This is a genomic window from Ruminococcus sp. RTP21204st1_B2_RTP21204_210225, from assembly GCF_040914135.1.
GTDB classification, from domain to species: Bacteria; Bacillota; Clostridia; order Oscillospirales; family Ruminococcaceae; genus Hominimerdicola; species Hominimerdicola aceti.
This window is the reverse complement of the sequence record NZ_JBCPGA010000007.1, coordinates 1-101,860: the sequence shown is the minus strand read 5'-3', so window position 1 is coordinate 101,860 and position 101,860 is coordinate 1. Positions and strand designations below refer to the sequence as shown.

Annotated in this window: 94 protein-coding genes and 1 riboswitch; of the genes, 45 read left to right on the top strand and 49 right to left on the bottom strand. The window is 43.2% G+C overall.

Annotated elements, in window-relative coordinates:
* Window positions 1–92: 92 nt before the first annotated feature.
* The 3 genes from metE to AB5123_RS04700 form a co-directional block, all read right to left on the bottom strand.
* A complete protein-coding gene (metE, locus tag AB5123_RS04710; RefSeq protein ID WP_038671108.1) occupies window positions 93–2,354 on the bottom strand; it encodes a 5-methyltetrahydropteroyltriglutamate--homocysteine S-methyltransferase in 2,262 nt (753 codons plus the stop codon).
* A gap of 169 nt (window positions 2,355–2,523) precedes the next feature.
* A complete protein-coding gene (locus AB5123_RS04705; RefSeq protein WP_038671106.1) occupies window positions 2,524–3,597 on the bottom strand; it encodes a 6-phosphofructokinase in 1,074 nt (357 codons plus the stop codon).
* A 43-nt stretch (window positions 3,598–3,640) separates the two neighbouring features.
* Complete coding sequence (locus AB5123_RS04700; protein ID WP_337777598.1) at window positions 3,641–5,746, bottom strand: methyl-accepting chemotaxis protein; 2,106 nt, start codon at window positions 5,744–5,746, stop codon at window positions 3,641–3,643.
* Window positions 5,747–5,926: 180 nt separating this feature from the next.
* Here AB5123_RS04700 and AB5123_RS04695 point away from each other — a divergent pair, with 180 nt between their 5' ends.
* Window positions 5,927–6,790: a polysaccharide deacetylase family protein gene (locus AB5123_RS04695; protein ID WP_289148804.1), complete on the top strand. Its 864-nt coding sequence runs from the start codon at window positions 5,927–5,929 to the stop codon at window positions 6,788–6,790.
* A gap of 214 nt (window positions 6,791–7,004) precedes the next feature.
* Here the strand turns inward: AB5123_RS04695 and AB5123_RS04690 are convergent, their stop codons facing one another.
* The 3 genes from AB5123_RS04690 to AB5123_RS04680 are packed head-to-tail and all read right to left on the bottom strand — an operon-like array spanning window position 7,005 to window position 13,333.
* Window positions 7,005–8,021, bottom strand: coding sequence for a cadherin-like beta sandwich domain-containing protein (locus AB5123_RS04690; RefSeq protein ID WP_289148803.1), 1,017 nt, complete (start codon window positions 8,019–8,021; stop codon window positions 7,005–7,007).
* Window positions 8,022–8,048: 27 nt separating this feature from the next.
* Entirely contained in the window at window positions 8,049–12,149 is a 4,101-nt protein-coding gene (locus AB5123_RS04685; protein ID WP_368364566.1) for a lectin like domain-containing protein, read from the bottom strand.
* Window positions 12,150–12,169: 20 nt separating this feature from the next.
* Window positions 12,170–13,333, bottom strand: coding sequence for a nucleotidyltransferase family protein (locus AB5123_RS04680; protein ID WP_117923179.1), 1,164 nt, complete (start codon window positions 13,331–13,333; stop codon window positions 12,170–12,172).
* A 232-nt stretch (window positions 13,334–13,565) separates the two neighbouring features.
* Here AB5123_RS04680 and AB5123_RS04675 point away from each other — a divergent pair, with 232 nt between their 5' ends.
* Entirely contained in the window at window positions 13,566–14,762 is a 1,197-nt protein-coding gene (locus tag AB5123_RS04675; protein WP_117876869.1) for an acetate/propionate family kinase, read from the top strand.
* Window positions 14,763–14,903: 141 nt separating this feature from the next.
* Here AB5123_RS04675 and AB5123_RS04670 read toward each other — a convergent pair whose 3' ends face one another.
* The 5 genes from AB5123_RS04670 to AB5123_RS04650 form a co-directional block, all read right to left on the bottom strand.
* Window positions 14,904–16,739 carry an ABC transporter ATP-binding protein gene (locus AB5123_RS04670; protein WP_302833345.1) on the bottom strand — a complete coding sequence of 612 codons (1,836 nt, stop codon included), beginning with the start codon at window positions 16,737–16,739 and terminating at the stop codon, window positions 14,904–14,906.
* Window positions 16,739–18,472, bottom strand: a complete 1,734-nt coding sequence (locus tag AB5123_RS04665) for an ABC transporter ATP-binding protein (RefSeq protein WP_302833344.1) — start codon at window positions 18,470–18,472, stop codon at window positions 16,739–16,741. The genes AB5123_RS04670 and AB5123_RS04665 overlap by 1 nt, the downstream gene beginning before the upstream one ends.
* 240 nt (window positions 18,473–18,712) lie before the next feature.
* Window positions 18,713–21,184 carry a glycoside hydrolase family 2 protein gene (locus AB5123_RS04660; RefSeq protein ID WP_368364565.1) on the bottom strand — a complete coding sequence of 824 codons (2,472 nt, stop codon included), beginning with the start codon at window positions 21,182–21,184 and terminating at the stop codon, window positions 18,713–18,715.
* Window positions 21,185–21,195: 11 nt separating this feature from the next.
* On the bottom strand, window positions 21,196–22,266 hold the full coding sequence (locus AB5123_RS04655) for an FkbM family methyltransferase (RefSeq protein WP_347503187.1): 1,071 nt from the start codon (window positions 22,264–22,266) through the stop codon (window positions 21,196–21,198).
* A 68-nt stretch (window positions 22,267–22,334) separates the two neighbouring features.
* Complete coding sequence (locus AB5123_RS04650; protein ID WP_117858448.1) at window positions 22,335–22,751, bottom strand: PH domain-containing protein; 417 nt, start codon at window positions 22,749–22,751, stop codon at window positions 22,335–22,337.
* Window positions 22,752–23,365: 614 nt separating this feature from the next.
* Between AB5123_RS04650 and AB5123_RS04645 the strand changes: the two genes are divergently transcribed.
* Entirely contained in the window at window positions 23,366–24,184 is an 819-nt protein-coding gene (locus AB5123_RS04645; protein WP_368364564.1) for a sporulation initiation factor Spo0A C-terminal domain-containing protein, read from the top strand.
* Here AB5123_RS04645 and AB5123_RS04640 read toward each other — a convergent pair.
* The 3 genes from AB5123_RS04640 to AB5123_RS04630 form a co-directional block, all read right to left on the bottom strand.
* On the bottom strand, window positions 24,177–24,308 hold the full coding sequence (locus AB5123_RS04640; protein ID WP_256321068.1) for a hypothetical protein: 132 nt from the start codon (window positions 24,306–24,308) through the stop codon (window positions 24,177–24,179). The two genes, AB5123_RS04645 and AB5123_RS04640, sit on opposite strands and share 8 nt — an antisense overlap.
* A gap of 429 nt (window positions 24,309–24,737) precedes the next feature.
* Window positions 24,738–25,094, bottom strand: coding sequence for a DUF1292 domain-containing protein (locus AB5123_RS04635; protein WP_368364563.1), 357 nt, complete (start codon window positions 25,092–25,094; stop codon window positions 24,738–24,740).
* A 1,583-nt stretch (window positions 25,095–26,677) separates the two neighbouring features.
* A complete protein-coding gene (locus tag AB5123_RS04630; RefSeq protein WP_038671085.1) occupies window positions 26,678–27,646 on the bottom strand; it encodes an aldo/keto reductase in 969 nt (322 codons plus the stop codon).
* 207 nt (window positions 27,647–27,853) lie between these two features.
* On the opposite strand from AB5123_RS04630, the gene ylxM reads away from it, so the two are divergent.
* The 6 genes from ylxM to AB5123_RS04600 all read left to right on the top strand — a co-directional run bounded on the left by ylxM (window position 27,854) and on the right by AB5123_RS04600 (window position 31,111).
* Window positions 27,854–28,249, top strand: a complete 396-nt coding sequence (gene ylxM, locus AB5123_RS04625) for a YlxM family DNA-binding protein (RefSeq protein WP_022286621.1) — start codon at window positions 27,854–27,856, stop codon at window positions 28,247–28,249.
* Between the two features lie 33 nt (window positions 28,250–28,282).
* Window positions 28,283–29,650: a signal recognition particle protein gene (gene ffh, locus AB5123_RS04620; protein ID WP_022286622.1), complete on the top strand. Its 1,368-nt coding sequence runs from the start codon at window positions 28,283–28,285 to the stop codon at window positions 29,648–29,650.
* A gap of 67 nt (window positions 29,651–29,717) precedes the next feature.
* Window positions 29,718–29,960, top strand: coding sequence for a 30S ribosomal protein S16 (gene rpsP, locus AB5123_RS04615; RefSeq protein WP_022286623.1), 243 nt, complete (start codon window positions 29,718–29,720; stop codon window positions 29,958–29,960).
* Between the two features lie 113 nt (window positions 29,961–30,073).
* Window positions 30,074–30,307, top strand: coding sequence for a KH domain-containing protein (locus tag AB5123_RS04610; RefSeq protein WP_195249046.1), 234 nt, complete (start codon window positions 30,074–30,076; stop codon window positions 30,305–30,307).
* Between the two features lie 54 nt (window positions 30,308–30,361).
* Window positions 30,362–30,721 carry a sulfite exporter TauE/SafE family protein gene (locus AB5123_RS04605; protein WP_368364562.1) on the top strand — a complete coding sequence of 120 codons (360 nt, stop codon included), beginning with the start codon at window positions 30,362–30,364 and terminating at the stop codon, window positions 30,719–30,721.
* A gap of 81 nt (window positions 30,722–30,802) precedes the next feature.
* Complete coding sequence (locus AB5123_RS04600; protein WP_243271447.1) at window positions 30,803–31,111, top strand: sulfite exporter TauE/SafE family protein; 309 nt, start codon at window positions 30,803–30,805, stop codon at window positions 31,109–31,111.
* On the opposite strand, the gene AB5123_RS04595 is transcribed toward AB5123_RS04600, so the two are convergent.
* Both AB5123_RS04595 and ruvX read right to left on the bottom strand, forming a co-directional pair.
* Complete coding sequence (locus AB5123_RS04595; RefSeq protein WP_256321355.1) at window positions 31,070–31,930, bottom strand: metallophosphoesterase; 861 nt, start codon at window positions 31,928–31,930, stop codon at window positions 31,070–31,072. The genes AB5123_RS04600 and AB5123_RS04595 overlap by 42 nt on opposite strands.
* Complete coding sequence (gene ruvX, locus AB5123_RS04590) at window positions 31,893–32,324, bottom strand: Holliday junction resolvase RuvX (protein ID WP_022286628.1); 432 nt, start codon at window positions 32,322–32,324, stop codon at window positions 31,893–31,895. Before ruvX ends, AB5123_RS04595 begins: the two co-directional genes overlap by 38 nt.
* A gap of 304 nt (window positions 32,325–32,628) precedes the next feature.
* Between ruvX and AB5123_RS04585 the strand changes: the two genes are divergently transcribed.
* The 16 genes from AB5123_RS04585 to AB5123_RS04510 all read left to right on the top strand — a co-directional run bounded on the left by AB5123_RS04585 (window position 32,629) and on the right by AB5123_RS04510 (window position 46,050).
* The gene (locus tag AB5123_RS04585; protein WP_337811991.1) at window positions 32,629–33,345 is read left to right on the top strand and encodes a hypothetical protein; all 717 of its coding nucleotides are present in this window, start codon (window positions 32,629–32,631) and stop codon (window positions 33,343–33,345) included.
* Window positions 33,346–33,495: 150 nt separating this feature from the next.
* Window positions 33,496–33,699, top strand: coding sequence for a hypothetical protein (locus AB5123_RS04580; protein ID WP_195387859.1), 204 nt, complete (start codon window positions 33,496–33,498; stop codon window positions 33,697–33,699).
* 149 nt (window positions 33,700–33,848) lie between these two features.
* On the top strand, window positions 33,849–34,805 hold the full coding sequence (locus AB5123_RS04575; RefSeq protein WP_038671081.1) for a type I phosphomannose isomerase catalytic subunit: 957 nt from the start codon (window positions 33,849–33,851) through the stop codon (window positions 34,803–34,805).
* Between the two features lie 10 nt (window positions 34,806–34,815).
* Window positions 34,816–35,061, top strand: a complete 246-nt coding sequence (locus AB5123_RS04570) for a hypothetical protein (RefSeq protein WP_117891857.1) — start codon at window positions 34,816–34,818, stop codon at window positions 35,059–35,061.
* Window positions 35,062–35,089: 28 nt separating this feature from the next.
* Window positions 35,090–36,049: an ROK family protein gene (locus AB5123_RS04565; RefSeq protein ID WP_022286632.1), complete on the top strand. Its 960-nt coding sequence runs from the start codon at window positions 35,090–35,092 to the stop codon at window positions 36,047–36,049.
* A 36-nt stretch (window positions 36,050–36,085) separates the two neighbouring features.
* The gene (locus tag AB5123_RS04560) at window positions 36,086–36,883 is read left to right on the top strand and encodes a hypothetical protein (protein WP_287210073.1); all 798 of its coding nucleotides are present in this window, start codon (window positions 36,086–36,088) and stop codon (window positions 36,881–36,883) included.
* Window positions 36,884–36,898: 15 nt separating this feature from the next.
* Window positions 36,899–37,414 carry a hypothetical protein gene (locus tag AB5123_RS04555; protein ID WP_267300623.1) on the top strand — a complete coding sequence of 172 codons (516 nt, stop codon included), beginning with the start codon at window positions 36,899–36,901 and terminating at the stop codon, window positions 37,412–37,414.
* Window positions 37,415–37,456: 42 nt separating this feature from the next.
* Entirely contained in the window at window positions 37,457–39,124 is a 1,668-nt protein-coding gene (gene ilvD / locus AB5123_RS04550) for a dihydroxy-acid dehydratase (RefSeq protein WP_022286635.1), read from the top strand.
* A 39-nt stretch (window positions 39,125–39,163) separates the two neighbouring features.
* Window positions 39,164–39,643: a hypothetical protein gene (locus AB5123_RS04545; protein ID WP_117958012.1), complete on the top strand. Its 480-nt coding sequence runs from the start codon at window positions 39,164–39,166 to the stop codon at window positions 39,641–39,643.
* An 87-nt stretch (window positions 39,644–39,730) separates the two neighbouring features.
* Window positions 39,731–40,999 carry a dihydroorotase gene (locus AB5123_RS04540; protein ID WP_038671071.1) on the top strand — a complete coding sequence of 423 codons (1,269 nt, stop codon included), beginning with the start codon at window positions 39,731–39,733 and terminating at the stop codon, window positions 40,997–40,999.
* 28 nt (window positions 41,000–41,027) lie between these two features.
* The gene (gene pyrF / locus AB5123_RS04535) at window positions 41,028–41,963 is read left to right on the top strand and encodes an orotidine-5'-phosphate decarboxylase (RefSeq protein ID WP_337811990.1); all 936 of its coding nucleotides are present in this window, start codon (window positions 41,028–41,030) and stop codon (window positions 41,961–41,963) included.
* Between the two features lie 21 nt (window positions 41,964–41,984).
* Window positions 41,985–42,467, top strand: coding sequence for a hypothetical protein (locus AB5123_RS04530; RefSeq protein WP_368364561.1), 483 nt, complete (start codon window positions 41,985–41,987; stop codon window positions 42,465–42,467).
* Window positions 42,468–42,485: 18 nt separating this feature from the next.
* Window positions 42,486–43,259, top strand: a complete 774-nt coding sequence (locus tag AB5123_RS04525) for a dihydroorotate dehydrogenase electron transfer subunit (protein WP_267300625.1) — start codon at window positions 42,486–42,488, stop codon at window positions 43,257–43,259.
* Complete coding sequence (locus AB5123_RS04520) at window positions 43,252–44,163, top strand: dihydroorotate dehydrogenase (protein ID WP_267300626.1); 912 nt, start codon at window positions 43,252–43,254, stop codon at window positions 44,161–44,163. Before AB5123_RS04525 ends, AB5123_RS04520 begins: the two co-directional genes overlap by 8 nt.
* Before the next feature lie 145 nt (window positions 44,164–44,308).
* Window positions 44,309–44,830 (top strand): DUF4358 domain-containing protein, encoded by a 522-nt coding sequence (locus tag AB5123_RS04515; RefSeq protein ID WP_117896417.1) that lies wholly within the window; start codon window positions 44,309–44,311, stop codon window positions 44,828–44,830.
* A gap of 17 nt (window positions 44,831–44,847) precedes the next feature.
* Window positions 44,848–46,050 carry a transglutaminase domain-containing protein gene (locus tag AB5123_RS04510; protein WP_337812157.1) on the top strand — a complete coding sequence of 401 codons (1,203 nt, stop codon included), beginning with the start codon at window positions 44,848–44,850 and terminating at the stop codon, window positions 46,048–46,050.
* 164 nt (window positions 46,051–46,214) lie between these two features.
* Here the strand turns inward: AB5123_RS04510 and cysK are convergent, their stop codons facing one another.
* Window positions 46,215–47,147, bottom strand: a complete 933-nt coding sequence (gene cysK / locus AB5123_RS04505; RefSeq protein ID WP_038671060.1) for a cysteine synthase A — start codon at window positions 47,145–47,147, stop codon at window positions 46,215–46,217.
* A gap of 164 nt (window positions 47,148–47,311) precedes the next feature.
* The gene (locus tag AB5123_RS04500) at window positions 47,312–48,025 is read right to left on the bottom strand and encodes an acyl-ACP thioesterase domain-containing protein (RefSeq protein WP_337812156.1); all 714 of its coding nucleotides are present in this window, start codon (window positions 48,023–48,025) and stop codon (window positions 47,312–47,314) included.
* Window positions 48,026–48,197: 172 nt separating this feature from the next.
* Here AB5123_RS04500 and AB5123_RS04495 point away from each other — a divergent pair, with 172 nt between their 5' ends.
* Window positions 48,198–49,319 (top strand): metallophosphoesterase, encoded by a 1,122-nt coding sequence (locus AB5123_RS04495; RefSeq protein ID WP_337812155.1) that lies wholly within the window; start codon window positions 48,198–48,200, stop codon window positions 49,317–49,319.
* Window positions 49,320–49,366: 47 nt separating this feature from the next.
* Here AB5123_RS04495 and AB5123_RS04490 read toward each other — a convergent pair whose 3' ends face one another.
* Window positions 49,367–49,696: a branched-chain amino acid transporter permease gene (locus AB5123_RS04490; protein WP_038671055.1), complete on the bottom strand. Its 330-nt coding sequence runs from the start codon at window positions 49,694–49,696 to the stop codon at window positions 49,367–49,369.
* A complete protein-coding gene (locus AB5123_RS04485) occupies window positions 49,693–50,427 on the bottom strand; it encodes an AzlC family ABC transporter permease (protein WP_178086258.1) in 735 nt (244 codons plus the stop codon). Before AB5123_RS04485 ends, AB5123_RS04490 begins: the two co-directional genes overlap by 4 nt.
* A 150-nt stretch (window positions 50,428–50,577) precedes the next feature.
* Here AB5123_RS04485 and AB5123_RS04480 point away from each other — a divergent pair, with 150 nt between their 5' ends.
* From AB5123_RS04480 to AB5123_RS04425, 12 genes are all read left to right on the top strand, one after another.
* Window positions 50,578–51,396: an AraC family transcriptional regulator gene (locus AB5123_RS04480; protein ID WP_337812154.1), complete on the top strand. Its 819-nt coding sequence runs from the start codon at window positions 50,578–50,580 to the stop codon at window positions 51,394–51,396.
* 160 nt (window positions 51,397–51,556) lie between these two features.
* Entirely contained in the window at window positions 51,557–54,241 is a 2,685-nt protein-coding gene (locus AB5123_RS04475; RefSeq protein WP_368364560.1) for a glycosyl hydrolase family 59, read from the top strand.
* On the top strand, window positions 54,234–55,586 hold the full coding sequence (locus AB5123_RS04470) for an MATE family efflux transporter (RefSeq protein WP_368364559.1): 1,353 nt from the start codon (window positions 54,234–54,236) through the stop codon (window positions 55,584–55,586). The genes AB5123_RS04475 and AB5123_RS04470 overlap by 8 nt, the downstream gene beginning before the upstream one ends.
* A gap of 139 nt (window positions 55,587–55,725) precedes the next feature.
* The gene (locus tag AB5123_RS04465; RefSeq protein ID WP_347503198.1) at window positions 55,726–56,712 is read left to right on the top strand and encodes a LacI family DNA-binding transcriptional regulator; all 987 of its coding nucleotides are present in this window, start codon (window positions 55,726–55,728) and stop codon (window positions 56,710–56,712) included.
* Window positions 56,713–56,892: 180 nt separating this feature from the next.
* Window positions 56,893–58,830 (top strand): PTS beta-glucoside transporter subunit IIBCA, encoded by a 1,938-nt coding sequence (locus AB5123_RS04460; RefSeq protein ID WP_288162725.1) that lies wholly within the window; start codon window positions 56,893–56,895, stop codon window positions 58,828–58,830.
* Window positions 58,831–58,885: 55 nt separating this feature from the next.
* A complete protein-coding gene (locus AB5123_RS04455; RefSeq protein ID WP_337812150.1) occupies window positions 58,886–60,256 on the top strand; it encodes a glycoside hydrolase family 32 protein in 1,371 nt (456 codons plus the stop codon).
* Window positions 60,257–60,270: 14 nt separating this feature from the next.
* A complete protein-coding gene (locus tag AB5123_RS04450) occupies window positions 60,271–61,224 on the top strand; it encodes a carbohydrate kinase (RefSeq protein WP_117923202.1) in 954 nt (317 codons plus the stop codon).
* A 271-nt stretch (window positions 61,225–61,495) separates the two neighbouring features.
* Window positions 61,496–62,992, top strand: a complete 1,497-nt coding sequence (locus tag AB5123_RS04445) for a sodium-dependent transporter (protein ID WP_347503199.1) — start codon at window positions 61,496–61,498, stop codon at window positions 62,990–62,992.
* A 375-nt stretch (window positions 62,993–63,367) separates the two neighbouring features.
* A complete protein-coding gene (locus AB5123_RS04440) occupies window positions 63,368–65,638 on the top strand; it encodes an ABC transporter ATP-binding protein (RefSeq protein ID WP_287238633.1) in 2,271 nt (756 codons plus the stop codon).
* A gap of 16 nt (window positions 65,639–65,654) precedes the next feature.
* A complete protein-coding gene (locus AB5123_RS04435; RefSeq protein ID WP_287238632.1) occupies window positions 65,655–66,197 on the top strand; it encodes a DUF1854 domain-containing protein in 543 nt (180 codons plus the stop codon).
* Between the two features lie 35 nt (window positions 66,198–66,232).
* Complete coding sequence (locus AB5123_RS04430; protein WP_117891876.1) at window positions 66,233–68,413, top strand: ABC transporter ATP-binding protein; 2,181 nt, start codon at window positions 66,233–66,235, stop codon at window positions 68,411–68,413.
* 46 nt (window positions 68,414–68,459) lie between these two features.
* Window positions 68,460–68,531: riboswitch (Fluoride riboswitch) on the top strand.
* Between the two features lie 42 nt (window positions 68,532–68,573).
* A complete protein-coding gene (locus AB5123_RS04425) occupies window positions 68,574–69,773 on the top strand; it encodes a cation:proton antiporter (protein WP_337812146.1) in 1,200 nt (399 codons plus the stop codon).
* Between the two features lie 364 nt (window positions 69,774–70,137).
* Here AB5123_RS04425 and AB5123_RS04420 read toward each other — a convergent pair whose 3' ends face one another.
* Together AB5123_RS04420 and AB5123_RS04415 are read right to left on the bottom strand one after the other, a co-directional pair.
* On the bottom strand, window positions 70,138–70,590 hold the full coding sequence (locus tag AB5123_RS04420; RefSeq protein WP_278643038.1) for a DIP1984 family protein: 453 nt from the start codon (window positions 70,588–70,590) through the stop codon (window positions 70,138–70,140).
* 12 nt (window positions 70,591–70,602) lie between these two features.
* A complete protein-coding gene (locus tag AB5123_RS04415) occupies window positions 70,603–71,838 on the bottom strand; it encodes an RtcB family protein (RefSeq protein ID WP_118159231.1) in 1,236 nt (411 codons plus the stop codon).
* A gap of 142 nt (window positions 71,839–71,980) precedes the next feature.
* Between AB5123_RS04415 and AB5123_RS04410 the strand changes: the two genes are divergently transcribed.
* Window positions 71,981–73,225 carry a WYL domain-containing protein gene (locus tag AB5123_RS04410; RefSeq protein ID WP_337777186.1) on the top strand — a complete coding sequence of 415 codons (1,245 nt, stop codon included), beginning with the start codon at window positions 71,981–71,983 and terminating at the stop codon, window positions 73,223–73,225.
* Window positions 73,222–74,169 (top strand): WYL domain-containing protein, encoded by a 948-nt coding sequence (locus AB5123_RS04405; protein ID WP_038671023.1) that lies wholly within the window; start codon window positions 73,222–73,224, stop codon window positions 74,167–74,169. The genes AB5123_RS04410 and AB5123_RS04405 overlap by 4 nt, the downstream gene beginning before the upstream one ends.
* A gap of 50 nt (window positions 74,170–74,219) precedes the next feature.
* On the opposite strand, the gene AB5123_RS04400 is transcribed toward AB5123_RS04405, so the two are convergent.
* The 19 genes from AB5123_RS04400 to AB5123_RS04310 form a co-directional block, all read right to left on the bottom strand.
* A complete protein-coding gene (locus AB5123_RS04400; protein WP_051706390.1) occupies window positions 74,220–74,414 on the bottom strand; it encodes a hypothetical protein in 195 nt (64 codons plus the stop codon).
* Window positions 74,415–74,606: 192 nt separating this feature from the next.
* Window positions 74,607–75,725, bottom strand: a complete 1,119-nt coding sequence (locus AB5123_RS04395) for an iron-containing alcohol dehydrogenase family protein (protein WP_368364558.1) — start codon at window positions 75,723–75,725, stop codon at window positions 74,607–74,609.
* 196 nt (window positions 75,726–75,921) lie between these two features.
* A complete protein-coding gene (locus AB5123_RS04390; protein WP_325213448.1) occupies window positions 75,922–76,326 on the bottom strand; it encodes a hypothetical protein in 405 nt (134 codons plus the stop codon).
* 169 nt (window positions 76,327–76,495) lie between these two features.
* Complete coding sequence (locus tag AB5123_RS04385) at window positions 76,496–76,717, bottom strand: ABC transporter (RefSeq protein WP_022287770.1); 222 nt, start codon at window positions 76,715–76,717, stop codon at window positions 76,496–76,498.
* A complete protein-coding gene (locus AB5123_RS04380; RefSeq protein WP_117859444.1) occupies window positions 76,626–77,084 on the bottom strand; it encodes a cytidylate kinase family protein in 459 nt (152 codons plus the stop codon). The genes AB5123_RS04385 and AB5123_RS04380 overlap by 92 nt, the downstream gene beginning before the upstream one ends.
* Window positions 77,026–77,244 carry a cytidylate kinase family protein gene (locus AB5123_RS04375; protein ID WP_022287768.1) on the bottom strand — a complete coding sequence of 73 codons (219 nt, stop codon included), beginning with the start codon at window positions 77,242–77,244 and terminating at the stop codon, window positions 77,026–77,028. Before AB5123_RS04375 ends, AB5123_RS04380 begins: the two co-directional genes overlap by 59 nt.
* Before the next feature lie 90 nt (window positions 77,245–77,334).
* Window positions 77,335–77,550 (bottom strand): AraC family transcriptional regulator, encoded by a 216-nt coding sequence (locus AB5123_RS04370; protein WP_265290380.1) that lies wholly within the window; start codon window positions 77,548–77,550, stop codon window positions 77,335–77,337.
* Window positions 77,516–78,478, bottom strand: a complete 963-nt coding sequence (locus AB5123_RS04365; RefSeq protein ID WP_337812144.1) for a hypothetical protein — start codon at window positions 78,476–78,478, stop codon at window positions 77,516–77,518. The genes AB5123_RS04370 and AB5123_RS04365 overlap by 35 nt, the downstream gene beginning before the upstream one ends.
* 387 nt (window positions 78,479–78,865) lie before the next feature.
* Window positions 78,866–80,050, bottom strand: a complete 1,185-nt coding sequence (locus AB5123_RS04360) for an AAA family ATPase (RefSeq protein WP_302839150.1) — start codon at window positions 80,048–80,050, stop codon at window positions 78,866–78,868.
* A 481-nt stretch (window positions 80,051–80,531) separates the two neighbouring features.
* Complete coding sequence (locus AB5123_RS04355) at window positions 80,532–81,029, bottom strand: hypothetical protein (protein WP_278340065.1); 498 nt, start codon at window positions 81,027–81,029, stop codon at window positions 80,532–80,534.
* Window positions 81,030–81,072: 43 nt separating this feature from the next.
* Window positions 81,073–81,414 (bottom strand): DUF6557 family protein, encoded by a 342-nt coding sequence (locus AB5123_RS04350; RefSeq protein WP_353733699.1) that lies wholly within the window; start codon window positions 81,412–81,414, stop codon window positions 81,073–81,075.
* A 131-nt stretch (window positions 81,415–81,545) separates the two neighbouring features.
* Window positions 81,546–81,800 carry a hypothetical protein gene (locus AB5123_RS04345; protein ID WP_267301801.1) on the bottom strand — a complete coding sequence of 85 codons (255 nt, stop codon included), beginning with the start codon at window positions 81,798–81,800 and terminating at the stop codon, window positions 81,546–81,548.
* Window positions 81,801–81,832: 32 nt separating this feature from the next.
* Entirely contained in the window at window positions 81,833–82,186 is a 354-nt protein-coding gene (locus AB5123_RS04340) for a hypothetical protein (RefSeq protein ID WP_287238623.1), read from the bottom strand.
* A gap of 181 nt (window positions 82,187–82,367) precedes the next feature.
* Window positions 82,368–82,610, bottom strand: coding sequence for a hypothetical protein (locus AB5123_RS04335; RefSeq protein WP_147340424.1), 243 nt, complete (start codon window positions 82,608–82,610; stop codon window positions 82,368–82,370).
* Complete coding sequence (locus AB5123_RS04330; RefSeq protein WP_022287758.1) at window positions 82,576–82,800, bottom strand: hypothetical protein; 225 nt, start codon at window positions 82,798–82,800, stop codon at window positions 82,576–82,578. Before AB5123_RS04330 ends, AB5123_RS04335 begins: the two co-directional genes overlap by 35 nt.
* Before the next feature lie 56 nt (window positions 82,801–82,856).
* Window positions 82,857–83,963 (bottom strand): hypothetical protein, encoded by a 1,107-nt coding sequence (locus AB5123_RS04325; RefSeq protein WP_349198914.1) that lies wholly within the window; start codon window positions 83,961–83,963, stop codon window positions 82,857–82,859.
* A 36-nt stretch (window positions 83,964–83,999) separates the two neighbouring features.
* On the bottom strand, window positions 84,000–85,163 hold the full coding sequence (locus tag AB5123_RS04320; RefSeq protein WP_349198917.1) for a hypothetical protein: 1,164 nt from the start codon (window positions 85,161–85,163) through the stop codon (window positions 84,000–84,002).
* 325 nt (window positions 85,164–85,488) lie between these two features.
* Window positions 85,489–86,832, bottom strand: a complete 1,344-nt coding sequence (locus AB5123_RS04315) for a hypothetical protein (RefSeq protein ID WP_368364556.1) — start codon at window positions 86,830–86,832, stop codon at window positions 85,489–85,491.
* Window positions 86,833–87,269: 437 nt separating this feature from the next.
* Window positions 87,270–89,447, bottom strand: coding sequence for a transglutaminase domain-containing protein (locus tag AB5123_RS04310; RefSeq protein WP_368364555.1), 2,178 nt, complete (start codon window positions 89,445–89,447; stop codon window positions 87,270–87,272).
* 589 nt (window positions 89,448–90,036) lie between these two features.
* Here AB5123_RS04310 and AB5123_RS04305 point away from each other — a divergent pair.
* Together AB5123_RS04305 and AB5123_RS04300 are read left to right on the top strand one after the other, a co-directional pair.
* Window positions 90,037–91,956, top strand: a complete 1,920-nt coding sequence (locus AB5123_RS04305; protein WP_368364554.1) for a cellulase family glycosylhydrolase — start codon at window positions 90,037–90,039, stop codon at window positions 91,954–91,956.
* A 55-nt stretch (window positions 91,957–92,011) separates the two neighbouring features.
* Window positions 92,012–92,275, top strand: coding sequence for a hypothetical protein (locus tag AB5123_RS04300; protein WP_117923220.1), 264 nt, complete (start codon window positions 92,012–92,014; stop codon window positions 92,273–92,275).
* Here AB5123_RS04300 and AB5123_RS04295 read toward each other — a convergent pair.
* Window positions 92,272–93,600: an NYN domain-containing protein gene (locus AB5123_RS04295; protein ID WP_117858238.1), complete on the bottom strand. Its 1,329-nt coding sequence runs from the start codon at window positions 93,598–93,600 to the stop codon at window positions 92,272–92,274. The genes AB5123_RS04300 and AB5123_RS04295 overlap by 4 nt on opposite strands.
* A 31-nt stretch (window positions 93,601–93,631) precedes the next feature.
* Window positions 93,632–93,760, bottom strand: a complete 129-nt coding sequence (locus AB5123_RS04290; protein WP_022287748.1) for a hypothetical protein — start codon at window positions 93,758–93,760, stop codon at window positions 93,632–93,634.
* A 182-nt stretch (window positions 93,761–93,942) separates the two neighbouring features.
* Between AB5123_RS04290 and AB5123_RS04285 the strand changes: the two genes are divergently transcribed.
* A complete protein-coding gene (locus AB5123_RS04285; RefSeq protein WP_117734071.1) occupies window positions 93,943–94,353 on the top strand; it encodes a hypothetical protein in 411 nt (136 codons plus the stop codon).
* Between the two features lie 264 nt (window positions 94,354–94,617).
* On the opposite strand, the gene AB5123_RS04280 is transcribed toward AB5123_RS04285, so the two are convergent.
* The 6 genes from AB5123_RS04280 to AB5123_RS04255 form a co-directional block, all read right to left on the bottom strand.
* On the bottom strand, window positions 94,618–95,043 hold the full coding sequence (locus AB5123_RS04280; protein ID WP_118163917.1) for a hypothetical protein: 426 nt from the start codon (window positions 95,041–95,043) through the stop codon (window positions 94,618–94,620).
* Window positions 95,044–95,058: 15 nt separating this feature from the next.
* Window positions 95,059–96,540 carry a DNA methylase gene (locus AB5123_RS04275; RefSeq protein WP_038670995.1) on the bottom strand — a complete coding sequence of 494 codons (1,482 nt, stop codon included), beginning with the start codon at window positions 96,538–96,540 and terminating at the stop codon, window positions 95,059–95,061.
* 189 nt (window positions 96,541–96,729) lie between these two features.
* Window positions 96,730–97,416, bottom strand: coding sequence for a metallophosphoesterase (locus AB5123_RS04270; protein WP_038670993.1), 687 nt, complete (start codon window positions 97,414–97,416; stop codon window positions 96,730–96,732).
* Window positions 97,394–98,458, bottom strand: coding sequence for a hypothetical protein (locus AB5123_RS04265; protein WP_038670990.1), 1,065 nt, complete (start codon window positions 98,456–98,458; stop codon window positions 97,394–97,396). Before AB5123_RS04265 ends, AB5123_RS04270 begins: the two co-directional genes overlap by 23 nt.
* An 11-nt stretch (window positions 98,459–98,469) precedes the next feature.
* Complete coding sequence (locus tag AB5123_RS04260) at window positions 98,470–99,753, bottom strand: WYL domain-containing protein (RefSeq protein WP_368364553.1); 1,284 nt, start codon at window positions 99,751–99,753, stop codon at window positions 98,470–98,472.
* 70 nt (window positions 99,754–99,823) lie between these two features.
* Window positions 99,824–100,600, bottom strand: coding sequence for a hypothetical protein (locus AB5123_RS04255; protein ID WP_368364552.1), 777 nt, complete (start codon window positions 100,598–100,600; stop codon window positions 99,824–99,826).
* 383 nt (window positions 100,601–100,983) lie between these two features.
* Here AB5123_RS04255 and AB5123_RS04250 point away from each other — a divergent pair, with 383 nt between their 5' ends.
* Both AB5123_RS04250 and AB5123_RS04245 read left to right on the top strand, forming a co-directional pair.
* Window positions 100,984–101,268, top strand: coding sequence for a hypothetical protein (locus AB5123_RS04250; RefSeq protein ID WP_242843669.1), 285 nt, complete (start codon window positions 100,984–100,986; stop codon window positions 101,266–101,268).
* The gene (locus AB5123_RS04245; RefSeq protein WP_038670984.1) at window positions 101,265–101,747 is read left to right on the top strand and encodes an SWIM zinc finger domain-containing protein; all 483 of its coding nucleotides are present in this window, start codon (window positions 101,265–101,267) and stop codon (window positions 101,745–101,747) included. The genes AB5123_RS04250 and AB5123_RS04245 overlap by 4 nt, the downstream gene beginning before the upstream one ends.
* Window positions 101,748–101,860 lie beyond the last annotated feature (113 nt).

Below are 101,860 nucleotides of genomic sequence, written 5' to 3'. Positions count from 1 at the left end.
AAAAAAAGACTGCTGTCTTGCTTTTTGGCAAGATCGCAGCCTTTTTTCTTGGGGACTTTTTTTACAGCCCCTTTGTTTATGCCTTATGAAAATTACAATGTTTTTCTTACGTTCTTTGCGGCGGCAACAAGGTTTTCAAGGCTTGGAACTGTTTCTGCTTCGCCTCTTGTTTTAAGTCCGCAGTCAGGGTTTACCCACAATTTCTGTGCAGGTATCCTATCGAGCATTTTATGAAGAGCATTCTCTATTTCGTTCTCTGACGGAACTCTTGGAGAATGGATATCGTAAACGCCAGGGCCTACCTCTGTTCTGAAATTGTTCTCCTTAAGAACGTCAAGGATAGTCAGGTCGGAACGTGAAGCTTCAAAGGTGATAACGTCAGCGTCCATATCGTCGATATCCTTGATGATGTCGGCGAACTCGCTGTAGCACATATGGGTGTGTATCTGTGTATCAGCCTTTGCACCGCTGTGTACAAGTCTGAATGCAGGGATAGCCCAATCGAGATACTCGCTGTGCCAATCAGATCTTCTCAGAGGGAGCTTTTCACGGAGAGCGGCTTCGTCTACCTGAATTATCTTTATGCCGTTGGCTTCAAGGTCAAGGACTTCATCACGGATAGCAAGGGCTATCTGCATTGCTGACTCTTTAAGGGAGATATCCTCTCTTGGGAAAGACCAGTTAAGGATAGTTACAGGGCCTGTGAGCATTCCCTTAACAGGCTTATCTGTGAGGCTCTGTGCAAATTTTGACCACTTCACTGTTATAGGCTTTGCTCTTGAGATATCGCCCCATACGACCGGCGGCTTTACACATCTTGTGCCATAAGACTGCACCCATGCTTTTTCTGTGAAGATATAGCCGTCAAGGCACTCGCCGAAATACTCTACCATGTCATTTCTTTCAAACTCGCCATGAACGAGGACGTCAAGACCTATCTTCTCCTGAAGTCTTATGCAATCTATTATTTTCTGGCTTATGAACTTATCATAGTCAGCTTCGCAAAGCTCGCCTTTACGGAATGCCGCACGATTTTTTCTGACCTCAATAGTCTGTGGAAAAGAACCGATAGTTGTTGTTGGCAGGAGCGGCAGGCCAAATTCTTTCTTCTGTATCTTTTCACGCTCTGCAAACTCAGGAAGTCTTACAAAGTCCTTATCAGTGAGCTTTGCAACACGCTCTGTCACCGACTTATCAGCGCCGCTTCTTGGCTGTGAGAACAGTGCTTTATTTGCTTCCAGCTTATCACTGCACTCGCCCTCTGTGATGGCTTTAAGTTCTGCAAGCTCGGAGAGCTTTTCTTCTGCATAGGCAAAATACTTTTTATAGTCATCAGAAAGCTTGCTCTCGTTCTTGAGAGTATATGGAACGTGGAGCAGTGAGCAGGAAGTGCCCAGGACTATCTCGCCGCACTTATCCTTTATATCGTCAATGATAGCCAAAGTTTTTGCATAGTGGTTTTTCCAAATATTCTTACCGTTCACAACGCCTGCGAAAAGCACCTTGTCTTTCGGGAAGCCGTTCTTTTCAACAAGTTCTGCGGTTTTGATGCCCTCGATAAAGTCAAGACCTATGCCGTCAAAGGCAAGGGCGCAGATATCGTTATAGCAATCACGAACGTCGCCGAAATATGTCTGGAGGAGTATTTTTGCACTGCCCTTTTTATCCAATATCTTTGTATAGATATCCTTGAAGAATGTGATATCCTCGGCGGTCATATCCTTTACAAGGCAAGACTCGTCAAGCTGAATCCACTCTGCGCCAAGGGCTGAAAGCTTTGCAATAACGTCTGCATACACGTTCACAACGCTCTGTGCGATATCGCCGGCGTTCTTCTTGCCTGTAAATCTTGCAAGCTTAAGGAAAGTATATGCGCCTATGATAACAGGTTTTGTTTTCACGCCGTTTGCAAGGGCTTCGCTGAACAGGTCGAAAGGCTTTGTATCGGAAAGCTTTATTTCTGTATCGTCATCTACCTCGGGAACCATGTAGTGGTAGTTTGTGTTGAACCACTTTTTCATTGCAAGCGCCTTTACGTCGCCCTCGCTGCCCTGATATCCTCTTGCCATTGCAAAATATGTATCGAGTGGAGAAAGTCCAAGGGCGGTATATCTTGCAGGAACTGCACCGAGGAGTACGGCTGTATCGAGCATTCCGTCATAGTAGGAAAAATCGTTTGAGGGGATAAGGTCAAGACCGCTCTGACGCTGAACGTCAAGGTTTTCAAGGCGGAGCTTCTCTGCTGCTTTTTCAAGCTCTGCGGCGGTTATTTCTTTTCTGAAATACTTTTCTTCAGCGAATTTCAGCTCACGGAGAGAGCCTATTCTAGGATAGCCAACTATTGTTGTTTTCATATATCAAATTCCTTTCTTGGTTTTATTTCATAAGCTTATGATAATATTATATCGGTTTAATAGGAATTTGTAAAATACTAAAACTATTGTGTTTGCTATAGTTTCAGGCTATATCGGCATATACAAAAAAGCGGCACAGCATACACTGCACCGCCTGTTTACACATATTTTAGTCGCCGAATGCAACGCCCAGAGCCTTTGCGGTCTTGACGAGCTGGTGGTCGGCAGGAACGAATTTGGTTTTGCCTGCGACTTCTGAAAGTGGGTTTTCTGAAACCACTTCATTTATCATTGCCACTGCATAGCCGTACTTATCGGCAGCGATAAGCTCTGCGGCATGGACGCCGAACTTTGTGGCAAGCACTCTATCGTAAGCTGACGGACTGCCGCCTCTGAGCATATGACCAGGAACGCAAACTCTTGTTTCTCTGCCTGTAAGCTCTTCTATCTGCTTTGCAATTCTAGGTGTAGCAGTTGTAAGGCCCTGCTCTGCACGGAGTCTTGCTCTTTCCTTCTTTTTAAGCTTTGCCTCTTCTTTATCAAAAGCGCCCTCAGCTACGGCGAGAATAGAAAATCCCTTTGATTCTCTCTTTTCGCAGGCAGCGGCAAGCTTTTCGATATCATATGGTATTTCAGGAATGACTATCATATCTGCACCGCCTGCGATACCTGAATAGAGGGTGAGCCAGCCGGCTTTATTGCCCATTATTTCTGCAACGAGTATTCTTCCGTGGGAATTGGCTGTGGAATGAAGTCTGTCGATAACGTCTGTGGCTGTGTCAACAGCGGTATGGAAGCCGAATGTTACGCTTGTGCCCCAGATATCGTTGTCGATAGTTTTTGGCAGGCCGATAACGTTAAGTCCCTCGGTTGAAAGGAGGTTAGCGGTCTTATGAGTGCCGTTGCCGCCCAAGGTGAGCAGGCAATCGAGCTTCTGCTTTTTATAGGTTTCTTTCATAGCCTTTACTTTATCCACGTTATCTTCTTCGATGACCTGCATTTTCTTGAAAGGCGTTCTCTTTGTGCCGAAAATAGTTCCGCCTGTGGTAAGGATACCAGAAAAATCAGACTGCTTCATTTCCTTGCACATATTATTGATAAGCCCATAATAGCCATCCTCGATACCTACTATCTGAACGTCTTCGCCGAACTTTTCATAGCAAGCCTTTGCAACGCCTCTGATTGTTGCGTTAAGTCCCGGACAATCTCCTCCGCTTGTGAGTATGCCTATTCTTTTCTTCATTTTACCAAGTCCTTTCAATGAAATTCTATCATTATCAACGATATCAATACTTATCGCTTGTGCTGAAATCTTCTATATCGGCTTCGTCGGAAGGAGTGATATCCTGCTGAGTTTCCTCAGGGGTGGCCTCGCTTTCCGGCTCATCGTCAATATATGTGAACCTTGAAGTCTGATGCTCTTTCTTATCCTTTTCACTGTTCTCGCTAAGTTTGAAACGTGCTATCATATTCTTTAGTATAAGCGACTGACTTGAAAGCTCCTCGCTTGCGGAAGCTGAACCGACTGCAGTCGAGGTATTGGCTGATACAACGGCTGATATCTGGTCTACTCCCGTATTTACCTGAACGATAGCCTCTGCCTGCGCCTCAGAAGCGTCTGAGATATTCTTTACGAGATCCTTTATAGTATTTGAATTATTTACGATATTGTTCAGTGAATCAGCAGTTTCTTCGGCTATCTTAGAGCCCTTTGAAACAGCAGCAGACTGGTTTTCGATAAGTGAAGCGGTCTGCTTTGCGGCTTCGGCTGATCTTGATGCCAGACGTCTTACCTCGTCTGCTACCACGCCAAAGCCCTTTGAACCCTCTCTTGCGGCCTCTACGGCGGCGTTAAGGGCAAGGATATTTGTTTGGAATGCGATCTCGTCAATGACCTTGATTATCTTTGAGATCTCATCGGAAGCTGTATGGATAGCATTCATGGCATTTACCATGTTGCCCATATCGCTGTTGCAGTTGTCAACGGCTTCGGTATTCTTAAGCACGATATTATAAGCGTTCTTAGAGTCCTCAGAGTTCTGAGTTATCTGCTTTGAAACATCACTGAGGGTAGCGGAAAGCTCCTCGATTGCAGAAGCCTGCTGTGTAGAACCCTGTGATACAGACTGTGCGATATTTGACACCTGAACCGCTCCTGAGTTCACCTGCTCGGCTGACATATTGATAGAAGCAAAGGTATCAGACAGAGAGTCGAGTATCTCGTTAAACGTACTCTTTATCTTATAGAAGTCGCCCTTAAAAGTGCCTTCCATTCTATGGCAAAGGTTACCCTCGGATATCTGGGTAAGAGCCACTGTAATAAGGTTGATATACTGTCTGAGGCAGACGATAGTTTCTTCCAGAGAGTTTGAAAGGACGCCAAGCTCGTCCTTGGAATACCACACGTCAACAGGGTCGGTAAGGTTGCCCTGTGCGAGAGAACGAAGTCTGTTTGTGGTAGAAATGATAGGCTTTGTTATCCTCTTTGCAAAAAGCAGAGAGAACAGCACCGTCAGGCACATAAGCACAACGCCCATTACAATGATATTAGTAAGTGCGCTGGAGCTTGCAGTGGTGAAGTCGGCAACATTTGTAACCATGACGACAGTACCGTCAAAATATGACGAACCATAATAGCCCACGATATAATTGTTATCCTTAAATTTATACTCTGTTGTACCGCTATTATTTGCAAGTATTTTCTCAACGGCATTTGTCACTTCCGTATATTCTTCATCTTTCTTACCGATCTCAAGGGCATTTTTACCTATCTGATCGGTATCCTTATGAAGAAGGATCTCTCCGTCTTTACCAACAAGATAAACATAGCCGGATTTTCCGAAGGTATATTCATTAAGAGCATTGACAAGCATATCGCTCTGAATGGTAATACAAGCGACTTTTTGTTCTGAGTTGCCAGACTTTGTTGAAGCAAGTATAGAAAAATAATTCTTACCGCCAAAGGTATATATATCGGTTATGTAGGCCGAGCTTCTTTCGCAAGCGCTTATGACGTGCTCTTTTTCAACTGATGACGATACCATTTCATTATCTGTTGCAAGCACAATGCCATTGCCGTCAAAAACTGTAAAATTCAGATAAAAGCCTGTGTTGTCTGCAAAGCCACTTTTTACCGCCTTCAGTCTGTCAGCGTCAGTTTTTGCCCCTAAAAAAGAATCAGACTTTACGGTCGAAACTATATTATTCGTATAAGAGCTGATCGTCGAGTCAAAATTCTTAGCCGCCTGAACAGCCAGTGGTTCAGCGGTGCTTTTGAGCGTATCCTTTGCAGAAACGTTTATAAAATACACGGAAACCAAGCTGAGCAGCACCGTGATGATAAGTGCGATTGAAAGCATTGCCAAAAGCAGCTTTGAACGCAACGTTTTCATATACAGTTCCCCCTTAAGAACTTGTTTTTAACGCAGCACACAACACTGCGATATTACGTGTCTATTATATCATAATTGCACAATTATTTCAAGTACCACAAGCATATTTTTTGTGAACTTATGATGCAATTAATGATATGGAGGTGAATAAAAATAGGTAAAAAAGGGGGTAAATAAAATATGTACATAAGTCTAAGGATAAGAAAAAGGGTGATGCTTTGTGTTATAGCTGTGCTTTCTATGCTGGCGGCGGTGGCTGTTATGCCGACCTTTGCAAAAGAAGAAAAAACAGATGGGATAAAGCTTCCGATCATAATGTATCACAGCATCGTAAAAAACGAAGATCGCAGCGGTGAGTATGTCATAACGCCTATCGAGCTTGAAAAGGATCTGCTTTATCTGAAGCAGAACGGCTACACTACTGTTTTTGTAAATGACGTTATAAGATATGTGAAGCGTGGGGGCGAGCTGCCTGAGAAGCCTATCATACTGTCCTTTGACGACGGCACTTACAACTACAGAGAATATCTTCTGCCGCTTCTTGAAAAATACGATATGAAAGCCACTGTATCTATTGTGGGGGCTTACACTGACGCTGCCTGCGAGGAGGCTGAGCCTGATCCTGCTTACTCTTATCTTGACTGGCAGGACGTTTCGGTGCTTCGTGACAGCGGTCATGTGGAGATATGCAATCACTCTTACGATATGCACAATCTCGAGGGGAGGCGTGGAGTCGGTCAGCTAGAGGGGGAAAGCTACGAGGATTACCGAAAGATATTTCTTAACGACACCACGAAGCTTCAAACGCTTTGCAATGAACACTGTGGTTTTCAGCCAAACGTTTACACCTATCCTTTCGGCATAACCTGCGAAAGTGCAAGTCGGCTCGTAAAGAACATGGGGTTTGAGGCTAGTCTTGGAGTAGAGGAAAAAATCAATATAATAAAAAAAGAAGATGAGCGCTGCCTTTTTGGTCTTTACAGATACAATCGCAGCGGGATCATCTCCACAGAAGAATTCATGAAAAAAGTTTTTGGAGCATAAAAAAAGCAGCCCCTATTGGAGCCACTCTCTAAACTGAATCACCATCAGCATGTTTACATTATACTCTGGCAGGTGTCGAAATTATACTTGTTTTTGTGTGATTTTTGTAAAAAAAATGTGTATTCGTGTAAGCAGAGTGAAAAATGCTGTCACAAACAGCCAAAAGCACGTTGATACGCCACTTTTGGCTGTTTATCATCTCTTTACACAGAACTTATTTATCCTTTTTGCCGCCTTTGATCTTTCCTCTTATCCAGATAATTATTACTACAAGTGCAATAACAAGGACAATAAGGACGATAGCAAGGGCGGTATTGAGCATCTTTTTATACTGGTCCATAACATTTGCGTTTTTGGACACGGCAGATGAAGTATCGGAGCCGTCTTTCTTTTGGACGGTCTGGGTCTGCTGTTCATCTCCGCCTGCGGCTCTTATTATGGTGACAGTATAGGTGGCGGCATTGCCGTCAACGTCTGTGACGGTTATGGTTCGTACATTTTCGCCCACCTGACACTCGCTTGTGCCTGTATACCATACATAATCAGAGGGGCTTGCTGTTGTTCCCTCTATCTCAACATTGGTAACGGAATTGTCAACGTTCACTGTATAGTTATAGACATTATAGGCAAAGGCAGGAGAAAGCTCGCCGTTATCCACTGTCAGGGCTGTAAGAACGCCTTTATCGGGTATGCCGTTTGAAGGTGAGGTCTTAGTGGTAGTGGTGGTAGTGGTGGTCTTTTCGGTGGTGGTCGTGGTTTCTGTTTCGGTTTTGGTTTCCACCTTATCGCCTCCAACTGTTATGACACAATAGGCGGTAGGCGAGCCGATAAGCTCTGAATCAGGGGAATATATCTGACAGCTTTGCAGGCTTATATTTGCATTTCCTGCTGACAGACCTTTGAACGTAAAGCTGAAATCCACTTCTGAAGAGGGGGTATCAGGAAATCCGTTTACTGTAAGAACTCCTCCGCCACCTGAGGCGTTGTCGCTTGACACAAATTCTATAACGGAATCGTCATAGGCGATATTTGCCTGAACGCTTCCTATCTCTGAATCTGCGGAAAATGTCACGGACACTTCAAACTGCTGATCGGTCATGACGGGGTTTTTAGGCGGATAGAAGAAAGCCTCCCCTGTTGCATGGGCAGTGAGAGCCGTCATTGGAACTGCAAGTGCGGCTGTCAAGAGCGATGAGAATATTCTTTTTACAAGCTTTGTTTTTGTGATCATTGCTATCCCTCCCGATAACACGGATAATTATTTGGTATAAACTTTGGCTATATCAGACCACTGTCCGAAATAGGTCTTGTTCCCTGTGGCTGTATAGCTTCTCACACGGACAAAATATGTCTTTTGGCTTTTAAGATTTGTTACGGTCTTTTTGTCGGTCTTATTTGAGGTCACCTTAACTGTCTTTGCATCGCTGAAAGATATATTTTCAGCGTAGGATATCTCATAGCCTGTAGCAGAGCCTTTCTGTGCATAGTCTATATAAAAGCCTTTTTTCACTGGCATGAGCTTTTGTATGGTCTGCCTGGCAGGGGTGATGACAAAAGACTTCGTTATCACTCCGCCATACGAGCCTTTTCCTGTTACTGTTACCTTAGCTGTGCCTATATTCTTATTGCAGGAATATTTCACTATATAGTCTGTGCCGTTTTTAAGGGTCTTGCCCGAATATGTGACTGTTACGCTTTGGGTGATGTTCTTGCCTGTGAAAGACTTGTTTTTTATGCCTGCGACCTTAGCTTTGGCAATATCATATTTTGCGGTGGTTACGCTCTTTGTATCAGACCATGCACCGTTATAACGCTTGCCGCTGACTATTGTATACGAACGCACTCTTACATAATATTTCTTCCCTGCCGTCAGGTTTGAAACTGTCTTTTTATCCGTTTTGTTTGAGGATATTATCAAGGTTTTTGCACCTGCAAAGTCAGAGCGTGTACTGTATTGCAGTTCATATCCTGTGGCTGAGCCTTTCTGAGCAAAGTCGATAAAAAAGCCTTTATATCTTGTTTGCAGAGATTGTATCTCCTGTTTTGCAGGATAAATGGTAAAAGTTTTTGTTATCGTACCCTGATAGTTGCCCATGAAGCTTATGGTTATTTTTCCAACGCCTATTTTTGTATTTGAGCTATAGGAAACAGTATAATCATGTTCAGGAAGAAGAAATTTTCCTCCGTCCGTTACCATAACGTCAGGTCTTATAGGCTTGCCTGTGTAGGAGAGCGTATCAACATAATAGACGCTTGTCAATTGGGCGGACTTTGGAAGAATGTCGAATGCTTTGGCTATAGCGCCGCTGTATCCGCCAATGCCTGTTATTATCATTTTGCCCTTGCCTGCGGCTATATTATCGGCATAGTCAATGGTATAGTCTTTATTATTTGTCAAAGTGGTATCGCCATAGGAAAGCGTTATACTGCTTTGAGCAAGCTCATAGCCTGTGAATGTCATATGTGTTTTAAAGCCTGATATCTCGCAGTCTTTTATAAGCTTTCTGTCGGTATAGACCGCCTGCACTGTCATATGGGCTGTGACTTTTGAAAGGTCTTTATCCCAGCCTGTAAAGCGTTTGCCTTTTATGGTCGGTGCTTTGGGCGGATCGGCACTTTTGCCGTATTCTACGGTCTGAGATAACAAAACTATGCCGTTTATATCGGTGAAATCAACCGTGCAGGTATTGATTTTCCAGCCTGCATAAAGAGTCTTTGAGCCGTCTGAAAAGCTCACGGACGTTATAGGATTGCTCTCAAGCTGTGAGTCGGCATACCAGCCTGTGAACTGTGCGCCCTCTTTTGTGGGGGCGGAAAGCTGTGCGGTTTCGCCCTCGCCAAGCTCATAAGGGTTGAGTGGGCTGTTTTCGCCACCGTTCAGGATATAATCTATCTTCGCTTTGTCACTTGGGATGACTTTTGCGGAAACTGTGGTGTTTTCTGTGAAAACTGTGTCGCTGTTCACAGGTTCGCCTTTATGATACCAGCCGAGAGTGTAGCCCTGCTGAACGTTCACATTCGGGAACACGGCTTTGCCTGCATAGTCGGTGCAGACTTCTATGGTCTGTGCCACAGCGGAGAATGTTATCTTATGGGAAGCCTGCTCGCTATATGAGGTCTGGCGCACAAGAGCGCCGTCCATTGTCCACTTTGCGCTGTCTTTGAACTTTTCACCGTAGGTGTTCATTGCAAATGCACCTTGAGAAAGTGCATTTTTTGCAGAAAGGCTTGAAACCAGACTGTCGCTGTCATTGCTGTAACAGCCGTATGCGTTCACAACGGAAACGGCAATATCCCTGCCTCCTATAAAGGCATTTGTAATGGCGGAGCTGTTTTCCCTTAGGTTTGAAGAACACTCTGTTATGATACCGCAGGATTGTCTTCCTATGACGCCACCTGAATAGACTTCTCCTGACACTGTGCCGTCAAAGGTGCAGGCTTTTATGGCTGTTCCTTGATAAAAACCCACTATTCCACCTGCGTAATCGCCTTTCACTATACAGTTTTTCAGGGAAATGTTATTTATCTCTGCACCATTTTTTATGTACGCGAAAAGCCCTGAATACTCCCCCGAGGAGATAACTGCGTTTTTTATAAGGTGTCCGTTGCCGTCAAAATAGCCCATGAATGGGTTTTCAGAATCGCCTACAGGTGAGATAGTTTTTCCGTCAAAGTCAAGGTCAGCTTCAAGGGTGACTAGCTTGCCCTCGAAGCTTTCGCCACTGCTGACACGCTTTGCAAAGCTTCCCCACTGGGCTTCTGTGGTTATAACAAGGGCTTCGTCCTGTTCTTCTGCGGCGGAGATAAGGAGCTTTTGTGCGTTTGAGATATCGTTCTTGGAAGCAGTTTCATCTGCAAGCACCGTTCGGGCGTTGTTTGCTTCTCTTTCACAGCCTGCAAGGGTGCCGTACTTCGCAAGGGTGGTTTCAAGTGAACTTTTATCGGGCTTTGCAGTATCATCAGTGTAAGCGTAGATAAAAAGACTTCCTATGGAGTCGGTCTTATCTGCTCCAACGTCAGACCAATATTTGCCGTTAAGGGAAACATAGCTTTGCCCTGACTGCACCTTTGATGTTCGGTCGCTTTCTGCAAGGAGATATCCCCTGCCGCTGTCGCCGCTGAATTTTACTGAAATGGAATATTTCTCGCCCTCTTCAAGGAGGATATCCTCGGGAAAGTCAACTGTATAAAAGCCGTTTGCGGACACTGAGCCGCTTATCTGCGTTTCAAGGACGCCTATAGGGTCGCTGTCGGAAACGTTGGTATAGACGCTTAGGGTGTAATCCGCACTGCCAGTTTTGCCCACATACATAAAGCCTGCTTTATCAAGCTTTTCATCGGCTTTAGCGGTGAAAACATTTGCACCGTAAACAGAGCCGTCGTTGCTGGCGTTCACAACATAGCCTGTCATTTTGCTGTAGTGATATGTATTATCACAGCTTTCTTCAAAGTCATAGCAGCAAAACTGTCCGAACTCTGCTTCGTCATAGGACACCCAATAGAAGCCGTCATTGTCCTGATCTGCGCCCCACGAGCCTTTCACAAGCCATGCGCCGTTATTGGCAGGCTTATATCTGAAATTATCCTTACTGTAGTTATCGTCCCAGCCCACCACTGTGACGGAATGATTTATGATAGTGTTTTTTGAGGCGTCGGGATCATAGTAGGCAGTATTGTTATGATTCATATAGCCATTTCCTGCAAAATAGCTTGCGGAAACTGCTCCAAGCTCCATTATTTTACGCTTCACCTGCGTGGTGCTTGAAAGCTCCATGACATAATTCAGCCTGTATTCGCTGACGCTTTTCTTATTTTCGGAGACTATCATATTCTCTGTGCCGGATTCTAAAAACGGCTCGTAATCCTCATAGCATAGTCCCTGACCATTTGCAAGGGCGGAGGCCGCAAAGAGCCAGTTTCCCCCTGATGAAAAATCGTCTTTACCTGTGGCTGTGCCTGAATTTGAGGACAGCACCAAGGCAGGCACGGAAAATTCTGCAGAGGGGTTTTCAAGCCCCTTTTTGATAAGATCCTGCTCTGCGCAGGCAAGGGCTGAGAATGCCCAGCAAGCACCTGTTGAAGCCTGATCTTTTACTGTTGTGATCTCTCCTGAGCTTCTTGGGTCATAGGTGGATGGGAGCTTTCGGGCGGCTAGTCTTGCAGGGGACTTTATCTGATAGTCACCGTCTGTGCTTTTGGCCACGCCCTCTATCTCATAGCTATAGCCGTTATGGGTAAAGTTTACTGGAACGACTTTTATGCCGTTATCCTCGTTGGCAAGTGCAAAAGTCTGCGCCGAAAGCTGAAAAGCCAAGAGCAAAGCTGTCAAAAGCCCTGCCGCACCTTTCATTCTTCTCATTTTCCGCCCTCCTGTTTATCTCAGGTTATGGTTATCTTTCTTGTATACTCGTTTGAAATACATCTGCCGTATGCCGCTGTTTCTCTAAGTCTTACTGCGTTCTTTTCAAGGAAAGCAACACGCTTTGCATAGTCGGAGATATCCTCAAGCTTTTTCAGCGAGGTATCATACTCCAGAGTTCTGTTCTCAGCCTGCGCAAGTATGCGTGTGCCTGTGCGGTTAAAGGCAAGGATCCTGCCGTATGGCACTTGTCTGATATCGTCCTTTCTGATGCCGAGAACAAGGTGCAGGACCATTCTTCTTACTCTTGCCATGGTGATATTCTTTGACTTTATACGCTGTTCAAAGATATCCATAGTTTCAGGGCAGGAGCTTACGACAGACATAAATCTGTTGGCAAGGTGTTCGTCGCAGTCAGGTAGGGCTAGAAAATCTTCTCTTGAAGCTGTGCAGAGCTTGAAAAGCATTTCTCTGCCTGCCTGCCGGGTAAAGGACGGCTTACAGCCCTCAAAATCATATGGAACAAATTTCTGCCACTCACCGCCCTCTTTTATAAGCTCTCTTATATGAGAAGCCGAAGCAAAATTACCAGACTCTGCCTGAGAATCATGTGCAACAGCTTCACGCTTTACGGCATAAGGCACTAGCCATGGGGCTATACGCTTTGCCGCCTTTATATACTCAACTGCAAGAACGTTATTTGGTGTGGAGAATATCTCTTCGGCGGTTCTGCCATAAAGACCTATGGAGGCTTCATACATAGCCTGCGGGTAGGACTTTCCCTGAGATAAAAGTTCTCTTACCTGCTGTGAATTTTCAAGCATTGCGGATATTTCAGCTGCCTGTTCAAGGGCGTTCCTATCACCGCTTTCACAGCCGAAAGACAAGGTCGTTACCACGTCCTCCCCGAGACCTGCAAGAAGCCTTACTGCACTTCTTGCAAAGACCTCACTGTTTGAACATGAGAACGGGCATGGCAGTTCTATAACAAGGTCTGCACCGTTTCTTATAGCAGCCTGCGCTCTGTCATATTTTGAGAAAACAGCCGCTGAGCCACGCTGCACGCAATCGCCGCTCATTACTGCGACGATACCCTCTGCGCCAGCCTGTCTTGTGGCTTGTATCTGATATTTGTGTCCGTTATGGAACGGATTATATTCCGCAACTATTCCCGCAATTTTCATTTTTTACTCCTCTTTCTACCCTATGCATATTTTATTCCGTCTTTCAAAAGCTTACTGCGAATTATGATACTAATATGTTAAGCCCTAGTAAAAAAATTGTGCAATATGTATATTTATGAAAAAAGCTCTTGAAATTTATCATTAATATTGATATACTATAAGTATATGATATTATGGGCTTAAAGTCAAGCCCATTATCTGACATATTATAATCGGGAGGAGATTTTTTCCAATGAAAATCTTAGTTGTAAACGCAGGTTCATCATCACTTAAATATCAGCTTCTGGATATGAAGGACGAGTCTGTTATCGCAAAGGGCAACTGCGACCGTATCGGTATCGACGGCCATGTAAGCGCAAAGACAGGCGACGGCAGACACATCGAGGAGGATTGCAATTTCCCTACTCACACTGAGGCTTTTGAAAAGCTCGTTGAGGTACTCACATCAGGCGAAACAAAGGTCATCGACTCTATGTCTGAGATATCAGCCGTTGGTCACAGAATAGTTCAGGGTGCTGAGATATTCAAGGAGACCTGCCTTGTAACAGACGAAGTTATCGACCAGATCGACTCACTGGCTGAGCTTGCACCTGTACATAACCACCCACACGCTCTTGCACTGAGAGCCTGCAAGGCAGTTATCCCAGCAGGCACACCACAGGTAGTCGTATTCGACACTGCTTTCCACTCAACAATGCCAAGAAAGGCTTATCTCTACGGTCTGCCATACGAGTGCTACACTGATCTTCATGTAAGAAAATACGGCTTCCACGGAACATCACACAGATTTGTTTCAGGCGAGCTTGCAAGAGTAATGGGCAAGCCTATCGAGGAGCTTAAGATAGTTTCATGCCACCTTGGCAACGGCTCATCTATCACAGCTATCAATGGTGGCAAGTCTGTTGACACATCAATGGGTTTCACTCCTCTTGACGGTCTTGTAATGGGCACACGCTGCGGCTCTGTTGACCCTTCTGCTGTTGACTATGTTGAAAAGAAAATGGGCTTTACACCTGACCAGATGACAGAATACATGAACAAAAAGTCAGGCTTCCTTGGTCTTTCTGGTATAGGCTCTGACAACAGAGATATTCAGGCTGCTGCAAGCGAGGGCAACGAGAGAGCGCTTATCGTAAGCGAGATATTTGCTTATCAGATCAAGAAGTTCATAGGCTCATACGCTGCTGCAATGAACGGCCTTGACGCTGTTATCTTCACAGGCGGTATCGGCGAGAACGCACCTGAGGTAAGAGCGGCTGCTTGCTCAAATCTTGATATCCTCGGTATCCACATTGATGCTGAGAAGAATCTCTGCCGTGGAATACTCAAGGAGATCTCCACTGACGAGTCTAAGACAAAGGTCTATGTTATCCCAACAAACGAGGAGCTTCTCATTGCAAGAGATACTCTGGCACTTGTTACAAAGTAATATTTCAGATAACATTAAGGACGGCTTTCTTATGAGAGCCGTCTTTTTTGCGCATAAAAAAGGCACAGGAGAGGTTTTCCTGTGCCTTGATTTGTTTGAACGTACGATATTGGCTATATACGTTTTCCAAACACCATTATATCAGGTCTTAACGCCTGAGAACTGCGTCTGATAAAGTCTGTAGTAACAGCCCTTGGCGGCGATAAGCTCCTCATGGCTACCCTGCTCTGCAACACGTCCACCGTCGATAACGACTATCTTATCAGCGTCACGGATAGTGGAAAGTCGGTGAGCGATGATAAGGGACGTTCTGTTTTTCATAAGAGCCACCATTGCGGACTGAATGTGCATCTCAGTTCTGGTATCAACCGAGGAAGTGGCTTCGTCAAGAATAAGTATCTTCGGGTCGGCAAGCACTGCTCTTGCTATGGAGAGAAGCTGACGCTGACCTTGTGAAAGGTTTGAGCCGCCCTCGGCAAGCACTGTGTCGTAACCCTCGGAAAGTCTTTCGATGAACTCGTCTGCGTTCGCAAACTTTGCCGCCGCCTTTATTTCATCAAGGGTAGCGTTTTCTCTGCCGTAGCGGATATTCTCCTCTATGGTGTCCTTAAAAAGCACTGTATCCTGCAAAACTATGGCTATGGAACGTCTGAGCTTGTCTTTCGGGATATCGTAAATGCTCTGACCGTCTATGGTTATCTCACCGCTGTCAACGGGATAAAATCTTGTGAGGAGGTTCACTATGGTGGTCTTGCCTGAGCCTGTTGCACCGACTATGGCTATTTTCTGACCTGCTTTTACTTCAAGATCGAGGTCTTTTAGCACCTGCTTTTCAGGAACATACGAGAAATCTATATGCTTGAAACTGATATCGCCTTTGACGTTTTCCACCTCAAAGTCAGCCTTGCCCTCGTCAGTTTCCTTATCGGCGTCCATGACTTCAAAGATACGCTCTGCGCCTGCTATTGCGGTCTGGATATTCGCAAACTGATTTGCAATCTCATTGATAGGACGTGAGAACTGTTTTGAATAGAGTATAAAAGCCTGAATAGTTCCCACTGTTATAAAGTCTTTTATTGCGAACCAGCCGCCGAAGGCTGCGATAAGGATAAAGCCGAAATTGGATATTAAGTTCATGCAAGGGCCCATTACACCGCCGAATATCTGAGCTTTTATGCCGCATTTTTTCAGATTGTTGCTCATTTTCTCGAACTTGTCAACAGCGTCCTGCTCTTTGCCATAGGAAACGACCGTTCTATATCCGACTACCATTTCTTCCACTTCACCGTTTATCTCGCCAAGAAGCACCTGCTGTTTGATGAAGTATTTCTTCATATACTTTGTGAGTACGCCTGAAACGAATATGGTAAGGAACACTGTAGACAGTGAGATAAGGGTAAGAAGCGGTGAATACAGAAGCATTATGACAACTGTTCCCACAATTGTAAGCACGCCTGAGATGAGCGAGCCTATAGACTGAGAGATAGTTGTGGAGATATTCTCGACGTCGTTTGTCATACGGCTCATTATATCGCCGTGGCTGTGGGTATCGAGATACTTTATAGGAAGTCTTACAAGGCTTGAGAACAAGTCTTTACGCATGGTCTTTACTGTGTACTGTGAAAGCTTTGCAGAGAATATTCCCTGCATATAGGTGAAAACAGAGGACAGGAGATAAACTGCCCCAAGACCTATGAGCGTTTTGCCAAGCGCACCGAAGTCAACGCTTGTTTTCTTTTTGGTGAGAGTAATGCAGTCTATGGCTATCTGCTGGATAGACGGTGCGGCAAGATTGAGCAGAGTTATGATGAGCATTACACCGATAAGAGCGAAAAACAGATATCTGTTTCTGCCTATATAGCCTATGAGCTTTTTAAGGGTGTTCTTTGCGTCCTTAGGCTTTTCCATTGTGAGCCTTGCACCGTGAGGTCCGCCCGGTTTTCTTCCGCCGGGTCCCATTGGAGGCATTGGAGGCATTACACTTCACCTCCTGACGTTTTTACCTGTGAGGCGTAGATATCCTGATATACCTCGCAGGTCTTTAGCAGATTTTCATGAGTATCGCAGGCACAAAGCTTGCCGTGGTCAAGGACGGCTATCCTGTCGCATGATTTTACGCTCTGGATACGCTGTGCGATTATGATAAGGGTAGTGCCGTTCATTTTGCGGTCTATCTCCGCACGGAGCTTAGCTTCTGTGCCAAGGTCGAGGGCGGAGGTGGAATCATCAAGAATGAGGATCTCAGGTTTTTTAAGTACCGCTCTTGAGATAGAAAGCCTTTGCTTTTGACCGCCTGACAGTGAAGCACCCTTTTCAGCTATAATACCCTCATAGCCTGCAGGTATCTTCTGAATGAACTCGTCAGCCTGAGCTGCCTGTGCAGCGGAGATGACCTCCTCATGGGTAGCGTTTTTGTCGCCCCATTTTATGTTGTCCTCAACTGTGCCTGAGAAAAGCTCGCTCTTTTGCAGGACTATGCCAACTTTCTTTCTAAGCTCGTCAAGCTTACAATCCTTGACGTTTACGCCGTCAACGAGGACTTCCCCTGCTGTACAATCGTAAAATCTTGGAATAAGATTTACAAGTGAAGATTTTCCCGAACCAGTTGCACCTAGTATGGCGACGCTCTCGCCTGACTTTATATCAAGGGTAAAGTCTGAGATAACAGGTCTGCCCTTGGTTTCAGGATAGGAGAATGAAACGTTTTTAAAGCTCACTGTGCCCCCTGTTTTATCTGAAAGGGAAACGCTGCCGCTTTTTATAACTGGGTCAGTTTCAAGGACTTCTCTCAATCTGTTTGCAGATGCGGAAGCCTTTGCGAGGGTCTGGAACATCATAGACATCATCATTACGCCATGCAAGACCTGAGTAAGATATGTGATAGCCGCCATGACCTCGCCGACCTTCATAGCTTGTGCCTGCACCTGCCAGCCGCCTATAACTATAACGGCAATAACAGACAGATTGAGTATTATCATAAGAAGCGGCTGAAGGATAGCCATAAGGGTCTGAACACGGAGGTTTGATTCCATAAGGCTTATATTTGCATCGTCAAAACGCTTTTCTTCTGTATCCTCTCTCACATAGGCTTTTACTACTCTTGCGCCTGTGACGTTCTCCTGAACCACAGAGTTTACGCTGTCAAGACGTTTTGCAACGATAGAATAGTATGGGTTTGCCTTTTTGAGAATTACTATCATCATTATTATCTCTACAGGCAAGGCACATAGGATTATTATTCCAAAGCGAACGTTCAGAGTAAGCATCATGATTATTCCGCCGAAAAACAGCAGGCTGTCACGCACCAACATCCTCAGCATGAAGTCTACCATTTGCTGGATAGCGGTTATATCCGCTGTAAGACGTGTTACCAATGAGCCTGTGGTGAACTTGTCGGTCTGTTCAAATGAAAGACCCATGACACGCTTAAAAACGTCCACACGCAGATCTCTTGAAAAGCTTTGGGAAGCTATTCCGCCGAACGCAGAAGCCGCAATTCCGCAAGCTCCGCCGCCTATAAGAACAAGGAGCATGAGAAGTCCCGTTCTTATGATAAGGTTCATATCCTGACCCAGCACGCCATCGTCAACTATTTTTGACATAAGCTTTGGCTGAAGCAGGTCGCCCAGCACTTCTCCCACCATGGATAGAGGTGTCAGCACCGCAAACAGTGCATAGGGCTTCAAGTATTTGCTTAGTTTTACTTTCAAAGCAGTTCCTCCTAAAATTTTATTTCAGGCTACTTATACGCAGGGGAACATTGACGGAAGATAGCAAATGCAGAGCAGTGGGCTGTCAAGGACGCCAGCCACTACAAAATATATGATATAACATTTTTTATGTAGTGGCTAACAGCGTTCGCCCGCATTGCTCTTGCATTGCTAATGATCCACATCAAACTATCCATGCTGGTGACAAGGCTACGCCCAAGGCATAACCTTTATCACAGCCTAATTGTGCATTATCTCAAGTTCCTCAGAAAGTTCCTGCGCTGTCATTTTTCTGCTGAGGGAGGCTTTGTCTATCATTATGGTAACAGGCTCTTTTCCGTGGATATCGAACCAGTTGTCAGAGAACACGCAATCTGCGGTTTTCAGGCTGAGGCAAACGCTTTTGGCATAATTCTCGGCACAGAATGTCAGGGCGAATTTATCCTCGCTTTCTGATATGCCGTAGGTTATGGCAGGCTCTAAGAATGTAAATTCTTTCGGGCGCACAAAGAGAGTTGTGCCGAAGCTCAACACCTTGCCGTTCTCCATAATGGAATATTCGAGATATTTTTCACGAGGGTCGGTACGGCTGACAAGCTCCTGTGAAAGGTCTATGTCAAGGACGTTCTGTGCTGTGAGAGCCGGAACGTTCACGGATTTTTCTCCGCTTTGCAAAATTTCTGCTTTGTTGTTTCTCAGCGTCCATTTTACCACACCCTCAAAGGCTGTCATTCGCTCGTTGGATATGTTAAGGACAGGCTTTTTTCTATTGGTATCGTCGCAGGAGATAAGGCACGGACCGTAAAAACGCTTTGCATAATAATGCAGACCTTTCCACCTGCCGAAATAGTCGATACTTGACCATGAGATAACAGGGTTTGAATCGTTCACCTGCCAATAGTCTGAACCCATACATCTGCCCCTTGCTCTTCTCATATGCTCAACATTTGAGCGTATGCAATCCGCCTGAACAAGCTGTGAGGAATAGATGAGCTGTTTGAAATCATATGGATATCTTACCATTTGAGCGAGATAGTACATTATCTTCTCGTTGCCCTGGACGCACTTCTGATGCGCCGCCATAACTGGTGAGCAAAGGTCAAAGTCGCCCTTTGTTTCATCGGCAAAGGCACGGCAGGTCTTTATATCAGGCAGGCTTTCAAAGCCGTATTCTGAGCAGAAGCGGTAATAAAATTCTCTGAACGCTTCGATAGGCTTGAAGTTGTGCCAAACGTCCCAATAGTGCATATCCCCTGCATGGTTTGAGGAAGCGTCCTTAAAGCCTCCCCCTGATGAAGGTGATGACGGCCAATAGAATGTGTTTTCGCATGGGTCATAGGCTTTAAGCACCTGTGGGATAATATCCTCAAAAATGGTAAGATAGTCACGCTTTGCTTCCTCGTCCTCGGGGAGACCCCAATATTCCCATGCGGATTCTATCTCGTTGTTGCCACACCACAGACCAAGAGAGGGGTGGTTTCTCAGGCGGATAACGTTGTCACGAACTTCCCCACGGACAGTTTCTTCAAACTCCTCCGTGAGCAGATATGCAGAGCAGGCGAACATAAAGTCCTGCCATACTATGATACCATTCTCGTCGCAGTAGTCATAGAAATACTCGTCAGGATAATAACCGCCTCCCCACACTCTTATAAAGTTATAGTTTGCGGCCTTGCAATCTGCAAGGAGCTTTCTTGTTTTCACTTCGTTACAGCGTGTGACTATCTGGTCTTCGGGGATATAGTTTGCGCCCATGGCAAATATCTTCACGCCATTGTTTATAAAGCAGAACTCCTCGCCCCACTGATCTTTTTCACGGCTGACAGTTAAAGTTCTAAGACCTATTCTCTGAGCATTTTTATCAGCGCAAGCGTCATTTTCATCATACAAAGTCACTGCACAGCTATAAAGTGGCTGTTCGCCATAGCCGTTCACCCACCAAAGCTGAGGGTCGTTTATCACAAGCTCTGTTTCATAATATTCTGCACTTTCCTCCAGGCTTATGTCGGCTTTTGCGGTGATATTGCCCTGCGGGTCGGATATTTCCACCATAGCTTTTTTACAGCCGTGGTTTTCTATATGCAAAAGGGCTTTCAAAGTCACTTTGTTATCGGTGTGCTTTTGGCTGTAGTAAACGTCAAGTATACGTCCTGCACCTGGGACGATAAGGGATACACTGCGCCATATTCCCATATCAGGGAGCATTGGACCCCAATCCCAGCCGAACATACAATGGGCTTTTCTTATATGTGTATAGCCTGTCATGGTGGAGTCAACGCCCCAAAGGTGACGTTTTTCATCCATTTCTTTTATGTATCTGTTTGGCGAGGTTATTTTCACTGTGAGAGTGTTGTCCCCCTCTTTGATAATACCATGGACAGGAAACTCCCACGCTCTGTGCATATTGTTCACTCTGCCAAGGTGAATGCCGTTGAGATAGACGTTTGCTATGGTATCAATGCCGTCAAAGTGCAGGACAGTATGCTCACACTCCACTGCGGCCTTGTCTGCGGTGAATGTAGTTTCAAAATCGTAATCATCGTCGCATATCTGTGTGGAGATATACTCGTTCTCACGATAATATGGGTCGGGTATCTTTTTATAGTCAAGCAGTGTCTTATATACAGAGCATGGAACTTTGCAGTCAAAGCTCTCCTGCGTGCCTGCTTTTTTCATTTTCCAGTTATCGTTAAGGCTTACTGTTATACTCATTATTTTTCTCCTTATTTATCATGGACGCAGAAAAGGTTTGTTTCCCATGCGGGGTAATATCTTTCCTGACGGATATAGAATTTGTAACCCTTGCAAAGTCTGTTTATATACAGAGGCAGAGTGATATAATCATATGGTCTGTGATACAACGCACTGCATATTTTCGGGGCATAGCGTGAAATGGTATATTCACTGCCTTTGAGAGCTTCTAGGTCTGCTCCCTCAACGTCATATTTTATATAGGTGCATTTTTTGCCTGCAAGGACGCTGTCCAGACTTCTTGCACGAACCTTTTTTCCTGCGGTATCTACTCTGCCCTGTCTGCCTGCGCCGCCTGCGAAATAAAGCTCTGTATCAATGCTCCATGCGGCGGCATTGTAAAGACTTATATTGTCATTGGCTTTTAGATTTTTCAGGCATTTCTGAAAGTTTTTTCTCTCAGGTTCGAGGGCATATATTCTCTCATACTTTCCCCCTGTGCGTGAGATAAGCTCTTCGGCAGTGTCGCCTGTGTATGCTCCCAAGTCGCAGTATATCTCGTTTTCTCCAAGGGGAAGTATCTCGGTTATCTTGTCCTTATCCGTAAATATCTCACGGAGATAAGAAAGCTTGCCTGTTATCTTGAACGCTGTCAGCTTTTCAAAGGTAAGCTTTGAAATATCGTCATCAAAAAGGCGGTAAGCTTTTTCAGCCTGAGAATACATTGAGAGAAGCTTTTCCTTGCTGAAATTTTCATCGCCTGCAACGCACATTTCCGGCACTATGACCTCGCAGCTTTTTTCAATATTGTCGATACGCTCCATTATCTCAGGCAGGCTCGTGCCAAAGCCAAGCACAACTGTGATATTCCCAAACTGCGCTTGCACCTGAGAGAAAGTCTGCACCTTAAACCCTCTGAAGCTTTGTCCACGGACAAAATCGTCGCTTGCAAAAACACCTGTGCATTTTATGCCAAGTCTATCAAATTCATCAAGAAGCTTTTCCGCTCCATCGCCCATGCCGTATATGAATATCGGCTTTTCGCAGGTCTTGAGCCTGTCCCACGAGCTTTCAAGGGACTGAAAATATTCTTTTGAAAACATTCACACTTTCCTCTCCAAAAAAGGCTCTCACAGAAAGATCTGCGAAAGCCCCTTATTCTTATAGAACTTTATATGATATCGTCATTGATATCAAAATCATCATGATCATGGCAATGACCGCCGTCACCGCCGACCATATCTCTGCCCCTTACACGGTATCTATCACGATTTATATTGATATACTTATCAAGCTGTGCAAGCACATCTCTTGGTGCTTTTATGGACTTGACTTCCTTAATAGGCGTATCAACGTCTTTGACATTCATTACTATTGTGCCACAGCCGAACATTCTTTGTCCGAACGGCAGGACAAGCTTTTTGTCGATGACCCTGTAAAGGTCAAGCTCGTCTTCCTCTATGCTAAGAAAACCCTTGCGTGTTATAAACTTATCTTCTGTGAGAAAATATCTTGTAAATGATATAGGCAGACCAAAAATCGTTCTTTTCTTATCTGTCCAAATGTAATTGATAACGTCTTTTTTCATAAAACGACGTCGCCTCCCTCAACATTATCTATAATTTTTTACAAAGACATCATTGCAAACTGGTGGCACAAAAAAGCTGCTGACCATGTTTTTGCAACGATCCTCCCGTATATTTTACCACGCAATAAAGCTTTTGTCAAGAAATTATCCTTTGTAAAAGCTATGTAAAAATACTATTCATATACATATTTCTAATTGATTATATTTATATTAACAAATATAATATCATGCATTTATTTTAATATTTCATTAATTATATAGCAATCTTTGCTGGCATTTTCGACTTTTTTCTACATAAAATAAGCTTTCATAACAATGTAAAGTTGATGTAAAATATAGCAAATCGTCAATTTATTCATATAATATATTGATTTAAACGACACAAAAGCTTATTTTCTCTGTGTAAATTACAATATTTGCACAATTATCTCATTCGAAATTTGGTCATAACCGACATTTGTTTATTTACTATGTATAGATTGTTGCGTGTTTCTTAAAACACAGTACAAAAAGCAAGAAAATTAAGTAAAAAACTTGAAATTATATTGTAAAAATGTTATACTGCAAGTGTAGTATAAAGTTAAAAAAATAAAAAAACCGGAGGAAGATTTAAAATGTGTAAAAAAGACGTGATCAAAATCCTTGTCGGAAGCCTCAATCAGGCCGGCATGAAGGTGGCAGACTATCTGAAAAAACAGGGGTACAATGTTGCGCAGTCAGACTACAATCCACTGGAGATACAGCTTGAGGTGCTTAAAAGCAAACCTGATTTTCTGATAATTTCAGAAATAACTGAATTTCCATACGAGCTATGCAAAAATCTCAAAGGGGCTTGTCCTAAGCTGAAAATAATCATGCTTTCCGATAGAAAAACCAACAATGGACTTGCAAAATACGCAGACATGATAATAAAAAGTCCTCTAAGCTGTGCGGATATCAAAAACGCACTCAGAGCGCTTCAGTGTCCTGACGATTCTGCAGATCTGAACATCACAATAACACGAAGCTCTGACGAGGGGTACACCAATGGCGACATACAATCTGCTATATCCACCGTGATGAAGCGGTTGTGCATAACTCCGAATTATAACGGCTATGGCTACATCAAAGAGGCAATAAAAATGGCTCTTACGACAGACAAAGCCAACAGACGTGTTACAAAGGTCATTTATCCAGAGATAGCGGCGGCACATGGAGTAACCACAGTAAGCGTTGAAAGAAACATGCGCACCGCCATAAGGATCGGTTGGGAAAAGGCTCATGACAAAGACAAAGCCGAGATATTCGGTAATTTCGCCATAAGACCTGACCACTACCCCACGAACAGCGAATTTATTTTCGTTGCCGCCGAATACATAAACAGCAAATATCCAGCGGAAAAGGCATTATCAGCCACCGCTGAACATACTAGCGAAAGTAGTTTATTTATCTGACAAGAAGAAAGCCGTTATGCCCACAGGCACAGCGGCTTTTTTCTATATAAACGAAACGTCCTGCAGTAAATGACAACGGGCTGCCCTGCGGACGCAGATCTTCTGCTGCGTCACCCACTGTCATACGATCACTGCAGACGCTCCGTTATCTCATTTTATGCCGACATGGTTTTTATGACACAAAAAAGCGTACCGAAAAATCGGTACGCTCAGTGTTTAAGTAAAAGCCGCCTTGCCGTCGCACAGCCGATAAACCCGCTATAAAAGCAGGGTGGGTAAAACAGCCTGAAAGCTTCACGCTCCCTTCGTCCGTTTACGAAACGGCAAATGCGGTTTCGTTCGGGAGGTCTGCAATCCCTTTCCAGAGTCTGAATCCCTTTTTAGAAGTGTTGGATTTATAATAACTGTGCTTGTTCGCACAAGGCAGGAAACTTTTTCTGTTACTTAGTATATCACAACATATCCATAATATCAATAGGTAATTTCAGCAAATCAAAGTACATAAAATTGTACATTTTACATATTGACAAGCCTATATGCTGAGATATTTTTCTTATGACAGGTGGTCGTGATCTTGACAACCGCAGCCACAGCCGCAATCATCGTCTTCGTCCTCATCGTCAAACTCGAACATTTCATCGATACGCTCCATGAACATCTGACCGATCTTCTCATACTCGTCATCATCTTCGATAGAAGCAAGTATCTCGTCATTGTTCTCGTCATACTCAGCCTTGAGTATCACAACGTCGCCTGAATCTTCAAGGGCTTCGTCACCGTTCTCATAATAAGGAGTGAGAGCATAATACTTCTCGTCACCATATTCCATTGCGTCCAACAGCTCAAAAGTCTGCTTATTACCATTTTCGTCCTCCAGCTCGTAGAGGTCCGGCAGAAACTCGTTATCCATAATTATCCTCCTAACATGATCTTGTGCGGTATATCGGCACTTTCTGAGTGGGATATATCGAAAAAATCAGAACAGAAAGACTGTTTCTGACCACCGCAACACTTTAATTATACTACACTGCAAAATCAAAGTCAAGCGCATTTTGTAAAAGTAATATTAAATATAAAAATCACAAAAAAGTTGAGAAAAACTATTGACAAGTAACAAAAGATGTGGTATAGTATAGTCAAGGAAAAACAAAGAGCCAAACAAAAGCAGACAACAGGGTTCGCTGAAACGGTCAACGGTCTGACGATACAGTAACGATTTCAGAGGGCACGGCAAAGCGAAGTTAGGCGAGAGGTTTTCCTTATATATCACAGGCAGATCGGTGGACACAGCATATACCCGACACTAGGTACACTACAGTTCAGCAGGCGGGCAGGCTCATCGGATACCTAATAAGATATGAAAGGAGCGAGTCCAATGGACGCATCAGAGATCCAGGAGAGTATCCATAGGCTCGGCAATTTCTTAAAGTAAAAAAGGATCAAGACGCAGACGAATGAGCTGACAGGAATCCAGACATATATGATTTACACAGGAAGAAATTGCAGAGCCTCATGGATTAATCACAGCACAGAGTTACTGCAATTTAAGGATACTCTCAAATTTACAATTGAATATTTTGCAACTTTTATATAAGGAGTGATCGACATGATCGGTTACAGAAGGTTTGCAAATAAAATTTAGACAGGAGTGTTTCCAATGCACAATTTCAGCTTTTCAGAGGTAAAGAAATAAACTGAAAGAGTGATTCCAATGTAAAATTTAGCTTCTGAACAAAAAAAGCTCACAGAGCTATAAAAATCAAATAAATTTCGAGGAGTGGTGCATATGAAAATGCACAAAAGGAACTTGAACATGAAATAGAATGGAGTGAGTCCGCCAAGAAATTTACGAGCTTAATGCTCTTACCGATTTGATTTACTGACTAAGATTTTTCTAAAGATCATATAAAATACTGAAGGAGTGGTGCGTTATGAAAATGCACTCAAGGCTTTTGAACATCTGATATTTGGAGGTGAATCCGCCAGTTACTTCAGCAAGGCTTATCTGATATGATGAGCATAGGATCTTGAAATTATGCGAAAGGCGATAATTCCAATGGAAATGTAATAAGTTTCATTGACAATAAATTTTCACGAAAGGTGTTAAGTCCGATGGCACGTTAAGTTTTATCCACTGAGGCATAACTTAATATTTTGAAAGGAAATAAATCCAATGGAAAGGTAATTTGCACTTAGAGATTATTTTTACCGAAAGGAAATAGATCCAATGGAATAGCTTATATTATGCGGACAGAATTTTACTGAAAGGCGTGAGTCCAAAGTACAATTTAGCATGAGTTTGCGACTAGAATTTTCAGAAGGGCGTAATACCAATGGCATAATCAATATGAACGTACATACTTAACTATGTGGTGTATTCAGATATCACATAGTTAAGTTTTTTGTGTAAGGGGTGGGACGTCGAGGACGCCGTCCCCTACAATATTCAAAAAACAAGAAAGCACCCTGCGGTCAATGCAGAGTGCTTTTATTTTATATCATATTTTCAAGGAAAGCCACTGTCTTTGGATCGTATGTAAGATCCTGCGCTTCCATATCCTCGTCAAGCTGCCACAGCTTTGTTACTGCGAAAACTGACGATACAAAAAACGGCTGGCTGTTCAGATAGCCGAGGGTTATCTTTGCCGGAGTGTCCCCCGTCTGCTCGCTGAGCTGTTTTACCTTTGCAAGTCTTGCAAGATTAGCAGGGCCTGCATATTGTCCCTCAGGGAGATTGTTTGCAGCGTCGCCCTTTGCAAGCTTTGCAAAAAAGCCCTTTGCCTGTGGGGAGAACGCCATAACAGGAAAATCATGCTTCTTGTACCAGCGGAACTCCTTTGTATCCATACAAACAAGAGTATTGTCACCGAAAGTTTCAACGCTCGAATGTGCAAGGCTGTAGTTTATCTGACTGATCCTGATAGGCTCCATGCCGTTTTCCTCTGCAAACTTATTCGCTTCCTCTATCCTCTGAGTTGTCCAGTTTGAAACGCCTATAAAATGTATCTTTCCGCTCTCATAAAAATCATTGAGAACTGGCATTATCTCTTCCACAGGTATCTTCGGGTCGTCACGATGAAGAAAATAAATATCCACATAGTCAACGCCCAGCACTCTCAGGCTTGCTTCAAGATCCTTTGTAAGCTCTTCCCTGCTAAGACGGCTTTCGTCCATATGACCCATTTCAGGGTGACCGCCCTTTGTGGCAATACAAATTTTATCACGATTGTTTCTGGCTTTGAGCCATCTGCCTATTACGCCCTCGCTGGAATCGTGACCATTCTCCAGCCAGTCGCAGTAAACTCTTGCGGTATCGATACACCAGCCGCCAAGCTCTACATATTTGTCGAGAAACTCAAAATACACATCGTCACAATCGTTTCTCTCAAAACCTGCCGCACCAAAAGTCAGGGCAGGGACTTTCATTTCATATCTGTCGTTTTTCAACACATAGCTTATCATGTACTCTTCCCCCTTGGCATACAATTTCCTATACTATTTATCATCACTATGTCCAGCAATATATTATTATACCATATAAAAAGGACTTTTTCCACAGGATTTTGTTAAATTTTATTTTTTCATAAAAACCCCTTGACAAGTCGGTAAACTTGATATATAATTGTAAAGGTTTATGACTTTACAGAAATCCATTAGGAGGTAAGCGGCATGAGTAAAAATTTGCAAAACAGCGTTTTGCTCGACTTGTATGGCTGCCTGCTCACCGATAAACAAAACGAGATCATGGATCTTTATTACAATGACGATCTGTCGTTGGGAGAGATCGCCGCTCAGCTAGACATCTCAAGACAGGGCGTTCATGACGCTATAAAAAAATGTGAAACTGCAATGGCTGATTATGAAGAAAAGCTAGGTCTGCTAAAACAGCAGGAGGCTTATCTGGCAGAGCTTAAAGAGTTCAAGGCTCAGGCTATGGACGTTTTTAACGAGTGTAAAAAAAAGAATTATGCGAGAGATATCGCCGAAAAGGTGATAGTGCTTCTTGAAAATCTCGATTCTAAGCTTGATGAATTTGACAACGCAGAATATACGGAAGAAGAATAGATATAGATAAAAAAATTATACGGAGGACAGCTTATGGCGTTTGAAGGACTTTCAGAAAAACTAAACGGCGTGTTCAAGCGTCTTAAATCAAGAGGTAAACTTAGCGAAGCCGATGTAAAAGAGGCAATGCGTGAAGTTAAAATGGCTCTGCTTGAGGCTGACGTTAGCTACAAGGTAGTAAAAGATTTTATTGCCAAGGTAACAGAGAGAAGCGTTGGCGAGGAAGTGCTGAAGAGCCTTACTCCTGGTCAGCAGGTCATAAAGATAGTTAATGACGAGCTTATAAAGCTCATGGGCGAGGCTAACTCGAAGATAAACTTCCCTAACAAGCCGCCTTGCATCATAATGATGTGCGGTCTTCAGGGTTCAGGTAAAACAACACACGCTGCAAAGCTTGCGAAGATGTTCAAGAAAGAGGGCAAACGTCCTCTGCTTATAGCAGCCGACGTTTACAGACCTGCGGCTATTGAACAGCTAAAGGTTGTGGGAGAGAGAGCTGAAGTCGCAGTATTTGAAATGGGTCAGATAGACCCACGAAAGATAGTAAAAGAGGGTATCAAGCACGCCAAGGATTATGGCAATGACCTTGTTATCATAGATACGGCAGGACGTCTTCACATTGATGAGGAGCTTATGAACGAGCTTAAAGACATCAAGAAGATCGCTGAGCCGAACGAGATAATGCTCGTTGTTGACGCTATGATCGGTCAGGACGCTGTAAAGGTAGCTTCAAGCTTTGACGAGGCTCTTGGTATCGACAGCGTTATCCTTACAAAGCTCGACTCTGACACAAGAGGCGGTGCGGCGCTTTCAGTGCTTGCTGTAACAGGTAAGCCTATCAAGTTCGTTGGTATGGGCGAAAAGCTTGACGAGTTTGAGGCTTTCCACCCTGAGAGAATGGCTTCAAGAATACTTGGCATGGGCGATATGCTCACACTTATCGAAAAGGCTACTCAGACAGTTGACGAAAAGGACGCCAAAAAACTTGCAGAAAAAATGCAGGAAAAGGGCTTTGACCTTAACGACTTGCTGGAGCAGATGAAGCAGATACAGAAAATGGGTTCTATGAAGTCTATTATCAGAATGCTTCCGGGCGCAAACAAGGTAACAGACGAGCAGGTGGAGCAGGGCGAGGTTCAGCTGAAAAAAACTGAGGCTATGATAAATTCAATGACAAGGGCTGAAAGAGAAAAGCCTGCGATCATTGACCCTAAGAGAAAAAGACGTATCGCTGCCGGAAGCGGCACACAGGTATCTGACGTAAATCAGCTTCTTAAGCAGTTTGAACAGATGCAGAAAATGATGAAGCAGTTCGGTATCGGTGGAAATCTTCACGGAAAGAAATCCAGAAGAAACAGAGCGGCACTTCTCAAAGGACTTGGCGGCGGAATGCCACAATAGTTGATAAGCTATCAGCAATCAAGTGATTGATTTGATATATGAAGTTTTTTATGGAGGTGAAAATACAATGGCAGTAAAGATCAGACTCAGAAGAATGGGTGCTAAGAAGGCTCCTTTCTACAGAATCGTAGTTGCTGATTCAAGATATCCAAGAGACGGACGTTTCATCGAAGAGCTGGGCTACTATGACCCAACTAAGGAACCTTCTGTACTCAAGGTTGACGACGAAAAGGCAAAGTCTTGGATCGCTAACGGTGCACAGCCAACTGATACAGTTAAGGCTCTTCTCAAGAAGAACGGCACTATCTAATAGCTGACAAGACAATTCAGACGGTGAGCCACCTATCCCACCACTTCGCTTGCCGTTTTCGGCGGGGAAAACGCTTCCCTGCCGCATTTTCGTGGGAGAATGGAGATATTTTTATGAAAGAATTACTCGAAACTATAGTTTCTGAGCTTGTTGAAAACAAGGACGCTGTTGAGGTCGTTGTTGACGAGCCTAACGCAGAGGGTATCGTGGTTTACCATCTTCACGTTGCTCCGGACGATATGGGCAGAGTTATCGGCAAGCAGGGCAGGATCGCAAAGGCTATAAGAGTTGTAATGCGTGCCGGTGCTTCCCGTTTGGATCAGAAAATAATGGTAGAGATAGACTGATAGTTCAGTGAATAAATCATCACCCCGTACAGATAATAGTATGGGGTGATTTTTTTGCGTGTAAATAAAAAATGCTTCAATGCGTTCACAGGTATAGCCGTGGGGATATGCAACGGTTTTTTCGGTTCAGGCGGCGGAATGATAGCAGTGCCTATGCTTGAAAAAGGCGGCAGTGAGGCGAAAAAAGCTCATGCCACGTCCATTGCTATAACGCTTCCATTGTCTATTATAAGCGGACTTGTATATTTCAAGGGCGGCAGTCTTGATTTTTCGCAGGCAGTGAAATTCATACCACTTGGGATAGTTGGTGCGGCAGTGGGTGCAATGCTCATGAAAAAGCTTTCAAACAGCCTGCTAAAACGCATTTTCGGCGCACTTATGATAATTGCTGGCGTGAGGATATTTATGAAATAGGGTGATATTACGGCTTGGTATACAATATGTGCGGTGGCTTTTCTCACCGGTATCTTTGCCTCCATGGGTCTTGGGGGAGGAATGGTGCTTATAGTTTATCTGACGGTCTTTGCAGGCTTTTCTCAGATAGCGGCACAGGGGATAAACCTTGTGTTTTTTATCCCTATCGCAATAATAAGCCTTGTGCTTCACACGAAAAACAAGCTTGTGGAATGGAAAAAAGCCGTTCCCGCAGTTTTGTGGGGAACGGCCGCTGTTATTATATCAGCATGGCTTGCAAACAGGATAGAGCAAAGCCTGCTTTCAAAAGCTTTTGGTATTTTCCTTATCCTAATGGGACTGAAAGAGTTATTTTTCAAGAGTGAAAAGCACAAGTTCAAAAGGGTCTGAAAAACGCTGTGTCCAGCCACTATTGCCTACTCCCCTTGACACCACAAGCGTTGTATCGTTCACGCTGTAAGTGCCGTCGGTGTATTTCGGGAACAGACCCTGACCGGGTGCATAAAGACCATTCACAAGTGGAAGCCTTATAAGTCCGCCATGTGCGTGGCCTGTGAAGTCTATGTCTATATGCGTTCCATACTGCACTGCGGTCTTGCTGAAATAGTTGCAATCCTCGGGATAGTGATTTAGCAGTATGACAAAATCCTCTGTGACATGAGAAAAAGCCTCGCTGTCATTTTCCATATTGTCAAAGCCCAACAGGCTTATAGTATCACCATTTCGTGTGAGTGTGGTATGCTCGTTATAGAGGACGTTTACACCATAGCTTTCACAACCTGCAACAAACTGTTCCCTTTCCTCCTGAGAAAGATTGTATTCATGGTTGCCCATAACAAGATAGACAGGACATATGTCAGGAAGCTTTTTCATAAACTCAAGGGAGCGGTCAACATCGGGGAAGATCTGATCTACGCTGTCCCCTGTGACAAAGATATAGTCAGGCTCACAGTCTTTGACCTTTTCCGTCAGCCTATCTATGTAGCCCTTGCCCCACTCGTTGTGGAAGTCAGATATCTGAACTATCTTACAGCCCTCAAAGCCATCAGGCAGGTTGTCAAAATGCGCTGACAGCTTTTTGACCTCGATATAGGTATTAGACCACACGAAATCAGCTAATACCATTACCACAAGCACTATTATCACTATGATGATATTTCTTTTCTGCTTTTTAGTCAGCCTGCTTTGCTTTTTTTCTTCTGTATTCAAGATAGCCCTCCAAAATTATCGTTGCGGCAACTGTATCTACAACAGCCTTTCTTGCCTTTCCCCTGACGTTTGTTTCGTTAAGGATATTGTGTGCGGTGACGGTAGTGGAACGCTCGTCCCACATTCTCACCGGCAGGTCGGTACGCTCTTTCAAAAGCTCGGCAAATGCCCTGCACTTCTCTGCTCTTGGGCCTTCCGTGCCGTTCATGTTTATAGGCAGACCTACTATTATCTCACCTGCACCGTATTCAGCCGCCGTCTGAGCCGCCTTATCTGCAAGCCTTTCGGCGTTTCTCTCAGGAACAGTGCCAATAGGAGAAGCAAGAAACTCAGAGCGGTCGCTTATTGCGAAGCCTGTTCTTGCGTCACCATAATCTATTGCCATTATTTTCATTTCGTGCACCTCTATATCAAAACTTTTCTTATCATTATATCATAACACTGTCTGTAAAACAAGTCCTAAAGCAGGATTTTGGGAATTAAACTGCAAAAAGCGCAATGTAGAAGAGCTCTCTGGATACCATTTGCTTAAAAAAGTAAAATAGTTCCTTAAATACTGTGATTATTTGTGCATTATGGTTATTGATTTTTATTTTTAATTATGTTATAATGCTTTATTATCAGAGGGTATGCACAAATATCAGGGTTAAGTTTTGTGCAAAATTATATTATATAAGAATTGGAAAGGAAAAAGAAAAATGAAGAAATTTTTATCAGTAGCAATGACTGCTATCATCGCCTGCGCTTCAATATTCTCATGCACACTGACAGCTTTTGCCGAAAATGCGGAAACAGAAGACGTTACTATCGACTGCTCTTCCGCAGAGGCTTGTAACAATTGGAAACAGTCTATCACTGTCGATCAGGCAACTTTCAACGCAACAAGGCTTACAAAGGATTCAGAGATAATCGTCACATTCAAGAGCGAGGAAATAAACGAAAAGGCAGGAAACAAATACAATGCTGAGCTTATTTTCCAGAGCTGGGACAACACCACTACACCAGCCGCTCAGGACGGTGCGGTATGGGCAAAGATAGCACCTGTGAAGTTTGACGATTCATCAGCTACATATGATTTTGAATCTATCGCAACTGCATACGGCACGGACGATTTCAGTCAGGTATACAACATCATAATCGGCGCAACTGACAGGGCAAAGATAACAGTAACAGGCATAACGGTAACGAACTGCAAGACAAAGACTTATGCAGAAAAGGAAGAAAAAGACTCAAAGGGAACAAACCCTATTATCATAGTTATTGCGGTCATCGCAGGAATTGCTATCGCAGTTGTGGTAATTGTGATAATCATGAACAAGAAGTCAAGCGAAGCCTTTGACGTAAGCACCGGCAAGTTCGTTGACAAGAAAAACCTTTTTGACGAGCCTAAGAACGATGAGGACGAGAAGAAATAAAAAATAACGCTATCAGCAGGAGGACGAGCAGTTCGTTCTCCTGCTTTTTTTCGTCAAAATACGTCGCAATATTGCTTGACAACATGGTTTGATGTGGTATAATAAAAGCAAGAACGAAACAATTAGTCAGATATTTAAGGAGGCAGAGCTATGAGTACAAAAGAACTTGCATACAGTATGATAGACAATCTCACAGAAGAACAGCTCAATGCTCTTATTGTTATCTTGCAAGGACTTCAGAAAGAAGAGCCTAACGAAGAAACAAAGAAAGTCCTTGACGAAGCCAAAGAGGGTAAAAATCTCGTTGGCCCATTTGATTCGGTAGACGAGCTTTGGGAGAGTCTGAAGGCTTAGGATAACAACGTTTAAAATAATTATATATATCCACAGTAGGAGAACGAGCAGTTCGTTCTCCTGCTTTTTTTATACCAGAAATATTGACTTATAGACGGAGTTATGGTATTATATTAAAAGGTATATTTAATAATTGGAGGCTATATAAAATGTCAATATTTAAACTTGATCCAGCATTTAAGGACTACATCTGGGGCGGCACCAGACTTAGAGATGAGTACGGCAAAAAGTGCGATTATGATAAGGTCGCAGAGAGCTGGGAGCTTTCTTGTCATAAAGACGGTCCAAGCGTTGTTGCTGACGGTGAATACAAGGGTCTGACACTCAATGAGTATATCGAAAAGGCAGGCAAGGGCGTTCTTGGCAAGAACTGTGAAAGATTCGAGAACTTCCCTATCCTTATTAAGCTCATTGACGCTAAGGACAATCTTTCTGTACAGGTACACCCTGACAACGATTATGCAATGAGAGTTGAAGGCGAATATGGCAAGACAGAAATGTGGTATGTTGTTGACTGTGACGAGGGTGCAACTCTTCTCTACGGTTTCAAGCACGAGATAACAAAGGAAGAATTTGCAAGAAGGATCGCTGACAACACACTGCTTGAAGTAACAAACGCTGTACCTGTTAAGAAGGGCGACGTTTTCTTCATCAAGTCAGGCACGCTCCATGCTATCGGCAAGGGTATCCTTATTGCTGAGATACAGCAGAACTCAAACACTACATACAGAATTTATGACTATGGCAGAGTTGGCAAGGACGGCAAGCCTAGAGAGCTTCACGTTAACAAGGCTCTTGACGTAACAAAGCTTGCTCCTGCTGAGCAGTATCCTGAGACACCTGTTGAGAAGAAGGACGGCTATGACATAAAGCTTCTTTCAAAATGCGAATACTTCACAACATACAGAGTGAACGTTGAAACAAAGGCTGAGCTTGACGCTGACGAAAACAGCTTCAACAGTATTCTCGTTCTCGAGGGTGAGCCTGTTATCAGCGGTGGCGAAACTGTTTCTGCAAAGAAGGGCGAAAGCGTATTCATTTCAGCAGGCACAGGCAAGTATACTGTTGAGGGCAAATGCACATTCGTGCTTACAAAGATAGACTAAGGTGAGATAAATGCTTAAACTTGACCTGAAAAAGGAGATAGGTGAGCTTGGCGCACTTGTGATTGCTTTTATTATCGGAGTTGTGGCAAGCTCATTTTGGATAGGTCTTATCAGCTTTGTAGTGCTGGAGCTTGTGTATCTTCTGGTATATGACGCCATAGCAAAAAAGGCTGAAGCCCAAAAGCCAAAAGAGGAAAAGGAAGAGATAAACTTTCACGAATATGATGATGACACTGAGAACGATAACGCTCAGTAAGCTCAGAAAATAAAAGGGAGAAATTATTATGAAGTATTACATTGGTATTGATCTTGGCGGCACTAACATCAAAGCAGGTGTTGTAAATGAAGAATTTGAGATAATCGCAAAGGCTACCTGCAAGACCAATCTGCCAAGACCTGCAGAGGAGATCTGCGAGGATATGGCTAAGGTCGCTTTGGAAGCTGTAAAGAACGCAGGGCTGGAGATAGAACAGATAGAGTCTGTAGGTATCGGCACACCTGGCACTGCAAATTCTGACACTGGCGTTATTGAGTATTCAAACAACCTTGGTTTCCTTAACTTCCACGTTGTTGACCTTATGAAGAAGTTTATCGACAAGCCTTGCTATGTTGAAAATGATGCTAACGCTGCGGCATACGGCGAGTATGTTGCAGGTGCAGCAAAGGGTGCGAACGACGCTGTTTGCATCACTCTCGGCACAGGCGTTGGCGGAGGAATAATCATTAACGGAAAGATATATTCAGGCTTCAACTTTGCAGGTGCTGAGATAGGTCACACTGTTATCGACCCTAACGGTCCGCAGTGCACCTGCGGCAGACACGGCTGCTTTGAGGTGTTCTCTTCTGCAACAGGTCTTGTAAGAATGACAAAAGAGGCTATGTTCGAGGACAAGGACTCTATCATGTGGAAAATGAACGAAGAGGATGGCAAGGTATCTGCAAGAACTGCGTTCAACGCCATGAGAGCAGGCGATAAGGCAGGCAAGGAAGTTGTTGACAAATACATAAAGTATCTTGCCTGCGGAATCACAAACACAATAAACATTTTCCAGCCTGATATTCTCTGTATCGGCGGCGGCGTATGCAACGAGGGCGACCCTCTGCTCCTGCCACTGAAAGAGCTTGTGGCTAAGGAAATTTACACAAAGAATTCAGCAAAGAACACTGAGATAGTTATTGCAAAGCTCGGAAATGACGCAGGCATTATAGGTGCGGCATTCCTTGGACTTTCACACAAGAAATAAAAATTATTCACTGACAAAAGAAAAGGGGTAACTACAATGGGATTATTTGATAAGCTTTTAAAGGGTGCGGTTGACGCAATAGACAACGCTGCGGCAAAGAACGGCAATGGTCCGACAGGACTTAAAGACCTGTTTAATCAGGCTATGGACAAAAAGGACGAAGCTATAAACGGCTCTTCAAGCACTACAGCTTCAAACAAACCAAGCACTGCAACCACTTCAAGTTCAGGCAAGAGAAGCAATTGTGCTTATACAAGACCGAAATATACCACACCGCAGGAAGTTCTTGACACAGCGAGCATTCCTGCAAAGCCGTCAAGAGAGATAACCTATGAGATATTCGACGGCAAGGACGCAGAAATAAGGGTGAAAGTATCATTTGACCTGAGCGGTGATTTCATCGAAACAGAATGTGACTTTGATTATGGCGCAATGTATCTGCCAAACTGTGATGATGATTTTGATGACAATTACTCTGACAGCAATACACCTTATTTTGAAATGGTAAGTGCGCCTGATGACGAGATATACTATATGATAGATAAATGTCGAAATGGCGGCACGCCTGACAATGCAATGATGTTCCTGCGTGTTGATGATATGGGACCTAGGATACAGTTCAAAGCCAAGGTGAAAAACAGGTTTGGCAAGATAGAGTATTTTTATAACTGTCAATTCCATGATGAGTTCAACCCCCAAAGCTACATCGGCGTATGTTACAATGCTGATGTTGTTGGTACTCCACTTGAGAAAAAGCTTATGGCGGCTGTTGATGAAGCAGTCCGCACAATGAAGAGAGAAGTATTAGAAGTGGAGCACAGACCATTCCGCTAAGGAGGACAAAACAAAATGAAGTTCAATATAGGATTTATACCTACTTTGCTTTTGCTGATACCTGTGATATTCGCCTGCTTCAAGACACCTGCCGACAAGCCTGAGCTTGAGGACGAGAACATTATCGTCTTTATCGCAAAGTGTGTGGGCAGATTTGGCTGCATAGGCTATATGTGCCTTGCTATCGGAGATTACGAGGTAGGCTTTTCAAGCAAGCTGCTTTTCCTAATATGGGCTGTTGTTGCACTGCTCGTTATCGCACTTTATTGGGTGCTTTGGATAAGGCATTATAAAAAAGGCAATCATTTTGAAGATATTTACGGCACTGGGATCCCGCTTTTCATTATCCCTGCGGCATTCGTGCTTGTAACAGGTATCTTCTCAATGAATTTTATGCTTATCATATTCTCAGTGCTGGATATCGTTTGCGAATACTGCTCTGCATACGGTGTAAGAAAGCGTCTGCACCCTGCAAAGGCAGAGGAAAGCTCAGACGAGACTGAAACAAAAGAAAATGAGGACGGAGAATAATACCGCTCTCGGTAATATATTTTTCAAAAGAGGTAATAAAAAATGGCGTGTAATTATTTTTGTGACGGAGTAGACAAAGCTCCACAGAGATCACTTTTCAATGCTCTTGGCATGACAAAGGAAGAAATGGACAGACCTCTCGTTGGTATCGTATCTTCATATAATGAGATAGTTCCTGGTCACATGAACATTGACAAGATAGTTGAAGCTGTTAAAATGGGCGTTGCAATGGCAGGCGGAACACCTGTTGTATTTCCTGCTATCGCTGTTTGCGACGGAATCGCTATGGGTCACATGGGAATGAAATATTCTCTCGTTACCCGTGACCTTATCGCAGACTCAACAGAGTGCATGGCTTTGGCTCATCACTTTGACGCTCTTGTTATGATACCAAACTGCGACAAGAACGTTCCTGGTCTGCTCATGGCAGCCGCAAGAGTAAACGTTCCTACTATTTTCGTATCAGGCGGTCCAATGCTGGCTGGTCACGTTAAAGGCAAAAAGACTTCCCTTTCAAGTATGTTCGAGGCTGTTGGTACTTACAACGCAGGCAAGTTCACTCTTGATGACGTTGAGGAATTTGAGAACAAAGCCTGTCCGACTTGCGGAAGCTGTTCAGGTATGTACACTGCAAACTCTATGAACTGCCTTACAGAAGTTCTTGGCATGGGTCTTAGAGGAAACGGCACTATCCCTGCTGTATATTCTGAAAGACTCAAGCTTGCAAAGCACGCAGGTATGCAGGTAATGGAGCTTTACAAGAAGAACATCAGACCAAGAGATATCATGACAAAGGACGCTTTCATCAACGCTATCACAGCTGATATGGCGCTTGGCTGTTCAACAAACTCAATGCTTCACCTCCCTGCTATCGCTCACGAGTGCGGAGTAGAGCTTGACCTTGACTTTGTAAACGAGATATCAAAGAGAACGCCAAACCTCTGTCACCTTGCTCCTGCCGGTCACACATACATGGAAGACCTCAACGAAGCAGGCGGAGTTTATGCAGTTCTCAGTGAGCTTAACAAGAAAAACCTTATCAACACAGACTGCATGACCTGCACAGGCAAGACAGTAGGCGAGAACATCAGCGGCGTTGTAAACAAGAACCCTGAGCTTATCAGACCAATAGACAACCCATACTCACAGACAGGCGGAATCGCAGTTCTCAGAGGCAATCTTGCTCCTGACACCTGCGTTGTTAAGCGTTCAGCCGTTGCGCCTGAAATGCTTGCCCACGAGGGTCCTGCAAGAGTGTTTGACTGCGAGGAGGACGCTATCGCTGCTATCAGAGGCGGCAAGATAGTTGAGGGCGACGTTGTAGTTATCCGTTACGAGGGACCAAAGGGCGGTCCTGGAATGAGAGAAATGCTCAATCCTACATCTGCTATCGCAGGCATGGGTCTTGGCTCAACTGTTGCGCTTATCACTGACGGACGTTTCAGCGGTGCTTCAAGAGGTGCTTCTATCGGTCACGTTTCACCTGAGGCAGCCGTAGGCGGTCCTATCGCACTTGTTGAAGAAGGAGATATGATAGCAATAGATATCGACAACTGCTCTATCACACTTAAAGTATCTGACGAGGAGCTTGCTGAAAGAAGAAAGAACTGGAAGCCAAGACAGCCAAAGGTAACAACAGGCTATCTTGCAAGATACGCTTCACTTGTAACTTCTGCAAACAGAGGTGCTATACTTCAGATAAAGGACTAATATCCGATACAAAATAATAAGGGAGAAAGGCGGAATAATATGAAAAAATTCATTTCAGGCTTGCTTGGAATACTTTTTGTAGTTCTTGTAGTAGTAGGTGTTTTCATCTGCACATATGTATTCAATCAGCCGTCAAGATCAGGCGATTCAAGAGAGCTTATCTCTGGAACATGGACAGATAAGGACGCAAACATCACTTTTGAGTTCTCTGACGAGGGCGATTTCACTATCACTCACACTGATAACAAATCAGTTATCGCAAAGGGCTGGTTTAAAATTCAGGAGGACGGGGGAAGCGGAAAGATACAGCTTCTTGTAAATCCGTCTGACAGAGATACAACTGTTGACATCGGTCTGAGAATGAAGTTCTTCTCGACTATTTCCTACAAAAACCTTTCTGTACCGTCTGAGGACGAGAGCGACAAGGTCGCTACCTGCAAGTTCATTTTCCAGAACTCTGACGGAGTTTACTCATGCGAGAGAAAAGACTCTGACGGCTCATTCTACGACGGCAAATAACGAATTTTCAAGGGCTACGGCTGAACGATATGTTTAGCCGCAGCTTTTGTGCAGTAAAGACTTGATTAAGATAAAAAAGGAGTAAAAATGGAGCTACTGATCAAAAATATCCGTGCCTGCGACCCGCAGACAGGGCTTGACGGTATAACGGACATAGGCATTGACGGAGGAAAGATAGTCAGCCTTGGAAAAACTGACGAGCATGCTCAGAGAGTTATCGACGCAAAGGGCAAGCTTTGTGCATTGCCTGGGCTTTTCGATATGCACGTTCACTTTCGTGACCCAGGTCTTACCTACAAGGAGGACATCATCACAGGTGCGAACGCCGCAAAGGCTGGCGGTTTCACGGGCGTCGCTTGTATGCCGAACACAAAGCCGCCTATCGACTCCCCTGAGGGCGTGAAATACGTTTTTGAAAAGGCAAAGAAAACAGGTATCGACGTTTTCCCTATTGCCTGCGTTACAAAGGGCATGAAAGGTCAGGAGCTTTGCGACTATGACGCACTCAAAGCCGCAGGAGTTACCGCCATTTCAGATGACGGCAGACCTGTTGAGAACGCTGAGCTTATGCGTCAGGCTATCGAAAAGACTAACGAGAACGGTCTTATCGTGACTTCTCACTGCGAGGACTTGAAGATAATAAACGGTGGTATCATCAACAAGGGCGATATATCCGAAAAGCTTGGAGTAAAGGGCATGGACAGAGCCTCTGAGGACTATATCACAGCCCGTGAGATATGCCTTGCAATGAGCTGCAATGCGAGAGTTCACATATGCCACGTTTCCACCAAAGGCTCTGTGAACATCATAAGAGCGGCGAAAAAGGACGGCGTTAAGGTCACCTGTGAAACTGCGCCGCACTATTTCACATTCACAGACGAAAAGCTTTTAGCCCGTGACGCAGATTTCAGAATGTCGCCTCCACTTAGAACTGAGGAGGACAGGGCGGCTGTTGAGGAAGCTGTTCTTGACGGCACTATCGATTGCATCATCACCGACCACGCTCCACACTCCGCAGAGGAAAAGGCTGACTTTGAGAAAGCTCCAAACGGTGTTGTTGGACTCGAAACTTCCCTTGCGGCAACGCTCACAAAACTTTACCACAGCGGCAAATGCGGTCTTGACAAGATAGCAGAGATAATGTCGGTAAATCCGAGAAAGATAATGGGGCTTGAGCCTATCAAGATAGCAGTTGGCGAAAGATGCGATCTTTGTATCTTTGACCCTGACTATGAATGGGAAGTTATCCCTGCGGAGCTTAATTCAAAGAGCAAAAACAGCGTGTTCAAAGGCACAAGGCTCAAAGGCAAGGTAATGTACACAATATGCAGAGGAAAGCTCGTTTTTGAGCTTTAATATAAAAATATCCGAAAGGAAGATAAAAATGGCATTTGACAGACTTATTGAAAATATCGTAAAGACACAGAACCCGTCAGTAGTGGGACTTGACCCAAAGCTTGACTATGTTCCCGAATACATCAAGGAAAAGAAGTTCAAGAAATACGGCAAGACGCTCAAGGGTGCGGCAAAGGCTATATGGGAGTTCAACAAGACTATAATCGACGAGATACACGATATCTGCCCTGCTATCAAGCCACAGGCTGCATACTATGAAATGTATGGCTACGAGGGTGTAAAGACCCTTTACAAGACTATACAGTATGCAAAGGAAAAAGGTATGTTCGTCATGACAGACGGCAAGAGAAACGATATCGGCGCAACTATGGAAGCTTACGCAACCGCACATCTTGGTCTTACTGACGTTGGCGGTGAGCTTGTGGAAGCTTTCGGTGCAGACGCTCTCACTGTAAACGGCTATCTCGGCTCAGACGGAATCAACCCGCTTCTTGACCAGTGCAGAAAATATGACAAGGGCATTTTCGTTCTTGTAAAGACATCAAACAAGTCAAGCGGTGAGCTTCAGGATCTTATAATCGGCAACAAGACAGTTTATGCCACAATGGGCTCAATGTGCGAACTGTGGGGCAAGGACGTTATGGGCAAGTATGGCTACAGCGGTGTTGGCGCAGTTGTGGGTGCGACTTATCCTGAGCAGCTTGCTGAAATGAGAAAGGCTCTGCCGCACACATTCTTCCTTGTACCGGGCTACGGTGCACAGGGCGGCGGTGCTGAGGGCGTATCAAAGGCATTTGACGATCACGGACTTGGCGCTATCGTAAACTCCTCCCGTGGCGTAATGTGTGCTTACAAAAAAGAGGATAACTGTGACGAGCATGATTTTGCAAAGGCTGCAAGACGTGAAGTTATCAGAATGAAAGAGGATATAATCTCATATCTGCCAAAGATCACACTTGAATAAACACTAAAGGAGTGACTGAGTATGACAGCAAAGGGCGTTATATTGTTTACAGCGATGGTGGGAGCTTTGCTTTTATGCTCCTGCGCAAAGAACGAGGATACAAGCTCTTTGACGGAAAGTCAGCAGGAGCAAAGCGATTTTCCAAGATGTATCGTAGGCGAGTGGAAATGCCGTGAAACGCCCCTTGACAACAGCGAGCTTTATTCGGGCTATCTCAGCCTTATTATCCGTTCAGACGGCAACTATCTCATGTATGACGCAGAAGCAGGCAATCCCTGCTTAAAAGGCACTATCGAAATGGACGATGACGATCTTGATCTTATCTTTGTTGATGACAGCGGCGTTGATTTTGCACCGCCTGCCGGTTGGGAGAATATGTCCAAAAGGCAGGAGATAGGCTATTTTGCTGACTCTTACACGCTAAAGCTTACTTATACTGATAATGATAACTCGGTCACTCTCGTTTTTGATGCGGTGAACGCTCCGAATGAGGTAAAGAACTAAGTACAGGGAGGATTTTTAATGTACAAGCAGGGTAAATACCCAATAGTTTCAAAAAAGACCCTTGCAAAAGGAATTTTTGACATTGAGATATACTGTCCGCACATTGCAAAGGCGGCAAAGGCAGGACAGTTTGCACAGGTGCAGGCAGAGGGCTTTTTCCTCCGCAGACCTATCTCTATTTGCGATATCAACAAGGACAAGGGTACTATCCGCCTTGTTTTTGAGGTAAGAGGTCACGGCACTGACAAGATAAGCGAGCTTAACAAGGGCGACCTTGTTGACATTATCGCACCGCTGGGTAACGGCTTCAAGGTGCTTGATAAGGGCAAGAAAGCTGTCTGTATCGGCGGCGGCATAGGCACGCCTCCAATGGTGGGCATTGCAAAGGAATACGGCGAGAACGCCACTGTTATAAGCGGTTTCAGAAACGCTGCGGCTGTTATTTTGCAGGAGGACTTCAAGGCTATGGGCTGTGACGTTCAGCTTTGCACTGACGACGGCTCGGCAGGAAGAAAGGGCTTTGTTACTGACGCGCTTCTTGACGTGCTTAAAAGCGAAAAGCCTGATATCGTTTATGCCTGCGGTCCAATGATAATGCTGAAAAATATCACAAAAATATGTGAGGAAAACGGCATTTACTGTCAGGTATCTCTTGAGCAGAGAATGGCTTGCGGCGTGGGTGCGTGTCTTGTATGCGTATGCCGCACTGTCAAGGACGGTCAGGAGTTCAATTCTCACGTCTGCAAGGACGGCCCTGTATTCGACAGCGAGGAGGTAGTGTTTGATGAATAGGATAAATGTGAATTTCTGCGGAGTTGAGTTCAAAAACCCTGTTATCCCTGCAAGCGGAACATTTGGCTACGGCAGAGAGTACGAGCAGTTCTATCCCCTTTCAAAGCTGGGCGGAATATCCGTAAAAGGCACTACTTTGCACCGCCGTGAGGGCAACCCCGGTCCGAGAGTTGCGGAAACTCCAAGCGGTATGCTCAATTCTGTTGGACTTCAAAACGGCGGCGTTGACAAGTTCATAAACTACGAGCTTCCAAACCTTGTAACAAAGGACACAAGGATAATAGCCAACATAGCAGGCTCAACTATTGAGGAATGTGCAGAGCTTGCAGAAAAGCTCAACGGCACGGCTGTTGACATGATAGAGCTTAACATATCCTGCCCTAACGTAAAACAGGGCGGAGCGGCTTTCGGCACTGACTGCAACGTTGCAGGTGCGGTAACAAAGGCTGTAAAGGACGTTACGGAAAAGCCTCTTATGGTAAAGCTTTCACCAAATGTAACGAGCATTGTGGACATTGCAAAGTCAGTTGAGGCAAACGGCGCTGACGCTGTTTCCCTTATAAACACGCTTCTCGGTATGCGTATCGACATAAGAACACGCCGTCCGATACTGAAAAACAACGTGGGCGGACTTTCTGGTCCTGCGGTGTTCCCTGTTGCCGTAAGAATGGTATGGCAGGTGGCAAACGCTGTTAAAATACCTGTTATGGGCATGGGCGGTATCGCCACATGGGAAGACGCCATTGAAATGATGATGGCAGGCGCAGGAGCTGTTCAGGTAGGTGCGGCAATATTTGCTGACCCTTATGCACCTGTGAAGATAGCCGAGGGTATGCAGAAATTCTGCGAGGACAACGGCATTAACAACATCTCTGAGATAGTTGGCACTGTTAAGCCTTGGTAATAACATAGTAAAATATCCGTCTTTTTACAAGGCGGATATTTTTATGGTATTTTTTCTTATGAATTTCTTAAATCCATTGAAAACAGCTTGCAAAAGTGCTATAATTTAAGTCGTCAGGAAAGGCTGACAGAGAAAGGGGAAAGATATGTTTCTTAGAGTACTTTGCGTGATAACATCTGCACTTACAGTTCTTACCACGCTTTCAATGACATCATGCGGAGCAGACAACGCCATTTCGTCTGAGGCTTCCGAAAGTGCTGTTACATCTACGGCAGACAGCGGTAAAACTGCAAAGGATATCCTTTCGGCAATAGAGGGCGACCACATGGACGCTTCGACTTTTTACGGTGAGGACAGCTTCACAAAGAATACCGAAAAGCTTTATGGTATAGAAGCTGACAAGCTCAGCGACGGAGGAATACTTTACTCCTCTGACGGCAATTATGCTGACGAGATATCAATGCTCAAAATGGCTGACGGAAGCAGTGCAAAAAGCCAGCTTGCAGACAGGCTGAGCTACAGACTTAATCAATATGAAAACTACAAGCCTGAAGAAACAAAGAAAATACAGGCGGCAAAGATATTTCAGGCTGGAGATTACTGGGTGCTTGTTATCTCTGACAATGCTGACGAGATATCTGACGAGATAACAGACATGATAAATTAAAAAACGGAGGAAAGAAAATGACAACTGCGAAAAAAATACTTACCTTCGCACTTTGTCTGACCTGCCTTACAGCGAGTATCACAGGCTGTGCAAAAGATAAAAGCAGTTCTGATACTAAAATTGCTAAAAGCACATCATCACAAACAGAAAGCAGCGACAGCGAGAAGATAAAAGAGCTTAACGACAAGCTTGAAAAGCTGGAAAACACGCTTTCTAACATTCTGGGGGAGGATATATTTGATCCCGCAGACGGTGACGGCAACGTAAACGGTGAGATACACCCTATCTATGATGATACGGCAGTGGTTGAAGCTTACAAGTCGGGTGATGATTCAAAGCTCACTGACGATAAGGACAAATACATACTCAAAGAGCTAAAAAAGGCTGTGGGCGAGATAATCAAAGACGGCATGAGCGAATATGACAAGGAAAAGGCTGTTTATGATTATGTGTTCTCTCAGACGCACTTTAATGACGATTCTCTTGTGGCGATATCTGATGAAAGTGAAGATGACGAGTCATACAATCCTTACGGATTTTTCCATGACCACTCTACTATCTGTGTGGGAAACGCAACAACAATAAAGCTGTTTTTTGATGTTCTAGGCATCGACAGCAAGATAATACACTCAACAGAAAACGGCGAACACGCTTGGAACGTTGTGAAGATAGATGGCAAATGGTATCACCTTGATGTGACATTTGACGGTGGCAACGAAGCTCCTGACTACGCATATTTCAACGTACCTGACACTGCAAAGGACGACGGCTCTTATCCTTGGAACAAAGAGGACTTCCCTGAATGCAATTCAACTGACGATTGCTACATATGCAAGAATGCCAAGAAGCTTGACAGCGTTTATGATATACCTGAGCGCATAAAGAAAGCAATGTCAGATAAGGGAAAAACTATATATATGTCACTGGACGTGCCGGAGGGAGCAGGCAGCACTGCTGTTGCGGAGCAGGTCACAAACATAATATCAAACTTTTACATTGACGATTACAACGTCTCTTCCACACCTGTTATTGACGCAGGGGACAAGGTTTGCTTCGGAATTTCTTTAAACTCGTCAGACGATGACGATTCGGATAATTCTTATGACACAGACAATGCACTTGGCATTGATTACGACAAGCTTTCAAAGGCATTCTCAGATGCTCTCGGAATAGATTATGAGTATGAGCCTGATTATTCTGATAATAACATAATGGGTTAAAGCCTATAAGGGAATTCTTTAATAAAAGCCGCAGGGCATACAGCGTAAAAACTGTATGCCCTGCGGCTTTTTATATCGGATTTGATCGAAGAAAGCTTGTTCATTGGGTCACACGTCAGCTTGCCTGACTGTCTGCCCTTTTCCGATTTTGTATGTTTGAGAAATTAGCTCTCGAAAAGTGCTGTTGAAAGATATCTCTCACCTGTATCAGGGAGAAGTGCAACAATAGTCTTGCCCTTGTTCTCTGGTCTCTTTGAAAGTATCTCGGCTGCTTTAAGTGCTGCGCCTGATGAAATACCAACAAGGATACCCTCTGTTTTAGCGAACTTGTTGCCTGTCTTGAAAGCGTCCTCATTCTCGATAGGAAGGATCTCGTCATAAACCTTTGTATCGAGGACATCAGGAACGAAGCCTGCGCCGATACCCTGAATTTTGTGTGGACCTGATTTGCCCTGTGAAAGAACAGGTGAAGTTGCAGGCTCTACTGCTACTATCTTAACGTCAGGGTTCTTTGATTTGAGATACTGACCAACACCTGTTACTGTTCCGCCTGTACCAACGCCTGCGATAAAGATATCTACCTTACCGTCTGTATCTTCCCAGATCTCAGGACCTGTTGTTGCAAAGTGAGCGGCTGGGTTTGCTGGGTTTACGAACTGACCAAGGATAACTGAGTTCTCGATCTCGCCCTTAAGCTCGTCAGCCTTCTTGATAGCACCTGTCATGCCCTTTGCGCCTTCTGTGAGAACTATCTGTGCGCCATATGCCTTAAGAAGATTTCTTCTTTCGATACTCATTGTTTCAGGCATTGTAAGAATTACCTTGTAGCCCTTTGATACGCCCACAGCCGCAAGACCGATACCTGTGTTTCCTGATGTAGGCTCTATAATAGTTGCGCCTTTCTTGAGAACGCCCTTCTTCTCAGCTTCCTCGATCATTGCAAGTGCAACTCTGTCCTTAACGCTTCCTGCCGGGTTGAAATATTCAAGCTTTGCAAGGATAGTTGCGTCAGCCTCTACTGCCTTTTCAAAATTAACTGCTTCGATTATTGGAGTTTTTCCGATAAGCTCCGAAACGCCCTTATAGATCTTTGACATTTTAATCTACCTCCGATATGAAAATTATTTTATGCGGTTTTCTGTACCGCTTATGTTTGCTATGGTTATACTATATCACTTTATTCCTACTATGTCAATAGGATTAATATGCTTTCTGCGTTTTATACAACAAAGTCAGCTTATTGCAAGCTCCAATTTGTGCATTATGACCTATAATCATACTCAGTGATGCAATATGGCTTATTATTTTCATCACAAAGCTCCACAAATTTTCTGCCCTCATGGGTGTAAACAAGAGCCTTTATGGCTTTACCACGCTTCAAGGGATTTTTATATTCCACACGGATACGCTTCACAGCAGACTCGTTTTCCACAAACTCGTCTGTTATGTCAAGATATCTCGCATTATTGACGTGTTCGTTCATGTCGATATAGCATTTCAGCACCGGGATATCCTCATACACCTGTGGCTCAGTATCAGGTAGGGCTATCTTTCTTGGAAGATACTCCATATCAAGCTTTGGATAGAGCTTCACCCTATCAACAAGCTCTTGTGGAGCTTTTATAGGCCGCTGAGAGGTCTTGTCCATGAAAGCGCCAGAAGCTATAGACTTCACGCAGATATCACCGTTTTCGTCATATATAACTGTGTTTCTGTAGCCATACATTCTTTTAAGCTCATAGGTCCATGTTTTGACGGTGAGCTTTTCGTTCTGCTCAGGTCTGCGGACAATATCGAGCTGTCTTGACACAAGAAACATCACGCAGTTTTCTTTCTCAAAGAAAGGCGACATAACAGGGTGAGTGTCAAGGTGGATAACAGAGCAATCCTGCAAAAGGTCAACAAGGCAGCTATTTCTTATTATGCCATGCGAACCTATCTGACTGCAATTTACAGTGCGTTTCATTTCATACATATTGCTTTCCTCCATTCTGCTATATGATAATTATACAACTTATTGTCGCTTTTTTCAACAGCACATAGGTACAAATGTTAACAGAGATAAAGAAATGTTAAAAAAAACTTGTTGAAATTAGTCCGCTTTGCTACTTATAATGATATTACAGCAATTTTACAGGAGGCAAAATATGTTTTTATGGTTAATGATAGCTATTCTTGTGGCGGTCTGCTCTGTGGCTGGCTTTATTTATCTCACAAGAAGAATATCAGCTTTTGGCTTTATAAAAAAGCTTTCAAAGGATAAAAAGGTACTTAAATACGCCATAAGTGCAGGTCTTATAGTGCTCACAGGCGGCATAATATGGCTTATATGGGACTGGATAAATGCGATAATCTGTTTGCTGCATCTTGTTATATTCTGGCTTTTGTGCGACTTGTTTGTGTTCATTGGAAAGAAGATATCAAAGAAACAGGCAAGCAAATGCCTTGCAGGCTTTATCGCCGTGCCGCTGACGGTGGTGTATCTTGCGGTGGGCTGGTATCTTTGCAATAATGTATGGGAAACTGACTACACACTGAAAACTGATAAGAAGTCAGGTGACATAAGGATAGTTCAATTTGCAGACTCTCACGTTGGCACAACGTTCCATGGGGACGGCTTCGCAAAGTACATGGAAGAGATACAGAAGCTTGACCCCGATGTGGTGCTTATAACAGGCGACTTTGTTGATGATGACACATCAAAAGAGGACATGATACAGTGCTGTGAAGCTCTTGGCAAGCTGAAAACAAAATACGGCGTTTATTTCTCATTTGGCAACCATGACAAGGGATACTATGACCCTTCGTATCGTGGCTACAGCGGTGACGATCTTATTGCGGAGCTTGAAAAGAACAATGTCAACGTATTACAGGACGACACCGTGCTTATCGACGATCGTTTCTACATAATAGGCAGACAGGACAGGTCTGAGGAAATGGAAAAGGGCGGTCACAGAGCATCTATGGAAGAGCTCACAAAGGATCTTGACAGCTCGAAGTTTACAGTTGTAATGGATCACCAGCCTTGTGATTATGACGCTCAGGCGGCGTCAAAGGTAGACCTTGTTTTGTCAGGTCACACACACGGCGGTCAGCTCATACCAATAAACTTCCTTGGCACTCTCATCGGCGGCAATGACCGCACTTACGGCTATGAAAAGCGTGAGGACACCAACTTTATCGTGACATCAGGCATTTCAGACTGGGCGATAAAATTCAAAACAGGCTGCAAGTCTGAATACATTGTTATTGATGTTTCGGAGAATTAAATAGCAGGACAAAGCAAAAGGGTCAGCGAAAATGCTGACCCTTTGTTTTATTTGAACACAAGCTGTACCAAAAGCATATAGCACACTGTTCCGCTTGCAATAGACAAAAGCATTTGTCTTTTCCACAAATGCACTGTCACTGTCACGCCTATGGCGATAAGTTCAGGCAAGCCGTAACTGTAATGCAGAGGTGTTACGTTTCTAAGGCAATATACCACGAGCATACTGAATATTGCGCTTGGAAGCACCTTGCCCAAATACTGCACATAGCGTGGTGTTGGGCGTTTGCCGTTGAAAATAAGAAACGGGAGTGCTCTTGTGAGAACAGTGCCTAAAACGCACATTCCTATAGTGATGACCTGCTGAGTTATCGTCACTTTGCGTCACCTGCTTTCTCAGGGTTTTCTATAGGCTTGCGAAAAGCCGTGAGCAGAACGAGAATACATATCATTGTGGGTATCATGAAATCGTCTGTACCAAATAGTATAAGGCAGACAACGCTTGATATCAAGCCTATCCATGCACTCATATGGTGTTTTTCTTTGAGCCACTGGTCAAGAAATATCACAACGAACAAAGCCGTCATTGCGAAGTCAAGTCCTTTGGTATCAAAGCTTATAAGATCACCCATAAGACCGCCGATAGTTGCACCGCTCACCCAATATATCTGATTGAGTAGCGTAACAAAAAAGTAAAACCAACCTCTGTCAACGTCCTTGGGGATCTCTGCTGAGTAGTTTATGCTGAAAGTTTCGTCGCACATTCCATAGATAAGATAATATTTTTTCCAGCCAAGCCCTTTGAACTTATCCAGCATTGAAATGCCATAGAACAAGTGCCTAGCTTGTATCATTATCGCCATTATCAAGGTCTGCACAGGCGCAAAGGGTGAAAGAAGCATACTTACTGTGATAAATTCAAGGCTTCCGCCATATATCGTCATGCTCATTATGAGGGGGTAGACAAAGCTGAATCCTGATGCGTTAGCATAAATGCCATAGGCAATGCCTAAAAACCAAAAACCTGCGAATATCGGTATTGTATAAGGAAAAGCCCATTTCAGGGCTTTGAATGCTTTTCTATCGTGATTTTTTTCCAAAATGTTCATCTGCCTTTCGGGCGTTCGCTGTGTCGAAAAACGCTGTGTATAAAAGTTTAGCACAATGTTTACCTGTAGTCAAGCACCGAACCATTGACAAATTGCACTTGTGGATATATAATTTACCATGAAACTACACTTTGAAAAGGAGGTGTGGCAGTGACAAAGGTCATATATCCTGTTATCGGCAGGCAGACTTCCCTGCCCTTTTATCTCACCGGAATAGGCATTTCCGACCCTGAATATCATGTCACAAGGGACAAAGGGCTTGTTTCACATCAACTTCTTTTTACCTCAGGTGGCGAGGGCAGGCTAATTGTCGGGGGAGAAGAATTTGTGCAGACTAAAGGCTCGGCATTTTATCTGCCCCCTAGCGTTCCGCATGAATATTATCCCTCAAATGGAAATTGGATAACAAACTGGATAGTTTTCCGTGGTGAATTTGCGGGGCAAATGCTTGCAAACCTTGGCTTTGACAGCTTTAGATTCTCCCCTGAGATAAACACCCAAAAACCCGCTCAGCTTTTTGAGCGAATTTTTGTTGCCGCTGCCGACCCTGTGAATTGTGGCGAAAAAACTTCCGCACTTGTGTATGAATATATCCTCGCCATGAGGACTGCAATGCTTTTCCCTGACAGCCGAAACAACGTGGGAAGCATTACAAGGCAGGCGCTTTTGTATATTGACAGCCGATACATGGAGGATATCACCGCAGAAACACTTGCAGGACTTTCGGGAGTGTCAGTACAACATTTCTGCCGTGTTTTTAAAGCAGAAACTTCAATGCGCCCCCTTGAATATATTGCAAAACGACGTATCTCTCAGGCAAAATCTCTGCTTCTTAACACCGACTCTGACATAGGCGACATAGGCAAGCAGGTGGGCTATGAGGACAGAAACTATTTCAGCATCGTTTTTAAAAAGCTGGAGGGCGTTTCTCCAAGAGAATACCGTCGTTCAAGAGGAAAAAGTTTGTAATAATATTTTAAGCTTTATTAGAATTTTCTTAGCATATTTCAAAGCAAAATGTTCGTATCTTAATAATATGCAAAATATTTCAGATTGACCATACACTCCTTTAAGCTTATAATTGTCATAAGAAAGCAAGAAGCCATGCTTTATGCAAGGAGGATAACTTATGACGATACTAAAAAGGAGCGCGTCAATGGTGTCAGCATTGGTCATGATGATATCTAGCGCAGGCGCTTACAATTGCAGTGCGGAGGGAACAACGGTGAACGATAGCAATACAAATAATACAAGAGAGATAGTTATTGACGGAACTACGGCTCAGCTCAAAGAAAATATGCGCTACAGAGGGGCAGGCATGGTGAGCGCAAACAACTCATCAAGGCTTCTGTTGGATTACAAGGCTGAACACCCTGATGTATATGAGCAGATAATGGAGTATATGTTTGGCAAAGAGGGTATCGGCATTACTCACCTTAAGTTGGAAATGGGTGCGGATATAAACTCATCATCAGGCACAGAACCGTCTGTAATGAGAACAGAGGACGAAAAGGCTGACGTAACAAGAGGTGCGGCATACCAGCTTGCCGCTGACGCAAAGAAGATAAATCCTGACCTCACCTTGGATATGCTTTGGTGGAGTGAACCAAAGTGGGTATCTGACGCTTCCGACGTTTATGCTGCAAGATACAAATGGTATAAAAACACACTTGACGCCGCTTATGAAACATATGGACTTGAATTTGACTATGTAAGTGCTGTGCAGAATGAGCGTGGAGCAGACCTTGAATGGGTGAAATATCTTTCCTCACATCTTAAAAGTGAAAAAGGCACCCCTTATGACTACTCAAAGATAAAGATAGTCGGTGGAGAAGAGGTCTGCACATGGGGCTTTGCTGACAGAATGTATGAGGACAGCGAACTTATGAACGTTGTTGACGTGGTGGGAAGCCATTACACAAGCGAGTCCACCGAGAACGCACAGAAGCTTGCATATGAAGAAAACAAAGAGCTTTGGTTCAGCGAAGCAAGCTCGCCAATGGCATATGCGCAGGGTACATACAGATATGACGGCTCAGGTCTGGCAGGCATAAACGGCACCCTTGATATTGCAAACAGAATAATCGGAATGTATCCCAACGGCAAAATGACACTTTATGAGTATCAGCCTGCTGTATCGGCATACTATGACGGCGCTTGCTACTGTCAGAAACAGCTTATCTCAGCCTGCGACCCTTGGAGTGGTTATTATATGCTTGACAGCGGATTTTATATGTCTCTGCATTTTTCACAGTTCATTGAAAAAGGCTGGGCGTTTGTTGACAGCGGCTGCTACAGCGACGGCAAAAAAGGCGGTGACGGCCACGCTATCGTCGACGCAGTTTACAGCTATATGACCGCCACAGACACAGAAACAGGTGATTACAGCACTGTTATCACAAACACTACAAGCGAGCCTATACAGTATGACCTCAAGGTATCAGGGCTTGACAAGGCGTCAAGCAACGTGAGCGTATGGGAAACAAGAGGTCCTGACAGCATTGACGGCAGCTATGACGAGAATTATTTCAAGAAAACTGAGGATATAACCCCTACAGAGAACGGCGGAGCTTATACATACTCTGTGACAGTGAAGCCAAATTCTATTGTGACAATTTCTACTGTTACACCTGAGCGCACAGAATACAAAAACGCTGACGAGAGCGAACGCACTGTTTTGAAGCTTCCATATTCGGACGATTTTGAGTATGCAGGCTATTCTGAGAATTATCTTTCATCAAGGGGCAATGCGCCAAGATACACAACAGATCAGGGCGGTGCTTTCGAGGTGGAAAAGACCGACAAGGGCAATATGCTAGTTCAGCAGATAACGGCTGACATGAAAGCCAACGAGTGGGGCTACACACCCGAACCTGTGACTACATTCGGTGACGACAGGTGGTATAACTACTCTGTGAACGTTGACGCTGCTTTTGCGACTTCGCAGGACGCAGAATCAAACTATGTGGGCGTTGGTCTGAGATACACGCTTGGCTGCAATTCATACAGTGGCTATTGGATAAAGCTTTATGAGAACGGAAGCTGGGAGCTTAAAGCAAATGACGGCACTCTTAGCAGTGGAAGCATAGACGGCTTTGACGGAACAGCTTCTCACAAGCTTAAAGTCGAGACTGTAAACAACGTTATCCGTGGATATATTGACGGAAACATGGTGGCTGAATACACTGTGAACGAGGGGGAATCTCTTATCGGCGCAGGCAGAGCGTCACTTTTCAGCTCATACAACAAAAACAGCTTTGACAACTTCTCTGCTGAACCTGTGGAGGGCAGTGACACATATGTAACTCGCTTTGACGAAACAGACTCTTGCTTCACTTTTGTGGGCAACTGGGAACACAACCTTATGAGCAGCTTCAAAAACTACAAACGAACAATATCAGATGGCACAGAGGGCGACTCTTTCACAGTAAGCTTTGAGGGAACAGGCTTTGCGCTTTCAGGTGAAACAAGAGAAAAAGCTATACTCGGGGTATCAATAGACGGAGGTGATGAACAGCTCGTGACAGTTTCAAGGACAGGTCAGCGTGAGATATCATGCCATTTTGAAGGCTTGTCTGAGGGCGCTCACACCGCAAAGGTAACCATAAAATCAGGCAAATATACAATTGACGCTATGCAGGTAACAGGCGGAAAGATACCATTCGAGAAGAAAAAGCCTGCGAAGTCTGAAAGCACTAAGTCAGGCAAAAGCAAGCTTCCTATAGCCGTAGGCGCAGGCGTTTGCGCTGCTGCGGCAGTTGGTGCAGTGATATACGGCATAGCGAGAAAGAAGCGTAAGGAAAATAATGACTAAAATAAGCAGAACAACAGACATGACACAAGGCAGTGAAATGCGACACATAATAATGTTTTCACTGCCCTTGCTTGCAGGAAATCTTTTACAGCAGACATACAATATAGTGGACACTATGGTGGTGGGGCGTTATCTGGGCGATGACGCCCTTGCCGCTGTTGGTGCTACAGGCTCTATCACTTATCTTTTTTACACCCTTTGCATAGGGCTGTCGGTGGGTGCAGGAATAATTGTCGCACAGTATTTCGGTGCAGGCAAGAAAAAAGCCCTGCGGTCGGCAGTATTCAACTCAGCACTTGTTACAGCTATATTCGGCATTGTAATAAGCCTTTTATCCGTGCCTGCCGCAAAACCTATACTGGAGCTTTTGAAAGTTCCTGACAAGCTTATCGGAGATTCTGTGGCGTATATGCAGATAGCCTGCGGCGGAACGATAGCGGTGGCAGCATACAACTGGATAAACGCCATAATGAGGGCTTTGGGCGACTCAAAAACACCGCTGATATTCTTAGGTGCAGCAAGCTTGCTAAACGCCCTCCTTGACCTGCTTTTTGTGGTGGTATTCAAATTCGGAATAGCAGGTGCGGCATGGGCAACAGTGCTTACGCAGGCACTTTCTGCCATTTCTTGCATTGTGTACTGTTTTGCAGTGAGTGGAGAGATAAAGCTCACCGCCGACGATCTGCACACCGACAAGGACATGATGAGCCGCTGTGTGAAAACAGGCGTGCCTATCGCCATACAAAACGGACTTATCTCGGTATCAATGGTGGCTCTACAGCGTGTGACTAACGGCTTTGGCGAAACGGTCATGGCGGCATACACCGTTTCAATGCGTATCGAGCAATTCGTTCAACAGCCGTTTTCTTCACTTAATGCGGCGGTTTCAACATTCACAGGACAGAATATCGGTGCAGGACAAGAAAAACGTGCGCAGAAAGGTCTTGCTTGTGCAATAAAAATATCAGTGATATTCTCGGCAGTGGTGCTTGTGCTGTTCACGCTGTTCGGTGGAGCGATAACATCTTGGTTTGTCAAGGGCAAGACTGTTATAAGCATATCGGCAAAAGCGCTTATCATAACCTCACTTTTCTACTGGTCGCTGGGTATTATCCACACCACAAGAGGATTTTTGAACGGCGCAGGCGATACAAACTATGCCCTTGTAAACGGCATGGCGGAGGTAATATGCAGGATAGGTCTTTCACTTATCCTCACAAGGATAGCTTTCATAGGCTATTGGGGCATATGGTACACCACCGCTGCAACGTGGTTTGTGACTGCTATGGTGAGCCTTATAAGATACAAGGGCGGAAAATGGAGGCTTCATTCAATTGTAAAATAGATTTTCATAACTGCTGTACCGATTCGGTGCGGCAGTTTTTTAGTTGAAACAGTTTCACATTATATATGAAATATTCATATGAAACCATATTGAAAATTCACAGTGCAGTGGTATAATATAATAAAAGGAGTGACGAGGAATGAACATTACCGAATTTGCAAAAGCCGCAGGAGTATCAAAATCTGCTGTGAGCAGATATTTCAACGACGGCTATGTGAGCGAAGAAAAGCGCAGGCTTATTGAAGCCGCCATAGAAGCCACAGGCTATGCCCCAAGCGTTCAGGCGCAGAACGTAAGAACAAGGGTGACAAAGCTTGTGGGAGTTATTATACCGAAGCTTTCAAGTGAGAGCTGTGCAAGAGAGGTGGAGGGAATAAGTCAGGTACTCAGTGAGCAGGGCTATCAGCTTTTGCTTGTGAACTCTGCCAACGACCCAAAGAAAGAAGTGGAATATCTGGAGCTTTTCCGAAGCAATCGTGTTGACGGAGTTATCTTTTTGGCTTCTGTTTTCACTTCGCTCCATGACGCTGTGCTGAAAAAAATGCGTGTACCGGTGGTAATTGTGGGACAGGAATACAAGGGTGCAAACTGCGTTTGTCATGACGATTACAAAGCCGCCTATACCGCAGAGAAGCTTATGCTTGACAAAGGCTGCAAAAAGCCCGCTTTTATCGGTGTTACCGAGCAGGACAAGGCGGCAGGTCAGGCAAGAAAAGACGGGTTTATCCACGCCCTTTCTGATAACGGCATCAACATTGAAAAGTCTGATATGCAGACGGCTGAATTTAAAATGGACTCAGGCTACAAAAGGGCTTTGACATTACTGAGAAGCGGCAGAAAGTACGACCACATTTTCTGTGCCACCGACAATCTTGCCGCAGGCGCGCTCCTTGCCTGCCGTGAGCAGGGATTGAAAGTACCAGAGGATATAATGATAGCAGGTATTGGCGACTCTCAGCTTTGTAAGGTCACGTCCACTCCCCTGACCTCTGTGCATTTTCATTATCGCACCGCAGGCATAGAAGCGGCACAAATGCTGCTCAATTCACTGAAGCGAGAAAGCTCTATACCAAGGACACTGACGCTCGGTTTTGAGCTGGAAGAGCGTGAGTCCACAGAAAAATAATATGAAACTGTGTGAAACCTTGTAATGCCGCCTTGTAAGTTTATATTATTTGTCAATAGACAAATGCACTGTCATGGGTTATAATATAGTTAATGAAATCGGTATCACATAAATAATGAAACTGATAAAATAACATAGTTCGGGCAAAATAATAAAAAAGCAAGCAAAGGACGGGATATTATGGATCACAGAAGTTCAGCTCGTGAGATACTTTCTGCTATAGGCGGAAAGGAAAATCTGGTCAGTGCCGCACACTGTGCCACAAGATTAAGACTTATAATCGCAGACAACTCAAAGATACAAAAGGATACCCTGGAGAACATTGATGTTGTAAAGGGCGTTTTTGAAGCTTCAGGACAGCTTCAGATCATCATAGGCACCGGAACGGTAAACAAGGTCTATGACGAATTTATCGCAGAGGCAGGCGTGGAAGCCTCTTCAAAGGACGAAGTCAAGGCTCAGGTGGCTCAGAAGCAAAACTGGTTCAAAAGACTTATCAAAACTCTCGGCGACGTATTCGTACCTATAATCCCTGCTATCGTTGCAGGCGGTCTTATCATGGGAATAATGGAAGCCTTGAATTTCATGGCTTCAAACGGCTTTATCTCCCTTGACACAAATGGATATGTTTTCACAATATTCAAACTGCTTTCAAATGCAGCGTTCACATTCCTGCCGATACTTATTGGCTATTCTGCAACTAAGGTGTTCGGTGGCAACCCTTATCTTGGTGCGGTAATAGGAATGTTCCTTATCCACCCTGACCTGCAAAACGCATGGACAGTTTCCACAAACGGATATGAGCAGACTTTCTCCATATTTGGTCTGTTCAACGTTCACATGGTAGGCTATCAGGGTCATGTAATTCCTATCATAATCGCTTCATTCATTCTTGCGACTATGGAGAAGAAGCTTCACAAGAAAGTGCCTGACATTGTCGACCTTTTCGTTACACCTCTTGTGAGCCTTACAGTAACAGCTTTCCTCGTTTACACCTTTATCGGTCCTGTATTCGTTGCCCTTGAAAATGGCATTATCACAGGCGTTCAGAAGCTTATCACTATCCCATTCGGCATTGGCTCGTTCATAATGGGCGGTTTCTATTCAACAACAGTTGTTGGCGGTATACACCATATGTACACTGTTATCGACATTGGTCAGCTTGCTAAATATGGTGCGACCTATTGGCTGCCTCTGGCATCTGCCGCAAATATGGCTCAGGGAGCTGCCTGCCTTGCAGTGGCAGTAAGAAGCAAGAACAATAAGATCAGATCAATGGCTTATCCTTCTGCTCTGTCTTGTATGCTTGGCATCACAGAGCCTGCAATATTCGGTGTAAACCTTAGATTTGTAAAGCCTTTCATATTCGGCTCTATCGGCGGCGCTTGCGGAGCAATGGTCGCTTCTATCCTCCACCTTGGCGCAACTGCAACAGGTGTAACAGGAATATTTGCAATACTTCTTACACTCAACCACCCAGTGAAGTATATAATCTCAATGGCTGTAGCAATGGGCGTTGCATTCACTCTTACTTGGCTTTTCGGCACGAACAACGAGCAGATAAGAAACGAGCACAAGCCTTGCGAAAACAAGACAGAAAAGGCTGAACAGCCTGCACAGGCTATGGAAACAAAGGCTGAAAATGCAGACGTAGCAGATGACGGCATTATCACAGCTCCGCTTAGCGGCAAGGCTGTAAAGCTTGAAAACGTTCCTGACCAGACCTTTGCGCAAGGCATACTTGGTCTTGGTGCGGCAATAGAACCTACCGAGGGCAAGGTCGTTGCACCTAGCGACGGCAAGGTCGAAACGCTTTTTGACACTTTCCATGCAGTTGGTTTGACGCTTGACAACGGCAAGGAGCTTCTTATCCACGTTGGAATAAACACTGTTGAGCTTAAAGGCGAGGGCTTCAAGGCTTACGTTTCTGGGGGCGACAGAGTAACAAAGGGACAGACGCTTATCACTTTCGATATGGACTTTATAAAGAGTAAGGGATATCAGACTATCACACCTGTTCTTGTGGGCAATTCAGACGAATTTTCCTCCGTTGAGGAGCTTGCAGAAGAAGGCACAGAAGTAACTATAGGAGATAGGCTAATAAAGGTCAACGCATAAAGTACAGACAAACCGTCAATAATTATAGTCAACGCATTAAAAGGAGAGGATATAAATGGATAACAAAGAAAAACTGGAAAACAGGGAAAGAATAAAGAACGCAAAATGGCGTCAGAGATTTCATATCGAACCGCCTGACGGCTGGCTCAATGACCCGAACGGTCTGAGCTTTTACAAGGGCGAATATCACGTTTATTTCCAGTACAGCCCTGTTGCCGCTGACGGTCACACGCCAAGAGGCTGGGGACATTATCACGGCAGCGACCTTATGCACATGACTTATGACAGAGCAGTTATGATGCCTGACATTCCTGAGGACAGCCATGGTGTTTACTCAGGAAGTGCCATTGAAAATGACGGTGTTCTGCATATTTTCTACACAGGTAATGTGAAGATGATAGGCGATTATGATTATGTCAAAGCCGGCAGAGGTGCGAACGTTATCCACGTCACCACTACAGACGGAAGCAAAATGAGTGAAAAGCAGGTACTTCTCAGAAACAGCGACTACCCTGATTTCTGCTCCTGCCATGTGAGAGATCCAAAGGTGTGGAAAGAGGGCGACATATGGAAAATGGTGCTGGGTGCAAGAACTCTTGACGACGAGGGCTGTGTGCTTGTATACGAATCTGACGATCTTATAAACTGGAAATACACCGGCAAGGTATACAAAGAGGGCTACGGCTATATGTGGGAATGCCCTGACTATTTTGAGATAGACGGCAAGGGCTTTTTAAGCACCTGCCCGCAGGGTATGCCTCACTATGAAACAAAGTGGCAGAACCTTAACGAATCAGGCTACTTCCCTGTTCAGGGCAAGCTTGAGGACAGCGTTCTCGGTGACTTCACCGAGTGGGACATGGGCTTTGACTTCTATGCACCGCAGACATTTCTTGACCCACAGGGCAGGAGGATACTCATAGGCTGGCTTGGCATGGACAACAAGGCATACGGCAATGCCACAACTGAGCTTGGCTGGCAGCACTGCCTTACCATACCGAGAGTTGTAACTGTTGCACCCAACGGCAAGCTCAGACAGCAGCCTATAGCTGAATTTGACGAGCTTAAAAGCAACGCACGCCGACAGAGCAGCGGTCAAACTGCAGAATATCCTCTGCCATTTGAGCTTGACGGTGAGCCTGCGGACAGCTTCAGCATATCCCTTGACGGCAAGCTGGAACTTGGCTTTGATAAAGAGAAAAAGCTCTTTACAATGAAATTTACTGACGAAAAATACGGCTGCGGCAGAACAGTAAGAAAGGCAGAGATAGACAGCGTGAGAAACATAAGAGTTATCGCAGATATGTCAAGCATCGAAGTCTATATCAATGACGGCGAAACTGTAATGTCAACAAGAATATATCCCGATAATGACAGCGTAAAGCTTAAAGTAAACGGCTTTGAGGCACAGGTCTGGGACATCTGAGAGGAGGAACTGCAATGGGAAACACACTTTTTGCCATAGGCGAAGCACTGATAGACTTTATTCCTGCGCAGACAGGCTGTGCCTTTGAGGAAGTAACGGCTTTCAGCCCTAAAAGCGGCGGAGCGCCTGCAAACGTCTGCGGAGCGTTCACTATCCTTGGTGGAAGCTCGAAATTTATCACTCAGCTTGGTGATGACCCATTCGGAAGAAAGATAGCAGGCGACCTTGCAAGGGCTGGAATCGACACTTCCCTTGTGAGCTTCACCGACAAGGCGAACACAGCTTTGGCTTTTGTGAGCCTTGAAAATGACGGCAACAGGACGTTCTCATTCTACAGAAAGCCCTCCGCAGATATGCTTTTTTCAGCGGAGCAGGTAAAAGAGGAATGGTTTGAGGACGCATACGCACTGCATTTTTGCAGTGTTTCCCTTGGAGATTTTCCAATGAAAGACGCACACAAAAAGGCTATCGCCTATGCACGTCAAAAAGGCGCAATGATAAGTTTTGACCCTAATCTGCGTTTTCCTCTCTGGAACGACAAGAAAGCTCTGCATGATACCGTAAATGAGTTTATACCAATGGCTGACATTGTAAAAATATCAGACGAAGAGCTTGGATTTATCACAGGTGAAAACGACATCAAAGCCGCTCTGCCAAAGCTTTTCACAGGCAATGTGAAGCTTGTGATATACACCTGCGGCTCAGAGGGAGCATATGCTTTCACAAAGAACGCACAGGCATTTGCAGAGAGCGAAAAGGTGAAAGCCGTTGACACAACAGGCGCAGGAGACGGTTTTATAGGCTCGTTCCTATATGCACTAAAAACTCTCAATGTGACCGCCGAAAGCCTTTGTGACCTTGACAATGCACAGCTAGAACGCTGTATAGCGTTTTCAAATAAATTCTGCGGTGAAAGCGTTAAACATCAGGGTGCTATCGACTCCTACAGAAAAATAGAATTTATATAAATTTGCATAATAATTATCCTTTAATAATACATTTCCTTAAAACAAAGCCTTCCCCTTTTGGGAGGGTTTTTGTTTTCGGCAAATTTCACAAAACATTTTTGCAGTATATGTAGGGGACGGCGCCCTCGACGTCCCGCTTTTGCGTTTTTGAAAGGCTTGTTTTTTAACACGTTTTAGCATAGTAATATGATACTTTGTGAAAATTTGACAAAAGCCACGATATACTATATAATAGAGATTGCATGACTATTTTTACAGGAGAATATTTTTTATGAACGAAAATAAAAACAGAGCAACCTTTCAATCCCGATTGGGATTTATACTTGTGTCCGCAGGGTGTGCCATTGGTCTTGGCAACGTGTGGAAATTTCCATACATCTGCGGACAAAACGGCGGCGGAGCTTTTCTGTTCCTATACCTTATCTGCCTTGTGCTGTTGGGTCTTCCAATACTCATATGCGAATTTGCCATAGGCAGAGGAAGCAACCGAAGTCTTTCTCAGGCTTTCAACCGACTTGAAAAGCCCGGTAGCCGATATCACTGCACAAAATACACGAGCATTGCAGGAAACTATCTGCTCATGATGTTTTACACCATGGTCACAGGCTGGATGTTATACTACGCCTTCAAATACGCCACTGGCTCGTTGGACGCTTCAAGCACAGCGGCAACGGCTGAGGCTTTTAAGGATATGCAGGCTTCCCCGTGGCTCATGCTTATATTCTCGGCTATCGTTATCATACTTTGTATCGGTGTTTGCGCACTGGGATTGCAAAACGGCATTGAAAAGATAACGAAATTTATGATGATACTGCTTATGGCGCTCATGGTGGTGCTGGCGGTGAACTCTATCAGGCTGAAAGGCGCTTCTGAGGGGCTTAAATTCTTTCTTGTGCCGGACTTTGACGTCTTTAAAGAAAAGGGCTTCACATCAGTGCTTTTCGCCGCAATGACTCAGGCATTTTTCACCCTTAGCATAGGCATAGGCACAATGGAGATATTCGGAAGCTATTTGAAAAAGGACCGCACTCTTGTAGGCGAGTCTGTGAACGTTATCGTTCTTGACACTGCCGTGGCTGTCGTTGCGGGACTTATCATAATCCCTGCCTGCTTTGCATACGGAATCGAGCCTGACTCAGGTCCGTCACTGCTTTTCATCACTCTGCCTAACGTTTTCCACCATATGGCTTCAAGCCGCTTGTGGGGAATATTCTTCTTCATCTTCATGTCATTTGCGGCGCTTTCCACCGTTATCGCAGTGTTTGAGAACATTATCACAATGTCGGTGGAACTGTGGGATTGGAGCAGAAAAAAATCACTTATTGTAAACCTTGTGATGATACTTGTGCTTACAATGCCTGCTGTGTTTGGATTTAACCTGCTGAAAAATATCCAGCCAATGGGCGCGGGTTCGACTATCATGGACCTTGAAGACTTCTTGGTATCATCAAATCTTCTGCCACTTGGCTCGCTTGTGGGAGTGCTTTTCTGCGTTCGCAAAAACGGCTGGGGCTGGGAGAACTTCATCAAGGAAGCCAACACTGGCAAGGGCAAGCATATCCCTAACGGACTTCGCAGCTACATGGCCTACGTTGTGCCTGCACTTATATGCTTCATCTATCTTAAAGGCTACTATGACACATTCTCAAACAGAAGTCTGCCGGTCCTTATAGGCTGGATGTGCTTTGCGGTGATACTTCTTGTGCTGATATTCTGGGCAGCTTTCTCAAAAAGCAAAAAAAATTTGGAAAATCCTATTGACAAATAGAAAGTTTGGCTATATAATAAACCTTGCGTGATGTTTCACGAAAAATCGTATAATGATAAACGCTATAAGAATAAACTGAAAGGTGGTGGGTGAAATGAGAAATATTCTTTTTGATCTTCTAAAGACTAACGAGAATATAAGCCTTACAAATAATGCAAGTTCGATGTGCCTTTCAGATGTCATTTTGCCTGCCCTTATTGCCAAAAGCTAATGAGATTTTTATCAGCTTTCTGGATATTATACTGCAGATCTATTGCGACCTCTAATATCAGGTATCAGAGGTCTTTTTTTGACCTGTTATAGGCAGTTACGTTATGCGAATTTACAGAATTATATCGGAAGAATATGAAATTTATCCCGAAAAGGAGGGAATACATGAAGTTTTTTGACGTTTTGCCACAGCTTGCAGAAAACGAACTGCTTAAGCGTGGAGTTATGACTGACGAGCTGCTTTACTGCGTAAAAGCTGACCTTGACGGTGAGGGCGGATATGTGGACGTATACATAACTTTCACAAAAGACACCCTTTGCATACTCCGTGGCTATGAAGAATACGGAAAAATGAAGCGTGGGCAGAAGAGAAAAAATCTCGTAAGCTTCACAGTATCAGGCTATGATGAATACCCCATAGACAGCATTGAAGAAATGTTTGTTGACCGCTATGCAAATTCCGCAAGACTTATGATAAAGGACAAGTCAGGCAAGGAATTCCCTATAGCGAGGTTCTCACTTGGCTTTGCTGACAAATTCGAGAAATTCAGCCAGCGTGTGAACTGCACAGCCAAGAACGAGCCTATCGACGACCGCCTGCTGGAAGGAGTAAAGACCCACTGCCCTACCTGCGGTGAGCCTTATCCTGACCCTAACCGCCCTGTCTGTCCGAGATGTGTAGACAGACGCTCGGTGTTCAAACGCCTGCTTTCTATGTTCGGTGAATTTAAGGGTGCGGTATTTCTCATACTGCTCACCATAGTTTTAAGCAACGTTTTCGCAGTGCTTTCACCGATATTCGGCTCTCAGATGCTCTATGATGATGTGCTTGCGGAAAACGGAAAATACTATGGCAAGATACTCATGATAGTAATGCTCATCGTGGGCATTAACATTGCAGGAATGATAATGCGGATAATTTCAGGCATTATAACCTCAAAGGTCGTGCCTGTTGTTACGCACCGGCTTAGGGTGAAGATATTCTCCTCAATGCAGCGGCTTTCCCTTGACTTTTTCACAAGCAAACAGACAGGCTCGCTTATGTCGAGGGTCGACAGAGATAGTCAGAACATCTACTGGTTTTTCACGGATATAGTGCCGTATGGACTTACAAACGTGGTAAAGATAGTGGGCATTGCGGTGATAATGCTCACAATTTCGCCACTTCTGTCACTTGGTATAATCCTCACTATCTCGGTGATAGAGATAGTTCAGCACCAATTTTACAAAAGCCAGCGCAAGCTTTACCGCAAATATGACGTTGCAATGCGTTCTGCAAACTCGGTGCTGTCTGACGTTATGAACGGTCAGCGTGTGGTAAAGGCTTTTGCCCGTGAGGACAGAGAGATTGACCGCTATAGAGTGAAAAACACTGACGCATTTTTGATAAACTCAAGGATAAACTCACGAATAGCAAACACTATCCCTGTTATATGGACGTTCTATAGGATAGTGAACAAGCTTGTTTTCTGCCTTGGCGCAGTGCTTGTTATAAAAGGTCACATACTATTCGGCGCACTTTCAGCACTTATTTCCTATACCGAAATGGCTATGGATCCTATCAACTTTTTCACATGGATAGGCGACCGCTGGGCAAAATGTATGGACGCCGCATCAAGAATGTTTGAGATAATGGACGCTCTGCCTACTGTAAAAGAGGACGAACACCCTGTTCACATGGAAAACATGAGGGGCGATATCGAGCTTAAAAATGTATCCTTTGAATATGAAGCAGGACACCCTATCATAAAAAACGTTTCTTTCAAGGTGCAGGCTGGGCATATGTTTGGAATCGTTGGTAAAACAGGTGCAGGAAAATCCACTATCATAAACCTTATGGCAAGGCTTTATGACGTAACAGGCGGTGAGATAACCATTGACGGTGTGCCTATCAGGAAGATAGCTTTTGACGATCTGCGCAGAAATATCGGTATAGTTTCTCAGGAAACTTTCCTTTTCATAGGGTCGATAGCTGACAATATCCGCTATGCAAACCCTGACGCCACCATGGAAGAGGTCATCGAAGCGGCAAAGTCCGCAAACGCACATGAGTTTATAACAAAGCTCCCTGAGAGCTATAACACTAAGGTCGGCGAGGGCGGAATATCCTTGTCAGGCGGTGAAAAGCAGAGAATATCTATCGCAAGGGCTATCATTCAGAAGCCTAACATACTTATCCTTGACGAAGCGACCGCTTCAATGGACACAAGGACAGAGCGAAAGATACAAGCCGCTATCGACAATCTGAAACAGGGCAGGACGATTATTTCTATCGCACACCGCCTTTCAACTCTCCGTGACGCTGATATGCTCTGCGTTATCGAAAATGGTGAGCTTAAAGAAATGGGTACACATGACAAGCTCATAAAAGAAAAAGGCAAATATTTCGAGCTTTACAAACTGCAATCGGAAGCATTGCAGTTCATAAACGAATAGTAAGGAGATGAACACAATGGCTGAAAACAATATCCCAGAGCAGGAGGTTTATGAGGTCGATAAGCTTAATTTGCTTGACTGCAAAAAGATACGCCTTGCAAAGGAAGAAAGCGGTTTTCTTACCCTCGATTATGAGGGCAGGACTTATCACAAGGTAAACCCCACAAGGCTCATACCATTTTACTCAAAGACCACCTACATAAGCCTTTCATACGAAAATTCTGAAAAAGAATTTCGCGAGATAGGCGTGATAAAAGATATGGCGGAGCTTGACGGTGAGCAATACAAGCTCCTTGACAGCTATCTTGAATACAAATACTATATGCCTGAGATAACAAAGGTCTACAGCATAAAGGACAATATGCGTGGTGCGATCTTTGTAAAGGCTGACACAACTTCGGGACAGAAAACTATCTGTATCCGTGACTGGTATCAGAATTTCAGAATGATCGGCTATGATTATCTTTACGTCAACGACGCAGACGGCAACAAATATTTTTGCCCTGACATTCATAAGCTTGACAGAAAAAGCCGTCAGGTGCTTGAAATGTACACCTAAAAGGTGTCAGACCACACTGAAAGGAGTGTGAAAATATGGATCTAAAAACTTCCCTGCCACAGAATGCCCCGGCAGACATTGTTTACTCTCTGCCTGCAAACTTCACCTGTAAGGGCGACAAAATGGACGGACATTTCTGCGTGACAAAAGAAAAGATATACATTTACAACGGCAGTGAGATAACACTTGAATACAGCATAGACGATTTCTCCGAGTTTGAGTGCAAACAGCAGATAGGCACTTCAATGGCTCAGGGAACGCTGAAAAGCGGTGAAACTATCTGCTTCTGCGGTTTTTCGCAGGATCAGTTTCTGAGATATGCAGAGCTTATGAAACTTCTTGACCACTGCCTCAGAACCGGCGAGCTTATGGAGATAACTGACACGGAAGAGCCTGTCTGCCCCAAATGCGGTCTGCCGCTGGAGGGCGCAAAGGAATGTATCTACTGCACAGGCAAGGGCAAGACAATGGTCAAGCTCATAAAACGCATTGCGCCATACAAGAAATATTTTGCGATCGCAGTTATATGCACGATACTTTCCGAGCTTATTTGGGTGCTTGCGCCATATCTTGACAGAGTTATAATCGACAAGTATGTTACCCCGAAAAACACCCATTGGGCAGGACTTGCAGGAGTTATCATCACTATCGTCACCCTGCTGCTTTTGGCAGGAGTGTTTGAGTTTTTCAACATGAAAAACAGCTTCAAGGTGGCTCTCAATCTGGGACGTGACCTTAGGCAGGAGATATTTGAAAAGTCACAGCAGCTTTCCATGAACTCCATATCAAAGCGAACAGCAGGCGAGCTTATCAACCGTGTTTCAAGCGATGCCGCAAAGCTTGAGGACTTCATCACTGCAAACGGCAAGGACGCCATAGTAAAAATACTTTCCCTTGTGATAATAGGCATACTGCTTTTTATTATGGACTGGCGGCTCGCGCTTATGACAGTTTTGCCTGTGCCGATAGTTTTCATAATAGTGCAAAAGCTTTTTGACGCCATGGCGATACGCTACACAAAGGTATGGAAAAACGGCGTTTCTCACGGAGAAACTTTGCATGATATTTTAAACGGCATAAGAGTTGTAAAGTCCTACGGCAACGAGGTAAGGGAGATACAGCGCTACACAGAATGTTCCGAACGCTGGGCGAAAAGCTGTGTTCGTGCGGAAATGATGTGGTATCTCACCATTCCTGCCTCAGAATTTATCCTCACCATTGGTAACTTCTTCGTACTATATTTCGGTGGAAACATGATTCTTGACCACACCATGACACTAGGTCAGCTTATACAGTTCACCACCTATGTTGCAATGCTTTACGAGCCTATACGCTGGCTCATACAGATACCGAGAAATCTTGCGGACACTTCAGTTTCCGCAGGCAAGGTCTTTGAGATACTTGACGAGGACACTGACGTTCGTGATTGCGATGACCCTATTGACCTTGACATTCAAGGCGATATCGAATTTGACGGCGTTTATTTCGGCTACAAGGTATACAATCCTGTGCTGAAAGACATAACCTGCAAGATAAACAAGGGTGAGATGATAGGCATTGTGGGACACTCAGGTGTGGGAAAATCCACAATGATAAATCTTATTCTCAGACTTTATGACTGCACGCAGGGAGAGATACGCATTGATGGTGTGAACATAAAGGATATTGCACAGCACAGCCTGCGTTCACAGGTGGGCGTGGTGTTGCAGGAAACTTTCCTTTTTGACGGAAACGTACTTGAAAATATAGCATATGCAAAGCCTGACGCTACCTTTGAGGAGGTAATAAGGGCAGCGAAAATTGCGAATGCACATGACTTTATCACAAAGCTCCCTGACGGCTACAACACCCGAGTGGGCAACAAGGGCTATCAGCTTTCGGGCGGCGAACGTCAGAGAATTGCCATTGCAAGAGCGATACTCCATGACCCTAAGATAATAATACTTGACGAGGCGACGGCTTCTCTTGACACTCAGACGGAGAAGCAGATACAAGACGCTTTGGGCAAGCTCACAAAGGGCAGAACGACAATCGCCATTGCTCACAGACTTTCCACCCTCAGCAATGCCGACAGGCTTATCGTCCTTGACAAGGGCAGACTTGCAGAGTTCGGCACTCACGCTGAACTTATGCAGAAAAAGGGCGTATACTACAAGCTCGTTATGGCTCAGCGCCAGACCACAAAAATGAAAAAAGCCCAACCGCAGACCTGTTAAGCACTTGACATTATCACGGCAATGTGGTAGAATACAATAGTAAAATCTCATATCGGGGAATGATGTTCTCCCCTGGGAAACCTAAACCGCTTATTAAGCTGATGACTTCTGTTTTTTACGCAGGAGTTGTCAGCTTTTTTGATTTCTGGGAGGTATGATTATGTTATTTTCACTGGCTGTGATCTTTCTTATGGGGCTGTCAGCCGCCGCCATTTTTCAGGCTATCGGTCTGCCGAGGATAATCGGTATGCTTGCAACGGGCATTCTCACAGGCACTTACGTTCTCGATCTGCTGGATCCTAAGATACTTGGCATATCCTCAGAGCTTCGGCAGATAGCCCTTATCATTATCCTTATCAAAGCAGGGCTGTCACTCAATTTGTCTGATCTGAAAAAGGTGGGCAGACCTGCGGTCATGATGTCATTTCTGCCTGCAAGCTTTGAGATATTGGGATATTTTATCCTTGCTCCGCTGCTTCTTGGGATAAACCACACGGAAGCCGCTGTTATGGGTGCGGTGCTTGGTGCGGTATCCCCTGCGGTGGTAGTGCCGAGAATGGTGAAGCTTATGGAAGAAAAATATGGCACTGAAAAAAGCATACCGCAAATGATACTTGCGGGAGCTTCATGCGATGATATTTTCGTTATCGTGCTGTTCTCCACATTCGTAACAATGGCGCAGGGCGGCTCTGCAAAGGCGACAGATTTTCTCAATATCCCTGTGTCAATAATCCTCGGAGTGCTTCTCGGCTCGCTGTCAGGGTTTGTGCTTTTCTATATTTTTGAGATATCCTACAGCAAAGGTAACAAAATAAGAAACAGCACAAAGGTCATCGCTATCTTGGGCTTGGCATTCCTGCTCATGTCAGTGGAAACATTTTTGAAGCCTTATGTGGCTGTATCGGGACTTCTCGCAGTTGTGGCAATGGCTTGCGTGATAAAAATAAAGGCTGACAAAAACGTGTCTGCAAGGCTTTCAGAAAAGTTCGGCAAGCTTTGGATAGCCGCTGAGGCTGTGCTTTTTGTCCTTGTTGGTGCGGCAGTGGACATACGCTACACCCTTACGGCAGGTGTGGCGGCTGTGCTTCTTATTTTCGGAGCGCTTATTTTCAGAGCCGTGGGCGTATGGATATGTCTTCTCGGCACGAAGCTGACTCTTAAAGAAAAGCTTTTCTGTGTAACGGCATATATGCCAAAGGCGACAGTTCAGGCGGCTATCGGCTCAGTGCCGATGTCCCTTGGTCTGCCCTGCGGAAAGATAGTGCTTTCTGTGGCTGTGCTTGCGATCCTTATCACAGCACCACTTGGTGCAATAGGCATTGACCGCAGCTATAAAAGGCTTCTTGCACACGAGGAGTAAAAGGGCGTAAAATAGGCGATTGCGGCACTCTCTGCACATTTTATGAGTGAATAATTTTTGATTTCACACATTTTATGAGGGAATAATTTGAGCATTTGCACATTTTACGAAAAATTCTGATTACATTGCATAAAAAAATCGGCACGACCAAATCAAGGTCATGCCGTTTTTCATATCCCAACCCTATCTACAGTTGATGCAAGGTGGTAATAAGAATTTGTTACGATACGCATGTTACGTTGCTGGCAATGCGTTGTCAAATGAGGACTTGAACCTCTGAAACCTGCCCGAAGTTTCTGTCCATAATCAGCACATTCTCTGCTGATAGAGATACATCCACCCTGTAGATATCCCACCCATTTTATTACACCAGCTCTGTTGTCCAGTTCAGCTCCTGTATCTTCTCGTCCACAGTTCTCAGTTCTTTTGCAAGACCGTCAACCGTTTTCTGTATCTCTGTCACAGGAACAGTGCTGACTATTTTTATCTCTGTTCTTGTCATTCTTGTGACACGGTCGCTTGCGGTATTCAGAAAATCCCGCAATACCCTTACCTTCTTTTTCAGACAATCTCTGTGTGCAAGAAGCTCTGTGATAGTCCTGCCCTCGTATACTGTTCCGCTGTTGGTAAGATTTATCCGTGCCACCAGATCTTCAAGACGGACTATCAGCCTGTCAAGCTCCTCCATAAGAGCCTTTGGGTCTTCCGCAGGAACATCGCCCTCCTGCACCTTTGCGTTATTGTCAAGTCTGACTGAGATCGTGTTTATTCTGTTCTGGATATCAGAACGTTCAGCCAATGCAGTTGCAAGTTTCATATAAATTACCTCCTATCCTTTGACAACGCCCACTGTGAAAAGCTTCTTTATAGGGGTGGTCAGGTCACTTTGATTTTTCATAACAACATCTATATCCTTGTAAGCAAAGCGGCACTCCTCAGCCACGTCTTTCTTACTGGTCTTTCCAAGCACCACGTTTCTTTGCCTTAGGTCTACCATAACAGACTCAACGGAGAATTTCTCCTTTGCGCCTGTGCGTGAATAGTTTCTGCCTGCACCATGAGATGAAGTCAAAAAGCTTTCAGCCTTGCCCATGCCCCTGACTATATAGCTGTTTGAGCCCATAGAGCCTGGGATTATAGCGACTTCCCCCTCTGCCGCATGGATAGCGCCTTTGCGGTGTACCCACACGTTCTCACCGTAGTGATTTTCCAGTGCGGCATAGTTATGGTGACAGTTTATCTCGTCACTATAGTTCGGTGTGATACCCGTATACTTCTCAACCTGCTCTGTGAAAATATGCTTTACCTTTTCAAGCATTACCTCTCTGTTTTCAAAAGCAAAGTCCATTGCAAGCTTCATCCAGTTGAGATATCTCTGACCCTCGTCTGTATCCACAGGGAGAAACGGCAAATTATACTCTGAGGGAACAGTTGAAAAATACTTGTCATTCATCTCATGGGCTATCTTGTTGAAATACTGCCCTATCATGTTGCCGAACATTCGGCTTCCCGAATGGAGCATTATACAAGCCATGCCGTTTTCGTCTTCCTGTATCTCGATAAAATGGTTTCCACCACCCAGTGAGCCAACGGAATAATATCCCTGCTCAATAAATTTCAGCAATTCGCTGTCAGCATTGTATCTTTCTATCTCGCTTTGCGCCTTATCAAGCACGGCAGAAGTCTGCGGCTTGCCGTAGTGACTAAAACCCACAGGGATAGTACGGAGTATATTTCCTACTATCACCTTTATAAGCTCGCCGCTCCCTGTTACAGTGTCACGAAGAATGTTCACAGGGATATCTGTCTGCACGAATGCCATTCCACAGCCGATGTCAACGCCAACTGCATTTGGGATTACCGTATTTTTGCAGGCTATCACACCGCCTATAGGCATTCCCTTTCCTGTATGAGTATCAGGCATCAATGCGATATGGTCATGGGCAAATGGAAGATTTGCAAGGTTTATCGCCTGCTCAAGACAGCTTTCCTCGATATCGTCTATAGATTCTGTCCATATCTTGATCGGTACTAGCATTTTATCTTTATCATAATATTCAAACATTTTGTGCGCCTCCTACTTTTGCTGTTGTATGTATTATAGCAGATAGATACAAAATAATCATATAAAAAAAGGTGCGAGGTTTTGTTATGTATTGCAATGGGAGTATAGATTTGGTATAATGTTATCAAAGGAGGTGTTCTGAATGGCGGTATATTCTGAACTTATAAAAAATTTTGAGAAGGTAAGAGAATATGTGCGTGATTTCTATATCTTTGGATTTCACACAAGAGAAAGCTTTGACGCAAAAAGCAAGCGCACCTATGATAACGAAAAACGCAGGATAGAAAGCTGGCTTTCAGACCACGTTCACACCTCTTTGGAGGGTCACAAAAAGAAAGTATCTGTGCAGGTGGATTCGGGGAACATTTTTCAAAACCCACTGTATCAGTGCTATCGTTCAAAGACCTTTACGGACAATGATATCCGTCTGCACTTTATTTTAATGGACGCTCTTGAAGATAACGCCATGTCGGTATCGGAGATAGCAGACTATATTTCTGCAAACTACGGCATGATAATAGACGTGCAGATAATCCGTATCAAGCTAAAGGAATATGTAAAAGAGGGCTTGGTGTCGGAGGTCAAAAGCGGAAGAAATATCCTATACACCAAAACCGGTTGTTATGCAGATGATATTGTAAGCAGGTATAAGGGATTGGGGGATATGATAAAATTCTTCTCTGAGGAAAACCCTTTTGGTGTGGTGGGCAGCTTTATCATGGATAAGCTGGGTGCGAAAAATAATATTTTTGTGCGTAAGCACGCTTACATGGTGCATACTCTTGATGATGAGATACTCATTGATATCATGGGAGCAATGGAGCAGAAAAAAGCTGTTCTGCTATCCTGCGTAAGCCGAAAGAACGACAAAAAGCACGAGATAACAGCCGTTGTGCTGAAGATACATTGCTCGGTGCAGACAGGAAGAAATTATCTTATCATGTATTTCACAAAGCAGAAACGTTTGATGTCTGTAAGGGTGGATTCCATAGTGAAAGTGACTCCCCTTGATGTGGTAGCTGACTATGATACATATTACAGATATTATGAGGACAACCGCAGATTTTTATGGGGAACGAGCTTTGGAAAAACACGCAGATACGGACAAAAAGAGCATATCCACATGGAAATAGCGGTAGACGAAACGAAAGAAATGTATGTTGTGAAGCGTTTGGAACGTGAAAAAAGAAGCGGTACTGTCGCAAAGATATCAAATGGGCTTTACTCCTTTGACATTGACCTTTTTGACGCTAACGAAGCCTTCCCATGGATAAAAACGTTCATCGGCAGGATAGTGGCATTTGAAACAACAAACGAGGAATTGCAGGATAAATTTGATTCGGATATCGCAAGGCTTTATGAAATATACGGAGGTGCTGACAAATGAAACTGTTTTCGGAAATTTACAGCACCTATTACAGCATAACGGAGAAAATTCTGAAAAGACACACTGTCACAAAGGCTGAGATAGCAGATATCATCAGACAAAACGGCTTTTCTGAAAGCGTTCTTTTCCTCGAACCTAAGCTCACATGTGAGGACGGATATGGTCTGCTGAAAAAAGAGGACAACATATACAGATCTATCCTGAAAAAAGAGCCTCATATCCCGCTGACGGCACTTGAAAAAGCATGGCTTTGTGCAGTGCTAAGCGACCCGAGAAGCGGTCTGTTTCTTGACACTGAGCAAAAGTCGCAGTTGACGGAACTGCTTGATGCGAAAAAGTTATATCAGAGAAACTTTTTGACCTGCTTTGACCAATATTCTGACGGTGATGATTTTCATGACCCACAGTACATACAGCATTTTCGGGATATACTCTCGGCTATCCATGGCAAAAAGCTTATCAAAATAAGCTTTCAAACAAGAAAAGACAACCGCATCACACACTATTTTCTGCCCACAAAAATCGAATACTCTGCCAAAAACAACAAGTTCAGGGTATATGTGAACCGATACCAAAAACGCAGAATAGTTGACAGCGGAATTATAAATCTGTCGCAGGTCACGCTAACTAAGTTGACAGATATAACGCCTGATAGCTTTTTAGCTGTCACAGACAAGAAAAAACAGGCAAAAATAAAGATACTTAACGAGCGAAATGCGGTAAATCGTTTTATGCTTGAATTTGCAGAGCTTGAAAAAGAGTCGGTCTTTGATGAGGACAGCGGTGAATGTATGGTATCTATTAAATATGATGAGCAGAATGAAAATGAGATAATAATACGTTTATTGTCATTCGGACCTGTGGTGGAGGTGCTTTCGCCATATGATTTTCGCAGGAAAATCAAGGAGAGGGTGGACAGGCAGTTGGCTTTGATGAAAAAATAAAACAAATGCTCTCTGCCGTTTATATGGCAGAGAGCCTTGCTTTTTATCGTTTAAAAGATTTGCCCGTCAAGCAGCATCACAAAGTCAAGCTTCGACACAAAATCAGCGTCATTTCTAAGCTGACTAAGCACATAATGTTCAAGACAGTCGGGAAGGTAAACGTTCCAAAAGCTCTCCCTTACAAGGTTTTCGACTTCATAGTATTCTTCTTTTTTCTCTAAACGAATCACAATATTTTTATTCATTGTTTTACCTCCTGAATGTTGTAAATGTCAACTGCTTCTCAGCGGGAGGTTTTAAAGATCGCCGTAACCCCCCCGTTTACGCTGCAATCTCCATTGTGTTGTACTTGTTCAAAAAGCACTCTCCTATTTTTATTATTTATAACAAAGCCATACGGCTCAGTCACCATTTATATATGCTGTTGTTCTTTGTTATTATGCCTTTGCTAGAAATTCCTTTCCTGCCTTATCGGTATCAAGTATCGCCTTGATAAACTTTTCTTCTGTAGGCTCGCCAGGAACATAAGTCCACTCAACAACGCTTGCCGCCTTATGTGCAATGGCTGGGACATCTTCTTCTGTCAGAGCTATCTCTCCTAATGTACATGGCAGACCTATACTGCGGTTGAACTCAAAAATGCGCTGACGTTCTTCAAACTGCTCGTCATATGTAAGCAGGCAAAGCACGCCGAATGAAACTATCTCTCCGTGGAGGTGATCATGCTCGCACTTTGGAAACAGCGAAGCGCCATAGTAAACGCAGTGGGCAAGAGATGAATTATAATAGTAATCGTCCTTTGGATCGGGGTTGTTCTGATGAACAGTAAAATTTGAAACAAGACCTGTTGTAATGATGATATCAAGAGCTATCTGCTCGATATTCTTTGAAGAAACGTTATTTCTGCAATCCTCAAGTGCTTTTTTTCCGTAGGATACAAGCGGTTTTGTGCATGCCTCTGCAAGAACTCTGCCAAGCAAAGGCGTATGGGTCATATCCTTATCACGGCAGGCAAAGACCACCTCGTACTCTTTGCTGAGAGCGTCACCGATGCCAGCCCAGAAAAGCTTTTCAGGTGATTCTGCGATTATTTTTGTGTTGATGAAAGTATGAAGTGCAGGTGCTTTGAGGTAAGCATATTCCTTGAAAGTGCCGTCAGCATTGTAGATAACAGATATTGCCGTGCAGGAAGCGCAGTTTGAAGCAAGGGTCGGGAAAGTGAAAAACGGCTTGTCAATTCTGTCGCAAAGGGTCTTTACAGTATCAACGGCACGTCCGCCGCCAACGCCAAAGACCATATCTGCATTTTGCACTTCCGGCATAGCTTTAAGCATTTCAATGTTCTCATAATTTGAGTCGCCGCCATACCATATGAAGTCGGTTATCTCAAGGTCAGAGCCTTTGAGAGCCACAAGCAGTTCAGGCTTAGCCTTTTCCATAGCGGTCTTTCCACCGATAACAACAGCGGTTTTTCCATAACGTCGGGTAACATAAGGTATTTCTTTGTAGCAATCGTCGCCAATAGAGTAGCTTGGTAAAAATTCGTTGTAAGACATATTCTTTCCTCCGTTATTTTTAACGGCATTTTCTACCGTCATAATTATATGATTTAATAATACAACTATTTATAGAGTAATTTTGTGATATTTTGTTAATAATTATTAAAAATATATCAAAAAGCGGCACTGCCACTGAAAAATGCTCCCCTCTTTCTGAAAAATCTGCTTAGTTTCATTGAACGAAACACCTCCCTTACTCGTCAAGATTTCTGCTCTTGATAACGAAAAGTCCCTGCGGACGCTTCTGCAAAAAGATAATAACGATAAGCAGAACAATAGCTTTTGCGATAGTTGATGAAGTATAATTCTCTGTAAAAATGCTTGCAGAGCCTATTATCACAGAGCCGATAGCAGTGCCGAGAAGCTTGCCGACACCACCGAGAACGACTGCCATAAAGCTGTTTACTATGTAGCTCTGACCCACAGTCGAGTCGATAGAACCAAGAAGCGCCACCAAGCAGCCTGCGATACCGGTAAGACCTAAGCCGATAGCAAAGGTAATGTTATCCACCTTGCGTGAGTTTATGCCCATATATTTCGCCATTGTTCTGTTTTGCATAACAGCTCTCATCTGCTTACCGAAGTTTGACTTATACATTATAAACCATACCAGAAGCAGACAAAGTGCCACAAGAAGAATGATGAAAAGTTGTTGTATGAGAATGTACAGCCGCCTATCTTTATTCCACCGTTTAAGAATGACGGTGCTGTTACGTTTACACCCTGTGTGCCGAAAATGCTTCTTGCCGCCTGCTGTAAAATAAGGCTTATGTCCCTGTTGCAAGCAAGCCGTCTATCTCTCGCCCGTATAATCGGGAAATGATAAACTTTTCAAGCAAGCTTCCAAGGATGAACGTCACACCGAATGCGGCAGGTATCGCAACAAAATAATAAACGTCACGAATGCTTTCGGGACAGTATTTTACGAATATCTGCTGAACGACATATGTTGTATATGCGCCTATCATCACAAACTCTCCGTGAGCCATGTTTATGACCCTCATAAGTCCGAAGGTTATTGCAAGGCCGAGAGAAGTAAGAAGTCTGATAGATCATTCTGTGGGCTTCTTCCTCGGTGACACCAAGGCGTTCAATAACATTTTTTACGCAGAAAGCTCTTGGAGCTTCTATATACACGCTTACGGTGTTGTCATAGTCACGCAGCAGGTGATTTGCACATTTTCCAATGATAATGCAGGATTGCTGCTTGGCAAGCTCCTTGATTATCTTCGCCTGAATATTGTAAAGATTAACGTCAGAAATGAAGCTCTTGTCCGTCGGCTCAACGATATCGTCCTTATTCGCAGACTTCATAAGCCTTTTGATAAGGTGGTAGCCCCTCAGCTTTTCGTCCACCTGAAAAAAACAGATCCTTGTTTATTCCGCTGTAGTTTGAAGCCATGCTGAGTATCTGGTTTTCATAGCAAGGTATCCCAAGCTGTTTTGAAAGAGCAAGTCCGATCTGCTTTCCTCCGCTTCCGAAGCCTCTTGCTATGGTAATAACGAAATTGTCCATTTCTATCACCTCCTGTGCTTATAGTATAGCACAGGGGTCAAAAGGTAAAAACACTAAAAATCAGAGAAAACCCTATATTTTTCAGACAAGTCACAATGATTGCTTATATTGTGCAGGGGAAACGCCAGTTATCTCTTTGAACACCTTTGTGAAATAGTCTGCACTGAAATAGCCAAGCTCCTCGCTTATCTCATAGGCTTTCATGCCGCTTTGCCGCAGAATCACTTTTCGCGCTGTTCGCCCTGTCTGCTTCTTCTTTAGCCTGCCACATTTACACCTCGGCTGTTTCACGCTTTTTAAGCTCATTTTGAAGTATCTGCGAAAGTCGGTTGAAAAGCTCGCCAAAACGAAAAAGCTCATATGCTCCCTTTGGGGACACACGGACGTTTGAAAGGTCAAATTCGGCAGAATTTTCATTACGCTTTGAAAGGCTCTCGGAGTAGTCGTTTATAGGTCTGACATAAAGGCTTTCAAAAACTATCAGCACTATGCCCACAATAACAAGTACGCTCGCTGAACACACAAGCTGTATCACCAGTGCAGTTTCACGTCCTGCGGCAGCGCTTTCCACCTCTGCGTCAAGACGTTTATTAAGAGCCTGACGAAAGCGTTCTATAGGCGACATTATCATAGTTTTGGAGTCGTTATAAAAGCTGTCATAAAGTATCTCACGGGAACGTTCCTTCATTTCATCAGGGCTAAGATCACTGTATTCCTCAGGCAGGGTCGTATTCTCCACAATGGAAACATACTCAGCCAATCTGCCGTCCTTGCTGTCACCAAACTGTTTTGCTGTTATCCCTTTTGCAGTGAACATAAGATTCATTGACACTGTTTCGGTCTTTATGAGAGTATCAGAATACTTTTTGGCTTCCGCAAGAAGCGCAGTTTCGTTCTCAGGAGGGTCAATGGCGGAAAGGCTGTTTATAACACGATCACGAGTCTTTTCCTCATAGACCTCATACCAATAATTATAAAGGTGTTCGATATCCCCTGTTACGGAGAATTTTCTAACTTCATCGGTAAGATAATCGGAAGCGTCCGCAAGCTCCTGTCCAAGGTCAGAAAGCTCTCCCCTGTTTGATTGTGCGGTATTTTCTCTGTCGATACACCGGGTCATATATCCGCTGCTCATTAAAGTAAGAGCCGTAATAAGAAGAAACACCACAACTGCACAAATGGTGATATTGCGGCTTTTGAGCGCACTTCTACCCTTCTTTTTATTGACTTTCACAGAAAACACCCCCCCACAAAAAAAAATAAAAAACGCCCTGTGAAAAATTACACGGAGCGTCATTGCCCTTAAATTATTACCTGAAAATTACATCATATTTTTGCAATTTTGTCAACTGTTGTGGAATTTATCTCACGGGAATCAATTTTCAAAACAGAAGTATAAAATAATCACATTTTTATTACAAACTGTACAACAGGAGAAATTTGTGGAATGGCAAAAGTAAAAAATGGCAAATTGTTGTTATAATGAGCCTTGAGCAATACAATCAGATTATGAAGGCAGCACACAATGAGTAATATCTTGCTATGATCGACAGGTCTATGGATCAGCTTTCAAGCTGAAACGGCAAGCAGCACAAGCTTATCGAGGTGAACGATGAATAAACTATGGTCTGACAGGGCTTGGGACAATTGTCTCCACCTTGTTTATGATGCTTTTTTTGAGCTGGATATATGCTTCATATGAAGGAGCAGTATTGCCTATGAGCCCACTTTTAAACGATTGCACTTTATTTTCATCATTTCTCTGCATTCGTTCATTTAATGGAGTTATTGTGATTTTATCTTTGTTTTCCACAATATAAATGCAGTCATTTCTTTCTATGTGTTCAAGGAGTTCAGAGTAATGTGTGGAGAAAATAAGGGTTGCCCCATGCGGATTTACTCTTTTGTCCGTGAAAAATCTTATCAGCGTTGATACAATCTCATGATTGAAGTGATTCTCTATGTCATCGATTATAAGATATCCGCCATTTTCAAAAAGAGATATGGCTCTTCCAAAGACATTTATTCCTTTTATTGTTCCTGAAGATAAATAGGTATTGAGCTCTGCAAGATCATATAGAATTTTCTCTTTTTCTCCTCGAAACTTAAGATATATAACCGTTTTTCCGTTGATTTCACTAGTATTAATATATTCTATCTTGGAATCAAAATAAGATAGAACGCTTAGAGGATATTCTTTTAAGAGTTTGAACCTGTTTATATTTGTGATTTCAAACATATCAGTAAATACGATCGTTGTTTTTTCTGCTTTTTTGTATCCCACGATAATGCTCATATCGTCTACTAGGTATTGTTCATCATCTTTTCTTTTCATAATCGTTGTTGCCGAAGAAAAGTCAAAAATGTTTGTTTTGTTGTCAGATGCGAGCAACTTCCTGGATTTAATATATTCCTCTATTATTGTATAGCGTTCATCTGCATATTTAATAACAGTGTGTAGCAGATTTACAGTATTGCAATTTACAAATACAATGTTAAAAACAATCTCATTCTGCTCGTTGCCTTCCCCAAGTATTCCGCAGTATTTTATATTATTTATTTGCTCGTTGTTTAAAACAGAAAAAACAAAAGAAATAAGCCTTAAAATTGTGGTCTTTCCGGAAGCATTAATTCCAAAAAAACTTTCTATATTATTTGTATACAGCCTGTTAGCGTTTGAAGAAGAAAGCTTAAACATTCCTTCGGTATCACCTGAGGTTGTTCTTTGTGTGTTAATAAAGTTGATTTCACATTTACCATCGTATAGTGGAAGACCTTCGGCAGATATTTTTAAAACTTTAATCACCGATTATCAGCTCCTTTCAATGCTATTATAATACAATCGCTTGAAAAAATCAAGCATAAAAACGCATTCTTTGTTTTTATATCCTGCTGTTTTATCCCTTATAGTATGCCCATTATACATACAAACGATCCTATTAGAGAAAAAAATGCAGGTCTGACGTATAATTTTTTTGGGTGCTAAAAAAATTCGACGATTCTGACAAAATATCCACCTACTTTGGGTCATTATACTGCCCCATTTTCTTCGTGTTCAGCGAAATAAGTATTTATACACTTTCTGAACGTCCCCCAGGTCAATTTCCAAATCACTGGTATATGTACGACATCATCCTTAAATGTAACACTGCCGGGCAAGACCACATAGTCCACCGCCGGGTATCTGTCGTCAGATAGTGCAGCCGACACTCTGCATCTCCTAACAGGTTCACTTTCACACGTTATCTCTACTATACAATTAATGTCAAAACAATCTAAAAATTCTTCTAATCGCATTTTATATTTTCTTTTTTCTTTTCAGCCGTTAGATTTTTTATTGCGTTTATTATTTTTTCAGTTCTTTTATACCAATTTACAAGCTCATTCTTTTCTATAAGATCTCTTATGATCGGCTCGACCACAGGATAATAATCTTTACGTATACATATGTGATTTCCAAAACCTTCATACAGGTGCGTATAATTTTTCGGAGGCTTTGTGTGCTTGAAGTTCCTTTCGTCCTTACTGAGGTAGAACACGAACTCAGTTCTGCAGGATTCATCTGATTCAGGACCATTCCAATAGCAATCATCTAACGCAGGAAAATACTCCTTGACCTTTGAATATGGCATTTCTTCAGAAAAGAAAAGCGAGAACTCCTCACCTTCGGCTGTGATAAATTCCATAAGATTGCCGACCCCCATAGCACCAGGCTCGGCAAGAGTAAAGAACGCTATGTCTTTAAACATTTTCTTTGTATATTCTTGATTTTTTACGTTTGCCAATTTCATATCCACCTTTCATATCACTATTCATAATCATATGGTTCTAATGGCATTTGCCGGTTTTTGGATAGAGTGCCTCCTCATCATTGAAAGCTTTGATAGTGTTCCGTATCTGCTCCTCCGAAAAACCAAAGTACGTTATCTCATACAACACCAGCGCCGCAAATTTGACATTGCCATACGTTGAAAGGCTTGCTTTATCAACTGTATACCCTAAAACATCAGCCCAAGGAACCGCCTCTATGCTGTAAGTTTCGTTATTTGATCTATCGAGCAGATAAACATTATAAAAATTTTCGCCCTCTTCCTGTGCTTCTTTAAGCTCCTCAATATATAAAACTTCATTGTCCGATTTGTTGGGAGTTATCTGAGGCAAAGCCTTTATAGTCTCTCTTATCCTCTGATTGGCAGAGCATTTTTTCAGAGCTTTTGATCATCGCTAAAAATTCGCTGACAACCTTAAATTCATCGCAGCTTTGGAGCACTTGATAAAAGTACATCATATCTCCCCCATTATCAGTCTGAATCATTCATGTCAATAACATAATCATTTATCGAAAGCCACGCCACTATTTTTTCTTTACCCATATAGAAACACCCCTGCTTGAAATATCCTCTTTCCTCCCCTAGTCTGTATGCGTCCGAATGCCAAGTTGCTACGTCTAACCCGCCATTCTTATATAGCACGACACAGCCTGTCATATCCTCTGGCTTTTTCTCCTTTAAATTTATAAACTCCGACAATGGAATATTCAACTTCTTCTTTGACATAAAAATAACCTCTCCTCTTATAATCGCATATCCTACAACTCATTCATATAATTTTCTGTGTATTTACCCCAACAGCTTAGCATTTCATCATCTGAAAACTTCCCGTCATATAGATAGTCCTTCAACTTCCTTTCCGCCTTAACAATCTCATCCAGGTTCGTTATATTCTTTGGGTCGCTCTTTATTACTTCAAATATTCTTTTCAAAGCATGTGTGTAGCCCTTTTGACCATAGGATTCTCTACCTTCTTCCCTTATCTTTGGTTGTAAATTATGTGTAACTATATGTGAGACAGTTTCATCTATCCAGGACATCTGGTGATTAAAAGACATTCCAAAAAAGCTATCCTGAACACGACCGCTTTCCACGTTGCCCACTCCTTTCATACTCATCTTCTCTATATTTATAGTATAACACGCTTTCACCGTTACGTCTAGTAAGTTATTTGTCGCATACCAAACTATTTATAATTCAACAAACGGCACTTATAGTACCATAATAATGACCACGGTATAATCAAAACGAGCGTACACCAAATCGGTATACGCTCGTTTTGTCAAAAAGCTATTACTCTGAAATATATTTTTCAGCCTTTTCCTTGAATCTCTCGTGAATTTCTTGATTTCTTTCTTCGACAACTTCGTCAATAAGCTGTGAAAATGTATTATTGATATTTACCTTGAGAAGTTCCTGCGTCTTTGTTGACAGAAAATAATCAAAGCATATCTCGGAAATGCATTTGAAAATATGTTCGTATTTTTCTTCAGGCTTCATACTATCCCAGCCTTTTTCCGCACACTGCGAAATCATAGCTCATATCGTCCCTGTCAGGAGAACTGTAGCCAAGCTCCTCCGGAACATCAGGCACGCCCTGCTGTGCTTCGCTTTCAAAAGGGGGTGGAACAAACTCTGCTTTGGGCTTAGTCTGCGGTCTGCAAAGTGCATATATCATAACAAGCAGCGTCACCGCAAAGCAAACCGCCAGCACAGATACTATCAATTTGCCGTCATCTTTTTTGCTTATTCATCATGAGACCCCTGAATCGTCAAAACTTATTATCTTCTCTGCGATTTTTCCGCAACTATCCAGTTTTCACCGCTCTGAGTTATAGTAAACTTCTCGCTGTCAACAAAGTCGGTCGGGTCAAAATTATATGTGCCTGCAAGAACGTGGGGCAGATATTTGCTGTTTGGATTTTTGTAGATCGTACTTGAAATATTTGTAGTACCGCTGATATTTACTGTACCTGTATTATTGATAACTACGCTTTTATTTGCATCTTCATTTGTAAGAGTGCAGTCAGTTATATTTGCAGTACCCCTCGAAACATAAACAGGAGTATATTTTGTGGATATCTTACAGCCTATAAGATTTGTTGTGCCGCCCTGCACCATTATCGGACCTTCGTCGCCGTTAAGAGTGCCGTTTTTGATAGTACAATCTGCGCCATTGTTCATTATCTGTCCTGTGATAGTGTGACCGTTAAGGTCGAGTTCGATAACAGTGTTCTTTTTGCAGTTTATGCGGCTTTTCAGTGTGATATCATCATCAAGCTTTATCTTTCCGCCTGCTGCCATTGCGCTTACAAGGTCGTTATATGATGAAACTGTTTTTACATCTGTATCTGCATTTTCCGAAGCTTCTGCAATATTTACCGCTACGTTTCCTACTTTTGTAAGAGCGGTAACATCTGATGAAAGCTCGCCGCTTAGGGTAAGAGCCATGCTTACTGTAAGGCTTTCATCATCAACAGCCTTGCCCTCGGCTGTAGGTATGGTAAATTCGTCATTTGTGAAAGTGCCTTTTACAATGCTGTATTCATCAAGAGGCTGGTATGTAAGATCAACGTCGATTGCCGCATTGGAATGGTTTGTAACGCTTATATCATTGCCCTTTGCAGACCATTCGCCCTTTGTGTCGATATCATATTCATGAGTTTTTGCATTCCAAGTCTTTGTTCCGTTCACGCTGTATGTGAACTCCATTTCGCCCCACACAACGTCGGCACTGATAGTTTTTGAAGTCTTGATATCCTCAACATACTTTGCATTTACGCCGATATCCTTTTTGATGTCAGCGTCATTAGCCGCCGCTGCAAACGCCGCCGTGCTGAGTGTTGCCACAAGTGCAAATGCCATTGTGATAGAAATTGTCTTTTTCATAAGTGAGTTCTCCTTTTTTATAATTGATTATATTACTTACATATTTGGTGTTTCACCGTATCCGTCCCACCTTCCGTCCGAGCCAAGGTGCTTCCCGTCCATAGTGGTGTCTGTTGCCATTACGCCGTCGCTGTGAAAATAGTACCAATAGTCGCCTATATTCGCCCAGCCTGTTACCATTGTGCCACGCTCGCTGAAATAGAACGTCTGTCCCTCTGACCCAGGAGGGTCGGTAAGCCAGCCCATGTGCATTGCACCTGTTTCATCATAATAGTAGGTCTTGCCCTCCTCGTATCCCAATGGGCTTACAAGCCATGCGGAAAGCATTGTGCCGTCAGCTCCCAAATAAAACCGATTATTGCCGTCTACATACCAACCTGTTTGCATTACGCCCATAGGGTCAAAATAGAACATCTTTCCCTTTGCACCCAAGGGGCTTATGAGCCAGCCTATGTGCATTTTTCCGTCATCATCAAAATAAAAAGTTTGTTCATTAAACCCGTCAGGGCTTATGAGCCAGCCTGTGTGCAATTTTCCGTCATTATCAGAATAATACCAATCGTCTCCACCGTCATTAAACCAACCTCTGACAAGCTTGCCGTCTTCATCGGCATAATACCATTCTTCTCCGCCGTCCTTAAACCAACCTTTCACCATATTGCCGTCTTTATCAAAATAGTACCAATCACCAGTGTCCTCATCCTTTACCCAGCCAGTTTCCTTATAACCAAGTCGAAAATAATACTTTGTGCCGTTCACGTTTGCCCAGCCGTGAGGATAGACATTCACTGTAACAGTGCCGGTAGTCTTGCTTTCAAAATGCTCTGTTGGTTTACCTGACAGGCTCAACTTACAATTCTTACTTTCTGAGATAGGCACTATTAGCTCACTGCTTGAAAAATAGCCTTTTATCTCGTCCATGCCCTCTGCTTGTTTGTATGAAAAATCCGCCATAACACCCACATTCCCTGTGTTTGTCAAAGTAAAATTTCCGCCGCTGTCAGACCAACCGCCGCCTTTATATGAGTGGGTCTCAGGATCCCACTGCCCGTCTGTATAGGTAAACTCCAAAGAGTCCCAAGTGATGTCGATGCTCACCTGCACTTCTGAGTCAGAATTATCCGCAGATACAGAAACAGGCACTAACAACGCCGTGGCAATTCCCATAGCTGCAAAAAAAGCTTTTACCTTTTTATCCATATTTCACCTCTCATCATCTGACATTATGACAGCCGCCATAGTGTCCACCATTGCTCACTCAACTGTTTTAGTATCATAGCTCATCGTCTGCACAAGCACTTTCGCTGAGTTTTCTATTATTCTCATTTTCATTGTTTAACAAGCATCTCTAATTAACAGCATGAATATTTATAATAATTATCTATGATTCTTAACAAAAAGTCAATAATATTTGCACAAACGGCAAAAAAGTTGCACAAGCGGTAGGTGATTTGGTGTACGGAAAGCAAAACCTCCCACAGAAACAATTCCGTGGGAGGCTTATTATATCGAATATTTAATTTTCTCACTCATCGTCCTCTCCCACAGCCGAAAGCTTTTTATATCGGCGGTGTTCGATTATCTGCTGTTTGTGCTGTTCAAAATACTCGTCATATCTGTTTCTGCCAAACTTCATTATCAAGTTATGATTATAATTCATAAGCTTAGCCGTAAATTCATCACTATCAGCGTAATACAAATTAAGAAAATCATTATGATCATATCTTTGACCCTTTCGGTCAAAATCAAGCAAGTCAAGAAGCATTGCGGCATTAAAATCTATTTTCAGATCCTTATGGCTAAGGTTTTCTGCCTTTTCATCACCCACCATATAAACATGATACAATTCCGGTTCAGCAATAAATCTGTATTCATATCCGCCCTCTTTATTCTTTAATGAAGCGGTGATAATTGCTTTTTTACTCTTGATATCATTATTGAAAAGACCCTTTATACGGCTGAGCAAACGATATGTTTCATAAAACTTCTTCTCTTTTATATCTCCACGAAGAATGTTTTCCTCAGAATCCTCCTTGCTGAAAGACTTATTTCCGGCTTCGCTTTCAAACAATGCCTTTGCCGCAACAGCGTTCCAATAATTTTTCACATATACGCCCTGACCATTGTCCTGATCCTGCTCTACTCTGAAATATCCGCCCTCAGGATAAATAGAAAAGGTCGTTTTGTCAAGCTTTTGCGAGAGGCTGTGCCTTTTTGCATCGGCGGCAGCACCACGGGCGCTGACGATAATAACATTTCCAACTATTCTTATAATGCCTATGGCAAGATTGGCGGCTACCACAAAAGGCAGGATAAAGCCCCATGTAATAGCAAAGGTCGCACGCAGAGCGATAAGGATTATCCACAAAGGTCCCCATATGGTCATACCTAGATCGACCTCGTATTCCTCACGGGTCATCTCATCTTCAAGGAGAACAACTTTTGAAAAGTTATTATACACAGAGCCAAACACATTGAAGCCCTTTCGTCCTATCCTGAACGGAAAGCCTGCCGCAAATATCCAGCAAAGTGTGCCTGAGATAAGTGCAGTGAGCCAATAATATTCAAAATATTTTGCCTGCTTGAAGCTTATTTGCCTGTTCAGAATTTTATTCACAGGCTTTTGCAGTGGAGTCACTTTACTAAATATATTTTTCAGGCTGTTGTCAATATCAATATACGAAGCCTTTTCACCGTCTTTGACAACACCAAAGGCACTTCCAACAGTGACGGTCTGCTTCGAGTTTTCAGTTATATACTTGTCATATCTGTCATCGTTTCCTGCGATCTTAGGTATAGCAAAGGTCACAATGACAAGTGCGACCACAAGTATCACAAACTGCATCAGGGCTGTAACAATGTTTTTCATTTTCCATATGTTCCTTTCAAATATGATCTTCTAAATACATTATAATATATTGGAAGAGATTTGGCAAGAAGTATCATAAGATTTTTTCGCCATCATAAAACAAAAAAGAGCGACTGAAAATTATCAGCTGTTCTTTAGTTTACAAGAAAAAACGATCATTATCGAAATAGCAATTGCAGTCCCATAACTATCATCCAGATATACACACCGCTTTTGTCAATGATTCATAATAGCAGGTGATCGTTTTATGCTTATCCCAAAAAAACATTTACTCTTCCCTCTCTCAAAATCGTTCTATTTTGAACCATTATAACATATTCTTCATTATATGTCAAAAAAAATCAGCGAAGAAGCAATAATGGTTTATTAGGTATCGCAAATTTATTAAAGCAAACAAAATGCTCTGCGGAATCACACTCTCCGCAGAGCATTTTGTTTTAGTATAGCTTTCCGTTTTTCTTGTAACCGCCGTCAGCCTCAGAATATTTAAGGCACATAAACTGCCACTTGTAATTCCATTGTGGGCTGTCATAGACCTTTTCTCCGACTTCCAGCAGATAAGTCACTCCGTCTATCTTTATCTCGCCCCAGAAGTGCTGTCCTCCGCCCTGGCGGTTGCCCATAACAAGGTTTGCGTCATAGCCGAGATAAACCATCATTTCCACCAGTGCGCCATTGTAATCAGAACATTGACCTTCTTTGTAAACAAAGATATTCTTGCTATGCGAGCCTGTCGGTATCCTGCCATATTTCAAATTCTTTCTTATCCAGTCCGCAGTATATTCGATCTTCTTTGCCGCCGACCAATCTTTCTTGAAATGCTTTGAGGCAAAGTTTTTAAGTATCTTCTTCTCCTCTGCTGTAAGAGTGTGCGTCGAGGTCTTTGTTTTCTTGCCCTGAACATTGTAGATCTTATAAGTGCTGTGGCTCTTTTTTGTTGCCGCATTAAGTCTTGAAACAGTGTTTATCTTGCATTGGATACCCGTCCAGCTACTGTAAACCACCTTTCCGTTTATGGTCTTATAAGCCCTCATTTTGAAGTGATAATTCTTTGAACCTGAAAGGTTTGATTTTGTATAAGAGGTCGTGCTGTTTTTTGTTATCTTCTTGAGCTGAACATAATCGTTATAGCAATCCTTTGGCATACTATAGTAATCGTTATGTGGGATAGTCCACTCATCGCCCTTGCACCAGTATATCTGATATCCATCAGCCTTTTTGTTCTTCTTCCAGCTTATTGTGACTTTCTTATTATAAGCCTTTACCGTCATTTTCGGAGTGGATAACTTTGTGTTGCCTTTTACTGTTATATAAGGGCCGGTCTTAGAGTTGTATTCAAGCTTTACGGCATAAGTATAACTCGTTGCCTCTGAAAGCTTCTTGTCAGTATAGCTTGTGGAACTCGTGACCGTCAGACGCTTGTAGGTCTTTTTCTTTGGATCATAGCGATAAACCCTGTATTTGCAATTGCCGATCTTGTTCCAGCTAAGCTTTACAGAAGTGGTAGAGTCAGCGGTAGCCTTAAATCCCGTTGGCTTTCCAAGAACGATCTTGAATGTTGTCGAAACAGGGTACCTGCTTTCGTAGTTTCCGCCAAGAGTAACAACAGCGGTCGCTGTGCCTACATTTATGTTATTGTAATATGTTACAGTATAGTCAGAACTCTTGATCATATTTCCGTCCGCCTTGACAAAAAGGCTCGGTCTGACAGCTTTGCCGGTATAATCCACATCAGCTATCTTTAGTATCTCGACCTCAGAAACAGCTTTCGGGCTGATAGTGAAAGGCACTGTCACATATCCTGTATAGCCGTTCATTCCTTCTATGGTCATATAGCCTGTTCCGGCATTCACATTGTTTGTATATGATACATTATAATCAATGCCACGTCTTAGCACCGCACCACTAACTGTAACAACAGGTGCAGGAGTTTGAGCGTAGCCCGTGTAGGTGCAGCTAGTATCCACAGAAATATTCTCGCTGGATATTTCAGACTCTACAACGCTATACTCAAAGGAATCGGTTCCATTAAAGTTGCCGATACCTTTAATATAAGCATAATGCCAGCCCAGCTCGCCACAGTCGTCCTCATATTCGATTTCATAGTCAACGCCCTCAGCAAGCACAATATCATTGTATGTAACATTAGGTTTTGGCTGAACAGGTTTACCGGCACAGTAGCTCTGCTCATACTCGCAGTCAATATCCGCACGGTAAATATCAGTTGGCACGATATTAAAATTCTTTGTAAAGCTTCCTGTGTAATTACCTATACCAGTGAAAGTAGCCGTCGCTGTACCTACGTTTATGTTGTTCTCATAAGTAACAACATAGTCCTCGTCCTCAGTGAGCTGGTAATAGTTGTTGCTGTCCATAAGAGAATAGCCATAAAGCGTCTTTTCCGTGCCGTCATACGTCTGATCGCCTTCATACCAACTGTTATACATATCCTCAGTCAACTGAATGGCTTCATCGTTTTCCGACGTATAAAGACCGACTTCCTCTCCGCCAGCAGGAATTTGCTCCTCTGCCTCAGCTCCAAAGCATACCACTGCACTTTGCAGTGCAAGACACACTGCCACTGCCGTCGTAAGCGTCCGCTTAAATAACTTCATATTATTTTTTTCCTTTCCACTATAATTTCTCACATATTACTAATTTTATCACAAAGATGTGACAATGTCAAGATAAAATACAACAAATAGAAAGCCTCATGACATTCAGTTAGATCGTGAAGTGGAGGATGTAAAATACGGTGATACCACACAAGAATAAGGAGGTCTGATTATGATCTCTGAATTTGTACGAGAACAAAAAAAGATATATTCTGACGGCTTGATAGAATCAATATAAAGGAAATTTTATATCGGTATATATGTTCAACGCAGCGTATATACAGATTTTTGTTTCAAAAAGTTTCTTAATTTTCTGAAATTTAAAAGCAGAGTTTTGTACACATACAACATATTATACTGTATATGCGATAAAATTTAGTCATATTGTTCAATTAATCTACAAAAAATTGTGCTAAAATACGAAAATTATTTGTGTAAACGTTTTACTTAAATATTTAAGTTGACTTATTTTACTTTTAATAATATAATGTTTTACGTTGACAGAGTTAAGGCAGCAACGCACGAGGATAATGCAGTGCTGCCTTAGAATACCGGTATTTAAAAAATAATTGTATAAGAGGAGCTTTTTATGGTACAGAACAAAACTTTTTCTGCAAAGGCATTACAGACTTTTGTTGCTGTAATGTTTGCCGTAATAACCTGCTTCGGTTTTATGACAACACCGACCGCAGAGGCGGCATCAGGATTTTATGTAAGCGGTACTAGTATCTATGACGCTAGCGGAAACAAGTTCGTTATGCGTGGCGTGAACATTGCTCATGCATGGTACACAGAGAAGACTGAAACTTCTATCAAGGGCGCTGCAAACAACGGCGCAAATACCGTAAGAGTCGTACTTGCAAACGGCTCAAAGTACACAAAAACAAGCGCACAGGAAGTAAAGAACATCATCAGCTGGTGCAAATCAAACAAGCTGATATGCATTCTCGAAGTACATGACGCAACAGGCAGCGACAGCACTTATGATCTTAACAAGTGCGTTGACTACTGGAAGGAAATGAAGAACGTTCTCAGCGGTACTGAGAAATATGTTATCGTAAACATCGCAAACGAGTGGTACGGCACATGGAACGGAAGCGCATGGGCTGACGGCTACAAGTCTGCTATCCGATCTGTAAGAAACGCAGGCATTACAAATATGCTTATGGTAGACTGTGCAGGCTGGGGACAGTATCCTGACAGCATCAAGGATTACGGTAAGTCTGTTTTCAACGCAGACTCACAGAAGAACACCGTATTCTCCATTCATATGTATGAATACGCAGGCGGAAACGCGTCAACTGTAAGAAACAACATTGATAACGCACTCAACATCGGTGTGCCTGTTGTTATCGGCGAGTTCGGCGGTCAGCACACAAACGGCGACGTTGATGAGGCTACTATCATGAGCTACTGCACAAGCAAGGGCGTAGGCTATCTTGGCTGGTCATGGAAGGGCAACAACTCTGACATGAGCTACCTCGACATTGCAAACTCATGGGACGGCTCAAGCCTTTCTTCATGGGGAAATACACTTATAAACGGCTCAAACGGAATTAAGGCAACTTCTAAGACCTGCTCAGTTTACAGCGGTTCAGGAAGCTCTTCCGGCGGTTCTTCTTCAGGAACTTCAACAGATTCCAACGGCGGAGTTCTCGGACTTGACGGAACATATTACATCAAGAGCGCACTCAGCGGCAAGTATCTTGACGTATACAAGGCAAAGGCTGACAACGGCACAAACGTTCAGCAGTACAGAGGTACAGGCGGAAACAATCAGAAATTCAAGCTTGTAAGCGATGGAAACGGCTATTACACTATTTACACAGGTGCATCAAATTACAAAAGCTGTCTTGACGTATACAACTGGAGCAGGGACAATGGTGCTAACATCAACCAGTGGCAGTATCACGGCGGTGACTGTCAGAAATTCCAGCTTGTAAAGATCGGCGACGCTTATGCTATCAAGACAAAGATCTCAGACTGCTACTCATGCCTTGACGTTTACGAACAGAACACAGCTGACGGAGCAAACATTAACCAGTGGGGCTACTGGGGCGGAAAGTGCCAGCTTTGGTATCTTGAATCAACATCAGGTTCTTCCTCATCTTCATCTTCTTCAAGCAGTTCAGGCAGCAATTACAAATCGATCTTCTGGGGTTCTTCAACTGCTTCAGCATGGGGTCAGGCTGCTTCAGCAATGACTTCAAAGAATGGCGGAAGCTTCAACGCATATGACATTCAGTCAAACGGCTACTTCTACGTTGAATACTCAGGAACACAGAATCAGGTAGAATTTGTTCTTCAGAGCTGGTCAGGCGGAGCAGAGTGGGCAAAGGTTTCACCAAGCGAAACAGGCACAGCAAACGGACACTACTACGTAAAGTATTCTTACAACAACTGCAAGTCAGCATTCGGCACTTCCGATTTCGGCGGAAAGCTGGATCAGATCCATGCAGGTGCAGCAAACGGCACAGTAACGATCTACTCTGTATGCTACTGCTGGTGATCTAAGATTTTTTTCAGACTTCATACTGTTTCACAGCGGTATGAAGTCTTTTTTTATGCAAAAAAGTTTTAACTGTACCTTTGTTTTTCTTCCTAAAAAAAAATCAGAGCTTACTGTTATTTATGAGTTGCCTGTACGGATTGTTCGCTTTAAAATATCAGATGACGGCTATGAAGTAATTGCTACAAATTTATCTGAAGATCTTTTTTCTTCTGATGACCTTAAATACACCGTGGGGCTTAGATATTTTCACGCAATTTTATTTCTTGATTTTATTAGCTTAATGATATTGATAGAAAGCCATGGGAGTTTTTCTTAGATTGTTTGGATCTCTATCACGAATTTTCCTTCGGAGTTCACCTTCAAACGCAATGTCTTGACATATCTATTGCAAAAGTTCTCCATTTCTTTCATGGTAGCGGTCACTTTTGTGGCTTCATATATCTTGTGAGTAAGCTCCAGAGGGTTTTCTCCAATGAGTGATGGCAAATGCTTTTCAAGCTCCGCAAAGAGTACGGCACGTTTCAACTCCTCCGTGCCTGCGGTGCAGAAATCATCAATGGCACAATAATAGATGCCGTGCTGTGCGAGGGCGTTCTTGATCGCCGTTCCACACTTCTCGTATTCGTACATAACGAGAAACTTTGCTTTCGGCAGGCTCTCGATAAGTCCCCAAAAGTCGGAATCACTTGACACTATAATAAAAGATGTTATCCCGTCACGGTAGAAGTCCGTGACTACGCTTGCAGTCATTCGCACATCGACCAGTGACTTTCTGTCTGTCACTCGGTCGATCTCTATATGTTCAACGGGTATCTGCGTGAATTTAGAGAGCCAATCCCAGCCTGCGGTAGTGTTCGGATCGTCATATAGCGTGATCTTCTCGATCTTAGCAAGCTCCTCCTGATTCAAGCCTTTCAGAACACTATAAAGCTTGTATGGATCAGAGTTCTCACAATCGACAGCTATAGCTGTTTTCTCGGTGCTGTCGATAAAATTATAGATATTGTTTCGGGTCTCATCATCTGCGTCCCGATATTTCGTATAATCGGTGAAGCTGTCATTATGCTGACCGTAGATGATCTTCAAAAACTTACGGTCGGAATAGATGATGCTCCCGACTTCGGCAGGTTGCCAGTGAATATACATTTGAAATGGGTAATGCTCGATGTTCGCCATGTACTTGGTGAACTCCTGCTTCATGACACCGTTCTTGTTGTATTTCGGAACAAAGAACAGATCTCGGATATACTCCCAATTCAGCCAATCGTAAAACAAATGAGAGCACTTGTCGATATTTTCATTGATGAGCCTTGTAAACTCCTGCATATACTTCTCTGAACGGCAATTCGCTTGGATAATGGTAAATCCCCATTTTTCAAGCTGTTTGATATTATCCGTATCGTACCATTCTATGTTATGCAAATTTTTGAGCTGATACCGCATAAGATCATCGGTCTTTTTGAATTTCTGCATCAGTACGGTTCGCAGCTTACATAAATATCTTATCGTAGTGGCGTCCTTATCGGCTTGGAGCTTCTCGATAAGCTCGGAACATTCACCGTAACTCACGGTCAGAGCTGACATTCGGACGCCTATCATATAGGCTATAGTAGTAACTACCTCTTTTGTATCAACGGTCAAGTAAAACCCTCCTATTCATTTAATATGATCATCAATTGCCGTCATTATCCTGTTGAGCCGATTTTATCATGGTCTTGCTGATAGAGATTTCTGCGCTCTCCACCCGTTTGATTTTCTTGTATAATACACAGTTTACTAATTCTTCGTTTTTGTTATCCATTGCGATTCACCTCCGCTCTGCTCTATATCCTGATTATAGCACAACTGGCGGTATATTGCAACGCTATTTGTTTGCAAAAGGTTTACAGATTGACTTTTTCGGGGCGGTTTGGTATAATAAAGATAAATGAGAAAGTGATATAGCTTTCTCTGCTAAATCGGAATTTAGAGGAGTTGTGGCTTATGAATTTAAAAATGATACGTTTATCCAAACCAAATCCGGATAACCTGTTTTCTAACTATGAAAATCAATTAGAACCGCAGTATTTTTTCACATCCTCGGTTTCAAAGACCTTATTTGAAAATAGCCAAAGAACTTTATTGCAGATTTCTGAAGATGAAATACGGGATTATATCAACAATGATGATCTGTGTAATGATGAAGAGGGAATGTTCCCGAAACGATCGGTGCTTACAGGTGAGTGGTATATTAGGTCAGTATCATTTGAAGATGATATTCTTTCGATTGAAACAGCACTGCTTGGAACTGATCTTGGATATCCAGACGATTATTTGGGATTAGAATTGATATTTATTTATGATGATGAATCGAAAGAATTTGCTTTTGACGGGATAAACAGTTCTGCACTGTAAATTCTCATTTAGCTTAGTAACTGAATATACCCAAACACGGATAACCGTCCTCATCAGACGGCTATCCGTTTCTTATTCCGCATACCCACAAAAAGAACGCAAAAACATTACGGCAAATATCTGAAGTCAAGAAAAAACAAAAGCCTATCAAACAACGTAGATACGCTATTTGATGGGCTTTTTTGCGTGGCGGAACTTCTGAATTTTGGGTCATAGCATATATGGCGTAACAACGTCTGGAAAAATCAGCAAATAAGGTTTATTCTACTGTATTTCCCCTCTCTCCTCCACAAACTCCACCAAACACATATCCTCCACAGCTATCCTAGTCTTGTCCATAAAAACAAGCTCATTGGTGTAGCCGTCATAAATTCTCACTATGCCTGTCTTGGTCTGATAGCTGCCACCACTTTTTCTCTTATCGGGAACAAAATATGTCACCCTTATCTCAGGACGTTCGTCAAACATATCAAGCAGACGGTTGAGATCGTCATTGAGCTTGTTTACCTCGTCCTCTGTCAGCTCCTCCCTGATTTCGGTGTATCTTGCGGTTTCATCAACAGCAGCGTCATAGCCTGTCAAAGCTGCAAAAGGGCTGAACTGCGCCGCCCTGTCCGATATAGACATTTGCGGATGATCGTCATAGTGCGGACGTGAAAACTGCTTTATATCATAATAATTGTCATACATTGTAAGACCCACCTTTCATGCCTTGTGACCGCCTATACTGCGGTTACGCACCCTTGCCGTAGCGCCCTCGGTATAGTTCGTGCCTTTTAAAATGGCATTTTTCCCATATTTGTGCTTTATCAAGAGCATTGCTTCCTGCAATGCCCTTTCTTTTTCTTCTGCGTTGTTATCAGCATTTGCCGCTTCCGCCATATCAAACAAGCTTATCTGCTCATAGCTCTCAATTTCGGGGATATCCTCTTCTCTTATGACATTACAGGCGGTCAGATTAAGCCGTCTTGCAAGCAAAGTCTTGTCGATAATTCTGTCAAAAAGAGCCATGGTTGCGTCTATTATTTTTCTGGTCGAGGAAGTGTGCCTGCCTAGATTTTGAGTGCCATGGGCGTGCTTTGGTATCTTCCTGCCATAGTGGTCGCAAACCACCTCGCCCGTATAGTGACCGTCCGCCAAGCTTTCTTTATCATACCCCACAGTGAGAACGATTTGATTTGTTACAACGCCCTTATCCACAAGGTCAAGGGACAGCATATCAGCCATTTCCCACAGAATAAGCCTTGTGCGCTCATAATTACACGGCTCTTGCAAGACCTGCCCAGAGGAAATGCTGTTGTTTGAGGGGCGGTATGACTTCACGTCAGGTATGGCGGTAGGCTCGATACCCCATGCGTGGTCGATAAGAAGCTCGGTATTTTTGCCGAAAACCTTGTAAAGCTTCCCTATAAGATAATGGTCCAGCGACCAGCGTGAGATATCTCCCATGGTGTAAATACCAAGCTTTTCAAGACGGCTTGCTGTGCCTGCGCCCACACGCCAAAAGTCCGTGATAGGGGTATGCCCCCACAGCGTTTCTTTGTAAAGCTGTTCGTTCAGCTCTGCGATACGGACGCCGTTTTTATCCGCAGGGATATGCTTTGCCACAATATCCATTGCCACCTTGCACAGATACATATTCGTTCCAACGCCTGCTGTGGCGGTTATACCTGTAGTTTTCAGCACGTCCAAAATGAGCATTTGTGCAAAGCCACGTCCGTCAACGTTATAAAGCCCGAGATAGCCCGTTGCGTCAATAAAGACCTCGTCGATAGAATAGGCGAAAATATCCTCTGGTGACACATATTTCAGATAAATCCCGTATATTTTTGCACTCACAGCCAAATATTTCGCCATTTGCGGAGTTGCCACGATATAATCAAGCTCGCAGGCAGGGTCAGATAGCTCCGAATAGATATAGCTTTTCTTTGCAAACTGTCTTTTAGGAGCTTTCTGCAAACGCTCCTTATTGACCTGCTCCACACGCTGAATGACCTCAAAAAGCCTTGCCCTGCCTGAAATACCAAAGCTTTTCAGTGACGGTGACACTGCAAGACATATAGTTTTCTCCGTTCGGCTCTCATCAGCCACCACAAGGTTTGTATTCAATGGGTCAAGCTGCCTTTCCACGCACTCCACCGAAGCATAAAAAGATTTCAGGTCTATTGCAACATAAGTCTTTTCCATAGCATCACCGCCTTTTTCCTTTATGTATAATAGTATACCACGAAACTTTCTGTTTTACAATAGAAAATCGAACAAAAGTTCTGAATTTTAATTAACTCTTTTCATGGCAGTTGACAAAGTAAAAAACGTCCCCGAGGAAAACTTGGGGACGTTAGTGTTATATTGGGTTTTAAGACGGCATACAATAGTCTACCAAGCTTCACTGTCATAAGGCTCAATAGGAATATTGTAATTCTCTGTTACCTTATAATACTTATCAGTGTCAGTGTCTACCATAAGAACATTTATATCTCCTGTGCTGAGCACATCTCCGTCAATGTAGTAGTGACTCGCTCCGTCATAGTAGATATCGTTAAATCTGCGGTCGCCTGCTATACTGCTGGTGTGGACATGCCCTGCCACCACCTTTTTGTCAAGTCCGTGTATCTTGCCAAGCCGGTGAGGATACTGCTCTGTAAAAATATAATCCTCGGTGCAGTATTCCCAAGCATTGCCAGAATCCTCGTCAATGCCTGCGTGGACAAAGATAGTGTTGCCCTCAACATGGTATCTCGGCAGACGTTCAAACCAATATCTATACGAGTCATCAGCGTCATCATATTCGCCGCTGCCTAGCATTTCATTGACCGAAGAAAAACCGCTCATCACCATTTCCTCGTGATTGCCAAGAAGCGCCACCACCTTCCTATGACCATATATATTCTGCAAGCCCATTATCTTTTTAAGCACAGCTATATTGTCCTCGCCGCCGTGGATATAATCTCCCAGAAAGATAAGCTTTGTGTCAGGCTCGTCAAGGTGGTCAAAGACAAACTCCAAAGCGTCGCAAAGTGCTGAATAACAGCCGTGGATATCACTCATGCAGTATATTTTCATGCTTTTCTCCTTTTGTATCATTAGTTTGCTTGTATTCGTTTATCAGGTCTTCCATTTTCTTTGTTCTCTTTTCAACCATATCCCTAACTCGTTCGAGCATTTCTTTTAGCTGTTTTTCGTCTTCGATTTCTTTGAGAGTGTCCTTCTTATATCCTGGATAATCTGTTTCAAAAGCTTCTCCCGTAAGAATATTTATCGGTGTATACTCCTTTGTTTGCTTATCTTTGTCTACAAAATCGTTGAACATAAAGAAGTCTACATAGTCCTCGAAGCTGTCAAAGAAGCCAAACCATGTTTGAGCGTCTAAATTATCATAATAGCGGAAAAGAATATCTCCGCTATATTTAAATTTCTTTTTATCGTCCAAATCTCTATACTCAAAGTAATGCTTTATTTCTAACAAAGTTAAGTCAACTCTATCCTCAATATAGTTTCCATTACCTCTACTCTTATTATAGTCTTTCCACAAAGTTTCAGGCCAAAGAAAAGAACCACCAAGCGTTCTTGTGGTATAAACATAATTTGCAAGAAATTCAGCTACTGCGTCTGGGTCTTTGTCTGATTTATTTTTCTGCATTTCAAGATATCGGCTCAATGGATAATTCTTCCTAAAATATATACATGGAACTGCACTGAAACCAAACTGGTCTGAGTGTACCGTAAAGTGTTGTTTGTTACCATATTTGTCTTTATAATACACAGTTATCATGCCGTAGGGAGCTTCATTTGCTTCAAATGACAAAATTTTATTATTTTTCCGACTTATTCTTGACGCATTAAGAAAATTTGACAGTTCTCTATAAAATTCTTCATTTTCCTTTTTGTCAGGGTCAATATACAGTTTGTTTGAACTCTCACTTTTATCCTTTATTATTTCACCTTTTTTTCTAAGATCTAACACTATCTTATTACACTTTTTCTCAGCCGCTTCCCTACTTTTACAAAACTCATAGTCTTTTGTCAGCAAATCTACCAGATAAGCCTTATAGTTTTCCTTAAAATTTTTTGGCTCATAAGATGTTATTTCCTCATTAGTTTTCATACAAATTCCTCCTAAACACTCACATTATACTTTTTACAGAGTTCTTCAACTCGTTCTTTTATGCTTTTGACTACGCTCTTAGGTTCTATCACCTCCACTTTGTCTGAATATTGCAAAGCCCAATTTACTATGCCATATGGGCTTGTCCTTACTTCAACTATCTCAAAATCCGTCTGATTTTTAGGGAGCTTGTGTTCCTTTTTATACGCCTCTGTTGTTATCTTATAATCCTCGCCAAAGCTGTCATGGATAAAAGTAAGATTGTTCGTTCCTGTTTTATATGGATTTCTCACTTTCAAGGTAACAGTTGAAGGGCTGTCATAGCTCATGCCAAGGTGATTGTTCTTAAAACGCTCGTAACTGCTCCCCTGAACGGCATTATTTACGTTGTTAGCACCTGTTGCCGCCGCGAAGCTTTTGCCTATCTTTCTTATTTTGATATTCGACATAAGGTCGATACGATATATGCAAAGCTTCTTTTTGTCCTCTGTATATCTCGGCTTGTCGCTTTCAAAACAGCCGAGCATATAAAATCTGCCCTTATCGGCAACGATAAAATGCGGGCTTACAAAAGTGTCCTTGCGTTTTGTCAAAACAGGTTTGAGTATATATTGGCTTGCTTTCAGGTCATATTCTGTGGTATAAAAATTGAACTTAAAGGCTATTTGCTGCCTGTTGCTGATCGCCTGCTGGATAGTATTTAAATTCTCTCTTAGCCCCTGAGAATCTGTATTTTCGGTGTTGTATATGGGACAGGTATACTCCTTATAATGGCTTGAAGCAAGCTCGGTTTTTATACGCTCAACTAGGTCAGGCTTTTTATCCTCGTCTATCGCCTTTGACATTTTCACGGCATTTATAAGATCAGTGACCTCGCTTTTGGAAAATGGGTGATTGTAGTATATACCTCTCACAGAGTTTATTTTCTCTGCAAGGGTCAGTTCGTCATCATCGTCATCAAAATACTTGTCGCTTTCATATTCCTTGATAAGTGCGTCTATTGAGTCGAACATCAATCTACAGTCACGTTTTTCATTCAAAGTCACGCCGTCAGCGGAATCAAGGGCTATCGCCATGTTTACCATTTTGTTGTGAAATGTACTTTTTGTGCCGAGATATTCGCTTATTTCCTCCACCTTGCGCATTTGCGTCTGACTTGTGGGATTGTCCACATCCGTATTATTTTTCAGATACCCCAGAATCGCAAACAGCGACTCTATGATATCCTTATTGCTCTTTCTATGCCCCTCTTTCAGATTTTCAAGCTTATCTTTTATGTTTTTGTTTTCTGCCATAGTTCGCCCTCCTATAACAATTATCTCTATAATTATATTGTATCACAGGGAATATATTCCTGTCAATCAGCTATGCCACACGAATTATAGTATTTGAAATTATCTTGAAAAAAATATCTCCTTTCTCGCTTGTTTCAGGAGTTATACTGTTATAAACAAAGGCTGAAACACAGCCGTCTATACCGTCGCCTTTCGTATCAAGGCACTCACGCTCGGCTTTCCAATCATTTTTGTACGGACTAACATAAAGCACTGCATTGCCACCTATGATAGCATATGGATAACACTTATCCTCACGATACTTCTGAAACTCATCAAACGCCGCCAGAGCCTCTGCTTCCGCTTTTGTGAGCTTCTTTCTGTTTATTCTTCCACTCCCCATTCTGTCTGTCATAAATTTCATGCGCTTTTTGCTTTCTTCCACAAGCTCTTTTTTAGTTGCAAGGACTAGCTTATCATCGCATGAGTACTGCTCCTCGCCCTGCCATATCATAGCCTTTTTGTCATATGTAAAACCTATTGGCAGGACAAAGAACACCAGATTTTTACCTCTGTATGCAAATCTGTCTATCTCAGCTATAGCCCTTTTTCTTGTAGGATAAACGCCTCCGCACATACACAATCTATCATACTTTCTGCCGTCCGTCCTGTTGTATGCCTCTACTCTCCACTTTCTTGCGTCAGCGTCACAATACATAGAATAATCATCATATATCACCGTCTTTTTGCCCTCCTCGATCATGATGACCTGTGTACCCTTTCTTTGCTCGTCAAATGGCGGAATGTTATCTGACAATGCCAATCTCTCAATGACCTCTGTGTTAAAAATCTTTGTGTTCTTTTTCATAGCCTTACCTCCGTATCAACTCTGTCTTAACCTTATGTGCTTATTATAGCACCTTTAAGGTTCTGTTTACTGTTCCAAAATGGTCTGTGGTGTGTTTTTTTGATTTTATTCCCTTTTCAAGCTTCTGTATATATTATAGCACCCGCTTAGTACAGTTTACTGAACCAATTCGGCACAATTATGATATATTCTTTTTTTCTTATATTTTTTTTGCGAGATATTTGATAGTGTATTTCTCATACAATAAACTTTTCTGCACCTTGTTTTTGCTACAGAAAAATGATATAATAAAAAACCGACAAGAAGAGAGAATAAAATGGATATTTCAAAGAAAGGTTGGGACTTATTTAAAAAAATTACTTCCCAAATGGCAAGAGACATATATGGAAAGACTTATCAAAGAATATATTTCACTGCTGAACGAAGAAAAGCTTGCCTCTGAAAAGTTTTGGGAGCTTGAAAAGCGTATAAATAAAGATAAGCGTAGTCCAGGGGTGATTGTGCCATACCGTAAATCAGATGTAATGATGATACTTCTTAAACTCATAAATGATAGTGTCATAACATTTGACGATCTTGATGAATTCAGCGATAATATAAAAGGTAGTTTAAAATTTATAACTGGTGCAGATCAAGCTTATCAGGAACAGGGAGATGTGACAAAATGAACATTGCGTTGAAATGCCTTTTTTCAACAGGGGTACATGACAGAGGTCATGATTATTTCTTAAATGGTGCTGTCCATGATATTAAATATTCCAACAACGAGCTTAAAGCCGTTGTATCAGGAAGCAAAGATTATATCGTCAAGATAGTTTTTTCAGAAGATGATGAAAATGAGATTTTAGATATGGATTATACTTGTCCATACGCTTGCGACGGATATAACTGCAAGCATATGGTGGCAGCACTTTATAAATTTGATGAATGTAGGGGAAATGGGCTTTCATTCAAAAATGCGACCGATATTTTGCTCAGACCTGCATATACAAAAGATGATCTTGCGGCCAGAGAAGTTGCAATAAAAAAGCTTATTGCATATGCTGATAATAAAACTGTTCGCTCTTTTTTAGCTGAGGTGCTTGCTTCTGATGACAAGCTTTACATGCGGTTTTATAACATTATAACTGAGCTATGGGAAAACTGATGTGAGAACCTATTTTAACAAGTTTTGCTTCTAAAAATTGTAGGTTTGTCAATCATATTGGACACTATTATTAAGAAATTCGATAGGCGAAAACCATTTGAGGGGACGCATAG

What these genes read in the sequence shown, in the direction of transcription:
- metE (WP_038671108.1), bottom strand. Translation starts at nt 2,354, where the DNA reads ATGAAAACAACAATAGTTGGCTATCCTAGAATAGGCTCTCTCCGTGAG.
- AB5123_RS04705 (WP_038671106.1), bottom strand. Translation starts at nt 3,597, where the DNA reads ATGAAGAAAAGAATAGGCATACTCACAAGCGGAGGAGATTGTCCGGGA.
- AB5123_RS04700 (WP_337777598.1), bottom strand. Translation starts at nt 5,746, where the DNA reads ATGAAAACGTTGCGTTCAAAGCTGCTTTTGGCAATGCTTTCAATCGCA.
- AB5123_RS04695 (WP_289148804.1), top strand. Translation starts at nt 5,927, where the DNA reads ATGTACATAAGTCTAAGGATAAGAAAAAGGGTGATGCTTTGTGTTATA.
- AB5123_RS04690 (WP_289148803.1), bottom strand. Translation starts at nt 8,021, where the DNA reads ATGATCACAAAAACAAAGCTTGTAAAAAGAATATTCTCATCGCTCTTG.
- AB5123_RS04685 (WP_368364566.1), bottom strand. Translation starts at nt 12,149, where the DNA reads ATGAGAAGAATGAAAGGTGCGGCAGGGCTTTTGACAGCTTTGCTCTTG.
- AB5123_RS04680 (WP_117923179.1), bottom strand. Translation starts at nt 13,333, where the DNA reads ATGAAAATTGCGGGAATAGTTGCGGAATATAATCCGTTCCATAACGGA.
- AB5123_RS04675 (WP_117876869.1), top strand. Translation starts at nt 13,566, where the DNA reads ATGAAAATCTTAGTTGTAAACGCAGGTTCATCATCACTTAAATATCAG.
- AB5123_RS04670 (WP_302833345.1), bottom strand. Translation starts at nt 16,739, where the DNA reads ATGCCTCCAATGCCTCCAATGGGACCCGGCGGAAGAAAACCGGGCGGA.
- AB5123_RS04660 (WP_368364565.1), bottom strand. Translation starts at nt 21,184, where the DNA reads ATGAGTATAACAGTAAGCCTTAACGATAACTGGAAAATGAAAAAAGCA.
- AB5123_RS04655 (WP_347503187.1), bottom strand. Translation starts at nt 22,266, where the DNA reads ATGTTTTCAAAAGAATATTTTCAGTCCCTTGAAAGCTCGTGGGACAGG.
- AB5123_RS04650 (WP_117858448.1), bottom strand. Translation starts at nt 22,751, where the DNA reads ATGAAAAAAGACGTTATCAATTACATTTGGACAGATAAGAAAAGAACG.
- AB5123_RS04645 (WP_368364564.1), top strand. Translation starts at nt 23,366, where the DNA reads ATGTGTAAAAAAGACGTGATCAAAATCCTTGTCGGAAGCCTCAATCAG.
- AB5123_RS04640 (WP_256321068.1), bottom strand. Translation starts at nt 24,308, where the DNA reads ATGACAGTGGGTGACGCAGCAGAAGATCTGCGTCCGCAGGGCAGCCCG.
- AB5123_RS04635 (WP_368364563.1), bottom strand. Translation starts at nt 25,094, where the DNA reads ATGGATAACGAGTTTCTGCCGGACCTCTACGAGCTGGAGGACGAAAAT.
- AB5123_RS04630 (WP_038671085.1), bottom strand. Translation starts at nt 27,646, where the DNA reads ATGATAAGCTATGTGTTGAAAAACGACAGATATGAAATGAAAGTCCCT.
- ylxM (WP_022286621.1), top strand. Translation starts at nt 27,854, where the DNA reads ATGAGTAAAAATTTGCAAAACAGCGTTTTGCTCGACTTGTATGGCTGC.
- ffh (WP_022286622.1), top strand. Translation starts at nt 28,283, where the DNA reads ATGGCGTTTGAAGGACTTTCAGAAAAACTAAACGGCGTGTTCAAGCGT.
- rpsP (WP_022286623.1), top strand. Translation starts at nt 29,718, where the DNA reads ATGGCAGTAAAGATCAGACTCAGAAGAATGGGTGCTAAGAAGGCTCCT.
- AB5123_RS04610 (WP_195249046.1), top strand. Translation starts at nt 30,074, where the DNA reads ATGAAAGAATTACTCGAAACTATAGTTTCTGAGCTTGTTGAAAACAAG.
- AB5123_RS04600 (WP_243271447.1), top strand. Translation starts at nt 30,803, where the DNA reads ATGGTGCTTATAGTTTATCTGACGGTCTTTGCAGGCTTTTCTCAGATA.
- ruvX (WP_022286628.1), bottom strand. Translation starts at nt 32,324, where the DNA reads ATGAAAATAATGGCAATAGATTATGGTGACGCAAGAACAGGCTTCGCA.
- AB5123_RS04585 (WP_337811991.1), top strand. Translation starts at nt 32,629, where the DNA reads ATGAAGAAATTTTTATCAGTAGCAATGACTGCTATCATCGCCTGCGCT.
- AB5123_RS04580 (WP_195387859.1), top strand. Translation starts at nt 33,496, where the DNA reads ATGAGTACAAAAGAACTTGCATACAGTATGATAGACAATCTCACAGAA.
- AB5123_RS04575 (WP_038671081.1), top strand. Translation starts at nt 33,849, where the DNA reads ATGTCAATATTTAAACTTGATCCAGCATTTAAGGACTACATCTGGGGC.
- AB5123_RS04570 (WP_117891857.1), top strand. Translation starts at nt 34,816, where the DNA reads ATGCTTAAACTTGACCTGAAAAAGGAGATAGGTGAGCTTGGCGCACTT.
- AB5123_RS04565 (WP_022286632.1), top strand. Translation starts at nt 35,090, where the DNA reads ATGAAGTATTACATTGGTATTGATCTTGGCGGCACTAACATCAAAGCA.
- AB5123_RS04560 (WP_287210073.1), top strand. Translation starts at nt 36,086, where the DNA reads ATGGGATTATTTGATAAGCTTTTAAAGGGTGCGGTTGACGCAATAGAC.
- AB5123_RS04555 (WP_267300623.1), top strand. Translation starts at nt 36,899, where the DNA reads ATGAAGTTCAATATAGGATTTATACCTACTTTGCTTTTGCTGATACCT.
- ilvD (WP_022286635.1), top strand. Translation starts at nt 37,457, where the DNA reads ATGGCGTGTAATTATTTTTGTGACGGAGTAGACAAAGCTCCACAGAGA.
- AB5123_RS04545 (WP_117958012.1), top strand. Translation starts at nt 39,164, where the DNA reads ATGAAAAAATTCATTTCAGGCTTGCTTGGAATACTTTTTGTAGTTCTT.
- AB5123_RS04540 (WP_038671071.1), top strand. Translation starts at nt 39,731, where the DNA reads ATGGAGCTACTGATCAAAAATATCCGTGCCTGCGACCCGCAGACAGGG.
- pyrF (WP_337811990.1), top strand. Translation starts at nt 41,028, where the DNA reads ATGGCATTTGACAGACTTATTGAAAATATCGTAAAGACACAGAACCCG.
- AB5123_RS04530 (WP_368364561.1), top strand. Translation starts at nt 41,985, where the DNA reads ATGACAGCAAAGGGCGTTATATTGTTTACAGCGATGGTGGGAGCTTTG.
- AB5123_RS04525 (WP_267300625.1), top strand. Translation starts at nt 42,486, where the DNA reads ATGTACAAGCAGGGTAAATACCCAATAGTTTCAAAAAAGACCCTTGCA.
- AB5123_RS04520 (WP_267300626.1), top strand. Translation starts at nt 43,252, where the DNA reads ATGAATAGGATAAATGTGAATTTCTGCGGAGTTGAGTTCAAAAACCCT.
- AB5123_RS04515 (WP_117896417.1), top strand. Translation starts at nt 44,309, where the DNA reads ATGTTTCTTAGAGTACTTTGCGTGATAACATCTGCACTTACAGTTCTT.
- AB5123_RS04510 (WP_337812157.1), top strand. Translation starts at nt 44,848, where the DNA reads ATGACAACTGCGAAAAAAATACTTACCTTCGCACTTTGTCTGACCTGC.
- cysK (WP_038671060.1), bottom strand. Translation starts at nt 47,147, where the DNA reads ATGTCAAAGATCTATAAGGGCGTTTCGGAGCTTATCGGAAAAACTCCA.
- AB5123_RS04500 (WP_337812156.1), bottom strand. Translation starts at nt 48,025, where the DNA reads ATGTATGAAATGAAACGCACTGTAAATTGCAGTCAGATAGGTTCGCAT.
- AB5123_RS04495 (WP_337812155.1), top strand. Translation starts at nt 48,198, where the DNA reads ATGTTTTTATGGTTAATGATAGCTATTCTTGTGGCGGTCTGCTCTGTG.
- AB5123_RS04485 (WP_178086258.1), bottom strand. Translation starts at nt 50,427, where the DNA reads ATGAACATTTTGGAAAAAAATCACGATAGAAAAGCATTCAAAGCCCTG.
- AB5123_RS04475 (WP_368364560.1), top strand. Translation starts at nt 51,557, where the DNA reads ATGACGATACTAAAAAGGAGCGCGTCAATGGTGTCAGCATTGGTCATG.
- AB5123_RS04470 (WP_368364559.1), top strand. Translation starts at nt 54,234, where the DNA reads ATGACTAAAATAAGCAGAACAACAGACATGACACAAGGCAGTGAAATG.
- AB5123_RS04465 (WP_347503198.1), top strand. Translation starts at nt 55,726, where the DNA reads ATGAACATTACCGAATTTGCAAAAGCCGCAGGAGTATCAAAATCTGCT.
- AB5123_RS04460 (WP_288162725.1), top strand. Translation starts at nt 56,893, where the DNA reads ATGGATCACAGAAGTTCAGCTCGTGAGATACTTTCTGCTATAGGCGGA.
- AB5123_RS04455 (WP_337812150.1), top strand. Translation starts at nt 58,886, where the DNA reads ATGGATAACAAAGAAAAACTGGAAAACAGGGAAAGAATAAAGAACGCA.
- AB5123_RS04450 (WP_117923202.1), top strand. Translation starts at nt 60,271, where the DNA reads ATGGGAAACACACTTTTTGCCATAGGCGAAGCACTGATAGACTTTATT.
- AB5123_RS04445 (WP_347503199.1), top strand. Translation starts at nt 61,496, where the DNA reads ATGAACGAAAATAAAAACAGAGCAACCTTTCAATCCCGATTGGGATTT.
- AB5123_RS04440 (WP_287238633.1), top strand. Translation starts at nt 63,368, where the DNA reads ATGAAGTTTTTTGACGTTTTGCCACAGCTTGCAGAAAACGAACTGCTT.
- AB5123_RS04435 (WP_287238632.1), top strand. Translation starts at nt 65,655, where the DNA reads ATGGCTGAAAACAATATCCCAGAGCAGGAGGTTTATGAGGTCGATAAG.
- AB5123_RS04430 (WP_117891876.1), top strand. Translation starts at nt 66,233, where the DNA reads ATGGATCTAAAAACTTCCCTGCCACAGAATGCCCCGGCAGACATTGTT.
- AB5123_RS04425 (WP_337812146.1), top strand. Translation starts at nt 68,574, where the DNA reads ATGTTATTTTCACTGGCTGTGATCTTTCTTATGGGGCTGTCAGCCGCC.
- AB5123_RS04420 (WP_278643038.1), bottom strand. Translation starts at nt 70,590, where the DNA reads ATGAAACTTGCAACTGCATTGGCTGAACGTTCTGATATCCAGAACAGA.
- AB5123_RS04415 (WP_118159231.1), bottom strand. Translation starts at nt 71,838, where the DNA reads ATGTTTGAATATTATGATAAAGATAAAATGCTAGTACCGATCAAGATA.
- AB5123_RS04410 (WP_337777186.1), top strand. Translation starts at nt 71,981, where the DNA reads ATGGCGGTATATTCTGAACTTATAAAAAATTTTGAGAAGGTAAGAGAA.
- AB5123_RS04405 (WP_038671023.1), top strand. Translation starts at nt 73,222, where the DNA reads ATGAAACTGTTTTCGGAAATTTACAGCACCTATTACAGCATAACGGAG.
- AB5123_RS04400 (WP_051706390.1), bottom strand. Translation starts at nt 74,414, where the DNA reads ATGAATAAAAATATTGTGATTCGTTTAGAGAAAAAAGAAGAATACTAT.
- AB5123_RS04395 (WP_368364558.1), bottom strand. Translation starts at nt 75,725, where the DNA reads ATGTCTTACAACGAATTTTTACCAAGCTACTCTATTGGCGACGATTGC.
- AB5123_RS04390 (WP_325213448.1), bottom strand. Translation starts at nt 76,326, where the DNA reads ATGTATAAGTCAAACTTCGGTAAGCAGATGAGAGCTGTTATGCAAAAC.
- AB5123_RS04385 (WP_022287770.1), bottom strand. Translation starts at nt 76,717, where the DNA reads ATGGCTCACGGAGAGTTTGTGATGATAGGCGCATATACAACATATGTC.
- AB5123_RS04375 (WP_022287768.1), bottom strand. Translation starts at nt 77,244, where the DNA reads ATGGACAATTTCGTTATTACCATAGCAAGAGGCTTCGGAAGCGGAGGA.
- AB5123_RS04370 (WP_265290380.1), bottom strand. Translation starts at nt 77,550, where the DNA reads ATGAGCTTAAAAAGCGTGAAACAGCCGAGGTGTAAATGTGGCAGGCTA.
- AB5123_RS04345 (WP_267301801.1), bottom strand. Translation starts at nt 81,800, where the DNA reads ATGTCAAAGAAGAAGTTGAATATTCCATTGTCGGAGTTTATAAATTTA.
- AB5123_RS04340 (WP_287238623.1), bottom strand. Translation starts at nt 82,186, where the DNA reads ATGAAAGGAGTGGGCAACGTGGAAAGCGGTCGTGTTCAGGATAGCTTT.
- AB5123_RS04335 (WP_147340424.1), bottom strand. Translation starts at nt 82,610, where the DNA reads ATGATTTCGCAGTGTGCGGAAAAAGGCTGGGATAGTATGAAGCCTGAA.
- AB5123_RS04325 (WP_349198914.1), bottom strand. Translation starts at nt 83,963, where the DNA reads ATGAAAAAGACAATTTCTATCACAATGGCATTTGCACTTGTGGCAACA.
- AB5123_RS04320 (WP_349198917.1), bottom strand. Translation starts at nt 85,163, where the DNA reads ATGGATAAAAAGGTAAAAGCTTTTTTTGCAGCTATGGGAATTGCCACG.
- AB5123_RS04315 (WP_368364556.1), bottom strand. Translation starts at nt 86,832, where the DNA reads ATGAAAAACATTGTTACAGCCCTGATGCAGTTTGTGATACTTGTGGTC.
- AB5123_RS04310 (WP_368364555.1), bottom strand. Translation starts at nt 89,447, where the DNA reads ATGAAGTTATTTAAGCGGACGCTTACGACGGCAGTGGCAGTGTGTCTT.
- AB5123_RS04305 (WP_368364554.1), top strand. Translation starts at nt 90,037, where the DNA reads ATGGTACAGAACAAAACTTTTTCTGCAAAGGCATTACAGACTTTTGTT.
- AB5123_RS04300 (WP_117923220.1), top strand. Translation starts at nt 92,012, where the DNA reads ATGCAAAAAAGTTTTAACTGTACCTTTGTTTTTCTTCCTAAAAAAAAA.
- AB5123_RS04290 (WP_022287748.1), bottom strand. Translation starts at nt 93,760, where the DNA reads ATGGATAACAAAAACGAAGAATTAGTAAACTGTGTATTATACAAGAAA.
- AB5123_RS04285 (WP_117734071.1), top strand. Translation starts at nt 93,943, where the DNA reads ATGAATTTAAAAATGATACGTTTATCCAAACCAAATCCGGATAACCTG.
- AB5123_RS04280 (WP_118163917.1), bottom strand. Translation starts at nt 95,043, where the DNA reads ATGTATGACAATTATTATGATATAAAGCAGTTTTCACGTCCGCACTAT.
- AB5123_RS04275 (WP_038670995.1), bottom strand. Translation starts at nt 96,540, where the DNA reads ATGGAAAAGACTTATGTTGCAATAGACCTGAAATCTTTTTATGCTTCG.
- AB5123_RS04270 (WP_038670993.1), bottom strand. Translation starts at nt 97,416, where the DNA reads ATGAAAATATACTGCATGAGTGATATCCACGGCTGTTATTCAGCACTT.
- AB5123_RS04265 (WP_038670990.1), bottom strand. Translation starts at nt 98,458, where the DNA reads ATGAAAACTAATGAGGAAATAACATCTTATGAGCCAAAAAATTTTAAG.
- AB5123_RS04260 (WP_368364553.1), bottom strand. Translation starts at nt 99,753, where the DNA reads ATGGCAGAAAACAAAAACATAAAAGATAAGCTTGAAAATCTGAAAGAG.
- AB5123_RS04255 (WP_368364552.1), bottom strand. Translation starts at nt 100,600, where the DNA reads ATGAAAAAGAACACAAAGATTTTTAACACAGAGGTCATTGAGAGATTG.
- AB5123_RS04250 (WP_242843669.1), top strand. Translation starts at nt 100,984, where the DNA reads ATGGAAAGACTTATCAAAGAATATATTTCACTGCTGAACGAAGAAAAG.
- AB5123_RS04245 (WP_038670984.1), top strand. Translation starts at nt 101,265, where the DNA reads ATGAACATTGCGTTGAAATGCCTTTTTTCAACAGGGGTACATGACAGA.